This window comes from Streptomyces sp. AK02-01A (assembly GCF_033795305.1).
Taxonomy (GTDB): domain Bacteria; phylum Actinomycetota; class Actinomycetes; order Streptomycetales; family Streptomycetaceae; genus Streptomyces.
Genome location: NZ_JARBAE010000004.1, coordinates 1 through 115,343 on the forward strand (window position 1 = coordinate 1; position 115,343 = coordinate 115,343).

At 69.4% G+C, this 115,343-nt stretch carries 78 protein-coding genes and 1 pseudogene (1 of these 79 running past the window's edge); 36 read left to right on the top strand and 43 right to left on the bottom strand.

The genetic code is table 11. From position 1 onward, the window contains the following. Positions 1–22: 22 nt before the first annotated feature. Positions 23–3,895, top strand: a complete 3,873-nt coding sequence (locus PV679_RS06205) for a polyketide synthase dehydratase domain-containing protein (protein ID WP_319679024.1) — start codon at positions 23–25, stop codon at positions 3,893–3,895. 118 nt (positions 3,896–4,013) lie between these two features. On the opposite strand, the gene PV679_RS06210 is transcribed toward PV679_RS06205, so the two are convergent. Both PV679_RS06210 and PV679_RS36150 read right to left on the bottom strand, forming a co-directional pair. After that, positions 4,014–4,913 (bottom strand): class I SAM-dependent methyltransferase, encoded by a 900-nt coding sequence (locus tag PV679_RS06210; RefSeq protein ID WP_319679025.1) that lies wholly within the window; start codon positions 4,911–4,913, stop codon positions 4,014–4,016. Between the two features lie 15 nt (positions 4,914–4,928). Next, positions 4,929–5,420: a beta-ketoacyl synthase N-terminal-like domain-containing protein gene (locus PV679_RS36150; protein ID WP_416069663.1), complete on the bottom strand. Its 492-nt coding sequence runs from the start codon at positions 5,418–5,420 to the stop codon at positions 4,929–4,931. 663 nt (positions 5,421–6,083) lie between these two features. Here PV679_RS36150 and PV679_RS06215 point away from each other — a divergent pair. Together PV679_RS06215 and PV679_RS06220 are read left to right on the top strand one after the other, a co-directional pair. After that, positions 6,084–6,332 (top strand): type II toxin-antitoxin system CcdA family antitoxin, encoded by a 249-nt coding sequence (locus PV679_RS06215; RefSeq protein ID WP_319679026.1) that lies wholly within the window; start codon positions 6,084–6,086, stop codon positions 6,330–6,332. Further along, a complete protein-coding gene (locus tag PV679_RS06220) occupies positions 6,329–6,730 on the top strand; it encodes a DNA-binding protein (protein ID WP_319679027.1) in 402 nt (133 codons plus the stop codon). Before PV679_RS06215 ends, PV679_RS06220 begins: the two co-directional genes overlap by 4 nt. 533 nt (positions 6,731–7,263) lie before the next feature. On the opposite strand, the gene PV679_RS06225 is transcribed toward PV679_RS06220, so the two are convergent. Beyond that, positions 7,264–7,758, bottom strand: coding sequence for a hypothetical protein (locus tag PV679_RS06225; RefSeq protein WP_319679028.1), 495 nt, complete (start codon positions 7,756–7,758; stop codon positions 7,264–7,266). Positions 7,759–8,021: 263 nt separating this feature from the next. Between PV679_RS06225 and PV679_RS06230 the strand changes: the two genes are divergently transcribed. The 8 genes from PV679_RS06230 to PV679_RS06265 all read left to right on the top strand — a co-directional run bounded on the left by PV679_RS06230 (position 8,022) and on the right by PV679_RS06265 (position 17,477). Next, positions 8,022–9,257: a helix-turn-helix domain-containing protein gene (locus PV679_RS06230; protein ID WP_319679029.1), complete on the top strand. Its 1,236-nt coding sequence runs from the start codon at positions 8,022–8,024 to the stop codon at positions 9,255–9,257. After that, a complete protein-coding gene (locus tag PV679_RS06235) occupies positions 9,254–9,826 on the top strand; it encodes a flavoprotein (RefSeq protein ID WP_319679030.1) in 573 nt (190 codons plus the stop codon). The genes PV679_RS06230 and PV679_RS06235 overlap by 4 nt, the downstream gene beginning before the upstream one ends. Before the next feature lie 593 nt (positions 9,827–10,419). Next, positions 10,420–11,667: a methyltransferase, FxLD system gene (fxlM, locus tag PV679_RS06240; RefSeq protein WP_319679031.1), complete on the top strand. Its 1,248-nt coding sequence runs from the start codon at positions 10,420–10,422 to the stop codon at positions 11,665–11,667. A 63-nt stretch (positions 11,668–11,730) separates the two neighbouring features. Next, positions 11,731–11,904 (top strand): FxLD family lanthipeptide, encoded by a 174-nt coding sequence (locus PV679_RS06245; protein WP_319679032.1) that lies wholly within the window; start codon positions 11,731–11,733, stop codon positions 11,902–11,904. Between the two features lie 98 nt (positions 11,905–12,002). After that, positions 12,003–15,065: a lantibiotic dehydratase gene (locus tag PV679_RS06250; protein WP_319679033.1), complete on the top strand. Its 3,063-nt coding sequence runs from the start codon at positions 12,003–12,005 to the stop codon at positions 15,063–15,065. Next, a complete protein-coding gene (locus tag PV679_RS06255; RefSeq protein WP_319679034.1) occupies positions 15,062–16,237 on the top strand; it encodes a lanthionine synthetase C family protein in 1,176 nt (391 codons plus the stop codon). Before PV679_RS06250 ends, PV679_RS06255 begins: the two co-directional genes overlap by 4 nt. 28 nt (positions 16,238–16,265) lie before the next feature. Beyond that, entirely contained in the window at positions 16,266–17,246 is a 981-nt protein-coding gene (locus tag PV679_RS06260) for a thiopeptide-type bacteriocin biosynthesis protein (protein ID WP_319679035.1), read from the top strand. A gap of 45 nt (positions 17,247–17,291) precedes the next feature. Further along, the gene (locus tag PV679_RS06265; protein ID WP_319679036.1) at positions 17,292–17,477 is read left to right on the top strand and encodes a hypothetical protein; all 186 of its coding nucleotides are present in this window, start codon (positions 17,292–17,294) and stop codon (positions 17,475–17,477) included. Positions 17,478–17,900: 423 nt separating this feature from the next. Here PV679_RS06265 and PV679_RS06270 read toward each other — a convergent pair whose 3' ends face one another. Then, on the bottom strand, positions 17,901–18,239 hold the full coding sequence (locus tag PV679_RS06270; RefSeq protein ID WP_319679037.1) for a thioredoxin family protein: 339 nt from the start codon (positions 18,237–18,239) through the stop codon (positions 17,901–17,903). An 80-nt stretch (positions 18,240–18,319) separates the two neighbouring features. Next, positions 18,320–19,738, bottom strand: a complete 1,419-nt coding sequence (locus PV679_RS06275; RefSeq protein ID WP_319679038.1) for a DEAD/DEAH box helicase — start codon at positions 19,736–19,738, stop codon at positions 18,320–18,322. A gap of 478 nt (positions 19,739–20,216) precedes the next feature. On the opposite strand from PV679_RS06275, the gene PV679_RS06280 reads away from it, so the two are divergent. From PV679_RS06280 to PV679_RS06300, 5 genes are all read left to right on the top strand, one after another. Continuing rightward, complete coding sequence (locus PV679_RS06280) at positions 20,217–20,432, top strand: DUF6243 family protein (RefSeq protein WP_319679039.1); 216 nt, start codon at positions 20,217–20,219, stop codon at positions 20,430–20,432. Between the two features lie 757 nt (positions 20,433–21,189). Beyond that, on the top strand, positions 21,190–22,593 hold the full coding sequence (locus tag PV679_RS06285) for a helix-turn-helix transcriptional regulator (protein ID WP_319679040.1): 1,404 nt from the start codon (positions 21,190–21,192) through the stop codon (positions 22,591–22,593). A gap of 15 nt (positions 22,594–22,608) precedes the next feature. Beyond that, on the top strand, positions 22,609–23,346 hold the full coding sequence (locus PV679_RS06290) for a toll/interleukin-1 receptor domain-containing protein (protein WP_319679041.1): 738 nt from the start codon (positions 22,609–22,611) through the stop codon (positions 23,344–23,346). 20 nt (positions 23,347–23,366) lie between these two features. Then, the gene (locus PV679_RS06295; protein WP_319679042.1) at positions 23,367–25,322 is read left to right on the top strand and encodes a hypothetical protein; all 1,956 of its coding nucleotides are present in this window, start codon (positions 23,367–23,369) and stop codon (positions 25,320–25,322) included. A 25-nt stretch (positions 25,323–25,347) separates the two neighbouring features. Further along, positions 25,348–26,424: a hypothetical protein gene (locus tag PV679_RS06300; protein ID WP_319679043.1), complete on the top strand. Its 1,077-nt coding sequence runs from the start codon at positions 25,348–25,350 to the stop codon at positions 26,422–26,424. A gap of 875 nt (positions 26,425–27,299) precedes the next feature. On the opposite strand, the gene PV679_RS06305 is transcribed toward PV679_RS06300, so the two are convergent. The 3 genes from PV679_RS06305 to PV679_RS06320 all read right to left on the bottom strand — a co-directional run bounded on the left by PV679_RS06305 (position 27,300) and on the right by PV679_RS06320 (position 30,012). Then, a complete protein-coding gene (locus PV679_RS06305; protein WP_319679044.1) occupies positions 27,300–27,461 on the bottom strand; it encodes a hypothetical protein in 162 nt (53 codons plus the stop codon). A 369-nt stretch (positions 27,462–27,830) separates the two neighbouring features. Continuing rightward, positions 27,831–28,766, bottom strand: a complete 936-nt coding sequence (locus tag PV679_RS06315; RefSeq protein WP_319679045.1) for an aldo/keto reductase — start codon at positions 28,764–28,766, stop codon at positions 27,831–27,833. Between the two features lie 220 nt (positions 28,767–28,986). Continuing rightward, positions 28,987–30,012 carry a YafY family protein gene (locus PV679_RS06320; protein WP_319679046.1) on the bottom strand — a complete coding sequence of 342 codons (1,026 nt, stop codon included), beginning with the start codon at positions 30,010–30,012 and terminating at the stop codon, positions 28,987–28,989. A 107-nt stretch (positions 30,013–30,119) separates the two neighbouring features. On the opposite strand from PV679_RS06320, the gene PV679_RS06325 reads away from it, so the two are divergent. Both PV679_RS06325 and PV679_RS06330 read left to right on the top strand, forming a co-directional pair. After that, positions 30,120–30,860, top strand: a complete 741-nt coding sequence (locus tag PV679_RS06325) for an NIPSNAP family protein (RefSeq protein ID WP_319679047.1) — start codon at positions 30,120–30,122, stop codon at positions 30,858–30,860. 197 nt (positions 30,861–31,057) lie between these two features. Beyond that, entirely contained in the window at positions 31,058–31,969 is a 912-nt protein-coding gene (locus tag PV679_RS06330) for a DUF6801 domain-containing protein (RefSeq protein WP_319679048.1), read from the top strand. Between the two features lie 104 nt (positions 31,970–32,073). Here the strand turns inward: PV679_RS06330 and PV679_RS06335 are convergent, their stop codons facing one another. Continuing rightward, a complete protein-coding gene (locus PV679_RS06335) occupies positions 32,074–34,281 on the bottom strand; it encodes an NACHT domain-containing protein (RefSeq protein WP_319679049.1) in 2,208 nt (735 codons plus the stop codon). Positions 34,282–34,473: 192 nt separating this feature from the next. Here PV679_RS06335 and PV679_RS06340 point away from each other — a divergent pair, with 192 nt between their 5' ends. Then, a complete protein-coding gene (locus PV679_RS06340) occupies positions 34,474–35,019 on the top strand; it encodes a hypothetical protein (RefSeq protein ID WP_319679050.1) in 546 nt (181 codons plus the stop codon). 555 nt (positions 35,020–35,574) lie between these two features. Here the strand turns inward: PV679_RS06340 and PV679_RS06345 are convergent. Beyond that, a complete protein-coding gene (locus PV679_RS06345) occupies positions 35,575–42,636 on the bottom strand; it encodes a glycoside hydrolase domain-containing protein (RefSeq protein WP_319679051.1) in 7,062 nt (2,353 codons plus the stop codon). Positions 42,637–43,455: 819 nt separating this feature from the next. Here PV679_RS06345 and PV679_RS06350 point away from each other — a divergent pair. Beyond that, positions 43,456–45,024, top strand: coding sequence for an alpha-1,2-mannosidase (locus PV679_RS06350; RefSeq protein WP_319679052.1), 1,569 nt, complete (start codon positions 43,456–43,458; stop codon positions 45,022–45,024). Here PV679_RS06350 and PV679_RS06355 read toward each other — a convergent pair. Then, positions 44,961–45,482, bottom strand: coding sequence for a hypothetical protein (locus PV679_RS06355; protein WP_319679053.1), 522 nt, complete (start codon positions 45,480–45,482; stop codon positions 44,961–44,963). The genes PV679_RS06350 and PV679_RS06355 overlap by 64 nt on opposite strands. Between PV679_RS06355 and PV679_RS06360 the strand changes: the two genes are divergently transcribed. Further along, positions 45,393–45,953, top strand: a complete 561-nt coding sequence (locus PV679_RS06360; RefSeq protein ID WP_319679054.1) for a hypothetical protein — start codon at positions 45,393–45,395, stop codon at positions 45,951–45,953. The genes PV679_RS06355 and PV679_RS06360 overlap by 90 nt on opposite strands. Positions 45,954–46,131: 178 nt before the next feature. Next, the gene (locus tag PV679_RS06365; protein WP_319679055.1) at positions 46,132–47,091 is read left to right on the top strand and encodes a DUF4232 domain-containing protein; all 960 of its coding nucleotides are present in this window, start codon (positions 46,132–46,134) and stop codon (positions 47,089–47,091) included. A gap of 182 nt (positions 47,092–47,273) precedes the next feature. Here the strand turns inward: PV679_RS06365 and PV679_RS06370 are convergent, their stop codons facing one another. The 4 genes from PV679_RS06370 to PV679_RS06390 form a co-directional block, all read right to left on the bottom strand. After that, positions 47,274–48,056 carry a polysaccharide deacetylase family protein gene (locus PV679_RS06370; RefSeq protein WP_319679056.1) on the bottom strand — a complete coding sequence of 261 codons (783 nt, stop codon included), beginning with the start codon at positions 48,054–48,056 and terminating at the stop codon, positions 47,274–47,276. A gap of 234 nt (positions 48,057–48,290) precedes the next feature. Continuing rightward, a complete protein-coding gene (locus PV679_RS06380; protein WP_319679246.1) occupies positions 48,291–48,857 on the bottom strand; it encodes a S26 family signal peptidase in 567 nt (188 codons plus the stop codon). Further along, positions 48,854–49,441 (bottom strand): hypothetical protein, encoded by a 588-nt coding sequence (locus PV679_RS06385; RefSeq protein WP_319679057.1) that lies wholly within the window; start codon positions 49,439–49,441, stop codon positions 48,854–48,856. Before PV679_RS06385 ends, PV679_RS06380 begins: the two co-directional genes overlap by 4 nt. A gap of 815 nt (positions 49,442–50,256) precedes the next feature. After that, the gene (locus PV679_RS06390; protein WP_319679058.1) at positions 50,257–50,532 is read right to left on the bottom strand and encodes a helix-turn-helix transcriptional regulator; all 276 of its coding nucleotides are present in this window, start codon (positions 50,530–50,532) and stop codon (positions 50,257–50,259) included. Between the two features lie 62 nt (positions 50,533–50,594). Here PV679_RS06390 and map point away from each other — a divergent pair, with 62 nt between their 5' ends. Next, positions 50,595–51,362: a type I methionyl aminopeptidase gene (map, locus tag PV679_RS06395; protein ID WP_319679059.1), complete on the top strand. Its 768-nt coding sequence runs from the start codon at positions 50,595–50,597 to the stop codon at positions 51,360–51,362. Between the two features lie 122 nt (positions 51,363–51,484). On the opposite strand, the gene PV679_RS06400 is transcribed toward map, so the two are convergent. The 3 genes from PV679_RS06400 to PV679_RS06410 all read right to left on the bottom strand — a co-directional run bounded on the left by PV679_RS06400 (position 51,485) and on the right by PV679_RS06410 (position 58,580). Then, positions 51,485–56,812, bottom strand: a complete 5,328-nt coding sequence (locus tag PV679_RS06400) for a tetratricopeptide repeat protein (RefSeq protein WP_319679060.1) — start codon at positions 56,810–56,812, stop codon at positions 51,485–51,487. Positions 56,813–56,885: 73 nt separating this feature from the next. Further along, positions 56,886–57,638 (bottom strand): hypothetical protein, encoded by a 753-nt coding sequence (locus PV679_RS06405; RefSeq protein ID WP_319679061.1) that lies wholly within the window; start codon positions 57,636–57,638, stop codon positions 56,886–56,888. Positions 57,639–57,881: 243 nt separating this feature from the next. Beyond that, positions 57,882–58,580 (bottom strand): Crp/Fnr family transcriptional regulator, encoded by a 699-nt coding sequence (locus tag PV679_RS06410; protein WP_319679062.1) that lies wholly within the window; start codon positions 58,578–58,580, stop codon positions 57,882–57,884. 335 nt (positions 58,581–58,915) lie between these two features. On the opposite strand from PV679_RS06410, the gene PV679_RS06415 reads away from it, so the two are divergent. Beyond that, on the top strand, positions 58,916–59,179 hold the full coding sequence (locus PV679_RS06415; RefSeq protein WP_319679232.1) for a hypothetical protein: 264 nt from the start codon (positions 58,916–58,918) through the stop codon (positions 59,177–59,179). After that, positions 59,176–59,577 (top strand): DNA-binding protein, encoded by a 402-nt coding sequence (locus PV679_RS06420; RefSeq protein ID WP_319679063.1) that lies wholly within the window; start codon positions 59,176–59,178, stop codon positions 59,575–59,577. Before PV679_RS06415 ends, PV679_RS06420 begins: the two co-directional genes overlap by 4 nt. 96 nt (positions 59,578–59,673) lie before the next feature. Here the strand turns inward: PV679_RS06420 and PV679_RS06425 are convergent, their stop codons facing one another. From PV679_RS06425 to PV679_RS06435, 3 genes are all read right to left on the bottom strand, one after another. Continuing rightward, positions 59,674–60,981, bottom strand: a complete 1,308-nt coding sequence (locus PV679_RS06425) for a peptidase (protein ID WP_319679064.1) — start codon at positions 60,979–60,981, stop codon at positions 59,674–59,676. 581 nt (positions 60,982–61,562) lie between these two features. Beyond that, a complete protein-coding gene (locus tag PV679_RS06430; RefSeq protein WP_319679233.1) occupies positions 61,563–62,501 on the bottom strand; it encodes an LLM class F420-dependent oxidoreductase in 939 nt (312 codons plus the stop codon). Between the two features lie 2 nt (positions 62,502–62,503). Next, entirely contained in the window at positions 62,504–63,289 is a 786-nt protein-coding gene (locus PV679_RS06435; protein ID WP_319679065.1) for an ABC transporter ATP-binding protein, read from the bottom strand. 258 nt (positions 63,290–63,547) lie between these two features. Between PV679_RS06435 and PV679_RS06440 the strand changes: the two genes are divergently transcribed. Beyond that, on the top strand, positions 63,548–64,573 hold the full coding sequence (locus PV679_RS06440; protein WP_319679234.1) for an ABC transporter substrate-binding protein: 1,026 nt from the start codon (positions 63,548–63,550) through the stop codon (positions 64,571–64,573). Positions 64,574–64,728: 155 nt separating this feature from the next. Further along, positions 64,729–65,583: an ABC transporter permease gene (locus PV679_RS06445; protein WP_319679066.1), complete on the top strand. Its 855-nt coding sequence runs from the start codon at positions 64,729–64,731 to the stop codon at positions 65,581–65,583. A 70-nt stretch (positions 65,584–65,653) separates the two neighbouring features. Here the strand turns inward: PV679_RS06445 and PV679_RS06450 are convergent, their stop codons facing one another. The 4 genes from PV679_RS06450 to PV679_RS06465 form a co-directional block, all read right to left on the bottom strand. Then, positions 65,654–66,283, bottom strand: coding sequence for a class F sortase (locus PV679_RS06450; RefSeq protein WP_416069664.1), 630 nt, complete (start codon positions 66,281–66,283; stop codon positions 65,654–65,656). A gap of 90 nt (positions 66,284–66,373) precedes the next feature. Next, on the bottom strand, positions 66,374–66,793 hold the full coding sequence (locus tag PV679_RS06455; RefSeq protein WP_319679067.1) for a hypothetical protein: 420 nt from the start codon (positions 66,791–66,793) through the stop codon (positions 66,374–66,376). Between the two features lie 123 nt (positions 66,794–66,916). Then, positions 66,917–68,986 carry a HAMP domain-containing sensor histidine kinase gene (locus PV679_RS06460; RefSeq protein WP_319679068.1) on the bottom strand — a complete coding sequence of 690 codons (2,070 nt, stop codon included), beginning with the start codon at positions 68,984–68,986 and terminating at the stop codon, positions 66,917–66,919. Then, entirely contained in the window at positions 68,973–69,701 is a 729-nt protein-coding gene (locus PV679_RS06465) for a response regulator transcription factor (protein WP_319679236.1), read from the bottom strand. Before PV679_RS06465 ends, PV679_RS06460 begins: the two co-directional genes overlap by 14 nt. Before the next feature lie 222 nt (positions 69,702–69,923). Here PV679_RS06465 and PV679_RS06470 point away from each other — a divergent pair, with 222 nt between their 5' ends. Continuing rightward, entirely contained in the window at positions 69,924–70,316 is a 393-nt protein-coding gene (locus PV679_RS06470; protein ID WP_319679069.1) for a TraR/DksA family transcriptional regulator, read from the top strand. Between the two features lie 10 nt (positions 70,317–70,326). On the opposite strand, the gene PV679_RS06475 is transcribed toward PV679_RS06470, so the two are convergent. Continuing rightward, positions 70,327–71,100, bottom strand: coding sequence for a VWA domain-containing protein (locus PV679_RS06475; protein ID WP_319679070.1), 774 nt, complete (start codon positions 71,098–71,100; stop codon positions 70,327–70,329). A gap of 146 nt (positions 71,101–71,246) precedes the next feature. Here PV679_RS06475 and PV679_RS06480 point away from each other — a divergent pair, with 146 nt between their 5' ends. Beyond that, positions 71,247–72,266 (top strand): LLM class flavin-dependent oxidoreductase, encoded by a 1,020-nt coding sequence (locus PV679_RS06480; RefSeq protein ID WP_319679071.1) that lies wholly within the window; start codon positions 71,247–71,249, stop codon positions 72,264–72,266. A gap of 21 nt (positions 72,267–72,287) precedes the next feature. Here the strand turns inward: PV679_RS06480 and PV679_RS06485 are convergent, their stop codons facing one another. Beyond that, positions 72,288–72,944, bottom strand: a complete 657-nt coding sequence (locus tag PV679_RS06485) for a CatB-related O-acetyltransferase (protein ID WP_319679072.1) — start codon at positions 72,942–72,944, stop codon at positions 72,288–72,290. A gap of 194 nt (positions 72,945–73,138) precedes the next feature. Between PV679_RS06485 and PV679_RS06490 the strand changes: the two genes are divergently transcribed. Together PV679_RS06490 and PV679_RS06495 are read left to right on the top strand one after the other, a co-directional pair. Then, a complete protein-coding gene (locus PV679_RS06490; RefSeq protein WP_319679073.1) occupies positions 73,139–73,465 on the top strand; it encodes a trypco2 family protein in 327 nt (108 codons plus the stop codon). A gap of 33 nt (positions 73,466–73,498) precedes the next feature. Beyond that, a complete protein-coding gene (locus PV679_RS06495; protein ID WP_319679074.1) occupies positions 73,499–76,522 on the top strand; it encodes a trypsin-like peptidase domain-containing protein in 3,024 nt (1,007 codons plus the stop codon). On the opposite strand, the gene PV679_RS06500 is transcribed toward PV679_RS06495, so the two are convergent. Continuing rightward, positions 76,485–78,008, bottom strand: a complete 1,524-nt coding sequence (locus tag PV679_RS06500) for a helix-turn-helix transcriptional regulator (RefSeq protein WP_319679075.1) — start codon at positions 78,006–78,008, stop codon at positions 76,485–76,487. The two genes, PV679_RS06495 and PV679_RS06500, sit on opposite strands and share 38 nt — an antisense overlap. 178 nt (positions 78,009–78,186) lie before the next feature. Here PV679_RS06500 and PV679_RS06505 point away from each other — a divergent pair, with 178 nt between their 5' ends. Beyond that, on the top strand, positions 78,187–78,780 hold the full coding sequence (locus PV679_RS06505; protein WP_319679076.1) for a hypothetical protein: 594 nt from the start codon (positions 78,187–78,189) through the stop codon (positions 78,778–78,780). A gap of 146 nt (positions 78,781–78,926) precedes the next feature. On the opposite strand, the gene PV679_RS06510 is transcribed toward PV679_RS06505, so the two are convergent. Further along, positions 78,927–79,148 (bottom strand): twin-arginine translocase TatA/TatE family subunit, encoded by a 222-nt coding sequence (locus PV679_RS06510; RefSeq protein WP_319679077.1) that lies wholly within the window; start codon positions 79,146–79,148, stop codon positions 78,927–78,929. A 339-nt stretch (positions 79,149–79,487) separates the two neighbouring features. On the opposite strand from PV679_RS06510, the gene PV679_RS06515 reads away from it, so the two are divergent. The 3 genes from PV679_RS06515 to PV679_RS06525 all read left to right on the top strand — a co-directional run bounded on the left by PV679_RS06515 (position 79,488) and on the right by PV679_RS06525 (position 82,773). After that, entirely contained in the window at positions 79,488–80,525 is a 1,038-nt protein-coding gene (locus tag PV679_RS06515; RefSeq protein ID WP_319679078.1) for a sporulation protein, read from the top strand. 201 nt (positions 80,526–80,726) lie between these two features. Then, a complete protein-coding gene (locus PV679_RS06520) occupies positions 80,727–81,302 on the top strand; it encodes a TerD family protein (protein ID WP_319679079.1) in 576 nt (191 codons plus the stop codon). 418 nt (positions 81,303–81,720) lie between these two features. Then, positions 81,721–82,773 (top strand): acyltransferase, encoded by a 1,053-nt coding sequence (locus PV679_RS06525; RefSeq protein ID WP_319679080.1) that lies wholly within the window; start codon positions 81,721–81,723, stop codon positions 82,771–82,773. Positions 82,774–82,812: 39 nt separating this feature from the next. Here PV679_RS06525 and PV679_RS06530 read toward each other — a convergent pair whose 3' ends face one another. From PV679_RS06530 to PV679_RS06565, 8 genes and pseudogenes are all read right to left on the bottom strand, one after another. After that, positions 82,813–83,538: an oxygenase MpaB family protein gene (locus tag PV679_RS06530; RefSeq protein WP_319679081.1), complete on the bottom strand. Its 726-nt coding sequence runs from the start codon at positions 83,536–83,538 to the stop codon at positions 82,813–82,815. After that, a complete protein-coding gene (locus PV679_RS06535; protein WP_319679082.1) occupies positions 83,535–84,782 on the bottom strand; it encodes an MAB_1171c family putative transporter in 1,248 nt (415 codons plus the stop codon). The genes PV679_RS06530 and PV679_RS06535 overlap by 4 nt, the downstream gene beginning before the upstream one ends. Beyond that, positions 84,775–85,281, bottom strand: coding sequence for a toxin (locus PV679_RS06540; protein WP_319679083.1), 507 nt, complete (start codon positions 85,279–85,281; stop codon positions 84,775–84,777). The genes PV679_RS06535 and PV679_RS06540 overlap by 8 nt, the downstream gene beginning before the upstream one ends. 53 nt (positions 85,282–85,334) lie before the next feature. Beyond that, positions 85,335–85,799, bottom strand: a complete 465-nt coding sequence (locus PV679_RS06545; protein ID WP_319679084.1) for a helix-turn-helix transcriptional regulator — start codon at positions 85,797–85,799, stop codon at positions 85,335–85,337. A gap of 336 nt (positions 85,800–86,135) precedes the next feature. Next, positions 86,136–87,116 carry an SUKH-3 domain-containing protein gene (locus PV679_RS06550; protein ID WP_319679085.1) on the bottom strand — a complete coding sequence of 327 codons (981 nt, stop codon included), beginning with the start codon at positions 87,114–87,116 and terminating at the stop codon, positions 86,136–86,138. Further along, complete coding sequence (locus tag PV679_RS06555; protein WP_319679086.1) at positions 87,113–87,517, bottom strand: YwqJ-related putative deaminase; 405 nt, start codon at positions 87,515–87,517, stop codon at positions 87,113–87,115. The genes PV679_RS06550 and PV679_RS06555 overlap by 4 nt, the downstream gene beginning before the upstream one ends. Continuing rightward, entirely contained in the window at positions 87,495–87,968 is a 474-nt protein-coding gene (locus tag PV679_RS06560; protein WP_319679087.1) for an SUKH-3 domain-containing protein, read from the bottom strand. Before PV679_RS06560 ends, PV679_RS06555 begins: the two co-directional genes overlap by 23 nt. Before the next feature lie 56 nt (positions 87,969–88,024). After that, a pseudogene (locus tag PV679_RS06565) lies at positions 88,025–89,701 on the bottom strand (YwqJ-related putative deaminase); the annotation flags it as partial. 253 nt (positions 89,702–89,954) lie between these two features. Between PV679_RS06565 and fxsT the strand changes: the two are divergent. Further along, entirely contained in the window at positions 89,955–92,870 is a 2,916-nt protein-coding gene (gene fxsT / locus PV679_RS06570; RefSeq protein WP_319679088.1) for an FxSxx-COOH system tetratricopeptide repeat protein, read from the top strand. Between the two features lie 122 nt (positions 92,871–92,992). Here the strand turns inward: fxsT and PV679_RS06575 are convergent, their stop codons facing one another. The 6 genes from PV679_RS06575 to PV679_RS06600 all read right to left on the bottom strand — a co-directional run. Next, positions 92,993–96,637, bottom strand: a complete 3,645-nt coding sequence (locus tag PV679_RS06575; RefSeq protein WP_319679089.1) for an Ig-like domain-containing protein — start codon at positions 96,635–96,637, stop codon at positions 92,993–92,995. A gap of 746 nt (positions 96,638–97,383) precedes the next feature. Further along, positions 97,384–98,295 carry a hypothetical protein gene (locus PV679_RS06580; protein WP_319679090.1) on the bottom strand — a complete coding sequence of 304 codons (912 nt, stop codon included), beginning with the start codon at positions 98,293–98,295 and terminating at the stop codon, positions 97,384–97,386. 160 nt (positions 98,296–98,455) lie between these two features. Then, a complete protein-coding gene (locus tag PV679_RS06585) occupies positions 98,456–99,547 on the bottom strand; it encodes a ricin-type beta-trefoil lectin domain protein (RefSeq protein ID WP_319679091.1) in 1,092 nt (363 codons plus the stop codon). A gap of 82 nt (positions 99,548–99,629) precedes the next feature. Then, positions 99,630–100,952: an RICIN domain-containing protein gene (locus tag PV679_RS06590; protein WP_319679092.1), complete on the bottom strand. Its 1,323-nt coding sequence runs from the start codon at positions 100,950–100,952 to the stop codon at positions 99,630–99,632. Between the two features lie 11 nt (positions 100,953–100,963). Continuing rightward, positions 100,964–103,747 (bottom strand): hypothetical protein, encoded by a 2,784-nt coding sequence (locus PV679_RS06595; RefSeq protein WP_319679093.1) that lies wholly within the window; start codon positions 103,745–103,747, stop codon positions 100,964–100,966. A 283-nt stretch (positions 103,748–104,030) separates the two neighbouring features. Next, on the bottom strand, positions 104,031–115,343 hold the 3' portion of the coding sequence (locus PV679_RS06600) for a hypothetical protein (RefSeq protein WP_319679094.1). The gene runs 723 nt beyond the window's last position; the window shows 11,313 of its 12,036 coding nt (coding positions 724–12,036); its start codon lies beyond the right edge, outside the window; it ends in the stop codon at positions 104,031–104,033.

A 115,343-nucleotide genomic window follows, 5' to 3' on the forward strand; every position in this document is an offset into this window, starting at 1 on the left:
CGTCCCAGCCCCCGCCCCCGCCGTGTCGCAGCCGACGACCATGCACGCGCTGGTCGCCCAGCACAGCCACCGCGTGATCGCGCTGCACCAGGACGTCGTCGCCCAGCACATGCTGTCGCACCAGAGGTTCCTCCAGACCAGAGCTCAGATGCTCACGGCACTGGTGAACGCCGCGGCGGGAACCACGCCACCGCCTCCGTCTCCGCCCCCACCGCCGGTGCGCCCGGCCGCTCCGCCGCCGGCCATACCAACCGGTTCCCAGTTGCCGGAGTCCTTGCCAGGACCGAAGTTCGACCGGGCCGGACTGGAACACCTCGCCGCGCAGCGGATCTCCACCCTCTTCGGTCCGAAGTTCGCCGCGCAGGACGAGTACCCGGTGCAGACGCGGATGCCCGAGCCGCCGATGCTCCTCGCGGACCGGGTCACCGGAATCGACGCCGTACCCGCGGCACTGGTCGAACTCGGCCCGGAGCACGCCACCGGCACGATCTGGACCGAGACGGACATCCGCCTCGACAGCTGGTATCTCGACGCCACCGGACGGATTCCTGCGGCCCTGATGATCGAGGCGGGCCAGGCGGATCTGTTGCTGATCAGCTGGCTCGGGATCGACCTGGTCAACCGAGGCGAGCGGGCCTACCGGCTGCTGGGATGCGAGCTGACGTATTACGACGGTCAGCCCGAGGCGGGGGAGACACTGCGGTACGAGATCCACATCGAGCGGCACGCCCAGCACAACGGTGTCCGCCTCTTCTTCTTCCGCTACGACTGCTACGTCGGAGACCAGCTCCGGCTGAGCGTCCGCGACGGTCAGGCCGGCTTCTTCACCAAGGCCGAACTCGACAGCACCGACGGAGTGCGCTGGGACCCCGCCGACTCCTCACCGGCCGATGACGTTCCCCTCGACGCTCCAGCGGTGCCCGGCGCTCCATCGAGTTTCACCGCCCAGCAGGTGCTGGCCTTCGCCGACGGACGGCCGGCGGACTGCTTCGGCCCCGGCTGGGAAGCGACCAGGGCGCATGTGCGCCCGCCTCGTATCGACAGCGGCCGGCTGCTGCTGCTCCAGGAGGTAACCGCGTTCGACCCGGCCGGCGGCCCGTGGGGACGCGGCTACCTCCGCGCCGAGACGCCCGTCTCGCCGGACGACTGGTTCTTCGACGGGCACTTCAAGAATGATCCCTGCATGCCAGGAACCCTGATGCTCCAGGGCGGGCTGCAGGCCATGGCCTTCTACCTGGCGGCCACGGGCTTCGCCGTCGCCAGGGACGGTTGGCGCTTTGAGGTGGCGGACGAGCGGCCGTACACCGTCCGGTGCCGGGGGCAGGCCACCCCGGCGAGCAAGCGGGTCGTGTACGAGGTGTTCGTGCACGGCCTCTCGGCCGGGCCGGTGCCGACGCTGTACGCCGACGTGCTGGGCACCGTCGACGGGATCAAGGCATTTCACGGTCAGAACATCACACTCCGACTGGTACCCGACTGGCCGCTGTCGCACTGGCGGCGGCTGGGAGAGCACGTGGAGCAGACGAACGGCACCCCGCTCCCGCTCGCTTCGCTCGGCGGCCTGGTCGGCTACCGCGACTCGAAGGCGGCAGTCGTGTCCGACGGGTTCGCCTTCGACTACCCCTCCTTGCTGGCGGGCGCGTGGGGAAGGCCGAGCGAGGCGTTCGGCGCCGCGGCCGCACCCTTCGACGGCACGCGGAGGATCGCACGACTGCCCGGGCCGCCCTACCACTTCATGACCCGTGTCGTCTCGGTGGACGATCCGCAGGGCGCCATGCGGCAGGGCAGCAGCGTGGTTGCCGAGTACGACGTGCCCGACCAGGCGTGGTATTTCGAGCAGAACGGCGGCGTCATGCCGTTCGCCGTGCTCATGGAAATCGCGCTGCAACCGTGCGGGTGGCTGGCCGGCTACACCGGCGCTCCACTGACCACCGAGACCGATCTGCTCTTCCGTAACCTCGACGGGACGGGAACAGTCACCGGCGAGATCCTGCCGACGACAGGGACCGTGCGCACCGAGGCAGACCTGACCACCGTCTCACGGAGCGGTGAGATGATCATCATGTCGTTCGGGGTGCGCTGTTTCGCCGACGACGCGGAGGTCTTCTCGCTGTTGACCGTGTTCGGGTACTTCCCGTCGTCGGCCTTCGACAACCAGACCGGACTGCCCGTGTCCGAGAGGGACCTGGCCGCTCTGGAAGCTCCCTGCGACCGGACGGTCGACCTCACGATGTCTCCCGACCGCTACTTCGGCAGTCCGGCCCGGCTGCCCGGCCCCATGCTGCTGATGCTCGACCGGATCACCGGTTACTGGCCGGAAGGAGGCGACGCCGGGCTCGGGCGACTGCGGTCGGAGAAGGACGTCGACGCGGGCGAGTGGTTCTTCAAGGCGCACTTCTTCCAGGACCCGGTTCAGCCGGGCTCACTCGGAATCGAGGCGATGTGCCAACTTCTCCAGTTCTACTTGATCGAGCGCGGACTCACCTCGGGCGTACCGCGGCCCCGGTTCGAGCCCGTCATGCTCGGTCACGAGGTGATCTGGAAGTACCGCGGACAGATCACCCCGGCCAACCGGTTGATCAGGGTGGAGATGGACATCCTGGAAGCCGGCGAGGACGCGCGTGGACGCTATGCGATCGCCGAAGCCCGGCTCTGGGGGGACGACACATGCATTTACCACGCCCGGGGGATCGGCATGCGCGTCGTGCCGGGAGACGGTTCGCCGTCGGTGGTGGACACGCTGCTCGATCCCGGCGTCGATACCTGGGTGGCTGACCACTGTCCGACCTGGACACTCCCCGCGATGCCGATGATGTCCGTGGTCGACAGGCTTTCCCAGGCCGCGGCGGACTACACCGGGCAGAGCGTGGTCGCCGTGCGCGACGTTCGTCTTCGCCGCTGGATACCGCTCACCGAACCCGTCCGGCTGCGGACCGAGGTGGAACCCGGGCCGACCGGGCTCGCGGTGAAACTGCTGACGTGGCGGGAAGCGGGAATGCCCGCGCTGTCCCGGTACGAGGAGGTGGCGCGGGCCACTGTACTGGTGGGCGACTGGCCGGACACCCGGCCGGACAGGTTCGCCGCGCTGCCGGACGCCGTGGTCCAGCCCGACCCGTACGAGTCGGCCGAACTCTTCCACGGCCCGTCGTTCCAGTACCTGACCTCGTGGGCGACCGGGTCCACCGGTTCCTCCGCGATCCTCGATGCCGGGCGCGGAACGGTGCCGAAGGGGTGCCTGGGTCAGGGGCTGCTGGACGCGGGGGTGCAGGCCATCCCGAACAACAGCCTGTGGCGATGGGTAGCGGAGATCGGTGACGGCAAGGTCGGATTTCCGCTCCGGGTGGTCTCGCTGGAGCTGTTCGAAGCCCTGCCGGATGCCGGTGAGATCGAGGTCGAGGCCCGCTTCACCGGTTTCGGCTCCGGCCAAGCGGGCCTCGGGCCGTTGCCTGCGACCGAGGTCCAGTTCTGTGTGGACGGACGGGTCGCGGCGGTGCTGCGGCTGATCTGCATTCTGTTGCCGATCGGGTTGCTCTCCCGTGTATCGCCGTTTGAGCGCCGGGAGTTCTTGGCCAACGCTCGTCCCCTCAACGGGCCGGGGCTGACCAGGACCGTGGACGGGACGACGACACTCCACGCGGGGGAGGTGGACGAGGTGGACTGGCTGCGAGGCACGGTGGCGCACGCGTGGGGCCTGCCGCCGGGCTCCCGGGCCAGTGATCACCTTGAGCTCATGGCCGTCAAGGAGCACGTCGGTCGTCTGGCCGGGGTGCATCCGTCCACGGTGGAGGTGAACGCCGACCTGCGGACCGCCCGCGTCGCATCGGGGCAGCCGTATTACGTCCAGGTGAACCACGTGGGAGACAAGGTCACCGTTCGCTCCGTCCACGCACAATGAAACGCCGACACATCGTTCGCCGTCGCCCGTGCCGACCGGTGCGTGGCGCCCACCTGCTGGTCGGTCACTGTCCTGACTGTCCTGGGGCCACCCGGACGCGGCATGTCACGGTTTCCCGTCACGCGGGCTTGTCGAGGACCAATGCGTTGTACCCGGTGGCTGTGCTTACCGCCCGGTGGGCGTGGACGGCTTTGACGAAGTACTGCCAGTCGCGGGCACTGAGTTCCCGAAGACCCCGCCAGCGCAGGCACAACGTCTCCCGGCCCGCCCGGGACCCCGCCATGGTCGCGGCCCAGGTGCTCACCCACGCGAAACGGTCGGTGACAGCGCTGGACCAGTCCAGGACGTTCTCCACGCGAAAGCCGACCGCGAGGGCGTGCTTGAGATAGCTGTCCAGGGGCTCGAATTCCTCGAACTGCCAGGCCCCGCGTACCAGGCCGGCCGGGTCGAGATCCTGGATCATGTGCGGGTCCGCAGTACGCCAGGTGAAATCGACAAGGACAAGCCGGCCACCGGGACGCAGAACGCGAAAGCTTTCGGACAGGAAAGCCCGCCGGCCTGCCGGACCGAAGTGGAAGGCCGCTTCGAGACAGTGCACCTGATCGAACGAGCCGTCACCAAGGTCCCAGCCAACTGCCCGCGGAGGCAGAGCGGTCACGTCGGCAACCGCGAACGCGACATTCGGAAAGCGCCCGAAACGCGTCCGCGCCTGGCTGATCTGCCCGTCACTGACGTCCAATCCGAGGACGTTGCAGCCGACTTGACCCAGCGCGGCCGTCGTACAGCCTCGTCCGCAGCAGGCGTCGAGCACCCGTTGCCCGGCTGACGTCCGCAGCAGCGACATCGACTGCCGGGCCAGACGCCGTTGGAAGAAGGCCAACCCGCCCAACAGCGCGGGCAGGGTGGGAACGGTGAAGTACCCGAGGTTCACCAGATCGCCCCACCCCATGTGCCTGAGGACGTGGAAGAGCACGTTCTCGTCGCTGTAGGCGTCGGAGATCCCACTGTCATCCCGCATGGCGAAATTCTTCTCTCAGGACGCTGTGGGAACGCCGGCGGACGCAACAGCCACCCGCTCGCGTGGGCGGTGCTCAGGAAGTCGGCGTCGTCCGGTGACATCCACCGTGGTGGCAGTAGGTCGTGTCCCGGCGAAGGGATCAGGATCGCAATGGTCTGTGCAGTCGGTGCCGATCATGATGTCGCGCCAGAATTCCCGTACGTCCCGGGCCGAGGGAAACGTCCCCGCGAGCCCCACGATGGCAATCGGATTCCGGCTCAGCCGGTCGTCGAAGGTATCGTCCCCCACGCGGCACACCCCTCGTTCGCTTCTCACAAGGCGAGCACGGCGTACGCGCAAGGCGCGCCACCGGCACACAGCGTGGCCCAGACGGGACACCGTGTCGACACCGCCGTCGATCACATCGTTTCGGTCCTGGTTACGGTCCGGCCAGCAAGCTGCAACATCGCGGTGGGTGCTAAAAATAAACCTCTGACAGTTCACTCGATTGAGCGGCTTCTTACCCATTTCGGCACCCAAGCCCTCACGAGCGGAAACACTCCTCTGCCAGGCTGCGTCCGCATCATCGATGGCACCTCAGGCGGCCGCTGTCCTGGGCCAGGGCCGGCGGGCAGTCCACGGCTTCGCCGCGCGCCTGATCGCTGCCGCAGGCGTGGCCCGACGCGGCGCAAATGTCCGTCTCACGCCACTGCCGCACCAGTAGGGGCGGTAAACCACGGCCACCCGGAGCACGTGACGGCGGCTCCGCAGATCACACCCAACAGCCAGGTAAGCCGCTGACCTGCGAGAAAGCAAACAAAGCGCCTGTGATTCCCAAGCTCAGAGCGCGAGTTCGATTCTCGTCACCCGCTCCACGATGAACCCCCAGGGAAATAACCCGGGGGTTGTTTGTTGTCTAGACCATCTCAGGGCCGCGCGCCATTCGCGTGCCATAAAGGACCGATTATCGCGCGGAATTGAGAAGCGCAAGCCTCTGGACAACGGCTCGATGCTAGCCATCTCATATCGCGAGATCCATTTCGAGTGACCTGCGCCACGCGATGGCCGGATCGTGCCGGCGCCTCCCCCGCCACGGACAGCCCGACCACGACGCCCCGTTTCACCGTTGGAGCCCGCAGGATCGCACCCGAAGCACACGCCGACACGCGCATACTCCAGTATGATGCCATCATGTCCTCAACGACTCGCATCACCGTCACCCTCCCCAGCGACCAGGTGGCGGAGCTTCGCAAGCTCACGGACAACGTCTCCGGCTACGTAGCGGAGGCCGTAGCCCGCCAGATCCGGCACCAGCTTCTGGGCGAGGACCTCCGCCGCCATGAGGAAGAGCACGGACCCTTCAGCGACGAGGAGCTCGCCGAGGCACGCGCGAAGATCTTCGGCTCCGCCGGCACCTCCAAGGGCGCGGACGCCGCGTGAGCGAGCGCATCGAGACCGTTGTCCTGGACTCGGAAGGGCTCTCCGCCTGGATCGGTCAGGACCGCAAGCTCCTCGCCATGCTTCAGGTCTTTCACGACATGGGAGCCGACCTCGTGATCGGGGCGAACACCATCGTGGAAGTCAGCCACTCCCGTACCAACATGCCTCGCCTGAACTGGGCTCTGTCCCGCGTCAAGGTGGAGCCGGTCACCGAACAAGCGGCGAAAGCAGCAGCGGAACTCCTCAAGGGCGCCGGGCTGCACGGACACAAGTACGCCATCGACGCCACGGTCGCCGAGGTCGCCCTGCGTCAGCCAAAACCCGTCACCCTCCTGACCTCCGACAGCGACGACATGACCAAGCTCTGCGGCAACCAGGTCCGCATCATCCCTCTCTGACCCGACAGCCCACCCCGAGCACCCCCTGGCAGGGTCCGCCGCACCGCTACCCTCGTGCCCCATCCGTGCCCAGCAGAGCGGACAGCCGCGGTCAGGTACAGCTTCCAGAGACCATGGCAATCCAAGCTTCCTCACGGGAAAGCGCAGGTCATAGCCCCTTCAACGGCTCAAGCACCGCTGATCCCCAAGCTCAGAGCGCGAGTTCGATTCTCGTCACCCACATAAAAGCCCCAGGCCAGCGGCCCGGGGCTTCGTTGTTATCTAGACCATTTTCGGCTTGCCTAGCCCGCCACCAGCCCTATTCGCTAGCAGAAGGCAAGGTTCAGTGGACTACCGCGCCGCTCCGGAGCTTTCCGCGCCAGGCTTCTCGAATGGCGAGACGCATTCCTGTGAACTGGGTCACGCGGATGTGAGTTTATGCGAATGTGAGTTGTTGCGACATGGCGCAAACGAAGGCTAAAAGCCTCCATCCAGCCGCATGTGGGAGGACGGGTGCCTCATCGGCACCAGCTTGGCCCTCAGGACGTGATTAGTCAGAAGATACCGAAGAAGCGATGCCACCAGGTAGGCCGCTGAACGTGATGGGGTAGTTGGCTCGGCCCGTCGTAGTCGCACTCCAGCAGTTCCTCGGAAACCACCGCATATCCGAGGTCGGCCAACGCTCGATTGACCTTGGCAAGATCGGCGGCGTCCAACTCCCCCTCGGCCTGGGCCTCGTCCGTACCCAGGAAGGCTCCTGGGTTATCGGCACAGACGAGAGCCAAAGAGCCGAACTTGCTCACGCAGACGACGATCCGGGTCTCGCACACCGTTGCTTCCGCCGGTACAACGACACGTCCGTACTCACTGGAGTCCTGGGTGTCCTGCCCAGCGGTGCAGCGAGCCGCGAAGCGGTCTTCCAGCAGGGCCACGAGACTCCCGAACAGAACGGCGTTCTCACCACGGTCGTAATGCCGCGGCCACTCCAGCCACTCCGGATCATCGAGCTCACGCAGCAGCGCCAGCAGATCCACTTCGCTCACCGTCACCCGCCCATCCTGACGTGGGAACCGCACCCGCAGCTACCCAAGCGCCGCAGGCACGCCCTTCCGACCGCTGGGCTCCCCGGCAACACCAAGGCCAGTAGCTTCCACTGATCACTCAGTACCGGACAGATCGTCCGTGCCTCCACGCACCACTGCTCTCACACTGAGCTCGTACAGCGCTGGGATCGTCCGAAGCTCCGGCCCCGTCCATCACGTTGCCGCGTCGCTATCGTGGGGAGCGCCCCTACATCACGGAGGCAGCACGTATGCGTGGTCTCGGAGATCACCTGAGCATCGGCGAGCGAATCGCCTTCCACCGCAGACGCCGTGGCTACACGCAGCAGGTACTGGCCGGGCTCGTCGGCCGCAGCACGGACTGGCTGGCAAAAGCGGAGTCCGGTCGGCGCAAACCGCCGCGTATCGACATGCTCGCCGAACTGGCCCGTATTCTCCGCGTGCCGCTCGGAGAGCTGGTCGGCCAACCCGTACTCATGGAGGACGACAGGGAACAGGACGATGTCCCGGCCGTACGGGACGCGTTGATGAGTCCGCGTCGTCTTTCCCGGCTGCTGTACGGACCGGAAGCCGAGGCACAGCTCCCGAGCCCCGGCCCGACCGCCGAACTCGTAGAGCAGACCTGGGACGACTACCAGTCCGGCCGGCTCGGCAAGGTGATCGCCAGGCTCCCCGGCCTCCTCCAGACCGCTCAGGAGCTTGAGGACCGTGCCGCCCGCGCCACCGCGGAGCGCCGGGACTGCTGGGCCGTTTCCGCCCGGGTGCACCACCTCGCCGCCACCACGCTCGCGAAGATCGGGGAATCCGACATCTCGTGGCTCGCCGCCGAACGAGCCATGCGGGCCGCCGACGAATCCGGCGACCCGCTGGTCCTGGCGTCCGCCGCGCGGTCCGGCACACACGCCTTGCTGGCCAATGGCCGGTATGGCGACGCCATGGAACTGGGCGACACCGCGTCGGCGTGGTTGTCGGCCCGGGTCGGTGAGAGCGATCCGGCCGCCTTGAGCCTGCTGGGCATGATCTATCTACGGGCTGCCATCGCTGCGGCCCGGCATCAGGACCGGCCCACCGCGACGAGTCTCCTGAACCGAGCGGAGGCGCTCGCCAACCAGCTCGGCTCCGACGAGAACCACTGGCAGACGAGCTTCGGACCGACGAATGTCCTGCTGCACCGGCTGTCGGCGGAGCTGGACCTCGACAACATCTCGTATGTCGTGGAGCACGGTCAGATCAATGTGGACCACATGCCCCCGGAGCGCGGTGTCTCCCACCGCATCGACCATGCCCGTGCCCTCTCACTGGCGGGCCAGGGCGACAGTGCGTTCGCGGAGCTGTGTACTGCCGAGCACGCGTCAGCTCAGCTCGTACGGAACAATCCCCGTGTACGGGACACGCTGCGCGACCTGATCAAGCAATTCCCGGTCACCGGCAGCGCTCGTTCGTCGGAGTTGCTCATGATGGCTCAACGATGCAGGGCGGTGGAGTGAACACCAAGAAGCGGGGAGTCCTCGGGGTCGTGGGCACGAGTGCCGGCGGAGTCGAAGCGTTGCGCATCGGGCTGGTGGAACCGGCTCTGGCGCGCGGGTGGCAGGTCGCCGTGACACTCACTCCGACGGCCGGCCGGTGGCTGCGGATGAACGGTGAGGTCGACCGGCTGGAGAAGCTGACCCGCCTGCCGGTACGAGACGAACCCCGACTGCCCGGCGAGGCAAGGCCGCACCCGAGCGTGGACTGTTACGTGGTCGCCCCCGCCAGCGCGAATACCGTCGCCAAACTCGCGACGGGTATCGCCGACAACCAGGCGCTGACGCAAGTAGGGGAAGCCATCGGCACCCTGGGGCTACCGGTCGTCGTCTTCCCAAGGGTGAACGCCGCTCACGCCCGCCACCCCGCCTGGCGGCGCCATATCGCCGCGCTGCGAGAGGCCGACGTCCACCTCGTCTACGGCCAGGACATCTGGCCGCTGGACGAGCCACGCGCGGCCGCCGCCGGGCGCGACCTGCCGTGGGAAGCGGTGCTGGACACGATCGACCGAGCCATGGGGGCCACAACATGACGGCTCGTCAACTTCCCTAATCTGCGGGAACAGAGGACCCTGACAAACTGTCCGGGTCCTCTGTTCGTGGCGCATCGAAGCTTGCTGCCATGCCGGAGATGGTCGAGCGACACAGCGCGGGTACGCACAAACGGACCACCGCACCCAACGGTATGCCCCGTTCAGGCCCCTCGATACCGTTGTTCGGCAGAGGCGGTGGCGGCGGTGAAGGCGACCCTCCCCACCGAGGAAACGGCACCTGCCGACACCGGGCTCCGGCAGGCGATCCGCATGGACATCACCCCGCAGCTCCACCTCGTGGCCCCCGTACGACACGCCGTCCCCAGGCGCAATGGTTTCTCGCCTCCCAGCTCGTACGGACCCTGCGCCGTGTCGAGGTCGTTGAACTGGGCGACCTTGTGTCTCAGTCCACTTCCCAGACAACCACCCGGCGGTCCGGATGCTTCGGCCCGGCCCTCTGGGCGGTCCCAAATCCCGACGCGAGGCGAGCGGCTTGACGCTCGCTCACCACGCGAGGCGGAAGCCTGGCGCCGGGTCGCACAGAGCAACTTCGCAGCCACCCTCGGCGCGCACTGTCGAGAAGGAGAACCCCAATGAATGACGTCCCCGACATGAGAACCGAAGAAGCTCAACCCGCCCCTTCCGACAAGCAGTTGCGCGACGAGATGGTCGGCAGCCTGGTCAAGCTGGGGGCTGTCCGGAGCGAGCGGGTCGAGGCGGCCTTCCGCACCGTACCGCGCCATCTCGCCAACCCCGATGTGGACGTGGCGAAGACCTACCGCGTGGAGGACGCCGTGATTACGAAGACGGACGCCGACGGGGTACAGCTCAGCTCAGTATCCGCACCGCGCATCCAGGCCATGCAGATCGAACAGGCCGGCATCGGACCCGGGATGCGCGTCCTGGAGATCGGATCCGGCGGTGTCAACGCGGCCTATCTCGCTGAGATCGTCGGCGAGGATGGCCTGGTCGTCACCGCGGACATCGATCACGAGGTCACCGAGCGGGCCGAGAGGTTCCTGACCTCGACCGGCTATGGCAGCCGGACGCATGTCGTCACGGGCGACGGTGAACTCGGAGTGCCGGAGCACGCCCCGTACGACCGCATCCTCGTCACCGTGCAGGCTGCGGACATTCCGCCGGCCTGGACCGAGCAGCTCGTGGATGGTGGCCGACTCGTCGTGCCGCTCCGGATGCGCGGGATGACCAGGACGGTCGCGTTCATGCGCCACGGCGACCGGCTGGTCAGCGATGGCTTCGAGCTGTGCGGCTTCGTCCCGATGCAGGGCATCGGCGAGAACCGCGTCCGCCTGGTACTGCTCCACGAAGCGGAGGGCGAAGAGGTCGGACTGCGGCTCGACGGCCATCCGGAGCCTGATGCCGAGGCCCTGCGCGCCGCTCTGGTGACTCCGCCGGTGAAGGCGTGGTCCGGAGTGACGCTCGCCGGAAATGAATCGAATGAGCACCTGGACATCTGGCTGACGACGGTGTTCGACAACTTGCCGCTGCTCGCCGGTAAGCCGGCGGCCCGGACGCGCGGCCTGGTCGCGTCGATCTCGCCGCACGGCATCCCCACGCTGGTGGACGGCGGCACCTTCGCCTACCGGACGGTGCGTGCCACCGATGACCCGGACCGCTTCGAACTCGGCGTGATCGGCCATGGCCCGCATGCCAAGGAGATCGCGGACCGCATGGTCGAGCAGATCCAGGTGTGGGACCGCGAACACCGCGGCGACCGCGCTCACATCCAGGTCTTCCCGGCGGGCACGCCGGAGGGCCGGCTACCCGCGGGCCGCGTCATCGACCGGCCGCACACGCGGATCACGATCACCTGGCCGTAGTGGCGCCGCCACGGCCAGGTCCTGCAAGAGCACATCCAGCACCCCAACAAGGAGGCACTTGAGATGGCACCTGCGACTCGGACCAGCGTCGCACCCCTGGCCGGATCGGAATTCGAGCTCGACATCGAGACCATCGAGTCCGCCCCGGTCGTGGCCGGCCTGCTGAACGACACCGGCGACGGCTGCACCTCCACCTGTAAGTCCGCCTGCTCGAACAGCACCTGCATCGGCGGCTGATCCAAGGCGCATGCAAGGTGTGGTGCCCGGGGCCCGAAACTCTGGCCCCGGACACCACACCGTTCGAGTGAACGAAGGTCAGTGAACGAAGAGGGGGTATGGCCTTGTACGGCACCATCGACGCGGCTCTGCTCAGGACCGCTGCTCATCCGATCTCGGAGAAGCTGCCTCCGTGGCCGGACCTGGACGGCACCACGGCCGAGGATGTGGACCGGTGGCGCTCCTGGATCGAACAGGTCTGGGCGATCGATGACCTCGCGGCGGCGATCGAGACCGCCAGCCCACCGCTCACCGAGGTTCTGAACAAGGTGCTCAGCCGACGCACGGATCAGCCCCGTGAAGTACGGCGCGCGGTGGTGTCCCTGGTCCGCTACTTGCTACGGATGCAGCACCGGGCCACGCCCTTCGGACTGTTCGCCGGCCCGGCGGCCGTACGCCTGGGCCACAGGGCAGAAGCACGCTGGGGCACCCGGCATCACGTCACCGCGCGAGCCGACGCCGAATGGCTGGACGACACGATCAACGCCCTGGAAGCGCACCCGGAGCTTCTCCGGCGCCTGCCCGTGATGGTCGACCCCACCTGCATAGTCCGGGGAACCAAGATTGTTGTGCCGCATCAGCCGAGGCAGGCCGGTCCCTCCGAGGTGACCATGCGGCGTACTCCTGCCATGGAGTCGGTGCTGTGCCTCGCGCGCTCCCCCATCGCGGCCGGAGACATCGTTGCCAAGCTGCTGGCCGACTACCCGGGCATCCCGGAAGTCGTGGTCGAGAACATGCTGCTTATCCTCGTCACGAACCGGGTTCTGCTCACAGGCCTCCGAGCGCCCATGACGACAGACGACACCCTCGGCCACGTCATATCCCAGCTCGACGCCGCCAGAGCGGACCTCGGCGGTGAGGCCGCGGCCACCGTCGGCCGGCTCCGGCAGATTCATCAGCTCGTCGTGCGGCACGACACGGCCTCGCCCGGCGAGCAGCGGACGATCCGGACCGAGGCCGTCCGTCGCATGACGGCGGTCAGCAGGGTGACCGACCGTCCGCTCATGGTGAACCTACGGCCGGACTGCGAAGTCGTACTGCCCACGTCGATCCCCCGCGAAGCCGAGCGGGCACTCGCGGCCATGGCCCGCATGTCGCCCTTCCCGTCCGGCTCCCCGGCCTGGCAGGACTACCGGGCCCGATTCCTGGAGCGATACAGCATGGGCACGCTGGTCCCGGTACGGGATCTCATCGACCTCGACATCGGGCTCGGTTACCCAGCCGGCTATCGGACCTCACTTCTGAAACGGCCCGTCCTTGCCACGAGCCCCCGTGACGAGCAGCTACTGACCCTCGCCCAGGACGCGGCACTGAACCGCGCACATGAGGTCGTTCTTACAGAGGAGGACTTCGGCGCCCTGGCCGTCGGTGACTTCACCCACGTACCCGCTCACGTAGAACTGTGCTTCTCGGTGCTGGCGCCGTCCCTCGACGCCTTGCGGGACGGCCGATTCGAGCTGAGCGTCGCAGGGCTGTCGCAGGCAGCCGGTACGACCGCAGGGCGCTTCCTGACACTGCTGGAGGCCCACGAACGTGCCCGAATGAGCGCGGCGTACATGGGCCTGCCGACGCTCGACGCGGCGGCGGCCCGCGCCCAGGTGTCCAGCCCTCCGATGCGCATTCGGACGCAGAACGTCAGCAGGGCTCCCGCCGTCCTGCCGCGCCTGCTGGCACTGAGCGAGCACAACCCCGCCGCCACCCTGGACCTGGACGATCTCGCCGTCGGTGCGGACGCGCAGCGCCTCTTCCTGGTGTCGCTCTCGACGGGTGAGCGCATCGAGCCGTCGGTCATGAATGCGGTGGAACTCACCAATGCCACCCACCCCTTGGTCCGCTTCCTCTGCGAATCCCACCGGGCCCACGCCGCCGTTCTGGCTCCGTTCTCGTGGGGAGCAGCAGTCCGGATGCCGTTCCTGCCCCGTGTCCGCTTCGGCCGTACGGTGCTCTCGCCGGCCTGCTGGCGGCTGCGGAAGAGCGACGTTGCCGGTGACGGCCGAGCACCGTGGCACCACCAGTTCACGGACTGGCGCTGCCGCCTCGGAGTGACCCGTACGGTCTACATCGGCTCCGACGACCAGCAGCTTCGACTGGACCTCGACGAGCCGGCCCATGTGCAGATGCTCCGTATGGAGCTGAAGCGCACGCGCACGGGAACGGTGACCGTGCATGAAGCACCTGGCGACGACGCGTACGGCTGGCTGGACGGCCGGGCCCACGAGATCACCATGCCCTTCGCCTCCACCTTGCCTCCCGACGCCGCACCACGAACCAGCGGCCCGGTCGTCCTGCGCCGTGACGGCGGGCGCCTGCCCGGCACATCCGCGTGGGCGTACGTGAAGCTCTACGGCCATCCCGACCGCGTACCGGAGATCCTGACCACGCATCTGCCGTCTCTGCTGGACAGTTGGGGCAGCCCCCCGCCGTGGTGGTTCACGCGCTACAGCGATCCGGGCAGCCATCTCCGACTCCGGCTACACCTTCCCGGTCCGGACGTTTTCGGCGACGTCGCGCAACGCCTCGGGACGTGGGCGGCAGTCCTTCGTAACGACGGAGTAATCAGCCGAGTCCAGTGGGATACCGACGAGCCCGAGACCGGCCGCTATGGCACCGGTTCTGTACTGGACGCCGCCGAACAGGTCTTTGCCTCCGACTCCGCAGCGGCCGTCGCGCAGCTGGCCCTCTCCATTCCCCGTGCGCTGCGCCCGGCGGTCACCGCGGCCGGCTTCGTTGATCTGACCGCTGGGTTCCTCGGAGATCCCGCCTCCGGCCACCGCTGGTTGGTCGAGCATTTCTTGAAAGGGGAGGGCACGGCGCCCGCGCGCGACGTACAGGCCCAGGTCGTCCGGCTGACCAGACCTGACGACGACTTCGCTGTCCTGCGCGCCCTGCCAGGAGGAGAGGACGTCGCCAAGGCGTGGAGGCAACGCCGGGAAGCCCTCGCTCTCTACCGCGCCTCGCTGATGGACAGCGGCGCCGATCCGACCGCTGTCCTGCCCTCCCTGCTCCATATGCACCACAACCGGGCCGCCGGTATCGACACCGCCGCTGAAGCCACATGCCGCCGTATGGCACGCGCCGCCGCCCTGTCCTGGACCGCGCGGCACGGAGGAGGACCGAAGTGATTATCTCCGCGACCGCTCTGCCCGCCGTGCCCGCCATGAACCCTGACACCACCAGCCGACAGTCCCTCTCACAAGGACCTTTGGGCACCGCGCTGCTCCACATCGAGCGAGCCCACCGGAACACTGGAACCTGGCAGACGGTGCACCGTTGGCTCTCCGCCGCGGCCGATCGGCCCCTCATCGACGGCAACACCGCTGGCCTGTTTCTCGGAGCGCCCGCGATGGCGTACGCCATGAACCTCGCAGCCGCCGACAGCGACCGGTACGCGGGAGCGCTGCACACCCTGGACTCCGTCGTTGCCATACATACCCAACGGCGTCTGGACGCGGCGCACACCCGTATCGACCGTGGCGAACTGACCAGCTTCGTCGAGTACGACCTCCTGCGCGGGTTGACCGGGCTGGGCGCCCTCCTCCTGCGCCGAACCCCGTACAGCGACGTCCTGAAGGGTGTCCTCTCCTACCTGGTACGCCTGACCGAACCGCTCCCGTCCGGCCCCAGCGGTCGAACGCTGCCGGGCTGGTGGGTGTGGCACGGTCCCACCGACCTTGCCGCACCCACGCCCGGCGGCCACGCGAACGCCGGCGTGGCCCACGGAATCAGCGGACCGCTCGCCCTGCTCGCGCTGGCCAGCCGACGCGGTATCACGGTGGACGGCCAGGACGACGCGATGCGCCGGATCTGCCGCTGGCTGGACGGGGTGCGCCAGACCAACCACCACGGCACCTGGTGGGCTCGCTGGGTTACCGAGAACGCTGCCGTTCCCCGAGGGCCCGCCGCACCGTCCTGGTGTTACGGCACCCCTGGTCTGGCCCGCGCCCAGCAGCTCGCCGGCATCGCCCTGGGCGACCTCACGCGACAGCGCATGGCCGAACGGGCTCTTCTCTACTGTCTGGCCGACTCCGTTCAGCTCAACCACCTGGCCGGACGCGGCCTCTGCCACGGCGTCGGCGGGCTGATGCGCGTCGTGCAACGCGTCGCCACGGACTCGGAGACGCCGACCGCACTCACCGTCCACCTGCCGCAGCTCAGCGAACGCTTCCTGGCAGTGGATCCCCCGAAGGACATCAGCTTCCTCGACGGCTCAGCCGGAGCGGCCCTGGCCTTCTACACCGCCGAGGCGGACGAGTTGCCGGCCTGTGACTGGGACACCTGCCTGCTGCTCGTCTGAACTGCCCGCTTCTCGAAGGGAAGTCCTGGTGAACCGGTACGACACGGGAGCCGCCGAAGAAGCCATCCTGGCCGTCCTCGCTGGAACGCCACTCGCGCAAGCCGCCCCTCGGGTGCCCACGTCCGTCGAACGTCTCGCTGAGGCCATCGAGTTGTATCGCGACGCAGGTCGAGCCGCACTCGACGCCCGACTCGACCCGTCCGGCTGGTACCAGGTGTACATCGACTTCGCCGACTACCCGACAGCTGAACAGACTGTCCTCGCCTACCTGGTTCCTGCACTGGGAGAGGCGACGGAGGCCGGTATGGTCGGAGGCTGGTGGTTCGTCCGCAAGCACCCCTGCTGGCGCTTCCGGATCTCGCCCGGCCCGGCCGGAGCCATCGAGGACGTCAAGAAGCACATCGCCGATGCTCTCGACAGCATGGTCTCGTGGGGCGTGGCGAGGCGCTGGGGGCCGTCTCTCTACGAACCCGAGTCCTTCGCGTTCGGCGGCTCGGCCGGTACCGCCATTGCTCACGAGCTCTTCCACGCCGACAGCGTCGGCGTCCTCGACTACCTGCGCCGTACGACAACCAGGACCGACCCAGGGCTTCTCGATCCCAAGGCGACCTCGCTCCTCCTGATCAGCCTGTTCCTGCGTGCCGCCGGACAGGAATGGAGCGAGCAGGGCGACATCTGGGCGAAAGTGGAGGCCAAGCGAGCGCTGCCGGACGACGTACCCGCCGAGCGGGTGAGCACCATGACAGGCACGCTACGGAAGCTCTTGACCGCCGACAGCGGCCCCTTGCTCACGGCCGACGGCCCGCTCGCGCCCCTGGCCGACTGGGCCGCAGCAGTGGAGCACGCCGGTCAAGCCCTCGCCGACGCCGACCGGGAAGGATGCCTCAGCCTCGGCACACGCAGCATCCTCGCTCGGCACATCCTGTTCCACTGGAACCGCATGGGATTCAGCACGAGCCAGCAAGCCATCTGGGCGCGAGCGGCCCGGGAGACGATCCTCGGCGAGTAAGGGGTAAGGCCGCCGGCTCGGTTCGACGCCGACTGCGGGAAGGCCGTGTTCGTACCTCACTGGCGCAGGCGAGGGTGGGCCGGCAGCCGAATCGCCGCCGCGAAACTGAAGTACTGCGGCCTTGAAGCGATGACCGACATGGTGATGCTGCTCGTCTCCGAACTGCTCACCAACGCAATGGTGCACAGCGGTACCACGGAGATCAATCTGCGCCTCGTCGTACGTACGTGACGGCTTCCTGCGCATTGCCGTCATCGACGGCGTGCTGGGCTGCGCCACTCCCCTGCACGCCGATGACAACGCCGTGTCGGGGCGCGGCCTCCTACTTGTCGAGAGCCTGGTAGAGGAGAACGGCGGGAGCTGGGGGGCCGTACCGGCGCCGACAATCAGCACATGGAAGTTGCGGTCGCTCAAGCCCGTCCGCTACTGAACTTGAACTCGCGTGGCGCCCAGGTTCGCTTCGATCTCGTCGTTCGATGAGCAGACTTCCGGCCACGACGGGTAGCCGCCGTGCGCGAGCACCAGGACCTCACCGGGGCACTCGCCGGTTTCGGTGAAGAGTGGTACATCTGCGGCCGCGAGGGAGCCCGGGCCGGTCACTGCGGGCACAACCTCGTCGGCCGGTATGCGGCCTGCTCAGAGTATGCGGCCTGCTCACAAGTGGGCGTCCAGGAACTCCCCGAGCGCGGTCCTGGACATCGGACCGCTCCCGGCCGCCATCGCCTCGCCCCGATCGATCAGCACGAAGGAGGGTGCGCCGGTGACGCCGTACCGCCGTACGGGGCTGGGGCACCTTGCGATGTCGGCCCGCACGACGATCAGTCGGCCCTGGTAGGCGTCGGCCACCTCCCGCACCAGGGGGTCCATTTCCTTGCATGCTGCCGCGGCCTTGGGCCACACCCCGTGGAAGTACGCGAGCACCGGCACGTCCGCCCTCGCCAGGATGAACTCGAACTCGGCGTCCTCCTGGGGTCGTTGGACCCTGTTCGCCATCGGCACTCCTTGACGCTCCACTCGATGCGAGGCAGTGGGTGCCTCCTTGTGTCTCCCGACCGCGGCGGCCGTACCGCCCGTCAGTGGGCCCGGCGCGCTCGGGCGGCTTTGCGGGCCTCCGCCATCGTGCGCGCCTCCGCGGCCTTGCGGGATTCCTTCGGCGGGCGGCCCGTGCGGGTGCCCAGACCACGGAACGCCGCGTTGCCGGTCTTCACCCCGTCCTGCACCGGCGGGCGCTTCGCGCCTGTGATGCTGGTCAGCCTCTCCTCGCCGGAGCGAACCTGAGCGACCGTGGGCCGGATCCCGGCGTCCGACATCATCCGGTTCACGTCCCGGCGCTGGCCGGGCGTCACCAGCGTGACCACGCTGCCGGACTCCCCGGCACGCGCGGTGCGCCCGCCGCGGTGGAGGTAGTCCTTGGGGTCGGAGGGCGGATCCACGTTGACGACGAGGTCCAGGTGCTCGATGTGGATGCCACGGGCAGCGACGTTGGTGGCCACCAGCACCGTGATCTCGCCGTCCTTGAACTGGGCCAGCGTGTGCGTGCGCTGCGGCTGGGACTTCCCGCTGTGCAGAGCTCCCGCCTGTATGCCGCTGCTCCGCAAGTGGCGGGTGAACTGGTCCACACCGTGCTTGGTGTCCAGGAACATCAGCACCCGCCCGTCCCGGGCCGCGATCTCGGTGGCTGTCGCGTACTTGTCGGCGGGATGGACGTTCAGTACGTGGTGCTCCATCGTCGCGACCGAGCCCTCCGCCCGGTCGACCGTGGCGAACACCGGCTCACTCAGATATTGCCTGACCAGTTGATCGACGTTGCGGTCGAGCGTCGCGGAGAACAGCATCCGCTGCCCGCCGGGAGGCATCAGGTCCAGGGTCTCCGAGACCTGCGGCAGGAAACCCATGTCGCACATCTGGTCAGCCTCGTCCAGCACCGCGATCCGCACCCGGTCCAGGTGGCAGTCCCGCCGGGCGACGAGATCGGCCAGCCGTCCCGGCGTCGCCACCACGACCTCGGCACCCGCCCGGAGCGCCGCCACCTGCCGGCTGATCGCGAGCCCGCCGACCACAGTCACCGAGCGTAGCCCGAGCGCCTCCGCGTAGGGCGTCAGCGCCTCGCTCACCTGCTGCGCGAGTTCCCTTGTCGGCACCAGGACCAGCGCGAGAGGGCGCTTCGGTTCGGCGCGGCGGCCCGCCGTACGTGCGAGGAGCGCAAGCCCGAAGGCGAGGGTCTTTCCCGAGCCGGTCCGCGCGCGGCCGAGGATGTCCCGGCCGGCCAGCGCGCTCGGCAGAGTGGCCGCCTGGATCGGGAATGGCTCCCGTACCCCGAGCCCCGCCAGCACCCCCATCAGCTCGACCGGCATTTCCAGCTCCGCGAAGGACCCGGCCGGCGGGAGGCCAGGCGCCAGTGTTCCCGGCACCGAGAGCTCGCCCCGCGGGGCCCTGCCCTGGTCGGACCTGCCGGGTCCGGAGCGGCCGGAGGCCGGCTGCTTCGCCTTCATGGGGTTCCTCGTTTCGGCGCCCTGAACGGACCGGGGCCCGTACCTTGTCCGGCACGGGCCCAGGATCTCTGCAAGCGTGACCCAACCTTACCAGCGCGGGCCTCGCGCCAGCCGTCGCGCGGCCCGGCCGGGCACCCGGCCCGGGGATCGTCACGCGCTGAAGGCCGGTAAGCCCCTCGACATCCGGGATGCTCTTGCCGAGCGGTACAAGGGTTCCTGCCGTAGATGGCCGGGCGCCGGACGCGATTGCCCCGCGGCTGGAGACCATGGCGGGCGATCGGGGAGTTCGGGATCGATGTCTCACGCTTGCGCTGATACATGACCAGCATGTCCGCGCACGGCGCATACTCGGCCGAAGGCCAGGACGCCGATTTACGAGTGAGAGCGTGATGGGCCCCTGCTGACGTCCCTCGACGTCGCCACGCCCGTCCCCCACCGATGAATCCGTAGATCACTTCACATCATTCCGGGAGAACCCATGACCGTGAGCAAGAACATCAACAACCCCGTGGGCATGGGCGGCGGCCAGCGCAAGAGGCTGTCCCGCGCCGAACGGCAGAACAATGGTCCGCACCGCAACCTCGATCGCAAGGAAGCGGCCGACCGGAAGGCGGAGCTGGTGCGCAAGATCCGCGAGAAGGCAGGCGCAGCCGAGGGCGCCGGGCAGACGGGCGATGACACCGCGCAGAGCTGACGCGCCACTGTCGCAGGGCGGCACCGCACGGGGCAGGGCCAGGGCCGCGACACACGGTCCGGGCCCCGCTGCCGTACCGGAGGTCTGCGGCCGTACCGAACGCGGCCGCTCCCGCTCAGCTCTCGGCCGACCACCAGCGTCTCAGCCGACCACCCGGGGATGGGCGTGCCACTACATGCCCGTCAGGACGGTGAACAGCGGTCAGCAGAGGCCCGAACGAAGCCACCGCGGCACGCTCCCAGAGACGCGTTTCCCCAGGTCAGAGGCGGGCAAGCCTACGAAATACCGGGTGATTCCCAAGCTCAGAGCGCGAGTTCGATTCTCGTCACCAGCTCCATATGAAAGCCCCAGGCCAGAGACCTGGGGCTTCTTTGTTGTCTAGCCCATTTTCCGGTCGCTCAGCCCTCCGCGGCTCTATCCGCTGACAGAAGCCACGTTTCAGCGGTCTTCCGCGCCGTCTCGGATCCTTTCCACGCCGGTCCTCTCGAATAGCGAGACGCATTTTGCGTGATCCGGATCATGCGGACATGAGTCGTCAGGCCTTTGCGGACGCGACGTCGGCTTCCGTACCGGCGAGGTCGCGTATTCGACTGTTGCCAGCTCTGACCAGGCCAGCGACGCATGCCGAGGCCGCCCGGAGCCATACACCTCGGGCGATCGCCCCTGACCGATGAGGAAGCGGTCATGTCGAGTCGCGACCTGGCCATGCACGCTCGATTCCGGATGTCCAAAATCGTTAGGCGGTCTGGACAGACGGATGATGCGGCTGCTGGCATCCGACTGGAAACAGGAAACATCAGAACTCGGCTTGTCCGACCCACAACCGTTACCGCACGCTTGCTCTCGGTTGCTCGGACGACCGGAGTCGGAGGATTGCATGGTCCAGCAGCCAAACCAGTTCGGGCGAGAGTTGCGGAGGCTGCGCCTGGCCTCCGGCATCACACTTGCCACCCTTGCCGGAATTATTCACTACAGCAAGGGCCAGTTGAGCAAGGTCGAGCGCGGTATCCAGCCACCCAGCGAGGATTTGGCCCGCCTCAGTGATACCGCTCTGGGTGCCAACGGTGCGCTCATCGCCCTGGCTCCAGCAGGACTAATGACCAAGAAACCCACAAGAACGGCTACTGACGACGAGGAGGTGTGGGTAATGCACGTGTCAACAGAAGGCCAGAGTTGGTTCCGGCCGGTCAGCCGTCGGCAGATGATGGCCGCAGGAGCAGCCTCCGCGATGTCGGGATTGGGCATCAACGGCCCTGCCGAGTCGGCGGCGGGAGGATTACTGGAAGTATCCCGTTCGCTCTTCGGGGAGTTCCGCCGACTGGGCCAGATGGGAAGCCCGGCGCTGGTACTTCCTGCGCTCATCACGCAGACGCACCTGCTTCGAGACACATCGACCTCAGCCGACCCGTCCACCCGCCGGGCGTTGCTTCGGCTCGCATCTCGGTATGCCGAGTACGCCGGCTGGCTGATGCAGGAGTCGGGAAATGAGGAGGCCGCCCTCTCATGGACTCGGCATGCGGTGGAGCTGGCGGATGCTGGAGGAGACCATGACCTGGCCGCTTACGCACTGGTCCGCCGGGCACTCGTAATGCTCTACAGGCGGAACGCTGGGCAGACGATCGAGTTGGCCCGACGGGCGCAGTTCAGCGCTCTCCCGCCGAGGATTCGCGGCCTGGCCGCGCAGCGGGAGGCCCAGGGCCATGCTCTCGCCGGCGACTACGACGCGTGCATGCGCTGCCTGGAACAGGCGCGAGCGCAATTCGACCGGGACGAGCGAGAAGCTGAGACTCCTGTCATCGGTCCCACTCACCTGTCTGATCCCGTGGGAATGATCACCGGCTGGTGCCTGCACGACCTGGGTCGGCCGCGTGAGGCCGCCGCTGTCCTGGACCGGCAAGTCGCTGAGATTCCGGCGGAGGCTCTTCGTACCCAGGCCCGGTACGGGGCACGTCGCGCACTCGCCCACGCCGCGGCGGGGGACATCGACCTCGCCTGCGTATTGACCGGCGAGCTGCTTGACTCCGTCACCGCTGCGAACTCCGCAACGATCGCCACCGATATGCGGCACCTCGCCCATACCCTGGCCCGCCACCCCAGGAACCCGTCGGTGCGCGCCCTGGCGCCTTCGTTGACTTCACTCCCGCACCCTGCCACCCAATAGAGAGGTAACAGGTCCATGCCCGACGTCTTCATCAACTATCGCACCGGAGATGGCGACAAGTGCGCCACCACGATCGAGCGCGAACTCTCCCGCCGCTTCGGAGAGGAGCGGATCTTCTATGCCTCGAAGTCCATCGGGGCCGGAGAGTCCTTCGACCGGGAACTCCTCCGCAATGTACGGCGAAGTAGCCTGCTCCTCGCTGTCATCGGCCCGACGTGGGTGCACTGTCCGCAGTTGCATGACGAACAGGACTGGGTCCGCAGGGAGATCCTGGAGGCATTCGCCTGCGGGATCACGGTGATCCCCGTCCTGGACGGGCGGGATGTAGAACGGTTACGCGAGGCCGACCTGCCCGCAGCGCTCAGTCAGCTCGCCAACCGCCAGTCGGTCCGGGTCGACCTGCGGCACAACGCCAGGGCTGACCTGGCCCGCGTCGGCGACGCACTCGCGACGTTGGTGCCCTCGCTGGAAGCCGCCGATCGAGACGCAGTACAGCCGCCGCCTGAGCCCAGCAGCACCAGTAACTCCACGGGCGAAGTGAACGGCCCCGTCGTTCAGGCCCGAGAATTCACCGGCGACGTGGGAACCGTGGTGAAGGGCAACCAGGGAGCCGTCCACACTGGAACAGGGGACATACACCATGAACCCCGTCATTTCTCTGGAGATGTAGGAACATACTTCGAGGGCGGCAATCAAGGGGGCGTCCACAACCGGTTCGGCACCTCGCGCAGGCGCGAGGACGGCAACAGGTGAGCGACTCGGCTGGCCCCTCCGTGACCGGCAGCCAGGAGCAGGTGCACACCGGCACTGGCCACATCTTCAACTTCGACCGCGAAAACCCCGCGAGCCTGCTGGCAGATCTCAAGGGCAAGAGCCCCCGCGTCGTTGCCGCGGACCAACTGGCCTGGCTGCACCAGAGATTCGTCCACCCGCCCGGTTTCAGTGACGCACGCCACGCTCTCAAGCGCAAGGGCACCGTGCTGCTCGACGGAAAGCCGGGCAGCGGCCGGAACGCCGCCGCGCGCATCCTCTTGTACGAACGGCGAGACGACGCCGGAACGTTCCACGAAGTGGAAACGCGCGAGGAAGGACGTCCCCGTCTCGATCCCGAAATCGTAGGGGCGGGCGATCAGTTACTGCTGAACTTGTCGGGCGCGGACGAACGCCTCTGGAGCGAGGTCCACGACGAGCTCGCCACGTTCCGGAGCACGGTGGTGGAACGTCAGGCCCATCTGGTGGTGACACTCCCCTACCAGCGAGCGACGAGACTCCACACTGATCTCATCGACTTTCAAGTCGAGATCGGGCGCGGACCGGGCATGGATGTACTGCAGAGCTATCTGCGGAAGTCCGGGATCCCCGTCTCCGAGACCTTGCAGCCGGTCCAGGCGCTGTCCGAGCATCTGGACAACCTGCCGCCGATGCGGGAGATCGCCGAACTCGCCGCTCTGATCGAGACCGCACGCCGAAGAGCGCGGGAGCAGGGGAGCTTCTCCGACTGGTGTGAGGATGCACTGAACGCGGTGCGAGATCGAGCCGGTCAAGTCGCCGCACTCCTTACCGAGCTCCCCTCGGGTCGGCAAAGAGCCCTGCTCCTGACGACGGCCATGCTGTCCGGAGCACATGCCGATGACCTTCACCACGCCACTGACCAACTACTGCGCACCGTGAGCTATCCCAAGGACGAGACCCCTCTCCTGGAGCGTGCGGACCTCGCCGAACGATTTGCCCAAATCAAGGCAGAAGCCGATGCCGACGGCATGGTTCGCTTCACCGGGCTCGGCTACGACGCCGCCGTGCGTGCCCACTTCTGGAACCACGTACCCGACCTCCGTGTCCGTTTGTGCGACTGGGTCGGCCACGCCGTTGAATCCGGAAGGCTTGCCCAAAGAGGCCGCGACCTGCTGATCGAGCGGTTCGCCGAGCAATGGCTGCGTACCGGCCCCCCGCAAGCGCTGGTGGCACTGGTGGAACGCTGGACCGCGACAACACGATGGGAGCCAAGACTCCGTGCCGCGGCTCAGGTGCTCGAATACGGTCTCAAGGACGAACGGCACGGCGCCTTCTTCCGTTCCGCGATCTATAACTGGTCCGGCAGGGAAGGGCTGACGGACGAACTCACCCAAGTACTTGTGGGAGTCTGCGCCGAAGTGCTGGCGTTGTCTCATCCTGACCGGGCCATGGTCCGCTTGCACCATCTGGCCAGACGGCAGCGCGAAAAGACGACCGCATTCGAAGCCCTGCTCGTTCTCGTCCGACGCGATCACTGGATTCGTCGCCGTATGCTTCACAGGCTCGAACGCGGCCTCACCTCCGCGCAGTGGCAGGTTGACGCCCGGCTGTTCCTGGAGCTCAGTGATCCGGCGCTTCTCATCAACCCTGGCCCCCGTCGTGCACAGCCGCTCCTCCCTGATGGGGCCGTCCGCGGCGAGCTGGCCGCTGGGTGGGCCGGAGTATTCCGCCTGCTCCCACAGCACGAATGGAGCAGCCCGCTGATCCGCTGGCTGTTCGCCGCCTGCGAGGACGACCAGTACAGCGACGTATTTCTCGATGTTCTGGTCGCCGGCGCCGCACACCGCGCAGACATTCTCGGCGCCGTGTATATGACGGCACGTGACTGGGCCGCGGTCGGGGCCGACTCCCGGGAAGGCCGAGCCGAGGTTACGGCCCGGCTTCTGCACAAGATCAGTGCCGCCCAGCGCAGCCGAGCCGCCGCGCCCTCGCTGTGACATCGCATCAGGGAGACAGTGCCCCATGAGTTCAAGTCGCACCATCATGACGGTCTTCATGACCGTCATCGCCGGACTCGTCCTTGCCATCGTCGCCCTGGGCGCCGGCTGGCCGCAGTGGACCTGGCCGTTGATCGGTGTCCTTCTTCTGCTTGTACCGGTAGTGGAGGTCAAGGCAGCCGCCCGCCGAAGGCCGGGCGAGGTCCCGCCCCAACTGGTGCCATATCTGCCCGCCACGCCGGTGGAAAGCCGTGAGTTGCGCCTCATCGATGTCGCTCTGCCGAGCGAGGCGGACGACTACGACTTCCTCTTCTCGGCCACGGTGCGCTGGTGCCCGGCCGATGGGCAGGCCGACACTCCCTTGGTCAATCCGGGCGGCCTGGCGGCCGAGGCCGTCCTCGAAAGAGCTCGCCGTATCACCGAGAAACGCTCACCGGGCAGAAGCTCGCTCGTCCAGCACGAGCTCAACGGTGAGCTGAGCACTCTGGAACTGGATGTCTCGGAACGGGTACTGGCCATGGCCGAGGCGACGACACTCGCTCTCGCCCCGCGCGACCAGGAACGCCTCGACAAGCTCGCTGCGGTCCGCAAGGACGAACAGTTGTGGGAACACGAACGACGCTGGGAGCAGAGCAAGCGCGCATATCTCGGCGAAGATGTACTGAAGGATGCCGGCAGCACCGTGGTCTGGTGGCTTGCCCGGAACGACGACCACGTCGAACGCACCGTCAACGACCTGGGCCTTCTCGCTCAACTCTCATCAGCCGCGAACAACGAGGACATCCCCGAACAGTTCCGTCACCTCGTACCGTTCCCAGCCCCCGAACCGGACCTGTTCCAGGAGAACCTCGACGTCGCTGCGGAGGCGGACTCACCGGAACAAGAACCGTCTGCCGCTGACCACTTCGACGCCTTCTTACGATCGGCGGGCATGACGGACGACGATCCACGGCGGCCCTTGTTCGTCCGGCAGGTGGCCGAGCATGCCAAGTGGCACGAGATGGGTGACATCGGGGAAGAGCTGCTTGAGCGGTTCGATGCCCCCTACGTCCAAGATCCGGACGATACGGCAGTCCCGCCGGATCCGGATCCGAGCCCGTGATGGCGGTTACCGTGCTTCGCCACTGAGGCCCAGTTTCCAGACCTAGTAGAACCCGACGTCCGACCCGAGGATGTCCTTCAGGCTGTGGAACCGTTCTGCGGGTGGACCGGCGTCCACGGATCACCGTCATCCGGCAACGGCCCCCATACGGGCGCGGCCCGGTGAAACCCGGGCACGACGGAGGCCATCAACGGGCCGACGCCTTGGGTGAGGGCTTCAGCCAGAGCGTCCAGGAATTCGCCAAAGGATCCGTACCCCGGGGAGGCGAACGGTTCCGGCGGCTCCCGCCGGCCATGTGGAAGGTGGCGAGGCGACCTTCGGCATCGGCGGCCAGACCGCCCCTCTCGTTCCATCGACTGCGCGATGGCTGTCAGGCCACGTTGGAAACGCCTGCCACGGCCTCCGCGGTTCGGGAAGCGCCCGTTTTCTGTGCCACCGACATCGTCGACTTCGTCCATGGGATGCGGTGCGGGTCGGACCGTTGCCGCATCCCATGGACGCCTGGTCAGTCGAAGAGTCCTTCGACGACCTCTTCGGCGACCTCGCCGCCGATCTCTTCGGCCGTCTCTTCCACAATCTCCTCGATGAGTTCCCCGAAGATGTCGTCCATGTGTTGAATCCTTCTCGTCGGCGTGGCTGACCCGTGGCACGCGTGAGGTGGCTGCGGGTCGTGGGCATCCGTTCAACGTGCCGTTCGTGGAAGCGAGTTCCCAGAAAATCCTCCTTGTTGGGCGGCGGATCCGGTCCGCCGGATCGGCACGCCGGCTGACCTTCGTGACCTGGCCGGGGATGGTGCGGCGTCCCGTTCGGGTTCGCGCTCAGGTGGTGCGGCTGGTATGGACCTTGAGCTGAGAAGCCGTATCCCAACGGGAACCTCACTGGATCAGTGACGCCAAAGCAGTGGCACAGACGGCGGCCAGGGTGAGGGTTCCGCTGAAGGCGATGGCGGCGCGGTTCAAGGCCGTGAAGTAAGAAGCATGGTCGCGGCGGGCGAGGTAGCCGGCTCCGGCCCCGGCGAGGGTGGCGACCGCGATCACTAACGGTGACAAAAGCGGTCAATACAACCGGCTCCAGCGCAGCTCGCAGAACCAGGTAATCCCTGGTCGGAGAGACTCACGTGGCGGCCGACCTTGACGAAGGCGATCCGCCGCTCGGATATGAGACGGCGGACGAGGCGTTCGCCGGTGCCGAGAACTCGGCGGTCTCGGCGACGTTGAGGAGGAGGTCAGGCATAGGCCGCCACCTCCCCGGTCGGCGAAGAGGGGGAGGTGGCGGTCAGGGGCTGACACAGGCCCTTCGGAGTTCGCCGCCATGTCCCGCACGACCGGTAAGGCTTGCTCGCCGCACCACTTCCGCACCACGCGCAGCGGCACGAAGCGGGATCTGGTGGTGCCGGGCAGCCGGATTCAGGGAACGAGGTGGCCCGCGGCGCGGAACAGTTCGTACCACTCGGCCCGGGTGAGTGGAAGTTCGGAGCCCTGGGCGGCGCCCGCGACGCGCTCCGGGCTGGTGGTGCCCAGCACGACCTGCATCTGGGCGGGGTGGCGGGTGATCCAGGCAGTCGCGATCGCGATGGCGGGGACGTCGTACTGGCCGGCAAGACGGTCAATAACGGCGTTGAGCTCGGGGTAGTCCGGCGAGCCGAGGAAGACACCGGTGAAGAAACCGGCCTGGAAGGGAGACCACGCCTGGATGGTGATGTCGTTCAGACGGCAGTAGTCGACGATCCCTCCGCCATCGATGGTGACCGACTGCTGCTCCGCGAGCATGTTCGCAGAGACCCCTTGAGTGATGATCGGCCCGTGGGTGATCGAGAGCTGAAGCTGGTTGGCCACGATGGGCTGACGCACGTACTTGCGCAGCAGGTCGATCTGGCGTGGGGTCTGGTTCGAGACACCGAAGGCGCGCACCTTCCCCGAGGATTCGAGCTCGTCGAAGGCGCGGGCGACCTCTTCGGGCTCGACAAGCGCGTCGGGGCGGTGCAGCAGCAGGATGTCGATGCGGTCGGTCCGCAGGGCCGCGAGCGAGCCCTCGACCGACTTGACGATGTGCTCGTAAGAGAAGTCGTAGTACGGCCCGTCCGTCACGATTCCCGCTTTGGTCTGGATCGTGATCTCGTCGCGCTGCGACGGGCTCAGCGCCATCGCGTCGGCGAAGCGGCGTTCACAATCGTGCAGCTCGCCTCCGTACACGTCGGCGTGGTCAACGAAGTCGATGCCCGCGTCGCGCGCGGTGCGGACGAGTTCGCGGACGTCCTCGTCTGTCTTGTCGGCGATTCGCATCAAGCCGAGCACGACGTTCGGGGCGAGGATGTCGGTGCCGGGCATGGTAAAGGTCTTCACGACGGCTTTCCTTTCAAATTTTCAGGACCGCACAGTACAAACGGCTCCACTCTGTACTTTAGGCGGCGGTGGGTCCTTCGGCGGCCGGCAGCGAGTCCCGGATGCTCGCGGGACGGGACGCACCGGGGACCGGGATCACGACAGGTGGGAGGGCCAGGCCCGGTCGGCATGCCTCTCGCAAGAGACCACCTGTTGTCCTGACCGATTCAGGCATCGTGCGTCACGTCGGCGCCACGTCGCCCGGATACCCCTGCCTCGGTCCCTCCGGACAGATGTATCCATAGGTCCGGGCGAGTGCGCACACTGTGTCAGCCATGACCTGACGCAGTTCTTCCGGCGCGACGACCTCGACATCGACACCGAGCCGTAGCAGCTCGCCACACGCGTGCTCGGTGCTCTCGGTCGGAATGACGGCCTCGCTCCAGCCGTCATCGCCGACCGCGCTCGCGGTGGCTTCGAATGCCGTTACCACCTCAGAAGGGACGTTGGCGGCCAGCCGCTCGCGCCCCCTCGGCGACAGCCGGATGGTGGCAGTGCCCGTATAACGACGCGCTCGGAAGCCGTCCAGATAGGACGACCAGTACTCACTCAGGACGAAGTCCTCCGGCCGTTCGAAGCGCTCGTCGCTCACAACCGCGTCGAGGATCTGGGTGATCCGGTAGGTGGCGGTCCGGCCCTTGGCCGCTGCCACGAGGTACCAGGTACCGGACTTGAGCACCAGGCCGTAGGGATACAGCCGGCGGTCCACCTCTTGCGGTTCGCGCCAACGGCGGTAGCGCACGTCCACCGCCCGCCGGCAGAACACCGCGTCCACGAGCAGGGGCAGATACGGGGTCGCCTCGGCTTCCCGGTACCAACCAGGAGCATCCAAGTGGAACACCGCGTCGGTCCGCGTCGCCTCTTCGCGCATGCCTGCGGGCAGAGCAGCCAGCAACTTCAGCCGCGTCGAGGCCACTTCCTCAGCGAGCCCCAGATCGGCGGCGGGCGTGGGCAGCCCGGCGAGGAACAGCACCCTGGCCTCGCGCTCGCTCAACCCGGTGAGGCGGGTGCGGTAACCATCGAGCAGCTGATAGCCGCCGGTGCGGCCCTGCTCGGCGTAGACCGGGACCCCGGTGGCCTGTAGCCGATCCAGGTCGCGGTAGGCCGTACGTACGGAGACCCCCAGCTCATCGGCCAGCCGTCGTGCCGACATACGGCCACGGGTCTGGAGCAACAGCAGCATCAACAGCAACCGGTCGGCAGACATACGAGGATTCTGCTCCGAAACACTGACAGGTTCTGGCACACCTGGGCTCTACCGTCGGCCCAGGTCGGTCCACCCGGCTCGAAGTACGAGAAAGAACGGATTCCGCTGTGCCCAGAACCGACCCCGCCGGCCAACCCGCCGTGATCGAGCTGCGCCAATACACCCTGCGCCCCGGCCGACGGGACGAGCTCATCGATTTGTTCGACCGGGAGTTCATCGAAACGCAGGAAGAGACCGGGATGATCGTCCTCGGCCAGTTCCGCGACCTCGACGATCCCGACCGTTTCGTCTGGCTGCGCGGCTTCAAGGACATGGAGGCCCGGCGGGAGGCCCTGTCAGCCTTCTACGGCGGACCGGTCTGGGCCGCGCACGGCCCCCAGGCCAACGCCACCATGGTCGATTCCGACAATGTCCTGCTGCTGCGGCCCGAGCCGGCTTGGCGCGGCTTCACGGTGACCCCGTCCGAACGGCGGCAGGCAGGCGCCGCGGCACCGGACCGGTTCGTGGCCGCCGCGCTGTGGCACTTCCCTCCGGGCACCCACGACGGCATCGAACTGATCCAGGACGGCCTCGTCCCGCTGCTGCGGCAGGCAGGGCCCGCACCATTCGCGGTACTCACCACGGAGCCGGCAGCCAACACATTTCCCAGGCTCCCGGTCCGCACCGGAGAGAACATCGTCGCGGTCTTCACCTCGTACCCGGACGAGAACGCTCACCGCCGCCACCTCGCCGACGCGATGGCCCATCCCCTCGTACGGAACGAGATCCTTCCGGAGATCGAGCGAGCGCAGACCGCAGGCCCCCAGGTCCTGCGGCTGGCGCCCACGGTCCGCTCGCTCACCCGTTGAAGGAAGGAGGCGGAACCGGCGCTCCTGAGTCCGCCTTCGCCACTCTGCCCCTTGGGCGGGGCCGGCCGTGTCCACCGATCGAATGCAGCGGACATGGCAGACCCGGAACCGTCAGCGACCAACTGTGTGTCGTTCTGGGAAACCCCATAATCGGGTATCGACGCAAAACGCAGCGAACCCACTCACGGAGGTGGCAGATGACTGCCAAGCGCACGATGGTAAGGCCCGGGGTGAGGATCGCCCTTGGGGTTGTCACGGCATTAGGGGCTGCCGTCGGAGTCGTGGCAGGTCCTGGAGTGGGAACCGCGGCCGCACAGCCGGTTTCGCTCACGCTGAAGTACACATGCGATGTCCCGGTGATCGACGACCCGCGGATTACGGCGCGGATCAACGTGAATCTCCCGGCGTCGGTCAAGGTCGGCCAAGCCGGCAAGAAGATCGCCGTCGGTGCGGGGACGACGGTGGACGCGGACCTCACACCATGGCTCGGCCGGTTCGGTGTGAAGACCGTTGAGGGCACGGTGGACGCAAAGATCAGCGTGGCCGCGCCGCAGGCCGACAGCCAGGTCAGGGTGGTGCCCCTCAACATCGCCAGGACCAGCGTCCCGGCATCCGGTTCCTTTGACATCGCGGCGACCGGCGCCGCGCTCGCTCCCGCTTTCACCCGGCCGGGCACCGCGCGGATCACCGTCGGCGACATCGTCCTGAACGTCGTGGCGAAGAAAGCGGACGGCGACACTCTGGACAAGCTCCGCGTGCCATGCACCCTGGACACCGGCCAGGACAACTTTGTGGGGTCGTTCGAGATCACGGGGACGGCGACCGGCTCGGGCACGAACGGCGGGGGCACGAACGGCGGCTCGGGCACGAACGGCGGGAGCACGAACGGCGCGGGCACGACGCCTCCAGGCTCCGCGCCTACGGCAACCTCCGCCGCCGAGGGGGCATCCGCGCGAGGCGCTACCAACGGTACGGGAGGTGTCATCGCAGCCACCGGCCTGGACACCGGGGATCTGATTCTGCCGGCTATGGGCACTCTTGCCGCGGGCATCCTCGCCTTCTGCCTCGGCTCGGGGCTGAGGAACCACCGCCGCGCCGCCGACGGCTGAAGCGACGGCGACCACACGGCGACCACGAGCCCTCACGCCGAGGAACACGCGCCTCTCGACTGCGCGAAGTCGCCGGTTCCGGCCCCCTGCGAGGCAGGACAAGTTCAGGTTCGTGTTATTTGCGCAGAAGTGGGACGGTTCAGCGGGTCGTCGTGGATGTCGCTGCGGATGAGGAAGTCCTGGAGCTCGCGGTGGCGGAACTGGTAGGCGATCCCGGCGGTGCGCGTCAGACCCGCGTCGCAGCACCAGTCGAGGAAACGGCCGAGGCGCCAGGGCAGCGGTTGGCTGGACCACCAGCGGCGGGTACAGAGCAGGAAGGCCATGTAGCGGACACCTGCGGCGCCGAGGGCTGGGCCGGCGCCGGTCCTGAACAGGGGTCCGAACGCACGCCAGGGCCTGAACAGCGAGTCGAGCGCGCCCCGGTAACCGCATCTGAACAGGCGGTTGTAGAGGAGTGCGAGCGCACGCCCGCCGCCGAGACCGAACAGAAGCATGTAAATGAGCACTGCCCCGAGCGCGAGTACGGGGCCCAGGGCGAACCAATAGAACGGGACGAACCCGAGCCCGACCACGAGGCCCGTCGCGAACCCGGTCACAAGGTCGTCCCGCACCATGCCGCGCGGCGACGCGTTTCCGTGCGACATGCGAACTTCGTGTGCGTCCGAGAGCACGCCCGCCAGCCCGACTCCGACCATCGCTCCACCGGCGAGCCCAACCACCAATCCGTATACGAGCCCGATCGCCGGCCCGACGACATCCCCCATGTCGACCGCGACTACGAGCACTCCCCAGAAGAGCCCGCCCACAAGCCCGTTCACGAGCTGGTGTCTTTCAGCAGGGGTTCTGACAGTTACTCGTCGCAGCCGAGACGGTACGGGCCAGGGTGGGATTCCTATGAGAAGGCCGGCCACCACCATGAGTGTCACGTTCGTCGCGTACACGTGCCAGGCGTCGAGCAGTGCGGCAGGGAGGTCAACGGTGGCCCACACCGCGACAGTCAGTAGGACGTGGACGGTGCGGGCGCGGCGGTGGCCGGTGAGCGGCCACAGTTCATGGAGTACGAGGTCGGTGCCTGACAGTTGCCGTCCGGCCACTACGCGGGCGCTGGTCGTGTTGGTGTGCAGGTAGCGGGCGAGGACTGTCAGCCAGATGCGTACCTGCGGCTGGGTGTAGGGCGCTGTCGTGCCGCCTGCCGAGGAAGCGGCGAGGACGAACAGATTCAGCAGGTGGTCTCGGATCTGCTCGGGAGTCCGCAGGGTGCGCTCAAGGAGATCCACCGGATCACGGACCCAGCGACCGTCGAGGTGACGTTCCTCGTAGACGGCCAGGGCTACGGTCAGCCGCCAGGGTGTGGACAGGCCCAGAGCGAGCGGACTGGCCGGGGCGGCGCGGAGTGCGTCCAGGACGGGTGCCCAGCGCGCCAGGTTGCGGGTGCGGGCGGCGACAAACGTCTCGGTCGCGGCCAGGCTGACGGGGGTGATGTCGATACGAGAGGCGTCCTCTGCCCACTTATCCACACCTTCGAGAGCGGCGTAGGGGGCGCTGCGGCAGGTGAGGACGAGCTGGCCCTTGGTGGTGCCATGGACGTAGCTGTTCATGACCTCCACAGCGGCTGCGGCGCGGGAGTCGAGCCCGGGAGTCTCACTGGCGTCCATTTCGTCGAGCCCGTCGAGCACAGGGAGGATCAGTCGGGCCCTGACAAGCGCGGCGGCGGCGGCGGGGCGTAGCCGGTAGGTACGGATGAGATGGTCGGCGAGCCAGTCGTCGAGCTTGTTCCGGTTGGGGTCGAAGGTGGATAACGACAGGCGTACGGGAACGGGGTCGCGCGGCGCTCGGTCGGTGAGGAGCAGCAGCATGAGGTGGAGAGCGAGTACGGTTTTGCCGGCTCCGGGGGCGCCGGTGATGACGAGGCGGCCGGGCCGGAGAGCGCGGTAGTAGGTGGCGATATCTTCCAACGTGCCGTGGGACGCCGCGCCTGTGGCGTGGTGGGCGGGGGAGGGCAGGAAGGCGAACGTGACGTTGATGGTGCGGTCGCTGCCGCCGAGGAGTCTCTGACGGGCTTCCTCCTCGCGTTTCCTGATGACGTCGGCGAGGCGGTCGGCGAGTCCGGCGGTGTCGGTGTCCTGCCATGCCTGGGAGAGCGTCGCCTGGTGCAGGCCCGCTATCGCCAGCAGCAGGCTGACCAGCCCGACCACCAACCCGCCTGGGTCCACCTCCCCGGTTCCCGCCCGAACAGCCATGGTGACCGCCACCCCCACGGCCACCACCGTCAGCGCCAGCCATCCCCACCGCATGTGACGTGCCGTCCCCATGTGCCCATCCTCACCAATGGGTTCGTTGTTTTCCAGGGAAACAACCCATGCGGCCCAGCCGTTCTTGCTGACGGCCACGGCGGAGCGACGGGTCCGCGATGACATCCCGGACTGTTTCCCGGCCACCGAGCACGGCCCGGCGGTGGTGGACGTGAAGCCGCGGCGGTGGCAGTCGATACCGACCGTTCTGCCGTGACCGGAGTGCGCGGCGCCGTCGGTTCGTTCGACGTCGAGCCGAGCGACGGCGCCCAGGACATCGACTCCGAGAACGACTACGTGGTCCTCCAGATCGGCGCGGAGAACACCGCGGACTTCTCCGTGACCGGTGACGCCATCTCCGGCGTGGCGGGCGAGACGGCCACGGCCGAGCTCACGTTCAAGAACAACGGCCCGGCCTGGCTCGGCAACCTCGGCTCCGGCGACCCGGTCGCCGAGGTCCGGCTGATCGTGCCCGAGGGCACCTCGGTCACCGGCGTGCCGTCCGGCTGCAGCCCGCACACCCTCGGCGGCGGCTACTACCCGAAGCAGACGGGCGCCCCGCGCTACGACTGCGACCTGCGGTACTGGGTGCTGGAGGACACCCAGCGCACGTTCGCGTTCTCCGTGCGCGTCGACACCGTGGTGCCCGGAGCGACCGGTGCCGTGAGCATTCACCCCGCGTTCGGCGAGTTCGGCGAGTACCCCTTCGGCTTCGACCCGGACCTCACGAACAACACGGCGGTCCTGACCGTCAACTGACCGGCCCGTGGGTTCGGAGCACGCCGTCCGGGCGGCTGCCGGCGCCGTCCGCCCGCAGGGCTCACCACCGGAGCACCGCTGATTCCCAAGCTCAGAGCGCGAGTTCGAATCGCGTCAGCAGCTCCACGACAGACAACCCCCGGGTCATTGACCCGGGGGTTGTCTGTCGTCCAGCCGCTGGAGGCTCGCGCCACAAAGCGCGTCGCCACCTCGGCCCCATGGCATCCGCGAGGGCGCCGGCCTCTTCGACGGTGACGGCAGGACGTTCGTTGGCCTTCTCGCTACCGGCACCGAGCACTCCCGCCCGGCGGTGTGAAGCCGTCGAGGTACACCCACCCGGCGCGCCGGCACCCGGTGGTGGACCGCCGCCGTACCACCGCCGCCGTGAACGGCCGTGCCCGTCATGCCGACGGCCCCTCCGGGCGAACACCAGGGGTTCGCCCGGAGGGGCCGGCCGCCGGCGGCGGTGCACCTCCCGAGGATCAGCGGGATCCCGCCGCGGCCCCACGGGGCGCGGCTGGTCCGCCGGTCACGTCGTGCCCGGCGGACCAGGGATCACCTGGGCTCCGTCCACGCCGGCACCGGCGACCGGAATCCGGCGCCACCGGCCAGAGGCGCCCCGATGCCTCCGATGCCGAACAGGCCGGAGCTGGGCCACAGGCCGGATCCCGCGAGGGCGGCGTCACCGCCGTCACGGCCGTTGCCACCGGCCGCGACCGGCCGGTCGTCGCGGTCCGTGAGCTGGAACCCGACCGTGTAGGTCCGGGTGACCGAACCGTTGGCCGAGGTCACCTTGATGGTGCGGGTGGTGAACCGGGACCCGGTCGACGAGAGGACCGAACTGCCGTCGGTGACCTTCACCCGCGCGCCGGACTGGGCCGGCGTGGCGGAGACGGCCGGGATCCTCTTGTTCTTCGGCCAGTCGACGACGTAGGTGGACACCTCCGGATCGAACCCGTCGATCGCGACGCCGCCCACGGTGATCGCCCTGGCGTCGGCGACGCCGGCCTTCGTGGCGTCCGAGAAGTTCTTCACCGTGACCGATCCGTCGGCGTTGACGACGACCTTCGCCGCCATCGCCGCCGCCAGGTTGATCCGACCCCAGCTCGCTCCGCCGTCCGCGGTGAGGTCGAGCGGGTAGCCGGAGTCCGTCGCGGTCTGCTCCAGGATCTGCGTGCGCTGCTCGGTGGTGAGGTCCGGGAACGCGGTGATCAGCAGGGCTGCCGCGTCGGACGGCGTCTTGAGAGCCTGCCCGGACTTCCCGACCTGGGAGAATCCGTAGGTCAGGCGCCGCGTGTACAGGTCGACGTCCTGCGCCGTGCTCAGGCCGCCGTAGGAGTCGCCCTCGCAGGCCGCGAGCGTGTCGCCGTATCCCTCCTTCTCGCACTGCGCGAGCAGCACGTTCTCCATCTCGGTGTGGGCCTGGGTCAGCAGCTTCGCGAAGTCGGGGTCCGCCCACCGGTGCGCCACGGTGGCCTGTCCGGTGATGCGGCCGCCCATGACGTCGAGCGGGTAGTGGAACCCGAGGACGATGCGGTTGTCCCCGTACTCCGAGGTACGCGCGAGGATCGACGGCGCCAGCTCCGGCAGGAGCGTGGCGAGGATGGTCCCGGCTTCGTAGCCGCCGTAGGTGTGGCCGCTCGGGTACGAGCCGCTGGTGGCGAGGCTGCTGTACGAGCCGTCCTGTGACTCGTAGATGTCGCCGCCGTCGCCGACGAACCCGAGCCGCACGTACGGGCGCAGGTAGCCGTAGTCGTTCTTCGCCGCGTCGACCTTGTCGAGGTTCTTCGTGACGCGGGAGAACAGTGCGCTGGTCTTCGGCAGTCGGCCGCCGTTCAGGGCGTCGCTGTAGATCTGGCCGAGCCGGGACCCGAGGCCGTCGGCCATCGTGACGGTGGCGCTGTTCGCCGCGTCGACCTCGGCCCGGTCCACCTCCTTCTGTGTGGCCGCGTTGTTGATACGCACCGCGATCTGGTCGTTCTCAGCGGTGAGCGCGGCGCCGTGCGGCACCTTGGTGTTGGCGCCGAGGATGCCGGAGCCGAGGTCGTCGAAACCGTTGAGCAGGTCGTTGAAGTAGTCCGTGCCGTCGCCGGCGCCGGGCCACTTGTCCGACGCGTAGCTCGCGTTGAGCGTGTCGTCCGGGAAGGGCGACGGCTCGTACGCCGGGTCGGCGGCGGTCGCGGAAACGGTCGCCGCAGCGGTAGCCGAGGCGGCCGCGCGGGAGTCGTCCGAGGTTCCGGCCAGGGTGATCGCGGTCACGGTGGCCGTGTGCGTCTTGGCCTTGCTCCTGGTCGTGAGCAGCGCCGTGTTGACCGTGCCGGGCACGTGCGCGGTGGTTCCGTCGTCAAGGACCACGATGTAGCCGATGATCGGGAATCCGCCGTCGCCCGCGGCCCGCCAGGTCACCCGGACCTGCTTGCCGTGGGTGATCACACTCGTCACGGTCGGCTTCTGCGGCTTACCGCCGCCGGTCACCACAGGTGCCGTGGCGGCACTCTGGTGCGAGACGCCGAACGTGTTCACCGCCTGGACGCGCGCCATGTACGACCTGCCGGATCGCAGCCAGGTGAATGTCGTGCTCCGGCTGTTGGGATCGTGGATCGTGATCTCGTGGCCGTCGCTGAGGCTGACCTTGTAGCCGGTGACCGGTGAGCCGCCGTCGTCCTTGGGCGCGGACCAGGCGACCGTCACGCTCGTACCGGACGACGTCGCCGACACCGCGTCAGGTGCGGTCGGCACCGTCTTCGGCTTTGTCTTGAGCGCGGACATCGCGTGATCGAGTGTGGTGTAGCGCGCGGTGAGGGTCTTGTCCGTGGCCTTGGTGTCGGCGACCGTGGTCTTCGCCTCGCCGAGTGCCTTGGTGAACGCCTTCCATGACGCGTCCGTGTAGCGCGTGTTGTCGAGGGCCGACGCGGTCGTGACCAGGTCCTCCAGCCGCAGCCTCGGCACCGGGATCAGCTGTTTGGCGGCCAGGGTGAGGCGGCGCGTCTGTGTGTCGACTTCGAGCTGGGTCGCGTTGTCGGCGGCGACGAGATCGCGTGCGGCGCCGAGTTCGCGCGTGTACACACCGAAGTCGATCGCGTTGTAGCGCTCCGCGTCGCCGGAGAGGCCCTCGTACTGCTCAATGGCCTTGAGCAGAGCGGCCTTGTCCGTGACGACCGGGGCCTCGACATGGTCGAAGGTGATCCGGCCCAGGTTCGCGACGTACGGATGCGCGGAGTCCGGGTTCGTCGTCAGCCGCAGGTGGACGGCGTGCGTGCCGGTGATCTCCTTCGGCAGGGTCAGGCTTGTCGTCCCTCCTGACGACCACGCGCTTCCCGTGACCGGCAGCGGGATGGTCGCGTACGGCGTGCCGGGGCTGGCCGCGTCGAAGCTGTCCAGGTAGAGCTGGACGGCGGAGCCGGTGCCGCAGCGGGCGGAGTTGTTGGCGTAGGTGACCGTGACGGTGCTCTTCGGGGACCTGCCGAAGTCGATGTCCCCGTAGTCGAGCCAGGCTCCGTCGTACGTACCACCGAGGTCGGTGGTGGAACCCGCGCCGGTCCAGCCGACCGGCTCGCTCTTGAGGCCGCCGCCGCTGTTCGACTTGAACGCCGTGGCGTCGAAGCCCACCGGGGCGTCGGCGTCCTGCGTCAGAGTCAGCGAGTAGACGTTGGCCACGTAGGGCTGGTCCGCGGTCTGCGTGCTGGAGACGAAGTCCGCGTACACGTCCTGGACGCCGGTGAAGACGCTCGGGTCGAGCCGCACGCTCGTGGTGGCGATGGTTCCCCAGCCGGATCCGCTGTAGTCGAGAGGAATGTCGACGCTCTTCGGGCCGTCCTTCGAACCGAGGTGCAGTTCGATGTGCGAGTCCGACGCCGCGCGGGACTGGGGCTTGTCATAGCGGACGGTGACGGTGTCGGCGCCGTCGCGGAGGTCGGTGTCCTTCCACTGCGCCCACGCGCCGTTCGTCGTGTTCTCGAAGATGCCGTTCGAAAGGTTGAGCGGGAGCGAGCCGCCGCCGGTCGTGGTGCTGTTCGCCGCGCTCAGCGTGGCGAGCGTGGTCGAGGGAGACGTGGAGACCTCGTACGGCGAGAACTGGAACCAGTCGAAGTTCGACACCCACTGCTGGCCGGACGGGGCGTGGAACACGAACGTCGCGCTCGACGCGCCCAGCAGGGCGTCCGGGTCGGTGACGGCCGCCTGCACCGTGCTGTAGTACTGCCAGCCGCCGGTTCCCGGGAGCGAGACGGTGGCGACGACGGGGCCGTCGGCGGCACCGGCGTGGATGTCGACGCTGCTCGGCTTCGCGTTCGTCGCCTGCGAGTTCGCGTAGCGGACCGAGACGCTCCGCGGGGCGACCCCGCCGAAGTCCGTCTTGTTGTACCGCACCCACGATCCCTCGGTGACGCCGCCGAGGTCGCCGTCCGAGTAGTACGCCTCGCTGACGAGGCTGGGACCCTCCTTCTGATCGGGGGTCTCGGCCTGCAGGACGGCGTAGCCGCCCTCGTCGATGGCGAGCGCGTCGATGGCGGATCGCAGTGCGTCCTCGGCGGCCATGATCGTGCCCGTCGCGGAGGTGGTGTCCGCGAGGACGGTCCGCGCGCGTTCGAGGGCCGACCGGAACAGCGTCCAGGAGCCGTCGGAGTAGTTGCCGCCGCGCACCAGGGACGCCTGGTCGACGAGTGCGCCGAGGGACTTGCGCTGCACCGCCGCCGCGGAGATGACGAGCGGGTCGGTCGCGGATATCCCGGTACCGCTCACCGTCGAGGCCCGGGTGCCGTGGCCGAAGGCCGAGTCGCTGAAGGTGATGCCGAAGCGCGCGTCGACCTTCGTGGTGCCGGTGAGCGACAGCGTCGCCGTGCGCGAGCCGCTGACGCGGAGGTCGGCCTTGACACCGCCCGGCAGGCCGGTCACGGTCGCCGCTCCGGTCTTGGTGAGGCTGGTTCCGTTGCGGGCGGCGAACGACGCCGGTCCGTCCAGGGTCAGCTTCACGCTGTCGTCGACGGTGCCGTCCGAGGCGGTGTCGACGCTGCTCGGGCGGGCGGAGACGACGGTGTCGCCCTTGCCCGGTCCCGTGCCGCCGTCACCCGAGTCGCCCTTGTCGGTGTTCAGCGAGTACGCGGGCTCCGTGTTGGCACCCCACTGGGAGGGCTTGGAACCCATGGTGAAGTCCAGGGTCCCGCCGGAGATGATCTGGGAGTAGTCGAGCCACGTGTTGTTGAACCGCTTGCCGTTGAGGGTCGCGTTCTGCACGTAGTAGTTGCTCGCCGATACGCCGTCGGCCTTCACCGTGAACTGGTTGCCGTTGGCGTAGGTGATCGTCGTGGAGTCGAAGAACGGGCTGCCGATCTGGAACTCGCTGGAACCGGCGGTCACCGGGAACAGGCCCAGGGCGGCGGCGACGAACATGGTCGACATGGTGCCGGCGTCGTTGTCCATGGTCGGCAGGAAGCCGTCCGGGGCGAGCTTGTAGACCTGGGTCTTGACGGGCGGGGTGAACTCGCCGCCGGAGCTGGGGGCTTCGTTCGTGGAGCCCGTCGCGATGTAGCGGTTCCAGGTCGTACCGGTGTAAATGGCACGCACCCACTTCTGCGTCAGGCTGGGCTCGCCGACGTAGTTGAAGAGGTACGGCGCCTGGAGGTCGATCTCGTTCGCGTTGGAGTGCAGCATGGTCGAGCCGTCGTCGACAGTGGAGTCCTCGCCGAACATGTGCTCGACGGCGGCCTTTCCTGCCTTGTCACCGCCCATGGCCTTGATGAGGCCGCCCATGTCGTAGGCGTCGTACCAGTGGTACTGCCAGAGCGTGCCCTGGTAGAGCCCGGCCGCCTCGAACTTCTCGTAGTCGGCGCTCTGCCAGTCGCCGCCCGCGGCGCGCGGCGTGAGCAGGCCGACCTTGGTGCCGTCGGCCGCCGTCCAGGCGCCGGACTTGACGAGGTTGTCGATCGCCATCGTCGCCTGGGTGCGCAGCTTCTTCGCGTCGTCCTTCTTGCCGAGCGAGTCGGCGATGATGGCGAGCGCCCACTGGTCGTAGCCGCGCTGGACGGTCGTACCGGGATCACCGGCGACGTAGCCCTGCCGTAGCTGCGCCCCGGTGTAGTAGCCGGAGTACGACAGCAGCGCCGGGTACGCCTCGTCGAGCCGGTCGAAGTTCTTGTAGCCCTTCGACAGCGCGTCGGCGACCAGCACGGCCGAGCGCTCCCAGCGCACGGTCGGGACGGAGTGGGTGAGGCTGCCGAGGCTCTTGCCGGAGGCGTTCGCGTCGGCGAAGAGCTCGACGAGCGACTGAATCATGTCCCGGTACGTGGCCGGGTCGATGTACGCCTCGACGGAGTACTTGCGGAAGTCGTCCCAGGTGGACCAGCCGTCGTAGTACGTGAAGCCGTTCGTCTTGTGCACCGCTCCGTCGACACCGCGGTACGTTCCGCTGGTGCTGGTGGCGTTCACCGGCGACGCGTACATGCGGTACAGGTGGGTGTAGAACTCCTTGGTCAGCGTCGACCCGGGGTCGGACTTCGCGGAGGCCTTCACCGCGACGGCGCCGAGCGTGCTGTTCCAGTCCGCCTTCGTCCGCGCGCGCGCCTGGTCGAAGGTGAGCTTGCCCACCTCGTTCTGCTGGTCGATCGCGGCCTGTTCGGCGCTGATCGGCGACAGCGTGATGCGCAGCTCGATGTTGTCCCCGGCGGACTTGTCGAACCCGAGGACGGCGCCGGTGTCGGTGCCGTCCTGTGAGGTCGCGTCACCCAGCTTGCCGTCGTTGCCCCAGCTCTTCAGGGAGGTCACGGGGACGTTCGTGGTGGCGTTGTAGTACATCTGGTACGAGGCGCCGTTGAACGATCCCGCGATGAGCCCGCTGATCGACGTGTTCCCGTTCGGGAGCTTCGTCGCCTTCATGGTCGAGTGGGTGCGGCTGGTGAAGTTGTTCGCCAGGTCGAGGACGAGCTTGGGGTCCGACCCGGCGGGGAAGCTGTACCGTTCGAGCGCCGTGCGCGTCGTCGCGGTCATCTCGGCCTTGATGGTGCCGGGGTCCTGCTTCACCGACGAGCCGGTTCCGGAGATGGCCCCGAGGCCCACCTGGTAGTAGCCGGGCGTCGCGGTCTCGTCGTCGTGGCTGTACGCGTGTGCGTACGTGCCGGACGCCGGCCGGCTGTCGTACTGCACGGAGGTCGGGACGACGAGCAGGTCGCCGCCGCCGCCCGAGCCGCCGACGCCGTCGAGGTTCGTCGCGGTGAACCCGGCGATGTGGTCCTCGTTGTAGTCGTACCCGGGGTGGTTGCGGTTCGGCGTGGTCAGCGGGTTGACCTTGGCCAGGCTGTGGGGCGCCTCGGCGCCCGGCAGGTCGTTGCCGTCGTCGCCGGCGGTCGAGACGAACGGGTCGACGAGTTTCGTCCAGTCCGTACCGCCGGATGTCCCGCCGGACTGCGCGGACGCGGTCGCGACGGGCACTGCTGCGGCCGCGCCGCCGCCCGCCAGCGCGGCAAGGCCGAGCGCCCCGGTGAGCAGCGTGGCGACCGTCGCGCGCAGTGGCGAGCGGTGCCGTGGGGCGGTTCTCGGAAGGATCCAGCGGGGCAAGGGGGGATGGGATCTGATGGACACGTAACCTCTCCAGCGTCGCGATACGCACACACGGTCCGGCCTCATCGGAAGACAACGTTGTCGGACCGATACCGGAGCGTGCAGAGCGAGACGGCGGTGGACGCACGGGATTGCCCCGTCGCGTTCACGACCGTGCGCCATCAGACAGGGAAAAGGCATACAGCGGGCAAACAGAACTCGCACAGAAGGTGCGCGCCGGACACCGCGAAGAGCGTCACGCCTTCGCGCACGCGCGGCCCCGCCGCCCGGGCACGCGCGCTTCGGGCCGATTCACGAAGGCAATGCCATTCGCCTGGCCTATTGGATCACGCGGCTCCGCCGGATCGTCCTCCTGACAGTGTTCCGCACGTCGCGGATGCACGAGGACGCCGAGATCGCTGGTGCCAAGCATGCCATGAAAGCCGGCGAGGCCGAACACCGCACGGCACACGACGAGTTCCGCCGTCCTGTCCTGTCCTGTCCTGTCCCGCTCCTGTCCTGTCCCGCTCCTGTCCTGTCCTGTCCCGCTCCTGTCACCAAGGGAGAGGGTTGATGGACCGCGGCCGGATGGAGGCTCGCTCGCGGACGCGCCGTCCTGCCGCGCCCGGTCCACCGAGGACGGCGGATCGGCGGGCGGCGAGCAGTGGCGGAGAACACAGCGTGAGCGCGGGAGGCATTTCGTGTCCGTACCCGCGGCGGGCATGGACGGGAAGCGCGATCCGCGCCACGACGGCGGTCGGTACGCCGCCGCACCGCACCCACGCGAACGCAGCGCGGTGGTTCCTCACGCTGTCAGTGGGTGCCGGTAGCTTCTTGCCATCCGGGGACGGGAGTTGTCCGCGGATCGCCAGCGCAGGACGACTGCTCGATTACTGAGGGACGCTCATGGAACCGGTCTTCGCGGATTTCTCCACCACTCCGGCCCGGCTGTCGAACGCCGTCGTGGGATACCACCGGTGCGGGGTCGCCCCCTCGCATCTCGCGCTGGGCTCCGACGGATACATCAAGCTCGACTTCACGACGGACGGACGCGAGGAAATCGCCGGGGCCGTCCTCACCGTGACGACCCTCGGCGCGAACGTACCCATGGACGTCCTGCTCAACGGCAAGGCCGTGGCGGAGGGACTCACGTTCCCCGAGGCCGGCGGAGACGACGCGCCCCGGGACAGGGTCCTGTCCCTCCCGGGAGAACTGCTGACGCCGGGCGACAACCTCCTGGAGATACGCAGCCCCGCCGGCGAGGAGGGACTGCTGCGGCTGACCACCATCACCCTGGACCCCGCCCAGGACAGCGGCCGCGCCCGGCGCGCCATGGCGGCCAGGGCGAGCACCCGGTCGGTCTTCGCGTTCGCCACCGAGCACCGCCCGGTCAACTCCGCCGGGTGGCAGCCCGCTTCGCGGCTGCTCTTCCACATCGACCGGGGCGACCGGGCGGTTCCCGCGCAGCTCTCCTGGCGCGGGACGGACGGCGCGGAGACGGCGATAGCACTCCGGGCGGACATGTCCGGCTTCCACGGTCACTACCGGGCCGCCGACGGCGCGCTCGGCGAGTTCCGCGGCGCGCTCACTGACCGCTGGGCCTACCCCGACGGCACCACGGGCGTCGCGCCGCACCGGTTCTCCACCGAGGAGGGACAGGACGGCGACTGGCGTCCCTCCGGTGAGCTGCGAATCCTGCTCGACGACGGCCGGGCGACGCCCGTGGAGCGGGTGTCCTGGAGCGACCGGCGCGGGAACGCGGCGTCGGTCACCCTGACCGCCGCCGTCGCGACGGCGGACGGACATGCCGCGCCCGGCGAACTGCGCGACATCACCGACACGGTCGTCAATGTCGAGGCGAGCGACGAGTTCGAGGCCGCGGGTGAGGTCGCGCGGAACATACTCCGCAACTCCCGGAGCAAGTGGCTGGTGCACGAGGACACCGCCGAGCTGGACTTCACCCTCCAGCGCCCCGCCGCCGTCGCGTCGTACAGCCTGACCTCCGCCAACGACGCCCCGGGCCGCGATCCGCAGGACTGGCACTTCCAGGGCTCGCACGACGGCAGCACATGGACGACGCTCGACACCCGTACCGGCGAACGCTTCACGCGCCGCTTCGAGACGAGGGACTTCCCCTTCGCCAACACCGCCTCCTACCGCCGCTACCGGCTGTGCATCACCGACAACGCCGGCGGCCACGAGATCCAGCTCAGCCGGGTCCAGCTCCTCGCCGGGGCCGGCCGGGCTGCCGCGCCCGCCGCGTCCGACTTCATCGGCTACTACGGGCCGGCCGGAGAGGCCCCCACCGGGTACCGGGGCACGACCGTTCCCGGACCGGAGTCCGACGCCACGGAGGAGCGGAAGGAAGGGCCGCGGGAGAAGCTGCTCGCCGGGGATCTGACGGACACCGCTCAGGACCTGGACAGCGCCGCCCGCCTCCTCGGGAAGCTGGCGGAGTACCTCCGGACTCCCTGACCCGGCCCGCCGCGAAAGTGCCGGGACACCGGCGCTGACGCCCGGGTCAGCGACCCGAGCTGTGCGAAGCGGGTACTGCGTGTCGTGCATTCGTGGACGAGTCCGCGCAGGCGGGGGTCGTCCGGGAAGGTGCCATGTGCGACACGGAGGTCGGCGACGAGAGCGGCTTCGCAGGCGTCCTGGCCACCTTCGGACCGGACGGGCGGTCGTCCGGGGGTGGGCTCGGGCAGAAAGGTGTCGAGGACCAGGTTGCGCCGGTCCGTGCGGATCTGTGCGGGGTCTCCCATCAGCGAGGACCACAGCGGGGTCCAGGTGATCAGTGTCCAGTCCGCACTATCCAGCACCCCGCCGAGAATGGCCGGCACCACATGTCCGTCGACCAGACGTCCTGGGAAGCCGCGGTACGCCACCTGTACGAGGACGCGTACGCGTACATCGCCACAGGTCCGCGCCGCCACGAGGACTGGACGCTCGACGTCCTCGCGGTGATGGCCCGGGTCCCGGATCCCCGGGGCTGGACCGGGCTCGACGACGCCGCGCAGGACCCGGAGCGCGAGGGGTTTCCCACGTACCCCTTCGCCGCCCACCCCCCGGAGTACGTCGCGGTGCGCCTTCGGGAGCTCGACCGGGACAGCGCCGAGAATCTGCTCCTGGCCCTCACGGAGGAGGGCTGCACCCTGTCCAACCTCAGGTATTTCACCGAATCCCCGGACGAACTGCGGGCGATGGCGCGCACGGTCCTCGCGCGCTATGGGGACGAGGCCAGCTATCACACCAACGTCGACAGGCCCGGCCACGTGCCCGGCACGCTCGACTTCACGACGTCGACCTGGGGATACAGCCCGCTGAGCGTCTACACGGAGGACTGCGGCCTGGTCATCGTCTCGGACAGCGAGGTCGGCCTGTTCTGGGACTTCGCCGACTACTGATCCCGTACGGGCGCAGCTCCTGAACACCCGGGCCCGCCTCACCATCGAGGCCGCCTGGCCGGAAGTCCCATCCATCGAGAAACTGGACCACGAGGCCGCACCCACTTGTAGCACCCCTGTGACCCGAACTGTGACCTCCATCACGCTCGCAGGGTCGACGCCTTGATGAGATGACCCGATGAGCAGACCCGCCCCTCTTCGCCCGCGCCTCGCCGCGACCGCGCCCTTCCTGGTGGCTCTCGCCGCGATCGCTCCGCTGCTCACGGCCTGCGGGACGGAGAACGCGGGCGCTGGGAACACCGTCGCGAGCGCGGCCGTACCGCCGTCCCGCACGCGGATCGACGATCCGGGCAAGGACGGCGTACGGATCACCTCGTTGACTCTCCCGTCGGCATCCCCCTCACCCACCCGCGGCTACTCCGTCTCCGCCGAAAGCCTCGCCACGGACTCGTGGGTCGTCGCCGCCTACGAGGTCACCAACGAGGGCACCGAGACCCTGACCTACTCGGTTGTCTTCACCTTCATGAGCGGTGACGGCGGGGCCGTGGCCAACCAGAGCGCGACCGTGCGCGACGTCCGCCCCGGGAAGACCGTGCGGGGCACGGTCCGGGCCGGGGACCTGCCGCCCTCCGCGCCGCGGGTGACGCAGGCCAAGGTGCTCGACGTGACCAAGGTCCCCTCGGGCGAGGCGCCGGTCGAGCCGGGCACATGCCCCGCCTCCGGGATCCGAGTCAGCGCCGACGAGGGCGACGCGGCCATGGGGCTGCGCGTCGTGGGTCTGCACCTCGACAACTGCGGCACGCGCGCCTACACCGTCGAGGGCTACCCGCTGCTGGAACTCCTGGGCGACGACCGCAAGCCCGTCGACGGCATCAAGATCCTCGACGGCAGCGGCGAGATCACCACCGGCGCCGGGCCCGACGAGCAGCCCCGGCCCGTCACGCTCAGGCCCGGCGAGTCGGCGACCGCCGGCCTGGTCTGGCGCAACACCACCGCGTCTGGTACGCCCGTGAACGTGCCCTATGTGCGGGTCCGGGTGAAGGCCGGCGCTGACCCGGTGACGGTGACCCCGGGCCTCGATCTCGGAACCACCGGAACGCTCGGAGTCAGACCGTGGGAGAAGGCGGAGTCCCCGTAGGGAGTCCCCGTAGGGAGTCCCCGTAGGGCTCTGTCGGGTGATGTCGCAGGGCTGCCATTTGGTGGGCCTGGGTGGCTTGTCGCTTCTCCGTCGGTCGGCCTGCGTCAGTGGTCGGGTTCCGCTGTCCATGTCCGTCCGCTGGTGCCGGAGGTCCGGGCCTGGATGTCACCGGCGAGCCTCACTCACCGCACGGGGAAGCCGAAGGAGTACCCCTGCTCCTTCAGCCAGGGCAGCACCTCACGCAGAGCGGCCACGGTCTGGGAGCGATCCCCTCCCGCGTCGTGGAAGAGGACGGTCGGCCCGTCGGAGATCTCCCTCTTGACGGTGGCGACCATGGTGTCCACACCGGGACGCTCGAAGTCTCTGGAGTCGACGTTCCAGCCCAGCGGCCGCATCCCCCGGGACGCGGCGAGCTGCCGGCTGTACGGGGTGAAAGCACCGCCCGGGGCCCGGTAATACTGCGGCCGGACGCCTCCGGACGCCTCGGTGATCATGCGTTCGGCATCCAGGATCTGCTGGGACTGGTAGGCCTCGGACTTGGTGTCCATGGTGGTGTCGTGCGAGACCGTGTGGTCGCACAGCCGGTGCCCGTCCGCCACGACCGCCTTGACCAGGTCCGGGTACGCCTGGGCCTGCGTGCCCACCATGCAGAACGTGGCCTTCACACCGCTGTCCTTCAGCAGTCGCAGCACCTGCGGCGTCCAGACCGGATCCGGTCCGTCGTCGATGGTGATGTTGACGCCCCGGGCGCCGCGGTCCGAGGCGTGCGCGATGTCCGCCGCCACCTTGGCCACTGTCCGGTCCTGCGGCCGGGCGTCCGGCGCTGAGACACGTGCTTGCGGCTGCCGCCCTCCGACGGGGTCGGCCTGCGCGGTCCACACCGAGGTGGCAGCGGCCACCACTGTCACACCGAGCGCCGCCGCGAGAAGCCGGCCGTGCCATCCCCTTCCCTTGTGCCGTGCCATGTCCGACCGCCCCTTCGCTGTCTCCACCGATGCCGTGCACCCATGAAGACATACGAACGCCCGTACAAGACCCTCCGTTACCGACCACGGACGAATCCACCGGGGGCCGGCGACAAACGCAGGAGTTCCGCGACAGACGAGGGAGCGCGGCCCGATCCCGAGGAACTCCCCGCCGAGGTCGCGATCACCGCCATCGCCCTGGCCGAGCTCTTCGCGGGCCCGTACGAGGTGGGGCTACGTGTGTTGGCTGCGGCTGCGCAGTGGCAGAGCGGCAAGCGCGAGCAGAACGGTCAGTCCGAGCAGCACGATCGCCGCGGGCACAAGCTGTCTGGCGCGCCAGAGCTGGACCGGCAGCCCGATCCAGGGCACGCGCAATCGTGCTACGCCTTGGAGTGCCGCGGGCCGTAACGGGGTGGAGTCCGGTGCGGAGTTGGCGTCACCCTTGATGATCAGGTCGTTGTTGGGAAGCACCTGGTAGACCCGATGGGTGAGCAGATGGCCGGGCCGGGTGGGGTCCTGGGCCAGCACGATCTGGCCCACCGCCGGTGTGCGGTCGCGCGGTGGCGGCTGGTAGAGAACGACATCGCCCGGCGTGAGAGCGGGACGCATCGAGCCGGACTGCACCACGCCCGCTGTCCAGCCCAGCGCCACCACGGGCAAGTGCGCCCACACCAGTAGCCCGACCATCGAGCCGAGGACGGTACGTGAGGTGACCGAGGTGACCACACGGATCGGGTGCGGGGCGCCCTCGGCCATGGGCCGGCGGAGCGCGCCGGCGGCCAGGTCGCTCGGGAGAGTCACTTGTGTTCCCGCGCTTCCCAGGTGAAGGACACCTCGTTGGTGTTCACGCCTTGCGAGCCGTTGGGCGCGCTCGGGCTGAACTCCCACGCGAAACGGAAGCTGCGCGAGTCGGGTGGCTTGCCCGCCAGAGCCCAGGGACCCACGCCGGTGCGGAAGTCGGTGTGCAGCGCGACGAACTCGTCGAGGGTGCCGTCGAACGCGCTCTTGTGCGGAGTGAAGCCGTCGCAGTCTCTGGAGGTGCCGCCGCTGCCTACCTCGATTTTGAGGTCGATGAAGGATTGGAAGTTGCTGGGCCAGTTCGGTGAGCTGCTGTACAGCTTGAGCGCGGTGGGGAAGCCGGCGTTCGACTTGATCTCGATGCAGTTGGAGCCTGTGTCTCCGGGGCGCATGTCTTCGATGTCGAACATGGGCACTTTGCTGTCGTTGGCCAGCCCCGCCGAGCCGGCGGTCCACGTGTTGCCGTTGTTGCTGGTGTTCCCACTCCAGTCGGCGTTGGTGGCACCCCAGACCAGAGCGCCGCTGAGCAGCAACCCGAGCGGAACGGGCACCACCTGTGCCAGCACGTTCAGCCAGGGACGCGCCATCACCAACTCCGTTCAATTCCATCGATAGTGCACCATATTGCCTCCCCCGGTCTCACCTGCGGCGGCGCCGCTCCGTGTCGCGATCCCGGTCTGATGGGTCGCGATCCCGGTCTGATGGAGGCTCAATTTCATAAGGAGGGTCGGGAACTGGGAACGGAGCGTCCGTCACCGCGTCAGGCCGGCGGCGATCCGCGGCGGCGGGCCACCCGCTCGCACAGGCCCGTGCGGTTCACCGGCGGCATGGACGCCAAGCCACTGATCGAGCCAGGACTTCGCCTTGTCCGGAGGCGGAACAGGAACCTTCTCCAGCGGCGTGACCACACCTACGGCGCCCGCTCGATCCACCTGTCCTCGATCTGCTCTTCCACGTTGGTTCGCACGCGGCGGACGGTGTACCTCACCGGGAGAGGCCGGCCCTGGACACGCCGAATCCGTCCCTTCTGGATGTCCTGGCCCTTTCCACCGCACACGCTCTCCCCGGGCACTCCATCGCTGTCTCCATCCTCCGAGGCCGACTTGCACGGGTACGCCTCTCTGCAGTGCGAAACCCGCCGCACATCCGCGCCGAGCGCGTCGCACTGTCATGACATCGCGACTGATGACCACCAGCGACCGCAGTCGGCCGAACGAAGTAACGCGGTCCACGTCGGCCAGCACACCGAGTGGCCGGCTCTCGAAGTCCTTCAGGGGTTGGCCTGAGGGTCCGCGCCGCGCCGAGAGGACAGCCTCGGCCCGGTGCCATACGGCGAAGGACGGCACTCCCGTGCCATGTCAGGACCATCCGCCTTTCGGCCGGACGGCAGGTCTCCTGACGTTCACGCCGACATGGCCCGGCCACCGTCGTAGGCATCCTCCGCGCAGGCTGTGGCCAGGTCGTCCAGCGACAGGTCCAGCGCGTGGGCCAGGGCCGCCACGGTGAAGAAGGCCGGGGTCGGGGCCCGGCCGGTCTCGATCTTGCGGAGCGTCTCCGCGGACACCCCGGCCGCCGCCGCCACGTCCACCATGCTGCGGTCACCGCGGGCCTCGCGGAGCAGGGCCCCGAACCGCTCCCCACGTTGGCGCTCCTGCGGGCTCAAAGGAACTCTCACCATGCCCGTGATACTAATACCGGTATAAGTATTGGGTAGCACCGCATCGCAGGGAGTCACGAAACATGGTGGAGATCAAGACCGACACGGCACTGGAGATGATGCGTGAAGCCGGACGCGTCGTGGCCGACGCACTCGCGGCCGCCCGCGCCGCGGCAGCCGTCGGAGTGCGCCTGCGCGAGCTCGACGAAGCCGCCCGCACCGTCCTGACCAAGGCCGGGGCGCGCTCTCCGTTCCTGGGTTACCAGCCCTCCTTCGCACCCACCCCCTTCCCAGCGGTGATCTGCGCCTCCGTCAACGACGCCCTCGTGCACGGCATCCCCGACGACTACCGCCTGCGCGACGGCGACCTGGTCAGCGTCGACTGCGGAGCCGAGCTCGACGGCTGGACCGGCGACGCCGCGATCAGCTTCACCGTCGGCACCCCCCGGCCCGCCGACCTGGAACTCATCGCCGCCACCCAGCGGGCCCTGGACGCCGGTATCGCCGCCGCCACCGTCGGCCACCGCATCGGAGACATCTCCCACGCCATCAACACCGTCGCCCGCACCGTCAACTGCGGTATGCCGGCCGACTTCGGCGGCCACGGCATCGGCCGCCAGATGCACGAGGACCCCCACGTCGCCAACCACGGACGACCCGGCCGCGGCTTCCCTCTGCGCCACGGCCTCACCCTCGCCATCGAACCCATGCTCATGGCCGGAGGACACAACGACTACCGCACCGACCCCGACGGATGGACCCTGCGCACGATCGACGGCAGCCGCGCCGCCCACATCGAACACACCATCGCCATCACCCAGGACGGCCCCCGCGTCCTCACCCTGCCCTGACCTCGGACCCGCTCACACGCGGCAGCGGACGACGCCGGCCACGCTCGGAGAGCACACACCCGCGCGGGCCCGAGCGACGTCGCTTCTCAAGCGGGGAGCGCGACAGCGAGGACCGCGCGAGGTCAGTACGGCTCGTGGTCGCCCCGTCTCAGGCCACGTTCGGCCTTCTCCAGCTGGCTCAGGGCCAAGCCCAGGGCCTGGGCGTCGCCCACCGCACGGCAGGCGGCGACGGCTCGTCGGTTGACGAGGACGGCTTCCCGGTACTGCCGCACATCCACCAAGGTGCCGCCCAGCAGGGCGAGTGCCCAGGTTTCCCAAAGCCGGTCTCCGGCCTCCTGTTGGACCGTGAGAAGCCGCCGGCACACCGGGAGGGACTCCTGGGACCGTCCTGCCTCCAGGAGGTCGCCGTTGAGATCCAACAGCATCCGCCCCTCCCGCTCGTGTCCCTCTGCCCCGCCATACAGTGCGGCGGCCTGTACGCCGACGGTGGCACCCTGCTCGTACCGGCCCGCCTTCAGCAGCGCCTTGCTCAGGCTGTGCAGCGCCGTGCGCCGGGAACTCTGGGCGCCGATGTCGCGAAACGCCGCGACGGCCCGCTGGTAGGCGGTGACGGCCTCTCCGTACCGGCCCACCTCCATGAGCGTGTTGCCGAGATGGAAGCTGCTCCTGCCCAGGCCGTCGCCGTCGCCGACTCCGCCGTAGACGGTGACGGCCCGCCGGTAGGCGGTGACGGTCTCCTCGAACCGGTCCAGTCCCAGCAGTGCGCGGCAGAGGTTGAGGAGCGCGGAGCCTTCAAGGGAGGGGAAGCCGATCTCCCGCAGGATGCGGGCGGTTCGCTGGTACGCGGCGACAGCCTCCTCGTACCGCTCCTCCTCCAGGAGGACCTCGCCGAGGGCGTACAGGGCCGTGGATTCGAGGCGTTCGTCACCCGCCTCCTGGTAGCGGGTGATCGCCCGCCGCGAGGCGGCGATGGACTCCTCGATCCGCCCCACGGCCCTCAGGGAGCGGGCCAGATGCCGCAGTGCCTGGCCTTCCCCGCTCCGGTCGCCGTGTTCGCGGAGGAGGGCCGCGGCCCGAACGCAGACGGTGATGGCCGCCTCGTGCTGATGGTCGCTCTGCAGACCTTGGCCGAGGTACTCCAGGGCATGGGCCTCGTTGCGTCCGTCACCGAGCTGCCGGTAGATCTCGGCGGCCCGCCTGCTGGCGACGATGGACTGCGCGTACCGGCCCACCCGGCCGAGGTCTCCGCCGAGTACGCCCGACAGCTCGGCTTCGCCACGGAGGTTGCCCGCGTCGCGGTACGCGGCGACGCCCTGCCGGCGTGCGGTGATGGCCGCCTCGACGCGTCCCAGCTTCGCCTGCGCGGCTCCGAGGCCCGCCAGCGCCGCCCCTTCACCCCCACGGTCGCCGCTCTCGCGGCAGAGATCGGCGGCCTGCTCGCAGAGCGTGGCCGCCCGCTCGAACCGGTCCGTGTGCAGGAGTGCGAGAGCGAGGGCGAGAAGCGCCCTGTGTTCGTTGTCGCGTTCGCCGGTCTCGCGGAGGATCACGAGTTCCTGCTCGTAGGCGGTGACGGCCTCCTCGTACCGTTTCACATCGAAGAGCTGCGCACCCAGGCTGTGCAGCGCGGCGCCTTCACTCGAACGGTTGCCCGCCGCGCGGTAGAGGGCGGCGGCCTGCTCACGGGCGGTGATGGCCTCCTCGTGTCGATTCGCCTTCGCCAGAGCCTCGCTCCGGTTGGTCAGAGCGTGGGCCTCGCCGCTGTGGTCGCCCGCCGCGCGGAAGAGCGCGGCGACCTTCCCGGACGCGGTGAGGGCCTCCGCGAACCGTCCCACCTCCGCACAGGCATTGCTCAAGTTGATCAGAGCCGTGGCCGCGTTCTTGTCGTCGCCGGCCTCGCGCAAGCGGGCGGCGGCCCGCTGGGTGACGGTGACGGATTCCTCGAATCGCCGGAGCTGTATCAACGTGAAGCCGAGCTGGCCGAGCACCTGGCCTTCCCGTTCGCGGTCGCCGATCTCGCACCAGAGCGCGGCGGCCCGCTCGAAGTCGGGGACCGACTCCTCGAATCGGTTCAGGCTGTTCAAGGCGTTACCGAGGTTGGTCAGGCAGTCCGCCTCGCCACCGCGGTTGCCCTTCTCCCGGTACACAGCGGCGGCCTGTCGGGTGGGCGCGAGGGACTCCTCGATCCGTCCCAGCTTCAAGAGGGCGTCGCCGAGGTTGTAGAGCGGCGGGCCCTGCAGGTTGCCATGGCCCTCCTCGAAGAGGGCGTAGGCCCGTCGGCTGACCGAGACGACCTCCTCGTACCGCTCCGCCGCCATCAGCGCGACAGCGAGGTTGTTCAGCGCGGCGGCCTCAAGGTGCCGCTCGCCTGTCAACTGATGGACGTCCGCCGCCCGCTGACAGGCGTCGGCGGCCTCGTCGGTCCTTTCCAGCCGGGACAGGACCTTGCTGAGGTTGGTCAGCGCGGCGGCTTCCATGGTGTGGTCGCCGTCCTCACGGAAGAGGTCGGCGGCCCGCTTGCCCGTCGTGACCGCCTCCTCGAACCGACCCATCCTCTCCAGGGTGGCGGCGAACTCATTGAGCCGGTTCGCCGCGCCATGACGGTCACCGGTCTCCAGGCGAACGGTCGTGGCCCGCTCGACGGCGGTGACGGATTCGTCGAACAGCCCCAACGTGGCCAGGGTCCTGCCGGCGTCGTCCAGCGACGCTGCCAGGCCGGAGAGGTCGGCGTCGGGTCCGGCCTCGGCAAGCCGGCGGTACAGGTCGGCGGCCTCCCGCGTGGCCGCCAGAGCTTTCTCCCGGTATCCGGGCGGCGGGATGGATATCCGTGTCAGGTCTTCCGCACTCTCGGGGAGATGGATGGCGGGATGGGCCCCGATCCGCTGCCGGTACAGGTCGGCGGCCTCCTGGAGGGCCGCCCAGGACGGCTCCTCGTGGCCCAGGTGCCACAGCCGGAGGCCGAGAGTCTCCAGCGACGTGGCGAGGCCGAGGTGATGGGCGGCGAAGTTGGTCTCGGCCAACTGCCGCTGGATCGCCACGGCTTCCTCGGTCGGAGCCAGGGCCTCTTCCTTCCGGCCCACGTTCGAGAGGAACTCGCCGAGGTTCAGCAGCACGGTCACCAGGTCGGGCTGATGGGCGGCGGGGTTCGCCTCGGCGAGTTTGCGGTACAGGTCGGCGGCCTCCCGGGTGGCTGCCAGACCGTCCTCGGTACGGCCCACGCCGAGCAACGCGCGCCCGAGGTTGTTCAGCGCCCCGGCCAAGTGGTGGGACTCGGCGGCGGGGTCCGCCTCGGCCAGTTGCCGGCACAGATCGGCGGCCTCCTGCGCGGCGGCCAGGCCCTCCTCCTCGCGGCCCGCGTCGGTCAGGTGCATGCTGAGGTTGGCCAGCGATCCGGCGACATCGCTCCGCTGGGCCGCAGGGTCGTCGGCTGCCAGTTGCCGGTCCAGACCGGCAGCCTGCTGGAGGGCGGCCAGCGCCTCTTCCCGGCGGCCATACTCCGACAGCCGGTTGCCGAAGCTGGTCAGTGACCTCACCAGCCTGCTCCGGTGGGCAGCGGGGTCGGCCTCGGCCAGGCGGCGGCTGATCGCCACGGACTCCTCGGAGCGGAAGAGCGCCTCCTCCGGACGGCCCACGTCGGACAGCCGGTCGCCGGAGTTGGCCAGGGATGTCGCCAGGCGGCTGAGGTGGCCGAGACGGTCGGGATGATCGGGACGGTCCGGGGCGTCCTCGACGAGCTTCCGGTGCAGACGGACGGCCTCCTCGGTCGCGGCGACCGCCTCCTCCCTGCGACCGGCGTTGGTGCGGCGCCACGCCAGGGTGCCGTACAGCGAGGCCCGCTCGCCGGGGTCTTCCGTGGCGGACAGCCGGTGGGCGATCAGGACTTCCATGACCGCGAGGATGCCGATGTCCAGGTTGACGTCGCGGCCCTCGGGCAAGTGCGGCTCGACGGCCTCCAGTACGGCCAGCAGCCCGGAGTCGATGGATCCGTCGTCCGTGCCGCTCGTATCGCCGAGTGCGGCGAGCGCGGTCAGGGCGGGGCTGCCCGCGGCGAGCGCGAGACCCGGATCGCGGCGCAGCAGTGGATACAGGACGTCCCTGCCGATATGCGCCCAGCGGCCGGCGGCCGACGCCAGGAAGGTCACCGCACGCGGGGCGATCACCTCCCGGACATCCTCCTCGGCGCGTTCCTCGGCGGACTCGGCCGTCAGGGTCGCGGGAGCACCGCTCGCCCAGGGATCCGGTTCGTAGGAGCTGATGTCGTGCCCGGGAGTGAGCAGGCCGAGGAAGTCCTCCGCGAGCCGGTCGGGATAGAGGGGCTCCAGTACGGATGCCCGGTCGACGGGCGGATAGCAGAGTCGGTGGTCGTCCAGGACGTTGAGTGGTTCGGGCAGCCGCAGTCTCTCCAGGGCCCGCATCCCCACGGCATGGCTGACCGCTCCCGTGAGCACCGCTGTGTACACGGTCTTGGCCATGACGGACTGCTTGGTCTGGTAGTCCTGTCCCTCCCGTCCGGCGTCGACAAGCTTTTGCCACGCCAGTCGTTCGCGGTCGAGGAGGTACGCCGACAGGTGGTGCGGCTCGGACAGGGAGGCCTGTGCGCCGCGTTCGCGGGCGTCGACAGCGACCAGTGCGGCCATGTGCAGGTTCAGTGGCAGGCCGAAGTCACGGTGGTCGAGGGAGCCGGGCGGCTGGATGCCCGCGGCGTCAGACAGGTCGTACAGATCAGCCTTGGCGTAGCGGTCGCGGGCGGCGGTGAACATCTGAAGCCTGTCCGCGGCCAGCGAAGGAAGCCGCAGGTCGGCGGTGGCGGCGCGACGGTCGGTCAGTCCGGCCCGGAGGGCCGCGAACCAGCGGACGGTCCGTGCGACCAGCAGTACACGGGTGGGCCGCCGTTCACCGAGAACGGCGTAGGACAACAGGTGTTCCAGCTCGCTGTGCGCCCATCGGTCCGCGTAGTCGACGACCAGGAGAACTCCGGCCGCCGCACCGGGCGCGGCAATGCCGTCGCGCGGGAGGGACGGGCCGGGAAAGGCACCCCGGAGCCCGGCCTGCAGGACATGCCATCGCTCCTGTCCCGGCAGGTTCCGGGTGTGTTCGGCGAACTCCATGGCGAGACGGGTCTTGCCGTGCCCGCCGGAAGCGTGCAGCAGCAGGACCGACAGGTCCTCGTCCCCGGCGTCCCGCCACTGCCGCAGGCGCTCCAGCTCCGGTTCCCGGCCGACGAAGGGCACGACCTGGCTGCGCGCGTCCAGCAGACGGCTGGGCGCCTTCATCAGCCAGGTGGCGTCGGATGCGGCGGGAGCGGAGAACTTCTCGATGGTGGGGAGGCGGGAGCCGTAGACGTTGTTGACCGTGGCTGTCGCGTCCGGGCCCTGGGCGATGGCACCGCCGTGCGACGCGTGCCCCTCGTAGTAGTACCGGGGGGCCTCAGGGTTCTCGGGGTTCTCGGTCACCGATGGCCTCCGTTCCAGGGCGTGTGACGTAAGTGGCGCCGTCCGCCCGGAGTGCGGGGCCGGCGGCGTCCGGTCAGTTGTTGACGTTGACGGTGGCTCCCGGTCCTTGAGCGCCGCCACCACCAGACGACACATGCATCGTGTAGGCGTCCCCCCGCGCGGTCTCACCCGGCTCCGGACCCGGCTCCGGCTCCGGACCCAGGTCCAGTCGCCGTACATCGGCGCCCGGCACCCAGATCCAGGCCGAGCCCTCGTACTCCTTCTCCTTGACCCGCACCTGCCGGAACTCGTCCGCCCGGACGCTGGTGTACGCCTCCTCCTTCACGACGTCACGGAAGACGGGCTTCGACACCCCGACGGCCAGACAGGCGCCCGGAGCCTGAGCGAGTGCGGCGCGCAGGGCCGCGCAGTCGAGGATGCGGCCGAGCTCGACCGGAGCCGGGCCGGTGAAACCGTTGGCGCCCGGCGAGGCCGGGCCGAAGTGGACGGCTGCCCTGAGCCTGAGCCGTGCGTGCGGCTCCCGGTTGCGGTTGAAGGTCCGCAGACCGAAGTCCAGAACGCGCATGAAGGTGTCGACCAGTGCGGGCTCGGAGGCACCCTCGGGCAGGACCGCGAACAGCGAGTCCCCGCCCTCCTGCGTCATCCATCGCGAGCGGTCCAACCGGGCCGCGTCGGCCGCCTCGTGCAGCAGTCGCGTGATCGCTTCCTGGAACTCGCCCTGCGTGACCGCGTCGGCGCCGCCGTATCCTCTCGCGTCGACCGCCAGTAGCAGCCTGCGGCCGAACACGCCCATGCCTCCCCGGCCTTCCCCATCGTTCTCCGCCATGACACCTCTCGGTACACGTACTTCGGTGAGGAGGACGCCTTGTCGCTCACATCCCCTTCACATCAACAGAGTTACAACACGTCAGACCGGCACCCGCTCCCCCGGACCACGGGCGCCGGTACTCAAGTCGTACACCCGCGACGTGGTGTGAATCCTGTGGAAATACGGAATGCCGAGATCTGTGACCGCCGATGAGGCACCAGACACCACGGAAGTGACCGGTTCGGCCGGAAAGATCACCCCTCACTGGACGCCGGCCAGGTCCGCCAGCCGCCTGAGCCGGGGCAGGTCCAGGATGGTGGTGGCGCGGTAGCCGGTCTCCAACAAGCCCTCTTCGCGCAGTTCACGCAGCACCTTGTGGATGGTCGTCTCCGCGGCGCCGACCAGCGTGGCCAGCTCCGGCTGCGTCAACCGGCAGCCGATCACCACTCCGCCGCTCCGAGGAGATCCGTAGGACGCGGTGAGTTCCACCAACAGCCGGGCCAACCGCACCTTCGCCGGATATCCGTGGAAGTCCAGCCGCCGCCGGTTCGCCCAGCGCAGGCGGTCGGCGACGATACCGGTCAAGGCCATGGACACCTCTGGGCGGCGCATCAGCAGCCCCCGCAGCACACCGGCCCCCAGCACCCTGGCAGTCAGCGGACCGCAGGCGGTGACCGTCGCCGAACGCGGGGCCCCGGTCATGGCCGCCATCTCGCCCACCGTGTCCCCGCCGGCCCTGACCGCGAGGAGTGAGCTCTCACCGTTCTCCACGGTCGCCGTGACCTTGGCGAAACCGGACAACAGCAGCAGTACGTGGCGGTCGTTCATCCCCTCTCTCAGCAGCACGGCGCCCACATCGAACCGGACCTCGGTCCCCAGCCCGAGCAGATCCCGCCGCGCCGGTGGCGACAGCCTGCCCAGCAGACTGCGAGCGGGCCATTCCTCGGACCCGATGGGCACAACCACGTGTATCCCCGTCTCCCTCCGCGTTCGGGCGTGGTCACCGGGACGGGCCCCTCCGATACGGCCGGAGAGGGCAGACCGGAGAGGGAAGACCCGACGCCGACCACAGGACATCATCGTGCCGGTTTCCACGGAAGCGGCTCTACAGAAGCGAGCCGCTCCACACCGACCATTCACTCTTGGGCATGGTGGAAGGAGAGCCACTGATGACGTGGCGGAGGACTGGCGGCGGCGCCATCCGAACGAGGTCCGGAAGAAGTCGCACGTCACAACGTCGTGCCCACAGCGTGCCCTTCAGAGCGGACGATCACGGTCTAGGACGTGTCTGACACATAGCGCCGTCCGCCCGGAGGGCGGGGCCCGCGACGTCTGGTGCGTGCGATCCCAAGGCGGTTGCGGAGCTCCGAAAGCTCACGGACAACGTTTCCGGCTATGTGGCAGAAGCGGTGGCCCGCCAGATCCGGCATCAGCTCCTGGGCGACGACCTGCGACGCCATGAGGAAGAGCACGGGACGTTCAGCGGCAAGGAGCTGGCGGAGGCCCGCTCGAAGATCTTCGGTGCCGCCGGGCCCGCCAAGGACGCGGACGCCGCATGAGTGAGCGCGTCGAGACCGTCGTCCTGGACTCGGAAGGGCTTTCGGCCTGGATCGCACAGGACCGCAAGCTCCTCGCGCTGCTAAAGGTGTTCCACGAGATGGGCGCCGACCTGGTCATCGGAGCGAACACCATTGTGGAAGTCTGCCACTCCCGCACCGACATCCCACGCCTGAACTGGGCCCTGTCGCGCATCAAGGTGGAACCGGTCACCGAGCAGGCGGCGAAGGCGGCCGCGGGGCTCCTCAAAGAAGCAGGACCGCTCGGCCACAAGTACGCCATCGACGCCACCGTGGCAGAAGTGGCGCTGCGTCAGCCGAAGCCAGTCGCCCTGCTGACGTCCGACAGCGACGACATGACCAGACTCTGTGGCAGCCACGTCCAGGTCATCCCGCTCTGACTCACCGGACTCAGCCGGAAAGGGCGCCCCCGGAAGGAGGCGCCCTTTCTCACGGCATGGCTGGATGAGGCCACGCCAGAAGATACTGACGGATCGTCAGACGATGGAGTCGGCCTTGCGGCGGCGGCCGACGAAGACCACGACGGCTCCGAGGGCCACCGCCGCGCCGGCCGCCGCGGCGAACTGCGGGAGGGCCGAAGGCGAGCCGGTGCTGGCGAGGGAGCCGGTCGAGTTGACGGAGTCCACCGGAGTGGTGGACGTGGCGCCCTGCGGCTTGTTGTCCGGGGTCCCCGGCGTGGTCTTGCCGGGCTTGGCGTCGTCGACATCGTCGGTGGCGCTGCCGGCCGCGAGAAGCTCGAAGGCGTACTCGGTGGAGAGGTTGCCGCCACAGGACTCGTCGTCGTTGATGTAGTCACCGGCGACGAAGGCGAGACCGTCCCCGGCCGGAGCCTTGGCGTCGACCTTCAGTCGCAGCTTCACATCGGCGTGGGCACCGGCCTTCAGCGGACTGATGGAGCCGGCGCGCCCGCCCTCTTCCACGTTCTTCCAGGTCGGCGACGCGGTGGTCGACCACTGCAGATGGAAGGCGTCGTCGATGACGTTGTAGCCGCCCTTGTCCGTCGCGTGGAAGTAGACGTGCGGCGAGACCTCGTCCAGCGTCTTGTCCGTACCGTTGGTCACGCGGACCGAGAAGGTGGTCGTCGAGCCCGCGACGATCTTGGACGGCAGACCGGTGACGACCGTGCTGAGCTTGCCCTCGAAGACGCACTCCGGCTCGTCCGGCTCCGCCTCGTCCCTGGCGTCGGCGAGCGCCTGGTCGGCGGCCTCCTTCGCCTTGAGGGCCTCTTTCGTGGCTTCCTGGAACTTGCCGTACTCCCGAGCGGCGGCGACGCGGGCGTCGTCGGATGCCTCGCGGGCCGCCGCGGCCTTCTCGTCGGCGGTGACCTTGGCGTCCGCCGCGGACTGAGCAGCGGTCTCGGCGTCGGTGACGGCCTTCTCCGCCGCCGCCTTCTCCTCGGTGGTGGCGGTCTCGGGCAGCGCGGCAAGTGCGGCCCTGGCGTCGGCGAGCGCCGTGTCGGCGTTCTCCTTGGCGGTGGCGGCGTCGACCGCCTCCTTCTTGGCGTTCTTCGCGGCGACGGCGAGAGGCGCGTCGTCGGAGAGCGCGGCTTCGAGGACGACCCGCGCGGCCTCGCCCGCGGCTACGGCGTCGTCGTACGCCTTCTGCGCCTTCTCGGCGGCCTTCTCAAGTTCCTCGATGGAAGGCTTGTCCTGCTCGCTCCGCTGCTGCGCCTTCGAGGCGGCGGACGGCTTGGCGGCGGCGAGCGCCGGGGTGACGGAGAGCAGGATGACGGGGGTGGTCACGGCGGCGGCGACGGCCGTGGCAAGAATGCGGCGAATCTTCAACGGAGTCCTTCGCGGGTCCGAAAAGCGGGTTCGAAAAGCGGGTTCCAAAGTGTTGAGGCAGCCGCTGCGGCGACACTCACGCAGGGCTTCGTTGGCGATCGTATGACCGGAAACACCGTTGTCGGAAGCACGTGAGGAAGGTGACGAGTGCGGCACGCCACCCTCACACGGCGGGCAATCGCCGCATAAGCGGATGGTTGCCTTCTCCGTCCGGGTCACTTTAGTGATCCATGTCATTTTGTGGAGCGCGCCGAGAGCCGACCGCTCGCCTCGGCACGGTAAGGCGAGAGCCGTCCAAGTCGGCCTGCGACATGGCTCATTGCGACGGAACGCAATCGAGTCGGCCCCGGAGGATCGCGCGATCCTCCGGGCCCGACTCGTGTCCGTGGGCCGGTGCCCGCCTCAGCGGGCAACCGCCGCGGTGGCCTTGGTGGTCGCGGAGCCGCTGCCGTATCCGACGCGCTGAGCGGACACCTTCACGGTTCCAAGCTCCAGACAATGCCGCGACCGGCGGTCTTCGGCGGCCGATCACGGCCGGCGTCCATCCCCTTCGCCGACAGGTGTCCTCGTGCCTGGTTGTGTCAGAGCCGCGGGAGCACCTCACTCGCGATCAGTTCCAGGTGGTCGAGGTCGGTGAAGTCAATGAGCCGCAGATGGATCCGGCTCGCGCCGATCGCGGCGAACTCACCGATCCGCTCGACGAGTTGCGCCGAAGATCCGACCACCGGGTCCTCCGGCGGCAGCGCGCTCTTGACGTGCAGCGGAGCGGCCCGCCGCCGCGCCTCCGCATCGGTACGGCCGATCGCGACCACAACACCGGCCGAGAGCACCAGCGGTGGCCGGCCGGCGTCGGCCCGGCCGGTCCTTTCGCACGCCTCAATCACTCGCCGGTACGCCCGCGCCGTCTCCGCCACCGACGTGAACGGCATGTTGAACTCGTCGGCGTACCGGGCGGCCAGCTCCGGAGTGCGCGTGCGGCCACGGCCTCCGACGATGATCGGCGGTCCCGGCACCTGCACCGGCTTGGGCAGAGCGGGCGCGTCGGCCAGCCGGTAGTGGTCGCCGTGGTGGCTGAAGCTCTCGCCGACAGGTGTCCGCCACAGCCCCGTGATCACGGCGAGCTGTTCCTCCAGCCGGTCGAAGCGCTCCCCGACGCCCGGGAACGGGATGCCGTACGAGGTGTGCTCCCGTTCGTACCAGCCGGCGCCGAGGCCCAGTTCGACCCGCCCGCCGCTCATCCGGTCGACCTGCGCCACCATCACGGCCAGCGGGCCCGGCAGCCGGAAGGTGGCCGAGGTGACCAGCGTGCCCAGTCGGATCCGGGAGGTCTCCCGGGCGAGCGCGCCCAGCGTCAGCCATGCGTCGGTGGGACCGGGCAGTCCTGGATCGGCGCCCATCGCCTGGTAGTGGTCGGCCCGGAAGAAACCGTCGAACCCGCCCGCCTCGACGAGTCGTACGAAGCGCGACTGATCCTCGTAGTCGGCGCCGCGGTGCGGCTCGGTGAAGACGCAGATCCGCATGGTCATCGCCCTTCCGTTCCGACCGGCGCGGACACGCTCTGTTCCATCAGCAGCTCGTGCAGGTCGGCGCTGAACCGGGCCACCTCGGCGAGATGCGCGGTACGGCCCAGCGTCCTCGGCCGCGGGATGTCGATGCCGACGACCTCGCGGACTCGGCCCGGTCGCGGGCTGAGCACCACCACCCGGTCGGCGAGCAGCACCGCCTCGTCCATCGAGTGAGTGACAAAGACGACGGTGGCGGAATTCTCCCTGTGGACCCGCTGCAGCTCCACCGCCAGTTCCGCGCGGGTCAGCGCGTCGAGTGCGGAGAACGGCTCGTCCATGAGCAGCACCCGGGGCTCACCCATCAGCGACCGGCAGAGCGAAACACGCTGCTGCATACCGCCGGACAGCTCGTGCGGCCGGTGCTTCTCGAAGCCGCCCAGCCCGGCCGTTTCCAGTAGCTGGTACGCGCGATGGCGGTGCTCGGACTTGTTCCAGCCGAAGATCTCCACGGGCAGCAGGACGTTGTCGAGGACGGACCGCCACGGCAGCAGGGCCGGCCGCTGGAACAGCATGGCGACATCTCGCCGCGCTCCGGTGACCCGCTCGCCGCCGATGGTGATCTCGCCGTCGGTGACCGGCAGCAGCCCGGCGATCAGCCGGAGCAGTGTGGACTTGCCGCATCCGGACCTGCCCACCACCGCCACGAACTCGCCCTCGGTGATGTGGAGGTCGATGCCCTGGAGCGCCAGCGTCGTACCGGACCGGCTGGAGAAGGTCCGGGACGCACCGGTGAGTCTGATCATCCGGCGTCTCCCCCGTCCACACTGGCGATCAACAATGCCGGTTGGTTCGTAACGCCCGGTCAGGTTACCGGGCCAGGTGGCCCGGCGATACCTGTCGTTCTGTCGGCGAATTCCTCACACCTGGCCCGGCGCGGGCGGCGTTCTCGTACGCTGTTGCTCGCCCGAAGTGTCATGTACTCCGGCGGTTCCGTTACGCCGTTCTGTCTCGACGACCCGTCCGCCGGCATGTCAGCGGTCGGAAAGGACGACACGGTGCACATGAACAGTTTCGCCCGTACGGTCGCCGCGGTGGCCCTGTCCACGGCGCTGGCGCTGGTGTCGGGCTGCGGCGGAGCGGACTCCGACGCGACTCCCGGTGCGGACGGCCCGGCGCTGGAGAAGATCACCTACCTGACCTCGTTCGGCAACTTCGGCCGGGACGCGTACGCCTGGGTCGCGAAGGACAAGGGATTCTTCGAAGAGGCCGGCTTCGATGTGGAGATCAAGCCGGGCCAGGGCACCGGCGGCGCCATCGCGGCCGTCGTGAGCGGCCAGGCGCATTTCGCGCCGACCGACTTGACGGGCGCTCTGCTGCAGATGGGCAGCGGCCAGGCGAAGGACTTCGTCGCGGTGGCCGCCATCCAGCAGCGCACCATGGCCGCGATCGCCACCACCGAGGGCCAGGGCATCGCCGTCCCGAAAGACCTTGAGGGCAAGCGGCTCGCCGACACGCCCGGCTCGGTCGTACGCAACCTCTTCCCGACGTACGCCCGGCTGGCCGGTGTGGACGCCGCCAAGGTGAGCTGGGTCAACGGAGACGCGCAGACCCTCATGGGCACACTCGCCGGCGGCTCGGTGGACGGCATCGGCCAGTTCGTGGTGGGCAAGCCGACCGTCGAGGCGGTGACCAAGAAGAAGGCCGTCCTGCTGCCGTACAGCGATGTGATTCCCGATCTCTACGGAAACGTGCTGATCACCTCGACGAAGATCGCCGAGGAGAAGCCGGAGATGGTGCAGCGGTTCTCCGCCGCGCTGCTCAAAGGCCTGGAGTACAGCCTGGCCAACCCGCAGGAGGCCGGTGAGATCCTGCGGCGGAACGTGGACGCCACAAACCCGGCCGCCGCGGCGGCCGAACTGGAGCTGATGGCCGCGTACGTCAGGCCAGGCGGTTCCGGCGCCGCGATCGGGACGCTGGACTCCGCGCGGGTCGCGAAGAGCATCGCGGTCCTGCGGGACGCGGACGCAGTGCCACAGGGCATCACACCTGAGGAGATCATCGACTTCGACCTTGTACCGAAAGCCTGATCACACTGCTTGCCCGGACGCGTACCTCCGGTCGGTGGTCGGCGGAGAGCACCGGCACCGCTGCCTCGGCTCCGTACTGAGTGGCTCCAGAAAAGGCGGCCGGAGAACAGGTGGCCGGAGCGGACGAAAGAGCCGGGCGACCCGAGGAGGATGGGATGAGCGAACTCTCGCCGCCGCGGCCGGCCCCGGCGGCCGCTCCGGAACCGGCATCGGCGTCGGCGTCGCGATCCGGCCCGCACCACCGGCCGAGTATCGGCGCCGTGCTGCTGCCCTCGGTCGGGCTGCTGGTCGCGCTCTGCGTGTGGTGGCTGCTCACGTCGGTGCTGCGGGCGGTCCATCCGGTGGTGCTGCCTCCGCCCGGTGCCGTGCTCGCGGCGTTCAGCGCGGCCCCGGGACGGTTCCTTGAGCACACCGGCGACACCACGGTGGAGACGCTTGTCGGTTTCGTACTCTCCACCGTCTGTGGAGTTCTGATCGGACTGTCACTGGCCGGATCGCGGTTGCTGGAGCGGATGTTCACGCCGCTGCTGGTCGCCGTCAACGCGGTGCCGAAGATCGCGCTCGGGCCGCTGCTCGTGGGTGCGCTCGGTTGGGGACAGACGCCGGTCCTGACCATGGTCTTCCTGCTCTGCTTCTTCCCGATCGTGCTCTCCACCGCGACCGGCCTCACCTCGACCCCGGCGGATCTGGCGGAGCTGGCGCGCTCGCTGGACGCCTCACGCTGGCAGGCGTTCCGGAAGGTACGGCTGCCCGCCGCGCTGCCACAGATCTTCGTCGGGCTGAAGGTCGCCATGCCGCTCGCCGCGATCGGCGCGGTCATCGGCGAGTTCCAGGCCGGTGAGAGCGGGCTCGGCTATCTGATCGTGCAGGCCGGCGGCGTCGGCGACACCGCCACCGCCTGGGCGGCGATCATCCTGATCGGACTGATGAGCATCCTGCTCTACTTCGCGTTGGTGGTCATGGAGCGGTTCGCGCTGCCCTGGGTCCGGGAAACCACCTCGCGCGGCTGACGCCGGCCGGACGGCCGGTGGGCTCGCGGAAGCAGGACGGCCGGGACTTCGGTGCGGCGTCCGCCGGACGTCAGTCCAGTGTCGCGTAGACGATGAGGTTATTCACCGGGTGGCCCTCGGCGTCGAAGTCGCCGTCGCAGGTGATCAGCCGCAGTGCGTGGTCCTCGGTCGGGCCGTAGACCTTCTCGGTGGGAAAGGAGCTCTTGCTGACGCTCTCGGTGTCCGTGACCGTGAAGTGCGCGGATTCTCCTCGGTCGTTGGTGACGGTGATGTCCGCGCCCTTGGCGATCTTCTTGAGGTCGTGGAAGACGGCCTTGCCGAAGCGTGTGTCGTTGTGGCCGATGATGACGGCGGCGCCGGCTTCACCGGGCACGGAGCCGCCGACGTACCAGCCGGCTGTCATGCCTTTCTCGGCCGGCGGGACCTCGACGGTCTTGTCCGCGTTGAGGCCGAGCTCCATCAGGGAACCGCTGATCCCGATCGACGGAATGGCGACCTTGGCGGGAGCCGCGGGCCGCTTGACCTCCGGAGCGCCGGACGATGCGGCGCGGGAGACCGGGACGCGGGAGGCCGGAGCGGCCGTGTCGGCGGCGGCCGAGCAGCCGGTGAGTACGGCCAGGACCGCGGGCGCGACGAGGGCGAGGCGGGCCAGGCCAGGCACGGTGCCGAAACGCCGTACCGGATGGTGTGCGAGAGACACAACGGACTCCAGAGCAGGCTGGGTGAAGTGGCGGTGGCGCCGCCCGGCGAAGGGCGGCGCCACCGCTGTGTGGGGCAGGTGGTGTGCCGGTCAGATGGTGTGCCGCTCGGCTGAGCGGCGGCGCACTACGAAGGTGCCGGCGCCCGCGAGCAGCAGAACGCCGGTGGCCGAACCGATGAGAGCGGTGCTGCTGGTGTTTCCGGCCGGCGCCTCGCCCGCGGCGACACCGCCGCGCGGCGCGCTCTTGGCGGCTTCGGCCCTGGCCGCCGAAGCGGCCTTCGCGGCTTCGGCCTTCCTCTTGTCGAGGGCCTTGTCACCCTCGGTCGACTGCTCGGCGGTCGACGGGACCGGCGTCGGCGCCCGGTCGGCACCCTCGGCCGACTGCTCGGCCGTCGACGGGACCGGCGTCGGAGTCCGGTCGGCGGCGACGGCCGCGGCGGTCGGGACGAGCATCGCGCCGGCCGTGACGGCGGTCAGAACGGCGAAACGCAGGCGGAGATGGCGGGACATGTATGGCTCCAGTTCCAGCCCGGCCTTGGTGGTACCTGGATGCCGATTCGCACCAGGTTCCGGGCAGGGCTCCAGACTGGCGACCACTTATGAAGAAGCTGTCAGGACGTCGTGGTCATCACATCAGGGCCGGGCAGTGGTCGCCTCGTTCGCCGCGGTCGCCGCGGTCGCCGCGGTCCCGTCCGGCGCGGCCGGCGCGGCCGGCAGCCGCACGGTGAAGACCGAGCCCTGTCCTTCGGCGCTCTCCACGGTCACCGTTCCGCCGTGGGCCTCCGCGAGCTTGAGGACGATCGCCAGGCCGAGGCCGCTGCCGCCGGTGGACCGGTTGCGGGACTTCTCCGCCCGCCAGAAACGGTCGAACACATACGGCAGATCGTCCGCCGGAATACCGCTGCCGGTGTCGGCCACCTCGACGGCCAGCTCGTCCCCGGCATCGGCGACGTACGAACGCAGCGTCACCCGGCCACCGGGCGGAGTGTGGCGTACCGCGTTGGAGACCAGGTTGCTGACGGCCTGGCGCAGCCGGACCGGGTCGGCGTCGAGCAGCGGCGGCCGAAGTGTGCCCGGCGCCGCCGCGGCGACCGCCAGTGTGACGCCCGCGGTCTCCGCCAGAGCCTGGTGTGCCGCCGCGACCTGGCCGAGGAGATCGTCGACGCGGACCGGCTCCCGGTGCAGCCGCAGCGCACCGACGTCGGCCGCTCCCAGGTCCTGCAGATCGTCGATGATGTGCTGGAGCTGCACCGCCTCCTCCAGGAGCGAGGAGACGAACGCCGGATCCGGATCGGCCAGACCGTCCTGCGCAGCCTCCAGCCAGCCACGGATATTGCTCAGCGGAGTGCGCAGCTCATGGGCGACGTCGCTGACCATCACCTTGCGCTGCTCCTCCAGCCGGGCGCGGTGTGCGGCCATGTCGTTGAAGGTCGCCGCCAGCCGCCCGATCTCATTGTCCTGGCCGACCGGCACGGGCGCCGAGTCCAGGCCGTCCCGCATCCGCTGAGCGGCGCCGGTGAGCGCGTGCAGCGGCCGTACGAGCCTGGCTCCGGCGACCACCGAGGCGCCGACGGTGAGAGCGAGGACGAGGGCCGTGACACCGACGATGCGCGCGGTGTTCGCCGGTGAGAGATCGAAACCGGGCACGCTGACGGCGCCCGGGTCGTCGATGAACAGCAGTGCGGGCGCGGAGACATACGCGGTGAGCTGCTCGCGGCGGGCGCTGCCGACGCAGGAGGCGATGGCCCGGTCGTAGCCGCTGCCGGCGGCCTCGGGAGCGCGGTCCGTGGCCGCTCCCCGCCCGGACCCTCTTTCCTGGGCCGCTCGGTCCTCGGCCACTCGCCGCGCGACCGCTCCTTCGCCGCTGGTGTCGGCCACCGGCACGGGCTGCGCGGCCGATGAGCCGATCTCCCTGGCCAGTTGGCCGTATCCGCGGTCCCAGGACAGGTCCAGGTTGAGTTTCACGCCTTTCCGGCCCTGGCGTTTCAGGCAGGCGTCGGCCAGTTGGTTGAGTGCGTGGAGAGCCTTCTTCTCTGTCGTGGTGGGCGCGTCCGAACCGATTGCCAGACACTTCAGTTCCAAGGAGCCTTCGGTGTCATTGCTCACGAACTGGATCCGGGGCCGCCCGCTCGGGCTCTCGACGACGTCCGCCGCGATGCCCACCGTGTTGAGGCACTCCACGTCCGCGGTGGTGGCCCGCCGCAGCTCCGTACGTTCCTTCTCGGGCAGCAGGAACGGTCCTACGGCGCGCGGATCCACCCGGTCCGCGCCGGCCGCGCCGGCGTCGGGCACCAGCAGCGTGTCGACGGACAGCGGGTCGACCACCGCCGAGGCCACCGGCGGCAGCGGTGCGGCGGCCGAGGTGGCGGTGGAAGTGCCGGTGGAGGAGTCGAAGAGCGGCCGCCGGTCCTCGGTGGTCAGCGCGATCCGGCGTTGTGACCGCCGGGCCAGTTCTCGCACGGTGTCGTCGACACCGTCCCAGCTCGGATGAGTGGCCGCGTAACCGAGCAGAGTGTCGTAGATCTTGGCGTCGGAGCTGAGGTTCTGTCCCTGCTGCTGGCGGATCGCTCCGGAGGTCGTCTGCACGGCGAGCCAGGCGGTGGCGGCGACGGAGCACGAGGCCACCAGCACCGACACGATCAGCAGCCGGCCGAGCAGGCTCTTGCGGAGCGGCAGCCGCGCCCGCTTGTCAGGACGACGCACGAGGTATGTCCTTCGCGGGATCCGTCAGCTTGTAGCCGACGCCGAAAACGGTGAGCAGCCGGGCCGGCCGCCGTGGAGCGCGCTCGATCTTCTTGCGCAGATGCATGATGTGCACGTCGACGGTGCGGTCGCTGATGTACTTGTCGAAGCCGTGCAGCTCTTCCAGGAGCCGCTGCCTGGTGAAGACCCGGTCGGGCTCCGTCGCCATCGCGGCGAGGATACGGAACTCGCCGGGCGTGCACACGACCGGCGTATCACCGATCGACACCTCGTGCCGGGCCGGATCGATCCGGAGTGTGCCCACCGACAGCACCTCGTCCTCGACGGCGGCGGGCGCGGGATCAGGCGCGGGTCCGGCGGAACGCCGGTTGCGGCGCAGCAGCGTACGTACGCGGGCCATCAGCTCACGCGGGCTGAACGGCTTGGTCATGTAGTCGTCGGCGCCGAGATCCAGGCCGAGCAGCAGATCGTCCTCGGTGCTGCGGGCCGTCAGCATCAGCACCGGCACCTCCCGGCCCTCGGCGCGCAGGATCCGCACCACGTCCAGGCCGTCGGCCCTGGGCATCATCACATCGAGAACGAGCAGGTCGGGCTCGCCGTGCCGGACCTCTTCAAGAGCCGCGCGGCCGTCCTCGACGACCATGACCGCGTGCCCTTCGTGCTCCAGATAGCGGCGCACCAGTTCGGCCTGCTTCGCGTCGTCTTCGGCGACCATGATGTTTGCGCACACGCCGACGATCGTAGCGAGCACGGTGTCGGTACGGCCGGTCCCGTGGACAGGCCGGTCCGTCACACCGGTCCGCCATACCGGTCCGCGGTGGCCCGGCGCGCCGATGTCCGCGATCCCGCTGTACGGCCGGACCGCGGCGGCGATCAGACACGATCCGTGGCCTGGGACGGACGGAATGCGCAGCACAATGGTGGTGTTGTCACCTTTGTGAGTAATGCTCCTCATGATTCCGTTTTCCAGCAGCCCGAGCGTGAGTCCGTCCGCGAACGGCTGGCGGCGGAACACGCCGGCACAAGCGCGCGGATCGCGGCGCTGAACCGCGACTTCGACGCGATCGTCGAGGCGAACGCGCTGGTGGCGGTCGACGACGAGCACGACCCTGAGGGATCGAGCACCGCCTTCGAGCGGGCCCATGTCGCCTCCTTGCTGGCGCAGGCGCGCGGCCATCTGGCCGATCTGGACCGGGCACGGGAACGGCTGGAGCGAGGCGACTACGGACGGTGCGAGAGGTGCGGCGAGCCGATTCCGGCGGAACGCCTGGAGGTGCGCCCGGCGGCAAGCACCTGCGTCCGCTGCGCCGCGGACCGCTCCAGCCGCTGAGCAGCGCCACTCAGTCGTTGACGATGCCGGCGGCGCGAGCGGCGGACAGCCACAGCGGAAACTCCCGCAACAACTGGTCGTAGAGATCCGCGTCGGAGAGAGCCTTCGGTGACGGCCCGGCGGCGAAGAACCCGGCGTTGTCGACCAGGCGCCGGCCCGGCACCGCCAGGTCGTCGAGCTTGTGCAGAAAGCGGAACTCGTCGTCGCCGAAGCCGACGAACTGCCAGAAGATCGGCAGTTTCGCGGCCGTACACAGCGCGTGCTCGGCGGCGGACCTGGAGGTGGGAGAACCATCGGTCTGGAAGACCACGAACGCCGGATCGCCGGCTCCGGACGCCTGGTAGTGGTCGATGACGGCCCGCATGGCGACGTGGTAGTTGGTGCGTCCCATATGTCCCAGAGCCTCGTGCAGCGGACTGATCCGGTCCTGGTAGGCATCGAGGCTGATCTCGGCGGTCCCGTCGATGTCAGTGGAGAAGAAGACGACCGGCACCACACCGTCGTCATCGAGGTTGGCCGCCAGCGCGAGCGTCTGCTCCGCCAAGTGCTGCACGGAGCCGTCGCGGTAGTACGGACGCATACTTCCGGAGCGGTCCAGCACCAAGTACACGGCGGCACGCTGCCCGCCGACATCGTGCTTGGCCAACGAGACCGCGGCGGTCTTGTAGAGGCTGACCAGACCGGGAGCCCGGGCGGCGACCTTCTCCAGACTGATCGCGGCGGCAGGCGCCTCGGGCGGCTCGCTGTGCTCGGCGGTCAGGCGCTTGCGGTAGTCGATGGCCATGGGCAGTGATTGTCCCGCAACCGACGTTCCGCGTCCGCGCTTCGGCCGGACCGGCTGTCCCGGGCCGCGCGGCCGTGGTGTGACCTGACATCATCGGAAACGATTGAGTGTTCGGCAGCCCATGCCGTGGACGATGGAGGAGCCCTGTGCCGCTGACCTCGGAGCCTTTGCGGAAGCTGGGTTTTCTGACCATTGGGTTGTTCGACGCGGCCGATCCCCGGCAGGGTCACGAGTCGACACTGGAGATCGTCGAACTGGGTGAGCGGCTGGGATTCGACAGCGCGTGGGTGCGGCACCGTCATCTCCAGCACGGCATCTCCTCTCCCGTCGCCGTCCTGGCGGCGGCCTCGCAGCGCACCAGCCGTATCGAGCTGGGCACCGCGGTCATCCCGCTGGGCTGGGAGAATCCGCTGCGGCTGGCCGAGGACCTGGCGACGGTCGACATCCTGTCCGGAGGCCGGCTGAATCCCGGAGTCAGCGTCGGTCCGCCGATGCACTACGACACCGTCAAGCAGGCCCTCTATCCCGACACCGCGGGCATCGAGGACTTCGGCTACGAACGAGTGCGGCGGCTGCTGGACTTCGTACGCGGCGAACCCGCCACCGACTTCAGCGGGATCGAAGGCTTCGAGGTGTTCTCCGACCGTGTTCAGCCTCATGCCGAGGGCCTGGGCCGCCGTATGTGGTACGGCGGCGCCAGCCTGCGGTCGGCGCGATGGGCCGGTGAGAACGGGATGAACTTCCTGACCAGCAGTGTCGTGAAGGCGGAGGAGTCCGAGGACTTCGCCGAGATCCAGCTCTCGCACATCCGGACATTCCGCGCCCACCACCCGGACGGCGACCGCGCCCGCGTCTCACAGGGACTCGTCGTCATCCCGACCGACACCGCCACACCGGAGCAGCGCGCGAAATACGACGCGTACGCCAGGAAGCGGCTGCCACGTACCGCCACACCACAGGGACCGGCGCGGATGATGTTCGCGCCCGATCTCGTCGGGCCCTCCGCCGAGATCGCCGAACGGCTCTACGCACACGCCGCGTTCCAGGAGATCGACGAGGTCGCGTTCGCGCTGCCCTTCACCTTCGACCACGAGGACTACGTCCAGATCCTCACGGACATCGCCACCACACTGGGCCCGGCGCTCGGCTGGCGACCCGCCGCCTGACTCCTGGCGCGACGCGTGTGATCAGTGCGCCCGGGGCCTTGCCGGAGCGGCGGCCTCAAGGGCGTCGATGTCGCCGGACATGATCGTGCGGACATGCTCGGTGACGCACTGGAGGGGCCAGTCCCACCAGGCCAGGGCCAGCAGCCGGTCGATGTCCGCGTCGCCGAAGCGGCGGCGGACGAGTCTGGCCGGATTGCCGCCGACGATGCCGTAATCGGGAACGTCGTCGACGACGACGGAGCCGGAGGCGATGACCGCTCCATGGCCGATACGGACGCCGGGCATCACCGTCGTCCGGTATCCGAACCAGACGTCGTTGCCGACCACGGTGTCACCTCGGCCGGGCAGACCGGTGATCAAATCGAAGTGCTCGGACCAGGATCCGCCCATGATCGGGAACGGAAACGTCGAAGGCCCGTCCATCCGGTGGTTGGCGCCGTTCATGAGGAACCGCACGCCTTCGCCGAGCGCGCAGAACTTCCCGATGACCAGCTTCTCGGGACCGTAGTGATACAGCACATTGCGGGTCTCGAAGGCCGTCGGGTCAGCCGGATCGTCGTAGTAGGAGAACTCACCGACCTCGATCAGCGGCGAGGTGACCAACGGCTTGAGCAACACCACACGCGGCTGGCCGGGCATCGGATGAACCACGGTGGGATCGGCGGGAATTGCCTGCATCGCGAATCGACTCCCTCGTACGCTGCGGCCAGCCTCGCAGATCGCAGCGCTCTCCGCACCGCCGTTCCACCGCGCCGGATCACTCCGGCGGCGTCCGCCGCGGACTCGGCGCTCGGCCGCGATCCACCGACGGCCGGAGGTGTGATGGTGGATGATGTGGCGCAGTCCGGTGGGCGGTTGATCAGGCGAGTGGTTTGGGGGCCCTGCTTGTGGATGACGCGGTCGAGCTGGCGGACATGATCTGGCAACTGCGCCAGGAACTGAGTCGCGCGATGTGGGCCGGTGAACACGCTGATCTGCGGTTCAAGGCCGAGCAGGTCGAGCTGGAGCTGACCGTGGCGGTGGAGCGGACCCGTGAGCCGGGTGTGAAGGTGCGGTTCTGGGTGTTCGACGCCAACGCCAGCGCGCGGAAGGCCAACATGGTCACTCAGCGGATCACCTTGACGTTGCAGCCGGTACGTATGGACCAGCCGGACCGCGCGGCGCTGATCTCGGGCGATGAGCTGCCCGGTGAGGACTGACGGAGCCGTGGCCGGACCATGGCGGAGTGACCGGTGACGGCCCGGCAGGCCGGTGGCGGACTGGACCCGCACCGCATCGCCGAGGTCATCGTCGTCGACGCCGCCGGTGGCCGGCGGCGCGGGTCGGGCTACCGGATCACCGACACGGCGGTGCTGACCGCGGTGCATGTCGTGGCCGACGCCGCCAGTGTGCGTGTGCGTTTCGACGCCGACCGGCCGGGCCAGTGGATGGTGCCGGCGACGGTGGCCTGGTCCGACACCGACACCGATGTGGCCGTCCTGACCCTCACACCGCCGCCCGGTGCCGCGGCCGTCACGCCCGCGCGGTTCGGCCGTATCGGCGACGACCGTCACGCCGTCATCCGTGTGCACACGGCGGGGTTCCCGCTGTGGAAACAGCGTCCTCGCGCCGACGGCGGGCGGTTCCGGGAACTGCACCAGGCCGACGGGACCGTGGCCGCGCTGTCCAACCTGAGAACCAGCACGCTGGAGATCACCGTCACACCGGCGGGCGCCGACCCCAACCCGCGGGCGTCGCCCTGGGCGGGCATGTCGGGTGCGGCGGTGTGGGCCGGACATCACATCGTCGGAGTGGTCGCCGAACACCACCGCTGGGAAGGATCCGGCCGGCTGACCGCGGCCCGCGTCGACCAGGTGCTGCGGCGGGTTGACGAGCCGCGCCGTGGGCAGTTGGTCAGTCTGCTGGCGATAGCCGACCCGGGAGCGCTGCCGGAGATGGCGGCCGAGCCGGACGGCGTCAACTCGCCGGGCCCGGTGGAGCCGGAAGCGGACAGGATGGGTGGTCATATGAGTGCGGATTCGGGTCACCGCCACGGGAGTTCCAAGGTGATCGGGCTACCGGTCACGCACGGGCTCGAATTGTTCAAGGACCGCACTCGGCAACGCGAGATGATCGGCCGCCGGCTCTCCGATCCGGCCATCCGTATGGTGACCGTCACAGGACGGCGTGGCATCGGCAAGAGCGCGGTCGCCGCCAAGGTCATGGAGTTGTTGGAGCAGGGCGAGTGGCCGGGGCACGCCCAGGCGCCGCTGCCGTCCGGGCTGGTCAATCTGAGCACCCGTACGTCCGGTGTCTCACTGGAGCGCCTCTACTTCGACTGCGCCCGTCTGCTCGGTCCCGAACGCGAAACGCGTCTGCTCGGTGTCTGGGCCACGAACCGGTCGCTGCACGAAAAGATCGGCGAGCTGTTCAGCGCGATGGGAGACCAGCTCATCGTCATTCTGCTGGACAACCTCGAAGACCGGCTCCAGGACGACGGCCGGCTCGACGACGAGGAACTCACGGCCTTCCTCGACTGTCTCTTCCGCGCCAGATTCACTCCACGGCTGCTGGTCACCTCGCAGGTGCCGCTGCGGCTCGCACCGGAGCTGCGCCGGTTCGCCGCCGAGATCGAGCTGTCCGAGGGCCTGCCGCCGGCGGAGGCCGTCACACTGCTGCGCGAACTCGACCAGGACGGCAGCCTCGGTGTGGCGCGGCTGTCCGACGAGCAGTTGCTGCGGGCGACGGTCCGGGTCCACGGAGTGCCGCGCGCACTGGAGCTGCTCGTCGGTGCCATGGCCGACGACACCCTGACCCTGCCGACGCTGGGGGATGTACTGGAGGACTTCACTCTGCGCGGCGATGTGGTCGCGGGCCTCGCCCAGGACCGGTACAACCGGCTCGATCCCGGGAGCCGCTCCGTGCTCAACCTCCTCGCGGCGCTGCGCACACCCGCGCCACGGGAGGCGATCGAGTGGATCGTGGCCGGTCTCGATCCCGCTCTCGATGTCGCGGCGGCCCTGTCCCACCTCGTACGCGTACGCATGCTGTCGGTGAACCGCGCCAACCGCACCTTCGCGCTGCATCCGATGGACGCCGACCTCGCCTACGGCGAGATGCCGTGGCACGGCACACTCGGCCGTCAGTCGGTGGAACGGCGCGTCGCCGACTGGTACGCGCACATCGCCTCGCCGCGTACGGCCTGGCGGACTCTGGACGACCTCCGGCCGCAGCGGCGTGAATTCGAGCACCGGTTGCGCGCCGAGGACTTCGACGAAGCCGCGATCGTGCTCGGTTCGATCAGTGAGTGGATGGTCTGGCAGGGCTCGGCGCTGGCGGTGATCTCCATGCATCTCGCCGTGGACGGACGGCTGAGCGACGAGCGCGCGCGCCTGGCCCATGTCGGTGGATACGGGCACGCCCGGCTCAGCGCGGGCCCGATGGCGCAGGCGGTCGGCCTGTTCACCGAGGCGGCCGCTCTGGCGCGCCGCCTCGATGACCGGCGCGGGCTCCAGCACGCCATCTTCGGCCTGGGTGACGCGCACCGGCAGTTGGGCGACCTCGGCGCCGCGGTGGGCCCGTTGGCCCAGGCGGGCGACCTGGCCCACGAGATCGGTGACGCGGAGCGCGAGATCCACGCGATTCTGAGCCTCAGCCTCGCGCACAGCTCTCTCGGCGACGGGACGGCGGCCCTCGCCGACGCCGACCGGCTGAGCGCACTGGCGCGCGCTCATGGCGACCTGCTCGCCGAGGCCCGCTCCTGGAACGCGCGCTCGACCGCACTGCTGGTCCTGGGCCGCTGGGAGGAGACGATCGAGGCGGGCGTCAGAGCCGTACGGGCCTACCGCGACGCGGGCGTACGCGAGGCGACCAACTACGCGCTGAACGCCCAGGGCGTCTCGCTGATCGCCTTGGGCCGGCTCACGGAGGCGCTGGCCGCGCTGGAGGCGGGCCTCCAGGAGTCGACGGAGATGGAGAATCCACGCGCCGAGGGAGTCTGTCTCCACAACATGGCGTGGGCGTACTGGACCGACGGCCGGTACGAGCGGGCGGCCGAGACCGCCGAGCGGGCGACGGTGTCGTTCCAGCTCGCCGGAGCGGCGGAAGCGGCGGCGGCGCGAGCGCTGGCCGAGGCGGCCCGCGCCCGGACGGTGCCGGACCCGGCGGCGGCCGCCGACGCACTGGTCCGGGCCGCCGAGGCGGTGGGACACAGCGCCGAGATGGTCCGCCGGGACTGGCTCACCGCGGAGGCGGAGCGGCTGCGGGCGGCGGACTGACGCGCCGGAAGCCACCGGCCGCGGTGCCCTCCGTTGCCGTCGTCTCGTCCGTCTGCGACGAGGCCGTCGTCTCGTCCGTCTGCGACGAGGCCGTCGTCTCGGCCGGGATCCAGCGGCGCGATCCGCTGTCGTAGTCATAGGCGGGCCGGCCCCGACGACCGCTGGTACGGAACGGCTGTCCGTTGTCGTCGACGCGTACGACGCCGGAGCGTTGGCCGCTGCTCCACTCCAGCTCCAGATACCAGTCGCAGTCACAGTCGGCCGTGCGGCCGGTGAACAGCAGGACCTCGGGATCCCTGGCGGACACCCGGTACGGGAAGGAGACGGCGGGAATCGGCTCACCGGCGTCGTTGCCCGCCATGGAGTGCGCGACCGGGCGGGGCTTGTCGAGATCGATGTCGAAGAGCCGGGGCGTGAGGGAGCCGCCGCAGCCGTTGTTCATGTTGTAGACGTGGTATGCCGGCGGCGTCCGCCGCGCGACGATCCTCACCTGCACGGCCTGCAGCACGACGGCGGTGTCACTCCGGCCCTGCACGGTGATCCGCACCCGCGTGTCGCCCGCGTGCACCGCGCCGACGGACCGGGCCCAGGGCTCGGCGTCGGACTCGGTGGGCGGCGGAGGTACGGCCGACGGCCCGCGATCGACGAGATAGGCGTGGCCGCAACCGCCCAGCCACACATGCTGGTTGACGCTCCAGGTGAGCGGCGTCCCGGTGCCGTCGCTGTTCGGTGTCCCGGTCGGCGCGGTGGACTTCGTACCAGGACGTGGCGAGCCCCGGCCGCCGGAGCCGGTGCGGCCCGTGCCGGTCGGCGAGGCCGTGGGTGCGGGCGTCGCCTCGGAGGTGGTGAGCGCGTGCGGCGCGGAGTTCTCATCCGGTGGCGGTGAGGTGTCCGTGCCGTGGTCGCCGGCCCGCTGCCCGGAGGCGCCGTCCCGGTCGGCCGGAGCGAAGGGCGACTGGTCGAAGGCCATGACCAGAGCGATCGCGAGGACGGTCGCGGCCAGGGAGGCGGCGGCGGAGTAGCCCTTGCGCCGGACGACCCAGCGGCGGACGAGGCTTCTCGCCTTCTGAGCCGGAAGAGCGGCGGCTGCCCGGTCCTGAGGCCCGGCGGTCTCCGCCGGATCCGCGTCATCAGTGGCGCCCTCCAAGGCCGTGGCCGCCGTACCGGTGGAGACCGTGGTCTCCGTCTCCGGCGCGCTCGCCGGTCTCGCGCCGCCTTCCTGGCGTCTTTGGCGTTCGGCGTCCGCGCGCACCCACAGACGGTGCAGCGAGATCACTTCCTCGCCCGCGCATCCGCACAGCCGCGCCAGCCGTTCGACCGGTGCGAACTCCATCGGCACCGTGCTGCCCGAGCAGTACCGGTGCAGCGTGGACGCACTGACCCCGACCCGGCGCGCCAGCGCACCGTAACTCCGGCCCGAGCCGTCCCGGATCTCGCGCAGCCGCCGCGCGAACGCCTCCGTCTCGGTCTCTCCCGGTGTGCCCACGCCTCTCAGCTCCCCCCGGCCGTCGCGGGACGGCATTCCACCCCTGCTGAAGACTCCCACGTCAAAAGGGGTGGAATGGTTCCAGGCCGGCACGGAAGCCGCAGCCGCTTGCGGCTCTCTCACGGGCCGTCAAAGCTGGTGACTGTTCGACCGATCACGAAGACGGGGAAGCACTTCCATGAAAATGTTCCGCGCTGCCGCGCTGACCACCGCGGCCCTCTGCGTGTCCATCGTTTCGATCACCGCGGCCGCCGCCGCTCCGGTGGCACCGGCCTTTCTGTCGGCGGCTCAGCTACCGGCCGCGAGCACGCCATGGCAGGCGGACCCGGTGCGGCCCGGTGCGGCAGCCGACGTCTGCACACGGGGCATCGCGCCCAGGGCGGGCAGCAGGCACCGCGAGTTCAGGACGGAGCTGGACACCACGGCCCGGCAGACGATCACGGTCGCCGCCAGCGAGTCCAAGGCCAAGGCTCTGGCCACGAAACTCCGCGGCTCGGTCGAGAGCTGTCTCGACCGGCTCAAGGAGCGGTATCCGACCCTGGAGGGCGAGGCCTTCCACCACGGCCGGATCAATGTCGAGGAGGGCGCGCATGTCTACAGCATCGACACCTCCGACACCGAGATCGGCTCGACCGACATCTCCCTCTACTCCGTCGGGCGGGACGGCAAGGCCGTGACGGTGATCGTGTGGGGTCAGCTCGGCGACCTCGACGGAGCGCCGCTGGAAGGCTTCAAGAAGACCACGCGCACGGCGGTCGCCAAGCTCTACTGAGCCGGACACGGCCGCGAGGTTTCAGGACTGTCCGTCGGGCTCGTGTCAGCGCCCGACGGGCATATCGGGGGAGCGAGCGGGCTCCGGGCCGGATCATCCGGACCCGGGGCCCGCTCACGTGATGTGTCAGCCGGCCACCGCGCGGTTCATGGGCCGTCGTGCTGGTCGACCGTGGTGCCGCGAATGACACGGCTGTCCGGTGCCGCCTGCGGCGGCCGCGTGTCGTCGCCGTCCTTCAGCGCCTTGGTTTCGCTCTTGAGGATGCGGGCCGCCTTGCCCGCGCCACGGACCAGCTCCGGGAGCTTCTTCGCTCCCAGCACGACGACGACCACGATGAGGAGCACACCGATTTCGCTTATTCCGAACATTGGTTCCGCTCTCTCCCGTGACGCGCCAAGACCATGACTGGAAGCGCGAATCTACAGGACTGTAGAGTTCGCCGCGGTAGGTCCGGGCCTCCATGGGCCGTGGTCAACAGGCTTTCGGGGCAGATGAGTTCTCCGGACGGATCGGATGAGAGTGACGGGCCGCGCGGCCCCGGTGGCACACCGCCGCACGATCGGACACCCGCGTCGGTCCGCGCCGTCGCCGTCTTCGCGCCCCTGACCGATGCCGCCGTCCTCGGCGTCCCGCGCCTCGGACCGTCACGGCGGACCCATGGACGGGCCCTCGTCATGTACAGAATCAAGTGAAGGAGTGAACGCCTCGTGGTGTTCAAGAAGCTGCTCGGAGCTCTCGGAGTCGGCGGCCCCTCGGTCGACACCGTGCTGCACACCTCCTCCGCGATCCCGGGCGGCCACCTCGCCGGGCAGGTCCGCCTCAGAGGCGGCACGAACGACGCGGACATCGAGCGCATCACCCTGGATCTGGTCGCCCGCGTCGAGGCCGAAGGCCATGACGTGGAGAGCGAAGGCACGGTGGTCTTCGACCGCGTCACCGTGGGCGGCGGATTCCGCCTCGCGAAGGACGAGGAGCGCACCGTCGACTTCCGTACGGCACTGCCGTGGGAGACACCGGTCACCCAGCTCCGCGGCCAGCACCTCGGCGTCATCCTCGGTGTGCGGACCGAACTCGCGGTGTCCGGAGCGAGGGACAAGGGCGATCTCGATCCGCTTCAGGTGGAGCCACTGCCGGTGCAGGAGGCGATCCTGGAGGCGTTCGGACAGCTCGGTTACGGCTTCACATCCGCCGACCTCGAACTGGGCCACATCGGCCACACCGGCCAGCGGCTGCCGTTCTATCAGGAGATCGAGCTGACTCCGCCGTCTCGGTACGCGGGCGCCGTGACCGAGATCGAGGTGACCTTCCTCGCCACGGCCGACGGCATGGAGGTCATCCTGGAGGCGGACAAGCGCGGCGGGCTGTTCTCCGGCGGCCAGGACGCGCTCACGCGGTTCACCGTCACCCACGACCAGGTCACCGGCACCGACTGGAACGCCGAAGTCGAGTCCTGGGTGCGGCAGTTGATCGGTGGCCGCGCCGGCTTCCACGCCGACGCGTACGGCGCGCCGTACGGACACGACTCGGCCGGGCACCACGGCGGCAAGCAGCACTCCGGCGGTCAGCACCGCTCCGGTCCCGGTACGGGCGCGGTCGTCGCCGGAGTCGCGGCAGGTGTGGCCGTCGGTGTCGTCGGCGGCATGGTGGCCGCCGAAATCGTCGACGAGATCGGTGACGCGTTCGAGGAAGACGAGGACAACGGAGACAACGGGGACGACGGCGGAGACGACGGCGGCGAGGACTGACGCCGGGCCGCCGTGTCGACCGGCTTCCATCCGGTACGGACGGAAGCCGGTGCCGAGCGGGCGGGACCGGCGCGAGCGTCCCTGCCCGCTCGTTTTCCAACCCGCGTCACGTCCCGCCGAGGAGCGACCGAGACACCCTCCATTGTTTCTACAGTGTTGTAGATTCATGGACGTTCACGCCATCGAACTCAGGAGGACATCGTGGGAGTCACCCTCGCCAAAGGCGGCAATGTCTCGCTCAGCAAGGAAGCCCCGGGCCTGACCGCGGTGCTGGTCGGACTGGGCTGGGACGCGCGGAGCACCACCGGCGCGGACTTCGACCTCGACGCGAGCGCGCTGCTGGTGGGAGCCGGCGGAAAGGTCGTCTCCGACCAGCACTTCGTCTTCTACAACAACCTCAGGAGCCCGGAGGGCTCCGTCGAGCACACCGGCGACAACCTCACCGGCGAGGGCGAAGGAGACGACGAGGCGATCAAGGTCGATCTCGCGGCCGTCCCTGCCGAGGTCGACAAGATCGTGTTTCCTGTCTCCATCCATGAGGCCGAGTCGCGCGGACAGAGCTTCGGCCAGGTACGCAACGCCTTCATCCGTGTGGTGAACCAGGCCGGCGGCGCCGAGCTCGCGCGCTACGACCTCACCGAAGACGCCTCCACCGAGACCGCGATGGTCTTCGGCGAGCTCTACCGCAATGGAGCCGACTGGAAATTCCGCGCGGTCGGCCAGGGATACGCCTCCGGTCTCGCCGGCATCGCCACCGACTTCGGCGTGAACATCTGAGCACGAGCGGCATCCGGCGAGGCACCACGTCCGGCGAAGCACCATGTCCGGCCACGCGCGAGCGGCCGGTCCCGGCTGTCGCCGGGCGGGCGGCGGACGTGGCGCGTCGCCGCGGTTCCGGTGCGCCGCGGTGGTCACGCGCGTCCGGCACCGCTCCGCCGGTATCTGAGTTTTGTATGAAGAACCGAGTGCGGGGCGGGAACGCGGGCATCGGCCCAGAATGGATGGCACTCGTACGACGGAAACCACAGAAACGGAAAGACATGTCCTGACGGATGCCGTAAGACCGCTCGACCGGACCGGCCGCGACAGGACGTCAGGGAGCGCGCGCGCCGGATCAACGGAGGCGGCCGGAAGCCGCGTACCGGACGGACGTGGTTTTCCCTCCGCGCTGCGGACCGGCGGACGGGTCCGGGGTGTGGACGGGCTGCGGACGCTCGCCGTGCTGCTGGTGCTGGTGTATCACCAGGCTCCGGAGTGGGTGCCCGGCGGAGCACTCGGAGTCGATGTCTTCTTCACCATCAGCGGATTTGTGATCACACGGCTGCTGCTCGCCGAATACGCGCGTACCGGTGATGTCGCCATGCGGTCGTTCTACTGGCGGCGCTGGCTGCGGCTGGTTCCCGCGCTGCTGACCGTCTGCGCCCTCTGCGCCGTACTGGCCTTCACCAGGCTGCCGGGATTCGACGGAGCCTGGCCGTCCATCGCGCTGTCCGCCGTCTTCGTGGTCAATATCGTCCGCGCGGCGCAGCCAGGTGTCTTCTCCGACACGACGGCCCTGCTGGGACACACCTGGTCACTGGGCGTGGAGGAACAGTTCTATCTGCTGTGGCCGCCGCTCGTCCGTGTGCTTCTGCGCCGGGTCCGGCCACGGACCGTGCTGATCTGGACGGTTGTGCTCTGCCTGCTGCCCGTCCTCTGGCGCTTCGCGCTGTGGAGTCCGACCGCGGCGCACCGTATCTACAACGGCACCGACACCCGCGCCGACCAACTGCTCGCCGGAGCACTGCTGGCGGTGGTCGTGGCCCGGCTGCACGCGGGAGACCCGCGGCTGGAGGCGCTGCGCCGCTGGTCGGGCCGGCTGGCCTGGCCCGCTCTGCTGATGCTCGCGCTGATCGCCTGGCAGGTGCCGATGACCGGCACCAACGCCTGGACCACGGCCTGGTACACCGTCGGATTTCTGGTGGCCGCCGTGCTGTCGGCCACGCTGGTGGCCTCGCTCGAACTCCGGCCGCGTGCGCTGCTCTCCCGCGCGCTGTCCGTGGCGCCGCTCGCCTGGACCGGACGCAACCTCAGTTACGGCCTCTACTTGTGGCACTATCCGCTCGGCCGGCTGCTGCACGATCTGGGAGTCGGCGCCGGGCTGCTGCCGGCCACGCTCGCGGCCGGCTTCGCGGCGGCCCTCGCCTCGTACTACCTCGTCGAACGGCCTCTCACCAGGCGCAAGCACCGGCGCGCGACGGCCCGCTGACGGCCGCGCGTCGGTGCCTGGTCCGGCGGCCGGACCGGCTCAGGAAGCACTCCGCCGGGAGCGCGCCCGGGCCCGCAGCGCCATCGTCACCAGAGCGCGGACCGGTGCGGGCGGGCGGCGTACCTCCAGGGCCGTACGCAGTGGCTGGTCCAGCAGCGACGCGGCCACCGCCGGAGCAAGCGCGGCGAGCGGCGCGGGCAGCCTGGCCGCCAGCAGGCCCTTGCTGGTGGACTCCCAGAGCGCGCGGCCCGCCTCGCTCGGAGCGAAGGCACGGCTCTCGTAGTCACGCATCCAGCTTTCGACACCGGCCAGTTCGCCGCCCGGAGGCGCGGGCAGACCGAGCGCGTCCGACAGGCTCAACTGGAAGGTGTACGCGGCGTCCCGCTCCTCGTCCGTGACCGCCCGGTGTCCGTGCGCGTCGACGAACCGCAGCGGGCACACGGTGAAGCAGGACAGGACGTACCGCATCAGCTCGGGCGTGATGCCGGGCCGGTCATGGACCCGGCGCAGGCCCTCGACGATCCGCCGTCCTTCGGGACTGTCCACGCCCTGTCCGATCAGGGCGAACATCGCCACCCCGGTCGCCTTGGCCCGGCCGCGCGGCTCGTTCGTCATCCGGCCGGTGCCGTGCAGTACCCGGGCGATCTCCGGAACGCCGAAGGTGCGGACAAAGCCCAGCGTGAGCCCGACCCGGGACTCCTCCGGCATCGTCTCCAGGACGAGCCGGGCGAAGGCGCGGTGCGTGCCGCGCGTCGGGACCGTCATCCGGCCGTGGTGGCGACGGCAAGTGCCTCGCCGGTCAGAGGCGCGTACAGGTAGTGGGCGACGCGTACCAGGTGGGCCCGTTCCTCGGCCGGTTCCGCGTCCAGGCCGGGCAGCGGAGTCTGGTCCTCGCGCGGGCGCGGCGGGCTCCCGGTGTCCAGTGCGGCGGCGGCGAATCGCAACGCGGCGGCCACGGTCAGCGCGGCCCGGTCCGTGTCGTCCAGGCCGGCCCGTTCGGCGATCCGAGTGGCGGCGGTGACAACGGCGGGATCGACCCACGGGCGCAGCGTCAACTGGCCGTCGCGTATCTCCAGTCCACGCCGGGCGGTGCGCCACTCCAGGTCGCGGAAGGCCAGCCGCTCGGTCCAGGCCGACGGTGGCGCTTCCAGAGCGAGACGCCGGTCCGCCCGGTACACCAGGTCCCACAGCGGACGCAGGGCCTGGTAGTCCTGGCGGCGGCGGGTCCACGCGGCGGCGGCCGGTCCGGCGAAACCGGCGGTGATGAGCACCGCTCCGAGCGCGGCGAATCCCGGACCGAGCGCGGTGCTCAGCCACTCCACTCCGGTGACCTCGGCGAAAGCCGCACCGATCGCGACGAGCTTGCACACGACATAGCCGCAGGCGACGAACCCGCCGACGGCGATCAGCCGGATACCGCGCCGCAGCCAGCCGGACGGCAGCCGGGACGCGTGCCCGAGGCACACCCGGCTGATGTCGGTCAGCGCGAAGCCGAACAGCGCCTGGTAGAGCACCAGGAACACGGCGATCTCCGGAATCGTGGCGAAGGTGGTGTCGAAGGTGAGTGGTGTCTCCGGGCTGCCGGCGCCGCCGGTGAGGAACAGGACGATCATCACCGGGACCAGCACGGCGAAGACCGCGAGGCGCCGCCGCGCCTGGCGCCAGGTGTCCGCGGTGGCGCCGTCCCACACCTGCGCGTTGGCGCGCTCCTTCGGCGGAGTCCACATCCGTGCGAGCACCACGGCGGCGGCGGAGAAAGCCGTGATGCCGAGGTAGACCAGCAGGGTCGCCAGATTGCCGCGGTGCGCGATGCGGTCGATCAGCCGGTACAGCACCGGCGCGGCCATCAGGAACGCGGTCGCCGGGGCCGCGATGGCCAGAGCGACGACAAGCAGTCCGTGCGACGGGTCCCGGCGCCAGGCGCGGATCTTCAGTCCGGCCACGGCCCAGGCCACCGTGCCAATACCGAGGTAGACGATGTCGTAGGGCCTGTCGGGTACGTCAGACATGCTGTCCTTTACGGTGCTCCAGCGCGGGCGCCAGTTGGGACGTGGTCCCGGCGCCGGGCGCCAGCACGAGGATGCGCGTCAGCTCGGCCCCGAGGATCTCGGCTTCCTCTTCCGCCGCGCCATCGTAGTGGGAGCGGCCGAGGACCAGTCGGATCATGTCGGGGTCGATGGTGGGTAATTGCACCTGGGCCGCCTCCTCGTCGGCGGCCGGAGCCTCGGACAGGTGTCCGCACAGGAGATGCGCCAGCTCGTGGCAGATGATGTGGGCCTGGTGCAGGCCCGAGGTCTCCTGCTCGAAGTAGATCACGTCGGTGTCCGCGCGGCGCTCGACGAATCCCGACGGTTCGCCCACCCGCATCCGCCGCGGCTCCAGCCGGACGGGCCGCCCGGCCCGGTCGGCGACCGCCGCGCACAACTCCTCCACCGTGCTCATCTGCGGAAGATCCAGCTCTCTGGCCATGGCCCGCATCCGGCGGCGGGTACGTCCAAGATCTCGCACGTTCTCCCCATCAGCCGGCCGCCAGTGCCCCAGCGGCGTCTGCCGGCAGTCGGTCACGCGTCGGTTCGGCCGTCGGGCAGTCCGACCGCCTTTCGCAGTTGTTCCACCACGGTGAGAGCGGCGTCCTGCATCTCGGGCGGCAGGCCGGCCGCGCGCATCGCGATGCGTTCCACCCTGGCGTCCCGCAGTGCCTCGATCTTCCGCAGGTCCCGCTCGACGGCCTGAGCGGTGGCGGAGTCACTGAAGTAATCCAGCGGAATGCCGAAGAACTTGGCGATCTTCACCGCGTTTTCGAGGCTGGGCTTCTGCGTGCCCTTGCGGAGGTTCCCGATGTAGGTGCCGCTCAGGCCGGTCCCTTCAGCGATCTCCGAGTCGCGCCAGGGACGGCCGAGATCCTTCGGATAGATCACCGAGATCACGCGCCGGAAACGAGCCGCGAAGTCCAGGGAGTCCGACGGCTCCCCGTCGTCGCCGGATCGAAGAGCCGACGCTTCTGGGCGTGGAGAATCGGAGGCCATGAGCCGGATCATAGAACTCTTCGGCTGTCAGCGGGGATCCCGCCCGCCCATCTATATGCACGATTGTTTCGAATAAAACGGCCAAAAGACGCATCGCGCGTCGAATCTGCGCCGATTAACCAGCAAGCAATCAACGATAGTTGACTTACGCTCAGGTCAAGTACAGGATCGACGACGTCGGCGCACGCACCTCGTGGCAGTCTCACAACAGTGCCCAGCTCCGCAGGCGCAGGGCGCCGCTGCCCCACGGGGGTGGGCAACAGTGCCCCGCGCCACGGTTCCCCGGCGGTGCGCGGACGGACGGATGCGGGCCCGGGACACCGCCGTACCGGCGTCCTACTCGGCCGGCCCGGACACGGGTCCTGCGGCCGGTGGGCCGCCGGCGTAACCGGCGAGGTCCGCCGCGCAGGAGGCGAGGACGTTCGCGGCCCGGCCCATGGACGCGCCCGCTCCTGCGGTCAGGGTCAGTACGGCCCTTCCTGGCGTGGGTGAACTGCCCACGGTGATCGAGCAGTCGACCGTGGCCAGCGGTCCCGTGGTCACGCGCGGCACGACGAGCGAGAGCACAAGCTCGGCGCCCCGGGCCGTCACTCCGTGTTCCGCCATGGCCCGCTCCATGTCCTGGGCCATGGGTCCCGCGCTGTTCTCCAAGGAGTCGCCACGCAGCGGGAACGTCTCGTCGAGAACGAGCACTCCGACGCCGCGCAGCGTGGTGACGCGAAGCCGTACCGCACGCGCGCTGAACGCTCCGCCGCTGTGCAGGACATAGACGGCGACCATGGCCGCCCTGGTCGCGTCCGACATGGCGCGGTCACCGCGTATGCCGTCGAGCGGCCAGCTCCAGGTGCGGCGTTCCACCCGGTGCGGCCGCCGTCCCTCGGCGAGGGCGACGAGTCCGGACCGCGCGGATTCTCCGAGCAGCCACGCACCGCCGTGGTCAACGGCGAAGAGGCGCCCTTCCTCGTCCACGGCGAGCAGTCCGTCCGCGTCGGTCCTGCCGAACGGGAACAGCCGGGTCCCGATCGTCTCGCCCAGCGCGGCGAAGGAACGCTGCGCGTGCCGGGCCTCGGTGGGGTCGACCACACAGCCCGTACTCGCGACGTCCCGGCCGGGGCCGACGGGGCCGATGCGCAGTCCGTGGAACTCGCGCAAGGACTTCTCCGCGGCGGGAAAGAGCTGCCACCTCGCGCCGTCGGCGACCGGCTCGGAAACCGCCACCGTCCGAAGAATCCCGAGCGTCGCCGCCCCGCCGGCGTCACGCTCCTCGTGCCACCCGCCGGCGATCAGCGCGTCGGATGCGTAAGATTCCGGGCTCATACGCCGATGACGTCTACGCCGAGCCGGTCGAGCAGAGCCGAACACGAACGGCACACCGGTGCGGGCGTCCCGTGCTCCGGGTCCCCGTGCGAACGGATCTTCTTGGCGACAAGCGCGGAGCCCGCGAAGTGCGGAACCGCCTCGTCGAGAGTCGTCGACCGCCCGCCGGGCCGCTGCTGGTCCAGGAACCACATCTGGTCGGACACGAGCGCGGACTCGGCGCAGTATCCAAGGAATGGCTCGCGCAGCTCGACAGGCAGCCCGTCGAAGAATTCCTGCACGGCAGGATGAAGATTCGGCCGTTCATCGCCACTGAGGTTGGTATGGCTGGCCACTTTTCCCTGCACGAGCAGAGAAGCGGCAACGCCTGGGACCAGTTCAGACAAAATAGTCCTCCGCATCTTCCATCCGGCTGCTCAACAGACTGATGAACGCCTCATATTTATCACTCCCCAGGTAGTAGGCACCGGTATGGTGATAGAAGAAGAATCGTCCCGATTCATCGACAAGGATGACAGCTCCGTCATACGAGTCGTATCCCACCGGAAACAGCTTGACTCCCAGGTCGGACGCAAGCTCGGAGATTTCCTCGGCTTCTCCCTTGAAAACCAGGTGTGGAGTGAGGACAGCAATATTTTCGGGCGCATCGTCAATAAGCGGACGCAGCAGGCCGTGCTCGCGCACAAAAGCGGTCGCGGTATCTGTCGGCTCCAGCCGCACCCCGTACGCCTGGTACCGCTCCATCACCGTGCGCATCAGCTCCTGAGCCTGGTCTCCGATGTCCCGCCCCGGGTGCCAGCCGGATTCCGCCAGCCAGGCGTCGACCTCTTCAGGGGTTGAGAGAATCGCCATGCCCCACACGCTCCCTTTCAGTGATGCGCGCCCACGCCGGCCAGTGGCAGCATTCTCGCACACGACCGACAGGGCTCCTTGTAGTCTCCATGATTCAGGAATCCGTTGGGAGTGTCCTGCTCTCCTATCTGTACGGAATAGACAAGAGCCCCGCGCATTGCCTCGCGAATATCTTCAGGAGTACGAATCGCCGTTCCGTCCGGGTCCATCTTGTGCAGTCGATCGGAAATAAGGGCGACTTCGGCGCATTTTCCATGACCGGCACCCGGATATTTTCCCTCAGCCCTGAGGTCATTTTCCACCTGGTCGAGCACACCCTTGAGCGCCGGGTGCGTTTCGAGCTCCCGCTGGCCGTGGCGCTTGGTGGAGCTGGAATGGCTGGTCAATTCTCCGTCATGGAGGAGGCTGCCCGCACACGACGTCACCAGGCGGTCCTTTCCCGGCGGATTGTGCCCCGCCTCCTGATCACGCGCGTCGTCCGCCAGTTGACGAGCCTCCCGTTCGAGCACCGCCACTCGCTGATCGTTGTCGAGATGATCGACACGCAGGGCGTCCCGGCGATGGTGTTTCATCTTTCCGGCGCTACGGCCGTGCCAGGACGGCTGAGGCTCCAGCGGACGGCCGCCACCGCCGCCGTTGCCGCCACCGCCGCCGTTGCCGCCACCGCCACCGTTGCCGCCACCGCCTCCGCCGTTGCCGCCGCTGTCGTTCTTCCGTTCCCTGGCAAGGCGAGCGCGGATGTCGTCGTCGTTGTTCTTGTGGTCCTTCGAGATCTGACGGACGGCCTTGGGCAGGGTCTGACCGACGTGGTCGCCCATCGTCTTGACCGCGCTCTCCAGGGCATCCATCGCCTTGTCCGCGATCGGATCGATCATCTCGGCGATCGAATCCCGCCCACGCGTACGTCCGTGTGCGGTCTTGGCCTTGGTCAGCTTCCCGGCGGTCTTGCCATGCATGCTGACGCTGACCCCATTGAGCTGGGTGGAAGCATGGTCATGCTCACCATGCTCGATATGAAAGCCTCCGCCGGACCCGGCACCGCCGCCACCGCCGCCCGCGGAGGCCAGACGCAGGGCGTCCTTCGAGCCCTGCACGCCCTCCTTGAAGCCCTCCGCACCCGCCCGCTTCGCCTGATCGAGATCCACACCGTCCCGCACACCCATGGCCGTGGCACCGAGCTGCACAACAAGATCAGCCGCGAGGTTCTCCAGGGCCGCGACCGCCGGCTCCGTCATCGCCGAAACGATGTAACCGATCGCCTCCTCGGCGCACTCCTTGATCAGCCGCCTGATCACCTCCTGCGTCGCCCGCATCGCACCCGCGCCAACCAGCGCCGACAGACCGCCGGTCACCGGGATCAGCGACAGCGCGATGCCCGCCTCGGTCGCCAGATAACCGAGCTGGACCAGCGCGGCGCCCTTCATCACCTCGATCGCTCCGGCCGCCGTGTCCAACGCACCGGCGACCGTCCGCGCCGCCGACGCGATGTCCTTGATGTGCTTGTCCTTGACCTTTCCCCAGTGCCCGTTCAGCGCGTCCAGGGCCTCACCGTGCCCGGACGACAGCAGACGCTGCACATGATTGTTCGCGAGCTGCCCGTCGTCCTCCAGATCCTCCGCGAACTCCCGCAGCGAGTCCGCCATCTCCCGATAGGCGTCCTCATCCACATTCGGCCAGGCCACACCAATGAGATCCAGCAGAGTGTCGGCCCAGTCCGGCACTGTGACAGCCACGCCCAACCCCCCGTACGTTCAAGCGTGTTCACCCTGTGTCGCGCGAACACCCCGACACCGTCGACGCGAATGATTCAAACCGTCCGTACGGTCCGTCCGCAAGGTGAACGCGTCCGCTCGGCGCGCCTTTGGGCCCTGAGCCGCCGACGCCACCTGAAATAAGCGAGCTCGACAGTTGGCGCGTCAACCCGCGCTGCCCGCATGATTGTTGTCTCCGCGCTGCCGGACGCGCACGAGGAGACTGGGGGCAACGGTGACCGACACCAGGCAGAGACTCTTCATCAGTTACGCGGGCCCGGACCGCGCCTGGGCGGAGTGGGCGGGCTGGCAGCTCGAACGGGCCGGTCACCAGGTCGAGGTGGACCGGTGGGACTGGCAGACCGGTGACGACTTCATCCAGCGGATGGACCGCGCGCTGAAGAACGCCGACGCGGTGGTGGCCCTCTTCTCCAACTCGTACTTCGCGCCGGAGCGCTGGACCCAGATCGAGTGGACATCCGCCGTCGCCGCCAAGTACCGCCTCGTCCCTGTGTCGGTCGCGCCGCTCACGGTCGACGACATCCCTACCATCCTGAGTGCGAGGCTCCGCAAGGACCTCCATGGGCTGGACGAGACAGGTGCTGTCGCGGCGCTGCTCGAAGCGGTCGACGGCCCGTCCCGCCCGACCGGCCCGGTCGCCTTCCCCGGCGGCCCCGGCGCTCCTGAGGCCGCTTCCGGTCCTGAGGCCGTTTCCGGTCCTGAGCCGGCCGGTCAGCGGCCCCGGCTGCCCAGTAGCGCCGGCCAGCCCGATGTCTGGAATGTGCGTCGCCGGAATCCGACCTTCTCCGGCCGTGAGGCTCAGCTCGTCCAGCTCCGTGACGGCTTGCTCAACGGCCAGCAGTCACGGGTCCACGCTCTGCACGGCATGGGTGGTGTCGGTAAGAGCCAGATCGCGCTGGAGTACGCCCACCGCTTCGCCAGCCAGTACGACATCGTGTGGTGGATCGACGCCGAACAGGCCGACCAGTTTCCCGTCCACTACACCGAACTCGCCGACCGCCTCGGCATCGCCAAGCCGGATGCCGGCACCGAGCACAACGCCCGGGCCCTCCTGCACGATCTGCGCAGCAGGCAGCGCTGGCTGCTCATCTTCGACAACGCCGAACATCCCGATCAGATCGATCCCTGGCTGCCCGACGGCCCCGGTCATGTGCTGATCACCTCGCGTAATCCCAACTGGGGCGACATCGCGCACCAGACGGCCCTGGACGTGTTCACCCGTCCCGACTCCCTCACCTATCTCAGGGCCCGCATCCCCAGCATCGCCGACGAGCAGGCCGACGTCCTCGCCAAGGACCTCGGCGACCTGCCCCTGGCCCTCGCACAGGCCGCGGGTGTCATCGGCAACGGCATGACCCTCGACCGCTACCGCCGGCTCCTCACCAGCAGCACCGCGCGCATCCTGCGAGAAGGCGAAGCCCCCGGCTATCCGGCGTCACTGGCCGCCGCGACCGACATCGCGACCACCCGCCTCGACGACAATCACCCCGACGCGACCGCGCTGCTCCGCCTCGGCGCCTTTCTCGGGCCCGAGCCGATCCCCACCGCGTGGCTGGAAGCCGCTCGCCCTCGGCTGACCACCATTCCGGGCGATCCCGACGACCTGATGTGGCCGCACGCCTCGCTCCAGCACCTGGGCCGCTACGGACTCGCCCGCATCGACCACGAGACATTCCAGATCCACCGGCTCACCCAGGCCGTCCTCCGCGACCAGACCAGCCCCGATCAGGCCGCGTTGATCCGTGCCGACGCCACCGCCATCCTCGCCGCCGTGGCTCCTGGCGATCCGGAGACTCCGGAGACCTGGCCCGCCTGGGCCTCGCTCACCTCTCACCTCACCGCGCAGCACATCGGGATCACCGACCGGCCGGAGCTGCGCCCGATTCTCCTCAAGGCCGTCCTCTTCCTGATCCGAAGTGGCCAGTCACGGGCCGCACACGGCCTCGCCGACTCCCTGCGTCAGGCGTGGAGCGCGGAGCTGGGACACGATCATCCCGATGTCCTGAGCTGTGCCCAGTACTTCGGCCACGCGATGATCGACCTCGGCGACAGCGGGAACGCCCGCCCTGTCATCGAGGAGACCCTCGCGCGTCGTCGCGCCACTCTTGGCGACGACCATCCGGACACTCTCCAGTCCGCCAATGACCTCGCCGTCACCCTGAACACATTCGGCGAACACGCCGAGGCGCGTCGCATGGACGAGGACACCCTCGCCCGCCGGCGCCGCACTCTCGGCGACGACCACCTCCACACGCTCCAGTCCGCCAGTAATCTCGCGGCGGTCCTGCACAGCCTCGGTGAATACGTGGAATCACGGCGTATGGACGAGGACACCCTCGCCCGCAACCGCCGCACCCTCGGCAGCGACCACCCGCACACTCTGCACTCCGCGCACAGCCTCGCCATCACACTGAACGAACTCGGCGAGCACACGGAATCACGGCGCATGGACGAGGACACCCTCGCCCGCCGGCGCCGCACCGTCGGCAACGACCACCCCGACACCCTCCGCTCCGCACACAGCCTCGCCATCACCCTGCACAGCCTCCACGAATACGCGGAATCACGGCGCATTCACCAGGACACCCTCACGCGCCGACGCCGCACCCTCGGCGACGACCACCCCGACACCCTCCGCTCCGCACACAGCCTCGCCATCACCCTGCACAGCCTCGGCGAACACGCGGAGGCCCGGCACACAGAGGTGGACACCCTCGCCCGCCGACGCCGCACCCTCGGCAACGACCACCGCGACACCCTTCACACCGCACACAGCCTCGCCATCACCCTGCACGAACTCGGCGAACACAACGAAGCACGACGCCTGGACGAGGACACCCTCGCCCGTCGGCGCCGTACCCTCGGTGACGACCATCACGACACCCTTGACTCCGAACTCAGCCTCGCCATCACCCTGCACGTGCTTCGCGCCTATCCGGAAGCGGTCCACCTGCTGGAAGACGTGCGGGCCCGCCGACGCCGTCTCCTCGGCGACAACCACCCCGACACCGTGCGCGTCACCCGATCCCTCGCCAATACGCTCACCGCGATGGGAAAACGGTTCGAGGCCCAGAAACTGCTGGCCCCGAAGAAGCAGAACAAGCGCCGCTTCGGCCGCAAGCGCCGGTAGGCGCCCGGGGCCTGTCCGGCACATCCCGCATGGCCGGATCAAAAGCTCCGGCGAGTGGCAGAAAAAAGAGGAGGGAGGGGCCTGTTCGCCCCTCCCTCCAGACGCCTCTCAGCGGCCAGGCATCAGGTGAGCTTCACCTGCTTGCGCGCCGACGTACTGGCCAGGAAGTTTCCGTTGCCCGCGTAGACAGCGGTGACGGTCGCCGTGCCCTTCTTCTTCGGCAGTGTGATGGAGAAGCTGAGCACTCCCTTCTTGTCGGCCGACAGCGTGACCTTGCGGGTCGTCGTCTTGCCGCCGACCTTGGCCGTCACCGTGATCGTGCCGGTCGGATAGGCGGCGCCGGTGTGGCCTCCGACCGAGACCTTGACGGTCTCGGACTTGCCCTGTGCCAGCTTGGTCTTGGAGAGCGTGAGCGACGTGGTCGTCCTCGCCTTCTTGACCGTGAGCTTCTGTGACGCGACGCCGCTGGGCTCGACGGAGTCGGTGCCGGAGAAGCGTACGGACACCGTGTGCGTACCGGCGGCGAGCGACGCCGGCAGCTTGAATGTGCCCGCTCCCGTCGTCCCGACCTTCGCCGTGAGCGATCCTGTGCCGTAGTTCACGGTCACCGTCCCGCTCTTGGCGCCCGCCACCGAGAACACACCGGAGGCCGGGCGTCCGTAGCTGGTGGACTTCTCCACCAGCGCCATCGCGATGGAGCTCTGGCCCTTCGTCAGGACGAGCTGCACCGGGTCGGAGGTCGAGGTGTCCGCCGACGCGGTGCCACCGAAGGCGGCGGTGAAGGTGTGCGTGCCCGCCTTGAAGCCGGCCGCGACCTTGAGAGACGCCGTCCCGCCGGTGGCCTTGGCCGTGCCGAGTACGGTGGTTCCGTCCCGGAAGGTCACCGTGCCGCCGTCGGTCCCGTCGCCGGTGACCACCGCCTTCAGAGTGACCGCCGCACCGATCTTCGGTGCGGCCGGAGTGAGTGTGACCTCCGTGGTGGTGGTCGCGAGGACCTCGACGACGCCTGTGCTCGTGAAGCCGGAGCCCGCGCCGACCGCGCTGATCGTCGCGCTTCCGTAGGACTGGTCCGCGGGAAGCGCGGCCTGGAACGACACCGTGCCGTCACTCGTGGCGACCGCACTGCCGAGGACCGCGGAGCCGAGCGTGAAGGCCACGCTCTCGCCGTCGCGGTAGCCGGAGCCGCCGACCGTGACGGTGGCCCCGGGCGCCGGCCTGGCGTCGCTGACGGTCAGCGAGCCCGGACGGGAGAGCGCCTCGTACTCGGCGCAGGCTTCGCCCTGGACACCGACCGGCGGCGCGGCTGTCGCCGTCCCGGTCACACCGTCGTCCTCGCGGACCGTGATGGTGCCGAAGTCCTGACTGCCCAGGACCGCGTTGCTGGAGTTGGACACACCGAGCTTGTAGGCGGTGCTCGGAGTGGCTCCGGCGACGGTGTCACCGGCCGCCGGGATGTCCACCACCTGGCAGGTCGTGCCCGGTGCGAAGGTGACCTTCTGCATGGCCAGCCCGACCTTGCCGGTCGCCGAGCCGACGACCGTGAGGTACGCCGAGACCGGTGAGGTGCTCGCCTTCGAGAGATAGACGGCCGCCGCGGACGCGCCAGGACCGTTGCCTTCCTCGGACGTGGTCGACGCGACATTGACGGTCGGCCGCGTCTGCGGACTCGGCGTGCCCAGGGCCTTGGTGGCGAAGCCGAGGTCGGAGAGGTAGACGCCACCGGTGCTGACGCCGTCGGCGCCGACGGCCGCGGTGAACGCGACCCTGGTGATGTGCGAGAGGTCGAGCCCGGCGGCGGCCAGCGTCGCGGTGGGAACCCGCACCTGCTGGAGCACTATCTTGCCCAGCGTCGTCGATCCGCTGGCCGGCATCCTGGTGACGCCCCAGGTGTTGAGGGCCGACACCAGGCTGCTCCAGGTGCGTCCGGAGGAGTCGGTGACGCTCAGCGTCATGTCGGTGCCGGTGGTGACGCTCTCGTCCGGCGACATGCTGACGGACATCTCGTCGTAGCGCGACACGTTCTGCTGGGCGGACGGCAGCGTCACGCCGAGCGCGCCGGTCGTCGCCGTCCAGGTCAGATGTGTCATCACGTTCAACGGGACGTTCGGCGCGAACGAGGCCGGAGTCCAGTACGGGAGCTGCTGGTTGGTGAGCGTGCTTCCCGGGTTGGTGCAGAGCGGGTACGGCTCCGGGACGGTGCGGCCGGACTTGTTGGCGCAGACGGTGGCCGTGGCCGTCGATGTGGTGCCGATGAGCGGACTGGTCGTCTTGAAGGTCGCGACGTCCCGGCGCCCCGAGGACGGCTGCTGCGCCACCGTACGGACATCGGCGAAGGCGGACACCGTCGGCGGCAGAAGCTGTGAGCCGTCGAAGAGACCCTGGAACTGGGTCCGGCCGCCGAGAGTCGCCTCGAAGAACCCGGATATGTACGCGGCGCCCAACTGGTACTGCTGCGGCGCGGTCAGCCGGATGTTCTTGCCGGAGGCCAGCGCCGTGGCGTTCGTACCGCACACGGCGTCACCGGCGCTCGACCAGTCGTCGGAGCCGCCCGGCGACGGCGGAGTCCACTGCGAGTTGAAGAAGTTGTGGTCCGCGCCCATGACCCAGACGTCGGAGCGCAGCACATTGTCGGCGAACGCGTCCCGCGAGTCCGCGTAGAAGTGCTGGCCCTGCTGGTCGGAGACATCGCCGTCGCAGTACGGAAGCATGGTGCTGGTGACCACGTCCGGCAGCGTGGTGCGGGTGAAGTCGACCGGGGCCAGCGGGAGCACCGACTTGATGTTCCACGGCTGCGGAAGAGCCTCGTTGAGAGTGCCGGCCGCCACGACGCCTTCGCCGCCGCGCGAGTGGCCCATCAGGCCGATCGCGCTGAAGTCCATGGAGCCGACGAGCTGCGACGCCGTCAGCGTGCCGCCGGGATATGTGGCGTCACCGGAGGTCAGCGCCTGCTCCAGTGTGACGTCCTGGTCGGTCACCGCGTCGTGATACGAGACGGCCTGGCCCGCGTTGGCCTTCTTCAGCATGGTCAGCGTGTCGAGGACGAGCTGGCCACGGCTGCGCGCGCCGTTGTCGGGCGCGAGCTGGTTGTCGTTGGCGTTGATCGCGTTGGCCGAGATCGACACCACCGCGATGCCGTCGGCGGCCAGCGCCTCGGCGGCGGCGTCGTATCCGGCGTAGCTGAGGATCGGCGCGGTGCCCGGCGCACAGGGCCAGCCGCTGGCGCCGCGCAGGGTCGTGGTGTTGTAGCAGGAGCTGTGGCGGCCGTGCAGGAAGACCGCCACCGGGTGCGCCTTGCCGTCGGTCGGCAGATAGACGCGCCCCTCGAATTCACCGCGGATGCCGCCGATTCCGGCGAGCGGAATCGACTGCGCGCCGAAGTTGTAGTCCGCGATCGTGTACGACCCTGTGCCAATGGTCGTCGGGTCGTCGGCAGTTGCTCCCGAACCGCCGATGTCGCTCGTGATCGCGTCGTTGGCCTTGTCCTCCGCCTCGGTCAGCTTCCGCGCCCGGCTCTGGGCCGCGGCCGACAACAGGCTCGTCGGCCCGGTGGCGGTGCTGTTGCCGCCGGCGGACCACTGCCAGGTGATCTTCTTGGCCTTCGCCACCGAGGGATCGGCCGTGGTGACCGTCAGCGTGCGCCCGTCGGCGGACTCCGCGGCCGGACCGAGGTCGCTGCCGTCGGCCACCAGCTCGGGCAGGTCGCTCTTGACCGGCAGGGCCTCGTCGAGATCCAGCGACACGACATAACCGCCGGCGGCCTGAGTCACGGTCCATCCGTCGCCCGAACGAACCACGGGCGAATCCGCTGCCGCCGAAGCGGAAGCAACCGGAGCCAGGGCCACCGACAGCGCGCCGAGCGCCACCAGTCCCGCGACTCCACCAGCAAGCGGACGCAGCCGCGTCCGCAAGGGTCTTGATATGTCCACCTGTACGTGACCTCACTTTTCGAGCGCGCGAGCGACTGCCGCCCGTGCGCGGCGCGTCCGAGGACGCGGTTGAAGCGTTTGATCGACAGCGGGACGAACGTTCACATCTCAACTACCTGCGTAGGGCAATGAAACCCAGATGTTCCAGATTTTTGATCTCGCGGATATGTAAAACATTCTGAAAGGCCATTTGCCGGATATCTCGCCCACACGGCCTGACCTGGCCTTTCGCGAAACGCGTTACATAAGGCGATCCGCGGCTGGTGACGGCCGCCGGACTTCGGATGGCTGAAACTCGTCGTACACGCAAGCGTCTTGGAGGCCACTCGACCGCAGAGCAAAAGGTGCGTGCCGGACATGACGGGCCGACGCCACCGAACTCTCCATGGCGGCCGGCCAGAACACCGGCGCCCGGCCACGGATACGGCGGAGGAGCAGAGCTTCGCGGAAGTGACGTGCCATCAGATCATGGCGAGAGAAGCTCCGTTGGAGCGCGCCGACGGGATTCAGTCGGCCGTCCGCTCCTCGGTGCGTGGCCCACGAGGCCACAACTCCGCGCGCCGCGCCACGAATCCGTACCTACGGCCCTACGGTCGGCGCTTACGCCTGCGTGGCCGTTCCGGCTCCGGTTCTTCTCCTTCCGGCTCTTCCGTTTCCGGTTCTTCCGTTTCCGGTTCCGGCTCTTCCTTCTCGCGCCCGCGCACCGGTCGACGGCGCGGCGCCTCGCCCCGACCGCCGGAATCCTTCCGCGCCGAGCCGGACACTCCGCGCGTGGCCTTCTTCCGCGTACGGCCGCCGGTGGCGGTCTCGTGCGTACTCTCGGCCGTGCCCTCGATGGCCTCTCGCGCACCGCCGCCGACATCTTCGGAGACACCCTTCGCCGTCTCCGCGGCGCCCTCCCCCAGCGCTTCAGCGCTCTTGCCCGCGCCTTCGCCGACGTCCTCAACCGCCTTTCCCGCGCCTTCGCCGACCTCTCCCACGGCCTTTCCGGCGCCTTCGCCGACGGCCTCGCCGGCCTTTCCGACACCGCGTCCCAGTTCGCCGACCGCCGCTCCGCCGCCTCGTCCGACATCACGGACCGCCGAACCGAGAGAGGCGGTCAGATGCTCAAGAATCTGCGGATTGCGATCGACCGAGGTCAACAGGCGGTCGACAACGGTGAGCACATTGTCGAGCCGGACCTTGAGCAGCGCCTGCGCCTCGACGCCTTTGATGTCGAGCTCGACGCGGCCCAGGGCCACGTCCGCTCCGACATTGAGCTTCAGCAGATCGAGCACCTCCGCCTGGAGCGACACCCGCGCCCGCAGATCCTCGACCTCAAGGTTGATCTCCTCGATATGGAGAGTGGGAACATCGAGCAGCACATCCGGTTCGCCGCTCGGCTCGACCACCGATCCCTCGTCGACCTCTTCCGCCTCGTACGGCTCCTCTTCCTCGTCGGCCTCATCAGGCTCTTCCGGCTCTTCCAGCTCTTCCGCGATCTCGGCGTCGTCGTCCATGTGACCCCTCAAGCGTGGGTATGGATCTGCCACCTCCGCACTTCCACCATAAAGCTGACAATCCACGCGTGCGCTGCCGTGGGAGTGGAGTGGTCAAGGAAGACGGCCGAGCGGCCAAAGATTCGAACATCTTTCCGCTACGGTGCCGGTGCCCGGCCGGTCAGCCCAGGGTCCAGGTCTGGTTCTTCGTGCCGGTACAGGGCCACAGGATCGCCGGAGTGCCATTGCCGGTGCGTCCGTCGTAGATGTCCACGCACTTGGTCGCCGACCGCGCGACCAGATCCTCGGTGTCATTGAGATAGAACTGCTGCGCGCCATTTCCGCTGCACACCGCCACCTGGATCGCCGTACTGTTCGCCGTCGAGCCACCGGCCACATCCATGCACAGGCCCATGGCACGTATGGTGCCGTCCGCTCTGAAGTCCCAGCGCTGCGCGGCGGAGCCGTCACAGGGCCAGAGCTGGAGTTGGCTGCCGTCCTTGCCGTTGACGGCGCTCAGGCACTTCCCGGACTGGGCGCTCACCAGAGCACGCCCGGCGGTGGAAGCCTTCGCGGCCGGCGGCGCGGCCTCGCGGGTCGGTGCCGGTGCCTTCCGCGCCGCGGCCTTCTTCTCCGGCTCGGCCTGCGGCGCGGCCGTCGCCGGCTTCGCCTTCTCGCCGCCGCTGGGAGGCCGGGTCGGAGCGACGCTGTGACCGGGCGAGGCGGAAGGAGACGGCGACTCGGCCGTGTACACCTCCGCGCCACCCGGTGGGATGTCCTGGAGGACCGTGCCGTCCGTGGACCGCGTCGCCACGGCCGCCCGGTCCTTGCCGCTGCCGTCGGACGCCATCAGAAACGCCACCGCGACCAGCAGCGCGCCCGCGATGGCCGCGGCGGCCAGCAGCGGCTTCTTCGGACGGCCGGGCGCCGGGGGTTCTTCCGTGTCGGCCGCCGGTACGTCCGGAGGAGCCGCCCGGCCCGCCGTCGCGGCGACCGGCGCCTCTTCTCCGGGCTCCGCTCCCGGCGGCGCGGCGACCGGTGCCGCCTCGGCCGGTGCCGGTGCCGCCTCGGCCGGTGCCGTGCTTGCCATGGCGGCGTTCTGCACCGTACGCGGTGCGCGTTCCGGCGCCGGTCTCAGCGCGCCGTTCGGCGCTCCGGACACCCCGGGCAGTGCGACCGCCTGGCGCACCACCGGCGCACCGGCGGCGCGGGCCGCGGCCGTCCCGGCCGCGGACACGTCGGCGTTCGCATCGGGGGTCCGCTGAGCGGACATCACTCCTCCATGGAGTCGCTGTCGGCGGCCCGGTACCGCCGGTGAAGGCGAGCGCGCGAGCCGGGAGTCGGAGCGGGACGGCTCAGGAGAACGACCACAGATGGTCGTCCTTGATGTTGCAGTCGAAGATGGTGAGATGGGCGTCGCGTCCGCCGACGCCGTAGTAACCCTGCACATCCAGGCACCTGTTGGCGCTGGAGTAGTTGCGGATCCAGAACTGGCCGCTCGACCTCTTGTCGAGGTACCACATCTGGTTGTCGCCCGCTCCCGGGTCGCAATGCCACTCGTACACGCGCGTACCGGCGGGCCTGCCTCCGTAGTCCGGCAGATCGAAGCAGTAGCCGTCCTTGGTGTTACGGATCGTGAAGAGATCGGCGCCGGCGGGACCCGCGCCTTTCTGGCTCACCACGAAATCCCACCGCTGGTTGTCATTGCTGGACCGGTCGCAGGAGAACTGGTTGACAGGGCCGTTGAGCGTGCCCTTGCCGTAGTTCGGTACGTCGACGCACAGCCCGGTCATAGTGTTCTTGATCAGGACGCCTGTCACCGTGTCGAAGTTCGCGCTCGTCGGCAGCACGCCGCCCGTACTGCTCAGTGCCCGTACGACCTTGGCCCGGGTTTTGGCCGGCTTCGGGCTCTTCGCCGGAGCGCTCTCCGGCGGGGGCCCGGACGGTGCGGAGTACCTCACCGCCGACCGCGGAACGTCGCTCGCGGGCGGCGTCTTTGTCTTCTTGCGCTTCGGAGAAGAGGAAGGCGAGGCGGGCGCGTAGCCGTCCGGGCGCTGCCGCGCGGACTCGTCGTCTCTGAGCACGGTGTCGGAGGAGAGCCGCGAGACGGCGGACGCTTCGGTCTTCTTCTCGTCGCCGTGCCCTCCCAGGAACAGGAGCGGGACGCCGATGAGCAGTGTCCCGGCTATCGCCGCGGCCGCCAGCAGCGGCCTGTTGGGACGGCCCGAAGGCGGCTCGCCGCTCTCCGCGACACCGGCGGACGGCTCGGACGGCGCTCCCTCGGCGGTTGCCGAGGCGGAGACCGCGCCGGCCTCCTCGCCCTGCCGCTCCGGCTCGGCACGGCTGTCGGGCGCACCGGGCTCGGGAGCCGCTGGTCCGGCAGCCGCTGGCCCAGAGGCCGGTACGGGAGTGGCGGCGGGCTGCGCCGTGCCAGGTACGGAGGCGCCGGCCCGGCCCGGTACTGCGGCGGCGCTTTCCGTCTCGTTCTCTTTCCTCTCCGTGCTTTCCGTGCTTTCCGTGCTCTCCGTGCTCTCCGGTGAGCCGGGACCGGGCGCCGGAGCGGCCCCGGCGCCTGCTCGCGGCGCGAGGACGAGGCCGGGACCGGACTCACCGGTCAGCGGCGGCAGAGCGGTGGCTCGGCGCACCGTCGGTCGCGGAGCGCCTTCTTGACGCGACATCAGCAGTCCATTCAGTTGCCGTTGGGGCCGACCGGCCCTGAGCAGCGGTCCGGCCAGTGATACGGGCCCGCCGCTGCCGGGCGTCGGCTCAGCGATTCGTCCAGCCGCGCGAGCACGGCCCGGTCCTGGTCGTCAGGTGGGCCCTGCCGGAAAGGAGCGTCCGGCGGCGCGGCGGGCAGTTCACGGAGCAAGATCAGAGGTGATCCGCCGTCCGGCCGGAGATCGAGGATCCGGAACGCCGTGCCCGGCGGAAAGACCACCTCGTCGTGCGGCTCGGCGGAGCCTGCCGCGTCGAACAGTTGTCGTACTCGTCGGCCGGTGACCGACCAGATCGCGTAGCGCGCGCCTCCGGGCACGGGTCCATCGCTGTCGAGAGGCAGCGCGCTCACCGGGCCGGGATCGCGCAGCACGCTTCCCGGCGAGATTCCGTCCGCACCGCCAGGAACAGCGGCGGCGCCCCGCAGGACGGTCCCTCTGAAGGAGGGAAGGCGCCGCAGACCCGATGCCACACAGGCGGCGTACGGCAGAAGCCGCTCGTCGCCCGACCGCAGGGCCGTGTTCAGCGCGTCATGGCTCAACGGGCCCTCCGCCGTGCGGAGATAGAGCTGGAGCGCGATCAGGTCGGCGCGCGCGGCCTCCTGCTCCTGGCCGCGCAGCGCGGGCATCCGCGTGAGCGTACGGACCACGGCGGCGCCATGCCGCTCCCACACCGTGTCCGCGAGCGTCCGGAACGCGGTCCGCTCCGCCTCGGTGCTGCTGTGACCGGGATGGAACGGGACCGGCGGAAGGACGGTCACCGGCGCGGGCGCCGGAGTGCGCGCCGGATCGCCTGCGGGACCGGACGTCGCGGTGGATATGCGGGAGGGCTCGGGCCGCCGCGCCGGTGCCGGGTCCGGCACGGGGTCCGGGACGGGGTCGGGCACAGGGTCCGGCACGGGCGGCGAGAGCGGTGGCGCCGCCGCCACCGTACGCTCCGGCTCCGTCGTCTCCGTCGTCTCCGTCGGCTTCGGTGGCTTCGGTGGCTTCGGTGGCTTCGGTGGCTTCGGTGGCTCTGCCGGCTGATGCTCCGGCTTCGCCTCCGGTCTCTCCTCCGGCCGTGTCTTCCGTGCCGTCGGCTCGGTCCTGGCCGGCCTGGCACCGGCCGCCGTGGCGCCCGCGACCGCGGGTCCCGCCGGGCCCGGCTCCGGCCGCCTGTGCGGGCCGTTGTCCGCCGCCGGAGCCGTACTCACCATGGACGGACGCACTGCGCGGCCGGGCGCGGGCGCGGCTGCCGCCTCCGGTACGGCCGGCCGGACAGCCACAGGCGGGCGCGCGGCGGCGGCCGGTGCGCGCGGCTCTCCGGGAGCGGGCGCGGGCCGGGTCGCGAAGCGGATGCTCCGTACCTGGTGGCGGCCCGCCAGCCGGCGCAGTTCGCGTCCACCGTCCACGGCCGTGCCGTGCACATGCAGCCTGGCCCGCGCGCAGACATCGGCGCCGAGTCCCGCGAGAAGCCTGGAGAGTTCGGGCCACAGCGAGAGGTCCAGCGGCTCTCCGGGACGGCCGACCTCGATCACCGGTCCCTCCGCGGACACCGGACGCGTCGTCGACGACAGCCGTCGGCCGTCGCGCCCGCTGACCCACAGGCCCGCTCTGGTCACGGTGACCTGCCAGCGGTCGGAGAGCCGCACCACGCCGTGTTCCGTATTGCCGCGGCCCGGTACCGGCGGACTCCACCGCAACAGGCGCGGGCTCGGCGCCGTCCCGTCCGTCCGCTTCGCCGGGAGACACTCCACCGCGTCCACGTACGGATGCCAGCGCGGTACGCCGTCGGCGTCCGCGAACGTCGCCCGTACGGTGTTCCGTCCGGTCAGGCCGCCGTGCGAACCACTGGAGAGAAGCGGCAGGCCGGTATGGACCACCACATCGGATTCAAGAGCGTCGGCGACCGACTGGCCGGTGCTCAGCACATCCCTGCGGCCGCCGGGAGCGATCCGGACATGAGAGCGCGCCGACGGTGGCAGCGCCATGACGGCCTCCACCACATCGGCCGCCAGGACGTCCTCGCCGTCCACCACGCCCACCAGCACGGTGGGCCCGCGACGGTCGACCGGGATCGCGTAACACAGATCGCCCGGGCTCGGCGCGATCGCCTCCTTCGGCCGTATCAGCAGCCCGGCCGGTATCTGCTCGACGACGCAGCCGCTCCCGGTGTTCGCCGGCAGACTTCCGGCCCGGGGCTGCCAGGCCGGAGCCGGCTGGCGCGGTCCCAGCGGCACCGGCTCGGCGCCGGGCGCGAAGCTCCACCAGCCGGATTCGGCCCCGGAGTCGGTGCGCCGTCCGGGCACGAAGAGGCCACCGCCGGGGACGACAAGGACGACGCCGTCCGGAGCGATCACCTCAAGGCCCCAGGCGTCGGCGATACGGCGGGCCACGGCCTGGCGGTCCGGACGGTCCTCGCCCGCACCGGACATGACCAGCCTGACGGTGGTGATGTCCTCCTCGCGGAGAGAGTCGAGCAGTGTGCCGAGGCGCGGCCACATCGCCGCCGCCGACGATTCGTCGGCCCCGGCCACCACGGTCACCGTGTGGTCGTCGTCCGAAGCGAAGGCGCGGACCAGATCGTCGACATCGGCGGAACTGAGTGTCTCGTCCGAGGAGAGCCGGAGCAGCAGCAGGCCGTCGTACTCCTCGACGGCGAACGCCGGTCCGGGTCCGGGACGCGCTCCGCCCGGTCCGTCCGCGTCCGCTCCGGGACCTGAGGGCGATGCCGCGCGCCGCCCGGAGGATCCCTTGCGCCCCAGGGACCAGCGGCTCACAGGCCGGCTCCGGACTCACTCATACGGTCCTCATCTGTCGCAGCGTCAGCCAGGTTCTCCATGGACATTAGTTCACAGACAGCACACCCGGACAATTGGCTCCCGGCAGTTTCTCCAGTCAATGACCGAAGAGAATTCAGCGCCTGCCACACCGGACCGACGTCACCTCAACTTGCCTTGGAAAAGGGACCATTGACACATGAAGGAAAGATGAACAAAGGGCGACACTCAGGGCATCGACGGCATTCTCGGCACGTCCCCACCGGCCCCGCACACCATGTGCCTATGAGGTTCCCGCCGAGGTGAATCTCTCGCCGTCGAAGAAGAGCCGCACCACCGGTCCGGTCCCGGGACCGAACCGCCGGGTCTGCTCACCGGGCCCGTCGACCACGATGTCGATACCGAGCGTGGCCGCCGCCACGGCCGCCGCCGTATCGACGCTCTCGCCCGAGGCCGGACTCCCGCGCCGCAGCAGCAGACGCAGTTGCTGAAGTGGTGTCAGGCCCGCGTCGGCAATGCTCAGCGAGCCGCCGAGAAGGACGGCCTGCGCGGCCTGACCAGCACTCAGGGTCACTCCGGCCGCCGCGAGTTCCGCGACTGTCACATCGCCGGCCGGCAGAATCGGACCGGCGTTCTGGAGCTCCGGCTGCCGCAGCAGCGCTTCGGCGAACAGGTCACCGATCGCGGCGCCGGTGAGCGGCGCAGGCGGTCCGGTGACCGGCGGTCCGGTCAGCGGCGCAGGCGGTCCGGTGAGCGGCGGCGCGGGTGGTGCGGGTGGTGGCGGCGCGGGTGGTGGCGGCGGTCCGGTGACCGGCGGCGCGGTGAGCGGCGCTCCGGTCAGCGGCGGCGCGGGTGGTGGCGGCGCGGGTGGTGGCGGCGCCGCCGTTTTGACCTGGTCGGGCCTGACCACCACGCCCAGCCGCTCGCTGAACTGCTGCGCGATATTCTCCAGCCACTCTCCCGCCTTCTCGGGATCCAGTCCCGGTCTGACCGACTCGCTCATATAGCGGCCCGACTTGTCGTTCACCGTCCACCGCTGTCGTGTCGGGCTCCAGAGGAATTCACCGGACACCCGGCTCATCCCGGGCAGCGTCTTGCCGAGCTCGTCGAAGCGTGCCGCGATCCCGGTGTGTCCCAGCCCGTCCAGATGCCCGCGCAGCGATTCGGCCGTCAGCTCCGGGTCGGCTTTCCGCATTCCGGCGAGCAGAGCGTCGAACTGCTCCGGCGTGATGATGGCGCTGGGCTTCTCGCTGCCCAGCAGGACGCGGCCGTCGCTGGTGACCGTATAGAGCCAGACGGCGTCCTGGTTCGCCGTGATCAGCAGGTCGGGATCGACCTCGTCGAGCGGTATCCACAGTGGGTTCGCCCGGATGTGTCCCTCCAGGTCCCGCTCCTCGTCCTTGATCCGCTTGGGAACCACCGCGTTACCGAACGCGAGCAGATCACGCACTCCGGCGGCGCTGCCGTTGTAGTGGTTCGAGCCGTTGTAGTGGACCTCGATGACACGGTCGACGTTCTCCGGCCCTGCTTCGGTGACCCGGCGTGCGTCCCTGGCGACCTCCATCCGAGCCTCGAAGGCGTGGGCCAGCAGCGGCAGGAAGACCTCGCCCACCGATGTCATCCAATGCCGCCGCCAGTCCACGACGGCGTCCATGACGGCGCCGAACTCGTCGCTGTCCAGCGGCGCCGGGCTCGTCGCGTAGAGAGCGGTGAGCTCGGTGCGCAGTCCCGCGTCGCTGCGGTCGACGAGCGTCTCCCAGTCGACGTCGTGGTGTGCGAGAAGAGTGACCAGCCGGGCGCGGTGCATTCCGTTCACTCTCCGCGCGAACTCACTCTCCGTCGTCATCCGGAGCTGTCTGACGATCTGAGGATGGAGCCGGCCGCCGCTCGCCTCGACGTAATCCGCCACGTAGGTGCGCATCGCCGCGACGACGCTGTTCGAGAGGCCGACCGGCAGGTGCGCGGTCGTGGAGAAGATCTCGGCGTGGCTGCTCAGTTCATTGCGCACCTGATCGGGGTCGCCGAGCCACGCGTACGCGGCGGGGTCGTCCGTGGCCAGACCGGGAAGGCGGTCGCGTACGTACTCGGGATCGCTCGCCATGAACGAGAAGAGCAGGCACTCGCCGGTGGCCGGCACCCGCACCGGCTCGCCTCTGGCGGGTACGCCCTGAGGAGGACGGACCGTCCGCTTCTCGTCCTTCGGCGATCCGTCCTCCGACGGCTTGTCCTTCGGCTTCTCACTCTCCGGCTCCTTGCCCTTGGTCTCCTCGCCGCCCTTCGGCTTCTCGCTCTCCGGCTTCTCACTCTCCGGCTCCTTGCCCTTGGTCTCCTCGGACTCGCTCTCGGCCACCACCGCGAGCTGATAGTGGCGATCGTCCAGGCTCAGCACCACATGCGGACGCGCGCGCTCAGCACCGTCGAGCAGCACCTTGAGCTGTCCCGTGTCCTCGCGCGTGCCGGGAGTGAAGTCCTGGAAACGTCCGTCACTCCCGACGACCGTGATGTGCGCGCCGAACGTCCGCGCCGCCAGAATCGGAAGCAGGTCACCGGCCGAGTGGTCCCATCCGGTCTCCGCGGGCGCGTTGCCCGGCCGTCTGATCTGCGCCGCCGCCAGCGCGGCCCGCGTCGCGGGATCCAGCGTCACGGAGTGCGGCATCAGTCCGCCGAGCGCGTCGAACTCCCGGCGGCCCGGCGTGTTCTGGCCGAGCCCACCGGGATCCGCCGGGCCCAGGCCCGCGCCGGCGACCTCGTCATGGGTGAAGGTGTCCGTCTCGTCCGGCGCGACGAGGTCGAGCAGGTCCGCGTCGGCCGGGTCGCTCAGCCTGCTCGCCAGCAGTTCCCGCAGCCGGACCAGCGCCGCCGGCGGGTCGGTGAGATCGACACCGTGCTTGACGAGCAGACCTGGCGCGGTCCTGTCGAGGCCCTCGGCGAGCGCGTACAGAAAGGCGTCGCCGTCCCTCGGCACATCGTGCAGCGTGTACCGGACGTTCTCCGGCGAGACCAGCCAAGTGCCGTCGGCCGTCTCGGTCCTCGTGTACGCCGGTGGCGGCGGGGCCTTCGCCGGCGCGGCCGGCTTGGGCGGCGCCCGGAAGGTGACCGGAGGCGGTTCTTCGAGATCGCCGAGGCGTGCCTGGCCCTCCCCCGTCGCCGCCTCCTGGTGCCAGCGGGTGAGCCGGTCCGCCGCGCCACGCACCCGGTGGTACTCGCTCACCACGCTCTTCGCCCGTGTCTCCAGCTCGGCGACCTCCGCTTCACGGCTCTCCAGCGCGGTGCGGGCCGCGTCCCACCCGGCGGTGGCCCGCTCGACCTGCCGGCCGGCGGTGACCGCGGCCTGCCTGGGCCCGACGAGTCGCCGGTCCTCCCGCTCCTTACGGGCACGTGCGGCGCTGACCCGCGCGGCGGCGGCCGTACGCAGACCGGCCGCGGTCAGCTCGGCCGCCGCCAGGTCCTTTCCGGCGGTCTCGATCTGTTCCCGCAGCAGCTCCGCCCAGTCCTCATGGGCGGCTTCACTCTCGTCGAGTCCGTCGAAGGAGTCGAGCGCCCGCTGTGCCTCCTCCTCGCCTCTTCGCGCGATCTCCAGGTCCCGGGTCTGATCGCTCAGCGCCTGGTCGACGGCGGCGTCCGCCAGGACAGCGGGGTCGAGGGCCCGCTCCAGCCGGCGCGCCGCCGCCGCGGCCGCCGTCTCCGCCTCGTCCAGGACGAGTCGCGCGGCCTCCAGCTCCGCGCGCAGACCGGCGACCGTCCTGCGCTTCTTCACATACGCCTGGTCGGCGGCGACGAACGCCTTGCTCGCGCTGGTGACGGCGTCCCAGGCGTCGCTGACCCGCTTGGGGAAGTTGGTGTCACTGATCAGGCCCAGTTCCCTGGCGATGTCGTCCCGGATCCAGGCGAGCGCGAACGCCTCGGATGTGACGGTCTTCAGTCCGGGCCTGACATGGCCGAATGTCCCGCCGACCGCTCGCAGGAGACTGGTGTCCTTGATGCCGCGCCGCACCTCGGCGACGCTGAGCCAGGCGGTGGGAATGGCGAACAGGAACGCCCGGCCGGTCTTCGGCTTGACATTGATCGAGGCGAGGTGGTCCACGCCTGTCGTGATGCCGTCGCCCTCGGCCGCGTAAGGGCCCGTGCCCGACGCGCCGAGCTGGTTGAGGCCCGTCTGCGGAGAACTCACCAGGACTCCGGCGCCGATCGCGGAGTCCTGGGCGTTCTCCCGGGACACCGAGGTGCTCGCGCCCTCGCTGACGCGGCTGAGCACCTCCATCTTCATGCCGTCGGCGACCGTCAGCAGCAGCGCGCGGCTGAAGTCGGGCTTGGCGCGCAGGTCCAGTCGCGCGGACTCCGTGCCGATCAGGTTCTTCTCGGTCAGACCGGCCACCTGATAGCCGCCGTCCGCCGCGGCCTGGCTGAAGAACGCGGTGAGCGCCGCGTTGGTCGTACCGTCCTCCAGCGCCTGCGCGGAGCCGGTGCCCGGACGCGTAAGACCGGTGTTCTCGGCGTGGCGCAGCGCGTCCGGTCCGGAGATGGAGAAGGACGCGTCGTACGAGAGGGCGATGGCATAGGTGCTGGCCGCCTGGATGTCGCCGAGGCCGACGATCCTGCGGACGTCGAAGCCGTGCGGAGGAAAGACGAACGGCTTCAGCGTGCCGTCCGCGTGCCAGGTGTCCGGCCCCAGCATGTAGTCGTCGAAGCCCGGTGCCGGCGCTCTGAGGCCGGTCAGCCGAGGCGGCGCCAGCCGCGGATCGACCGGCGGATCGTCGGGGCCCGGATCCGGCGCCATCAGGCTGAGCGGCACATGCTCCCGCAGCGAGCCGACCGCGCCCTCCTCGGTGATCCTCCGCCTGCCCGTGAACTGGTCGCGGTGCGCGACCGCCCGCTCCAGCAGCGTCCTCCCGGCCGCGTCGGCGTTGTCGTCGCCGTCCGCCGTCTCGTCGTCCATCTCCAGCGCGATCTGGAGCCGGTACGGCGTGGCGATCTCGGCGTACGGTTCCGTGGACGCCGCCCGGAACACCGTCAAGGTCGTGGTGGCATGGCTCGACCCGATCGTCCGCCGGCCGGAGCCGGTCTCCGTGTACGTGGGTCCCGAGGCCGCAGCCGTCCCGTCACCGGTGTGCACCATCTCGCTGACGAGATAGCCGAGATCGGCTCCGCTGGTGGCGTCCGAGCCCTCACCGACGGTCTCGATGGCGCGCCGGTTCTCCTCCATCTCCACACTGTGGTCGAGCAGTTCGAAGGTCGGGGTGCCAGGGATCAGCCGGACCCGCACCCGGACGTGCCGGCTGCCGATCCGCACGCTGTGCCAGCCCCACGCACCGGTCCGCACGGGCACCGAGGAGCCGACACCTGTCATCTCCTTGTCGAGGGAGCGCACGAGACGCGCCGACACCAGCGTGCGGATCCGCTCCTGGCCCGCCGTGTCGAGTCCGAGCGTGCTCACCTTCCGGTTGAAGGCCGCCAGCACGGCCAGCGTATTCAGCGTATTGACCGGATACGTACCGAAGTTGTTGCCCTTCAGCCATGGCTGGGGCGACCAGGTCTGCTCGGTGTAGCGCGGCATCTCTCCGAGGCCGTCGTCGATGAGACCGATGGCGTAGGCGCTCTTCTCCGGCACATGCGCCAGCCATCCGCCGGGCACGATCGTGCGCTGTCCCGCCGCTCCGGCCAGCCACTTCGGTACGAACGGCTTGCCCACCGCGCCGGTACCCAGCAGGCTCGACGCCAGCGCGAGCCAGTGCTCGGCCGTCCCTCCGGCCAGGACGTGGTGGCCGAAACCCTTTCGGTTCATATCGGCGACAACGGTCCTGATGACGTTCCGGCTCTTCGCGTTCGAGGACGAGTAAGGGCTCACGACCAGGCCGTAGTTGCCGAGCATTCCGGGCCCGGCACTGTGCGGCTTGGCGTACACGAGCTGCCCGCCGGAGAAGAAGGAGGTGGTCCGGCTGATCTTGCCGGACGCCAGACCGGTGCCGCCGAGAGTCATCTCGGTGTCCATCGGCACCGCTCCGGTCAGGGCCTGGATGTCGGCCACGGCCGTGAGATGGCGGAATGTCGCCCACAGCGTCGCATAGGGCCCCTTGCCCATCAGACCGCCGGCGCTCCAGCCCAGCGGCCCCGAACTCTGGTCGAAGTTGGCCGTCAGATACTGCGGCTGGAAGGCACGCAGGACCGCCTCGCGGGTCGGCGTTCCTTCCTCGGTGAGCTGCCAGGCACCGCCCGACGCGATCCGCAGGACATCGTTCAGGCTGTGCAGGAGAGCGTCCGGCGCCGCCACGCTCACGATCAGGAACGGATGGTTCTGGAGATCCTGGAACATCCGCGAACCGCGCCCGCCGCCAGGTCCGGAAGCGCCGGCCGGAGCGGAAGCGCCGGAGCCGACGAGATCCTCCGTACGCACCAGCGGTCCCGGCCTGGACAGATCTCCGAGCGCCAGCGCGCGGGCCCGGTCCGCCTTCATGTGCTGGACCGGCAGCGGGCCGCGCAGCGACAGATACGGATTGAGCGCTCGCGGCGCGTGCGGATCCACCGCCGGTGCGTGCCGGTCCGGGATGCTGATCAGCACCTGTCCGGTCCTCGGGCCGCCTCCCACCGGACGGCCGATCGCGTCCGTCCCGATCAGCACATTCCTCGGCTGGCTGTGGACGAACGGCTGTGTCCCCAGCAGGCCGAGAGTGGCGACCCCGCGGAACAGTCCGCGGAACCGCCAGTAACCACCGCGGTCCACGGTGAGCGAGAGATCGTAGCGGTACTGGTGGGACGGCCCGAGGCTCACCGCCATCGGCTCATTGGTGGCGGTCGCGCCGAATCCGGTCTCCAGTTCTGTCTGCAGTCCGGCGCGCGCACCGACCGTCAGGACTCCCGCGTTGCTGGGTGCGCCGATGTCGTCGGTGCTCGGGTCGCGGAACGCGGCCTGACCGTCGAATCCGGCCTCCCTGACGCGTTTCGCGCCCTTCTGGCCGTCCAGCCGTTCGACGCCGATGGAGCTGTACCGCAGCTTGAGATCGTCCTGCCTGCCTTCGTAACGCCGGTTGGTCAGCTCGCCGCGCAGCCAGACGTAGCGGTGGCCCTGGCCGATCAGGCCCGGTTCGTTCATGCGGATCCTGATGCCGGTCGTCGTCAGCGCCTCCAGATTGCCCGACATCGTCTGGTGCGACAGAGCGGCGAGGACCTCCAGGGTGTTGGACAGCGCCGTCTGGTACTCCTCGGCGTTCCGCCATCGCGAGCGTACGAGGCCGTTCGCCGGCGCCGCGCCGTCGGAGTCCAGCAGCGCCCTGACCCGGCCGCGCAGGCTCCTCTGCGTCGGCGGCGCGAGCTGGTCGAGCCTGGCGACGAGGCCCGGATAGGCCGCGTCGATGGCCGCCAGCACGTCGTCGGCGAAGGCGTCCAGGAAGGTGGGCGCGGATCCCGCGCCGTTCGCGCGGGTCCGCAGACCGTCGTCGAACGTGAACTCCTCCACCCGGTGCATGCCCAGGAGCGGTGGCCGGTCCCGGGTCAGATAGGCGGGTGAGAACGGTTCCGGCACGCCGCCGCGCACCGTCAGCCTCGTACCGTCGTCCCACCGCGCCAGCCTGCGCGCCTCGGTACGGGTCATCCGGTCCACGCTCCAGGTGTGGAACGCCGTCGCGGGCGCGCCACTGCCGCTCCGGGACACATGGACCGTCTTCTTGACCAGATAGAGGCCGGTGAGATCGCCCTTCACCTGGCCCGACGACTTGATCGCTCCTGAGCCGCCGAGCGCGCCGGAGCGGGACACGGAGAAGAGATACCGGAAGGCGGGGCCGAACTGGAGCCGCAGGTTGAGAGTGCCGTTTCCCAGGTCGAAGATGTTGAACGCGGGTCCGGCGACACCGTCGACGCCGAACGCCGCCGTCTTCGCGAGGCTCCGCTCGTTGCGGACCGCCGAGGTGTTGATGTCCCGCATCTCGGCGTCGGACGTCTCGGTGATCAGGGTCGCCCGGACGGGCTCCACGTCCACCACGAACACACCGAGCGGTGTCTTCGCCTTGTCGTCGGCGAACAGCGGCACGGTGGTGACCCTGCCGTTCGCCTGCGCCCGCGCGTGACGCTGAAAGCTCTCGGTCGAGAAGAACGCGTTCAGCTCGCGGTACGCACTGCTGCCGGGCCGCGCGTCGATCTCGCCGGCCGCCCAGTCGCGGATCATGGCGACGGGTCCGAAGCCCTCGCTGCGGACGAGCCGGTACGCGGAGTTCCGGCTGAGCTCGATCGACCGCGGTATCCGGCCCGGCCGGCCCTTCTTGGTCATGCTGTCCGGCAGGCGCACCGTCAGCCCGTTCCGTACGGCGAAGCCGAACAGCGCCGGATTGCGCGGAGCACGGACGGGAGCCAGGGCATCGGTCGGGTCCTGGTCGTCGGAACCGGTCGCGGACCGGTCGTCGGACACGGTCAGCGACGCGTTGTCGGAGCGGGTCCCGGTCTCCGGCACGGCCGGTTTCGCGGTGGCGTCGACGGTGGCGTCCGTCGCTCGGCCACCGGGCCCGGTGATCGCCAGGATCTCCGGGCCGCTGACGGGCCGGTCGTCGGCGTCGGTCACCCGCACGTCGTAGTAGACGTCGTCGAGATGCACATGCGAGCCGTCCAGCGCACGCGTCTCCATCTGGTTCGTGCCCTGGTCCGTCTGCGTGTAGCCGACCTTGTTGGTGAAGGCGAACCGCAGCCCGACACGGCCGAAACCACCGAACACGGCGCTGCCCGCCGGGCCGATCGGGCCGCCGGCCCCGATCTGGGTGACGGACTGCATGATCTTGCTCTGGCCGGCCGTGGTGACCGCCCGGCTCATGCCGTCGACCTTGGCCGGATTGCCGTACTCGTCGGTGAACCGCTCCCAGCTTCCGTAGTGGCGCGCCACGAGCCGCAGCTTCCGGGGACTGCCGTCGACGCTGGTGTACGTGAACACGCGTCCGTCACCGGTCACGCTCTTCGGCTCGTGCGTGAGCGCGCTCGTCATGTCCGCCAGCAGGCCGACGCCTTCCGGACCGCCCGGCTTCGGGTCCTTCGGCCGGACGGCCGGGCTCATCCGCAGTGTTCTCGCGATCTCCGCCATCACCTGCTCGATACCGCGCAGCGCGAGATCGCTGTGTCCGAAGCTGACCGAACTCAGAAGGAGTTCGGCCAGGACATCGTCCGGCAGGCCCGGCAGGAGTGACTGGATGTCGTCGATATAGGCGGGCATACGGCTGCCGTCGTCGAACTCGACCGGATCCCGGCGTCCGGCCAATGGCCTGGGGATGCGCCGGTCGAGGCGAGGAGGCCGGATGCGGTCGAGAGTGGTGGTGATCCACTCCTTCGCCTTCACCGGCGGTTGCGGCGCCTTCTTCTCCGGTGCTTTCTCCGATGTCTTCTCGGGCTCCTTGTCCGGCTCCTTGTCGAGTGTCTTCTCCGGCTCCTTGTCGAGCAGTTCGTCCGTCTCTTTGCCGGAGGTCTCCTGCGGTATCGGCTTCGGTGTGAGGGCCAGGGTCTGGACCGGTTCGGTGGTCTGGAACACCGGCTCGGGGTCCAGCGCCGGCTCCGTGGCCGGGCCGCTCGTGAGCACCTGCGGAGGCACGGCGGCCTTGGGCGGCACCGGCGTGTACGGTTCCGCGCCGAGTCGTCCGCCGACCGTCGGCAGCGGTACGGGCGGTGGCGGGACGGTCCCGTCGGCCGCGGAGTTCCGGCCGCCGCCGGCCGGGCCCGCAGTGGCGGGCGTGATATCGCCGATATGCGCGGCGATGAGGCGGAGATGGCGGTCGCGCAGACCGCCTTGCGCGAGTCCGGCCGGAGCCGCACGGGTGTAGTCGCCGAGCAGACTGCCCGCGATGTCCGGGCGGTGCGGCGCGGTCGTGTGCGGTGATTCGTCACGCAGCCCGAGCTGGTGCGTGATCTCGTGGACATAGTCGATGGGATCGGCGTCGGCCCACCAGGCCGAGCGGGTCATCTGCTGGTCGCGGCCGACGAACTGGACATTGAGGCCGTTGGGGTGCGGATCGTTCGCGACCTGCTCGACGGTCACATGCAGAAGGTCGCCGTTGGGCAGCCGATGTCCGGGAGCGTTCAGGATGTCCTCGACACCGCTCCATACCTTTTCCCAGACGCTCTCCGGCATTCCGTCCGGGCCGCCGGCTCCGATCTTGACTGTCAGATCGCTGACCCACTCGCCGTGGTGCTCGAAGCGGCGCACATCGAACTTCGAATGCACGACGAACTGTGTGGTCCGGCCCGGCTGTCGCGGGTCGGGAGGCGTGGAGACCGGGTCGACCCAGGTGTGCGACCGCGTGACCGGCTCCGTCCCGTCCCGCGCGACGTCCCAGACCGGATCGCCGCTGCCCGTGCCGGTGGTGCCCGCCGCCGCTGCCGGTACGGCGCCCGGGATCAGGAGATCGGCCGACTGCGGGCCGGTCTCCGTCCCTGGACCGTTCTCGGTCTCGGTGCCCGGCTCGGTATCGGTATCGGTGTCTGTCTCTGTCTCTGTCTCCTCGCTGGACGGCTGCCGTGGCGCATCGCCGTCGGCCGAGCCGGGCCGCTGGCCCTGGCCCTGGCCGTGTGACGAGGTCCCTGTCTGCGGAAGCTGCGGCGTCGTGCCGCCGGGCACGGACGGAGCGCCACCGGTCGTCGAGCCGTCCACACCGTCCGCGCGGTCTTCGCGGTCGTCGGTGTCGGTGTCGGTGTCGGTGTCGGTGTCGGTGTCGGTGTCGGTGTCGGTGTCGGTGTCGGTGTCGGACGTGGAGCCGTCGTCGTCCAGGGACCGCTGGTCGCTGACGCCATCACCACGCGCGCCCGGCGGCGGAGAGGCGACCGGCGGAGGTGCCGCCGTCGGTGTCGTGCCTCCGCCCGTCCCTGGCCTGGACGCTCCCGTCGGGAAGTCCGCGTCGCCGGTGCCGCCCGGCAGGTGCGGCGGTGTCGCGCTCGACTGCGTCGGTACATGGGCGGCCGGCGTCGGAAGACTCGTCGAGCCGTACGTCGGCGTCGGCGTCGGCATCAGGGGAGGCGTCGGCGCCAGAGGCGGCGGCAGTGGCGATATCGGCGTCACGGGCGGTGGAACGCCGTTGGAGCCGGAGAAGTCGGCGAAGGTGTCCGAGCCGGAGAAGTCGCCGGTGCCGGAGAAAGCGCGGGAGTCGCGTGCCGAGTACGGCGAGGTGTCCGGCGCGGCCGTCGGCGGCGGCGTGCTGACACCGCCGTTCGGCAGGACGGGCGGCGGAAGCGGCACGGGCGGTGGAAGCGGCACGGGCGGTGGAAGCGGCACGGGCGGCGGCCCGGAGAGGACTCCACCGCCGTTCAGGACGGCGCCCGGACCTCCCGGCGCGGGCCGTGGTCCCGGGCCGTCTCCGCCGCCGCGTACCTCGCTCACGGGAGGCAGCTCATTGCGCACGGAGAACGGGGCGGGACCGGCAGGACCGGAGAAGAACTTGCCGCGCAGCCAGCTCGCTCCGCCTCCGACCGACGACTCCGCGAACGTGCCGAAGATACCGCTGGTGCCGGACCCTACGAATGTCTCCCACTTGAAGGACCAGTTGCCGTCGAACAGTCCGGTGACAAACACCTCGGCCGCGGACTCACTGATCCCGGACACCACGAATATGGTCGGTACCTCATAGGAGCCGTTCAATAT

Bases quoted from the DNA above. Each gene is read 5' to 3' on its own strand.
- PV679_RS06210 (WP_319679025.1), bottom strand. From the start codon at position 4,913: ATGCGGGATGACAGTGGGATCTCCGACGCCTACAGCGACGAGAACGTG.
- PV679_RS36150 (WP_416069663.1), bottom strand. From the start codon at position 5,420: ATGGGTAAGAAGCCGCTCAATCGAGTGAACTGTCAGAGGTTTATTTTT.
- PV679_RS06215 (WP_319679026.1), top strand. From the start codon at position 6,084: ATGTCCTCAACGACTCGCATCACCGTCACCCTCCCCAGCGACCAGGTG.
- PV679_RS06230 (WP_319679029.1), top strand. From the start codon at position 8,022: ATGCGTGGTCTCGGAGATCACCTGAGCATCGGCGAGCGAATCGCCTTC.
- fxlM (WP_319679031.1), top strand. From the start codon at position 10,420: ATGAATGACGTCCCCGACATGAGAACCGAAGAAGCTCAACCCGCCCCT.
- PV679_RS06245 (WP_319679032.1), top strand. From the start codon at position 11,731: ATGGCACCTGCGACTCGGACCAGCGTCGCACCCCTGGCCGGATCGGAA.
- PV679_RS06250 (WP_319679033.1), top strand. From the start codon at position 12,003: ATGGCCTTGTACGGCACCATCGACGCGGCTCTGCTCAGGACCGCTGCT.
- PV679_RS06270 (WP_319679037.1), bottom strand. From the start codon at position 18,239: ATGGCGAACAGGGTCCAACGACCCCAGGAGGACGCCGAGTTCGAGTTC.
- PV679_RS06275 (WP_319679038.1), bottom strand. From the start codon at position 19,738: ATGAAGGCGAAGCAGCCGGCCTCCGGCCGCTCCGGACCCGGCAGGTCC.
- PV679_RS06280 (WP_319679039.1), top strand. From the start codon at position 20,217: ATGACCGTGAGCAAGAACATCAACAACCCCGTGGGCATGGGCGGCGGC.
- PV679_RS06285 (WP_319679040.1), top strand. From the start codon at position 21,190: ATGATGCGGCTGCTGGCATCCGACTGGAAACAGGAAACATCAGAACTC.
- PV679_RS06290 (WP_319679041.1), top strand. From the start codon at position 22,609: ATGCCCGACGTCTTCATCAACTATCGCACCGGAGATGGCGACAAGTGC.
- PV679_RS06300 (WP_319679043.1), top strand. From the start codon at position 25,348: ATGAGTTCAAGTCGCACCATCATGACGGTCTTCATGACCGTCATCGCC.
- PV679_RS06320 (WP_319679046.1), bottom strand. From the start codon at position 30,012: ATGTCTGCCGACCGGTTGCTGTTGATGCTGCTGTTGCTCCAGACCCGT.
- PV679_RS06330 (WP_319679048.1), top strand. From the start codon at position 31,058: ATGACTGCCAAGCGCACGATGGTAAGGCCCGGGGTGAGGATCGCCCTT.
- PV679_RS06335 (WP_319679049.1), bottom strand. From the start codon at position 34,281: ATGGGGACGGCACGTCACATGCGGTGGGGATGGCTGGCGCTGACGGTG.
- PV679_RS06345 (WP_319679051.1), bottom strand. From the start codon at position 42,636: ATGAGGCCGGACCGTGTGTGCGTATCGCGACGCTGGAGAGGTTACGTG.
- PV679_RS06350 (WP_319679052.1), top strand. From the start codon at position 43,456: ATGGAACCGGTCTTCGCGGATTTCTCCACCACTCCGGCCCGGCTGTCG.
- PV679_RS06360 (WP_319679054.1), top strand. From the start codon at position 45,393: ATGTCCGTCGACCAGACGTCCTGGGAAGCCGCGGTACGCCACCTGTAC.
- PV679_RS06365 (WP_319679055.1), top strand. From the start codon at position 46,132: ATGAGCAGACCCGCCCCTCTTCGCCCGCGCCTCGCCGCGACCGCGCCC.
- PV679_RS06370 (WP_319679056.1), bottom strand. From the start codon at position 48,056: ATGGCACGGCACAAGGGAAGGGGATGGCACGGCCGGCTTCTCGCGGCG.
- PV679_RS06385 (WP_319679057.1), bottom strand. From the start codon at position 49,441: ATGGCGCGTCCCTGGCTGAACGTGCTGGCACAGGTGGTGCCCGTTCCG.
- PV679_RS06390 (WP_319679058.1), bottom strand. From the start codon at position 50,532: ATGGTGAGAGTTCCTTTGAGCCCGCAGGAGCGCCAACGTGGGGAGCGG.
- map (WP_319679059.1), top strand. From the start codon at position 50,595: ATGGTGGAGATCAAGACCGACACGGCACTGGAGATGATGCGTGAAGCC.
- PV679_RS06405 (WP_319679061.1), bottom strand. From the start codon at position 57,638: ATGGCGGAGAACGATGGGGAAGGCCGGGGAGGCATGGGCGTGTTCGGC.
- PV679_RS06420 (WP_319679063.1), top strand. From the start codon at position 59,176: ATGAGTGAGCGCGTCGAGACCGTCGTCCTGGACTCGGAAGGGCTTTCG.
- PV679_RS06430 (WP_319679233.1), bottom strand. From the start codon at position 62,501: ATGCGGATCTGCGTCTTCACCGAGCCGCACCGCGGCGCCGACTACGAG.
- PV679_RS06435 (WP_319679065.1), bottom strand. From the start codon at position 63,289: ATGATCAGACTCACCGGTGCGTCCCGGACCTTCTCCAGCCGGTCCGGT.
- PV679_RS06440 (WP_319679234.1), top strand. From the start codon at position 63,548: ATGAACAGTTTCGCCCGTACGGTCGCCGCGGTGGCCCTGTCCACGGCG.
- PV679_RS06445 (WP_319679066.1), top strand. From the start codon at position 64,729: ATGAGCGAACTCTCGCCGCCGCGGCCGGCCCCGGCGGCCGCTCCGGAA.
- PV679_RS06455 (WP_319679067.1), bottom strand. From the start codon at position 66,793: ATGTCCCGCCATCTCCGCCTGCGTTTCGCCGTTCTGACCGCCGTCACG.
- PV679_RS06465 (WP_319679236.1), bottom strand. From the start codon at position 69,701: ATGGTCGCCGAAGACGACGCGAAGCAGGCCGAACTGGTGCGCCGCTAT.
- PV679_RS06475 (WP_319679070.1), bottom strand. From the start codon at position 71,100: ATGGCCATCGACTACCGCAAGCGCCTGACCGCCGAGCACAGCGAGCCG.
- PV679_RS06485 (WP_319679072.1), bottom strand. From the start codon at position 72,944: ATGCAGGCAATTCCCGCCGATCCCACCGTGGTTCATCCGATGCCCGGC.
- PV679_RS06505 (WP_319679076.1), top strand. From the start codon at position 78,187: ATGAAAATGTTCCGCGCTGCCGCGCTGACCACCGCGGCCCTCTGCGTG.
- PV679_RS06510 (WP_319679077.1), bottom strand. From the start codon at position 79,148: ATGTTCGGAATAAGCGAAATCGGTGTGCTCCTCATCGTGGTCGTCGTC.
- PV679_RS06530 (WP_319679081.1), bottom strand. From the start codon at position 83,538: ATGACGGTCCCGACGCGCGGCACGCACCGCGCCTTCGCCCGGCTCGTC.
- PV679_RS06535 (WP_319679082.1), bottom strand. From the start codon at position 84,782: ATGTCTGACGTACCCGACAGGCCCTACGACATCGTCTACCTCGGTATT.
- PV679_RS06545 (WP_319679084.1), bottom strand. From the start codon at position 85,799: ATGGCCTCCGATTCTCCACGCCCAGAAGCGTCGGCTCTTCGATCCGGC.
- PV679_RS06550 (WP_319679085.1), bottom strand. From the start codon at position 87,116: ATGAGCCCGGAATCTTACGCATCCGACGCGCTGATCGCCGGCGGGTGG.
- PV679_RS06555 (WP_319679086.1), bottom strand. From the start codon at position 87,517: ATGCGGAGGACTATTTTGTCTGAACTGGTCCCAGGCGTTGCCGCTTCT.
- PV679_RS06560 (WP_319679087.1), bottom strand. From the start codon at position 87,968: ATGGCGATTCTCTCAACCCCTGAAGAGGTCGACGCCTGGCTGGCGGAA.
- PV679_RS06580 (WP_319679090.1), bottom strand. From the start codon at position 98,295: ATGGACGACGACGCCGAGATCGCGGAAGAGCTGGAAGAGCCGGAAGAG.
- PV679_RS06585 (WP_319679091.1), bottom strand. From the start codon at position 99,547: ATGTCCGCTCAGCGGACCCCCGATGCGAACGCCGACGTGTCCGCGGCC.
- PV679_RS06590 (WP_319679092.1), bottom strand. From the start codon at position 100,952: ATGTCGCGTCAAGAAGGCGCTCCGCGACCGACGGTGCGCCGAGCCACC.